We start from the raw sequence: 115,343 nt of genomic DNA on the forward strand, positions 1-115,343 counted from the left end.
TGTTCTATCCAGCGGCTTCAATGCACAGCTACCCAGTGTTTTTATTTGCGTTATTTGTATTGGCATCTGGTGTGACCATTTTACAAGTATCTGCAAACCCGTATGTTAGCTGTTTAGGCCGACCAGAAACGGCATCGTCACGCCTTACGTTAACCCAGGCGTTTAACTCATTAGGAACCACCGTTGCACCATTTTTTGGCGCCTGGTTTATTCTAAACGAGGCGGTGTTGGCGACGGCATCGGCACAAGAGAAAGCTGCGTCAGTGCAAATGCCATACGTTGGCTTAGCCGCTGCGTTTTTGGTTTTGGCTGCTATTTTTGCATGGTTAAAACTTCCTCACATTGAAGACGAACAAGAACACGATACCACGTCAAACGCTGTTGGTAGCGCGTGGGGTTACTCTCACCTTGTACTTGGTGCTGTGGGTATTTTTGTCTACGTAGGTGCTGAAGTTGCCATTGGTAGTTTCTTAGTTAACTATTTCCACGAGTTAGACATCAAAGGTCTTGAAACCGAATCTCAAGCGGCTAAGTACATCGCTTACTACTGGGGCGGTGCCATGGTAGGTCGCTTTATAGGTGGTGTTGCGATGCAAAAAATCGCCGGTGGTAAAGCGTTGGCGTTTAACGCTGTTGCAGCCATTGTGTTATTGGCCATTACTATCACCCAAGATGGCGAAGTAGCTATGTGGTCGATTCTATTGGTTGGTTTGTGTAACTCAATTATGTTCCCAACCATTTTCTCTTTAGCGGTAACCGGCCTAGGTCGTCACACATCGCAAGGCTCTGGTATTCTTTGTCTTGCAATCGTTGGTGGTGCAATTATACCAGTAGTACAAGGTCTATTAGCTGACTCAATTGGTGTGCAGCTATCATTCGTACTACCTATTTTCTGTTACGCGTTTATTGCTTACTACGGCCTAAAAGGCTCTGTACCGAAGCACGCTTAAGCTAGATTGATAATTTTAGGAAAGAAAATATGAACGTTAAATTAACAAAACTGGCCATTTGCACCACGCTTGCGCTTGGTGTTATTGGTTGCGGCGAAAAAGCCGAAAAAGCCAATAGCGAGCCAGGTCAGGTTGCTGACGTCGCAGAGGTTGAGGCGGTTCAAGCAGACGTTTCGACCAAAGTTGACCCAACCAAGGGCAACCTAGATATCTGGCCAACGCTGGATATCGCGGTAAAAACTGATGCCGACGTAGAAAAACGCGTACAAGACATCATGTCTACTATGACGTTAGAGCAAAAAGTTGCGCAAATGATCCAGCCTGAAATTCGCGATATTACGGTTGAAGATATGCGCAAGTACGGCTTTGGCTCCTACTTAAACGGCGGTGGTGCGTTTCCAAATAACGATAAGCACGCAACGCCTCAAGATTGGATTAAACTGGCTGAAGATTTATACCAAGCGTCAATTGACGACAGTCTAGACGGGTCAACCATTCCAACTATGTGGGGTACCGATGCGGTACACGGTCACAACAACGTGATTGGCGCAACATTATTTCCGCACAATATTGGTTTAGGTGCCGCGAATAACCCTGAATTAATTGAAAAAATCGCAGCGGTTACCGCAACCGAAGTGATGGTAACCGGTATTGACTGGGTATTTGCACCAACCGTTGCGGTAGTTCGCGATGATCGCTGGGGTCGCACTTATGAAGGTTATTCTGAAGACCCAGATATCGTGCGCGAGTATTCGGCATCGATCGTAAAGGGTTTACAAGGTCATGCGGATGGCGACTTTTTAAGTGATAAGCGCGTTATCTCAACGGTTAAACACTTTATCGGTGACGGTGGTACGGTTAAAGGTGATGACCAAGGCGATAACATTGCCAGTGAGCAAGAGCTGTTTGACATCCACGCTCAAGGTTACGTCGGCGGTTTAACCGTTGGAGCGCAATCGGTGATGGCGTCTTTTAACAGCTGGCACGGTAAAAAGAACCACGGTAACAAATACCTGTTAACCGACGTGTTAAAAGACAAAATGGGCTTTGACGGTTTTGTTGTGGGTGATTGGAATGGTCACGGTCAAATTAAGGGCTGTTCAAATGAAAGCTGTCCACAGGCGATTAACGCTGGCTTAGACATTTTCATGGTGCCAACCGGCGCGTGGAAGCCTCTGCTTGAAAACACCATCGCTCAAGTTAAATCAGGTGACATTGCAATGAGCCGTGTCGATGATGCTGTGGCGCGTATTTTACGCGTTAAAGTTCGCGCAGGCTTGTTTGAAAAACCAAGTCCGGCTAAGCGTCCGTTTTCGGGTAAAACCGAATTGATTGGTGCTAAAGAACACCGAGATGTTGCGCGTCAAGCGGTTCGTGAGTCGTTGGTATTGTTGAAAAACAAAAATAACATTCTGCCGCTATCACCGACGCAAAATATTCTTGTTGCCGGTGACGGTGCCGATAACATCGGCAAACAATCAGGTGGCTGGACAATCACTTGGCAAGGTACCAACAATACCAATGATGACTTCCCTGGTGGTACGTCAATCTATGATGGTATTGCTGCACAAGTTGCTGCGGCTGGTGGTAAAGCAACCTTAAGTGTTGATGGTAGCTTTGAAGAAAAGCCTGACGTTGCCATTGTTGTTTTCGGTGAAGAGCCATACGCTGAAGGTCACGGCGATCGCGATAATTTAGATTATCAGCGCGGTGAAAAATCCGATTTAGCTTTGTTGAAATCATTGAAACAACAAGGTATCCCGGTGGTATCGGTATTCATCAGTGGACGTCCTATGTGGGTTAATGCGGAATTAAATGCCTCAGATGCCTTTGTTGCGGCTTGGTTGCCTGGTTCTGAGGGTAATGGTGTTGCCGAAGTTCTACTGGCCAATAGCGATGGCTCAATGCAGTACGACTTCACCGGTAAACTTTCATTTTCATGGCCTAAAACGCCTGATCAAGCAACCGTTAATCGCCATGACGACGATTATGCACCACTGTTGCCATACGGTTTTGGTTTGAGCTATGGCGATGGCAATGTATTGGCTGACGATCTGGATGAAACAATTAACATTGACTTTGATAACGCAGAAAACTTGAAGCTGTTTACTGGCCAAATGCAAAAACCATGGATTATGACGTTAGTCTCTGGCTCTGACAGCTTAGCAGTGAACTCAAATACTCACACGCTAGGCGCGCTTAACTACCGCACCATTGATAAAGTGGTACAAGAAGATGCGCGTAAGGTTACCCTAGACGGTAGCGCATTAGCGGGTCTGCGCATTAATAGCTTTGGTCACTTCCGCGAAGATTTGCGTTCACAATTACAACTTCAATCAGCGCTTCGCTTTAACTTAAATGTTATGGCCAAACCAAGCGACAAAGTGTTCTTGGTTATGCGTTGTGAAGGCGAAGGTGAGTGTGCGGGTAAAATTGATATTACCGATAAAGTAAACGAGCTTGCCGAAAACACTTGGAACGATGTAAGCATTGACTTAGCGTGCTTTAAAGACGCTGGTATGAGCTTTGCCGATGCCAACGTCGTGTTTGAATTGGTAACTGCGGGTACATTTGAATTTGGCGTAAGCATGATTGAAATGGTGCCAGTGACAGCCAAAGACGCGACAGTGAGTTGTCAGTAACTCTTTGCTTGAGTGACAATACATTGCCCAGATAGACAATTAAAAAACCCAGCATCTCGCTGGGTTTTTTGTCGTCTGTCAGCGGATAAACGGCTAGTCGAGACAACGTATTTATCGATTTGTGACGCGCACTTTGCAAACCCAGATTGAATATATAACCAAGTTTATGGCGCTAGTAGAAGACAAAATGGCAGACACTTTCTATGCTAATTAGCAAAATACAATACACAATACACGTAGAACACCAAGCACAACACGTATAAGGATTTATTATGAAACGATTTTCGTCACTGTTTTTGTTGAGCAGTGTGACTTTAGTCTCAGCACACGCGGCTGATTTCGATGAGGCATCGGCAAAGCAAGTCTACATACTCAACGCTGAAGATGCACAAGAGAAACACGACGCTTGGCAATTGGTTTGGCAAGATGAGTTTAATAACGCGCAAATTGATGATTCAAAGTGGTCGTTTGAAGTTAATTGTTTTGGCGGTGGTAACAACGAACAGCAGTGCTATACCGACCGCAAAGTGAATGCCTATATCGACAATGGCCAGTTAGTGATTAATGCGCAACAAGAAACGTACAGTGGTCCCGCCTTGCACGATGACCATCCATCGTACGCACCCACGACACTACGAGAGCTTCCCTTTACCTCGGCGAGGTTACGCAGTAAAGGTAAGGGCGATTGGCGATATGGGCGCTTCGAGATTCGCGCAAAATTGCCGTTTGGTCAAGGTAGCTGGCCGGCAATTTGGATGTTGCCAACCGATTGGGTGTACGGCTCATGGGCGAGTTCAGGTGAAATCGATATTATGGAAGCGGTCAACTTAAAAGCGCCTTCAGATGCGCCAGGAGAAGAGCCAAATACACCGGAAAGTCGCATTCACGGGACCTTACACTACGGTGGCGTAGCCCCTGATAATGTGTACACAGGTGTTGGCGTCAAACTACCAAACCTCGCCAATCCTGCCGATGGTTTTCACACCTATGCTGTTGAGTGGGAGCAGGGCGAAATTCGCTGGTATGTCGACGATATTCACTTTGCGACTCAGACCGCTGAACATTGGTATAGCAAAACCAAAGACGCGTTAGGTGATTGGCAAATGCGCGATAAAGATGCGCCATTTGATCAACGTTTTCACCTGCTGCTTAATTTAGCCGTTGGCGGGGCGTGGCCTGAGAACGTCAATAACAAAGGTATCGACAACAGCGTATTTCCACAGCAAATGCGCGTTGATTACGTGCGCGTTTACCAGTGCAGTATAGACCCTGAAACAGGAAAAGGCTGTGCTCAAATTAACCCTCACGCCAAGCTTGTCAAATAAGTTGGATAATTTTGTGAAAAGTATGGAAATGTAAATTAAAATATGTCATTTTAATTCGTGGTAAGCATGCTGTTAATACATTGTTGTATGGGCGATTCAGCAGAGAAACTGATCTGTTGTGAGACATGCTAAGTAATGTTTTGGTTGCAACACTATGACAATAAATGTAAGCGCTTTCATGTCGATTTGGCATATGATTGTTACGATTCAAATACGAATTGTATGCAAGGCCTGTGATCAGGTCATGTTGAATGCGCTGAGCTTTTGTTGAAAGGTTGCTTCACAACATGGATGTTTTATAACCAATATAAGAAGAGAGAGACAATGAGAAGAACAAAACTCACAATGATGTCTGCCGTAATGGGGGCGAGCTTTATTGGCTTGACCGGCTGCGTTGGCGATTCCTTAGATGCTGATGTCGATAGCGTCTTGGGAAAAGAGCCACCGTATTTTACCAGCCAAGCAATGGTGGAAGCAAAAGAAGGCCAGGAATATGTTTATACAATCGGTGTCGACGATGAGGATAGTGTTGATTTAACCATATCTGCAGATACGTTACCGAGTTGGTTAACGTTTGACAGTTCAACCAATACACTACGCGGTACACCGTCAGTTGATGATATTGGCGAACACGTGGTTGTTATTTCAGTTACAGACGGTGAAAGTACGCGTAAACAAGAATTTGTTATCATAGTCGTCGAAGGTGCTGGTGACTGGGTCATGGTCTGGAGTGATGAATTTGACGGAACCAGCTTAAACGCGGACAACTGGAACGTTGAAACGGGCGATGGGTCGCAATACGGCCTAGTTGGCTGGGGTAACAATGAATTGCAGTGGTATCAAAACGAAAACATTACCGTTGAAAACGGCAATCTAGTGATAACCGCGAAACAAGAAGCATCAAACAATTATAATTACACTTCTGGTCGGATGCGCTCAGATGGCAAAGTTGATATTCAATATGGACGTATTGAAGCACGCATTAAAGTGCCAGGAGGTCAAGGTTTGTGGCCAGCATTTTGGATGTTACCAACAAACAGCCAGTACGGCGGATGGGCAAGTGGTGGTGAGATCGACATCATGGAAGTGTTTAGTGCCACACAAGATAATAATAATGATGCTCAAGGAACTCTGCATTACGGTATGGCTTGGCCACTGAATGTTTATTCTTTTGCCAAAGCTGGACAGCCGGTCTTGGGCGATTATCACCTTTTTGCAATTGAGTGGGAAGAAGATGAAATTCGTTGGTACTTAGACGATTTACATTATGGTACCATTACCTCTGAAACTTGGTGGAGCTACTACTATAAAGACCAAGAAACAGGGTATGTGGGCGACAGTGCTGCACCGTTTAATCAGCCCTTTCACTTATTGCTAAATGTTGCCGTTGGTGGCAACTTGCCTGGCTCACCTAATGCCGACACCGAATTTCCAGCGCAAATGATGGTAGACTACGTGCGAGTCTATGAGTGTGAAACCGATCCGGTTACTGGCAAGGGGTGCGCGGCCAACGTTAACCCAGAGGTAGAACTACCGGCAGCAGACAATTTTTATGTTGCTGAATACCCATTATTTATTGATGGTGACGATAAATTGTCATGGCAAGTTCAATCGGCATCAGTTGAGCGAGCGCTACAAGCCGTAGTTGGCTGGGACAACAATGGTGCGATATCATTAACACAACCAGATCTTGGCAACGAGCGTGGTACTGTTCTTGAAATAAATACCGGTGACAAAGGCAATGTGTTGATCAACGCGGTCGACGGTGACACCTTGTCATTGTTTGGTATGGGCAACTCGGCTCGTCCATGGGAGTTACATGCTGGAGAGTTGAAGTTTGACTTATTTATCGACAGCACCGTAACACCAGATGAGAGTCAAATCTTTATTAAAATGGATTCAGGCTACCCTAAACTTGGTGTGGTAACCCTCAATGTTGCGGACCTTAAAAAAGATATGTGGCAAAGTGTATCAGTGAAAGTGAATGACATTATCGCTACGCCAGGTGAGCAACCGTTAAACACCAATGACGTGTTAAATCCGTTCATTATTGAATTTAGCGGCGCAGCAAGGGTTATGGTCGACAACGTGACTCTAAAATGTGGTCACAAGGATGATAACGGATGTGGTATTGCTCCACCGCCAATCAATGTAGATACCGAGACGCTCGATGTTTTTGTTGACGAAGTGAACAGCGATATTTGGACTAACGGTATTGGCGCATGGGATACGGCATCAGGTCAAGATTATTTTGATGGCGCGAATGGCTTTGTTCAATGGCAAACTGTTGCTGAACAAGACCGAGGTGATGTGTTACAGGTAACTTTTGGCGGTGCAGACGCAGATGGCCTGTTATATATTCAGTCAGGGCAACCAGTTGACTTGAGTGCGTTCAGTGATGGCAGTTTGGTGTTTGACTTGAAAGTGCTCGATTACGCCGACACCGCCAGTGGCATGAGCTTTAAAGTTGATTGTGTATACCCATGTACAACGGGTGATCAAGTTTTAGGCGTTGTTGCAGATGGCGTCTGGGAAACCATTCGCGTTCCGGTAAGTACGTTAGTCAGCCAAGGGTTAGATATAACCTCTGTGAATACAGGCTTGGTTATTTATCCTACCTGGGGAGATCAAAATAACGTCACGTTCATGATCGATAATATCCGCTGGGAACGTACTGCTAGCGTAGGTGTTGAACCACCCGTTGAGCCGCCTGTCGTAGAAGGTGATGTGGTGATTTTCTCTGAAGAAGTTGACCCGAATTGGTCGTTTTGGGATTGCTGTGGTGGAGCGACCATATCTCAGCAAGTGGACAGTGATTACGGCAATGTATATCAAGTTGATTTTGCTGGCCCACCGACTGTCGCAGGCGTAACCGCGGAATCAGCAATTGATGTGTCATCGCTTGTCAATGGTACACTTGAGTTTGATTTGAAAATGTTATCGGCACCAACAGATGACAGTGCACAGTGGCTACTGAAAGTAGAAAGTAGCAGTGCGGATCTGTTTACCGAAATTGCTTTATCAGATAGTAACGAAGGTGTTGATCCTACCCTAGGGGAATGGCAACACTATACTTTCTCGTTTGCAACACTTGAATCGGGTGCTTTGAATTTGTCAGATGTCAAAATCATTCTTGTATTCCCGAGCTGGAGCAAAGCAAATGGTGCGAGTTATCAAATTGACAATATTGTCTTCAAGGCGAACGAATAGCGAATAAGGTCAGTCGCCAATAGAATGACTAAAATATTAAAAGGAGCGTTCATCGCTCCTTTTTTTTTACTTTCAACTCGATAGCCTATCAGTAAGTACGCATATAACCGAGCACTGTCCTAGCAATGACTTCAGGCTATCGCCGTGTTTTCTAAGGTCGACAATTGTTCTCACGCCATTGGCAGTGACCAAACATCGATAATAGTCCTCTCAAAAGCGGTGAAGTCCGCCAGCGTTTAGCTAAAGCTTAGACGCCGACTATGCCCGAACAAGCTCCCGAACAAGTTATTGGAACTGAATAAATAGATTGGCAGTCAATCGCCCCGTATTGACATCTGCTGTTATGTCATGCTGTTCAGATACCAGGGTAGAGTGAAGAATATGACCAGGGTAAATTACAAGTCGGTTAACTTTGTAGTCAATGCGATGGTACAAATCGAATATACCATGACTTTGGGTGTAATAGCCTGAAAGAGATTGGTTGTTTTGATCTATGTCGTGTTGTAACGATGTAAAGTATCGATCTTTGCGCGTTGGATTGATCCGTTCGTAACCCGTATTGCGGTGTCGAAATAAACCGGTTGCCCCATGAGGCCCGTCGTTTAAATAATGTAAGATGGCAAAAAAATTAGGGTTGGGAGTGTCAAAGTGCGGAATGCACTGCATCGGGCTTAGTTCGTTACCGTGTTTGGTGATAAGAGAGAAATGACAGCCTTTATTAATCACCGCGCGTTGAGGTGAAATTTTATAAACTTTGCGTATACCTGAAATGACTGCACTAAGGGTTTCTTTAATGTAACTGTCAGGTAACGGGCTACGCAAACCTGGGTAAAATGCCGTGTCCAGATCACTGAACACAGCTTGGTTAGCTTGTTGCTTAATATCCTCTAAGCTAAGGGCAAAATTATCAATGACAATCAACGGGATTTGTTCATTACCGACACTGCTCACTTGTACGTGACATTGGGAATTGACTTGATACTGCCCCATAACGGTTTAGGCCTGCATTTTTTGTTGTTCGCGAGTGTCTTTGTCATTTGCTGGGCAATAATGATTTATAAAATCAGTATGCTTTGGCCAGCTCGCAACTTTTTTCGCCACATGACTTTTTATTTTCTCTAAAAATGCCCGTAATTCGTCATCGCTCATCTTATCCACTATGGGGTGATATTGCTCCGGTATTAACCCCTGACCCAACATAACTTGCACCCAAGATGTTTCGCCGAACAATTCCTCAGCTTTCTTAAAAATGCGACCTGAAGCTTTAAATAACGCCATCCGATGTGTTAACGAGTCAGGTATCTCCATTGTTGCACAGTAGCGCCAGAAATCAGAATCACGGCGCTCTGTTAGGTGATAATGCAAAACAATAAAGTCACGGATATTGAGCATTTCCTCCTCAGTTTGCTTGTTGAATTCTTGTATGTCTGAATCGTTTATTCCTGTGTGAGGGAACATCTGCAACAAGCGTACAATTCCGCGTTGGAATAAGTGAATACCGGTTGATTCCAGTGGTTCAATAAAACCGGCGGACAACCCTATCGCAATACAGTTCTTGTTCCAATGCTTGCGGCGAGTACCTGTTTTGTACTTTATCACACGTGGCTCGTTAATCGGTTCCCCCTCAATGTTATCAAGTAGGGTCTGTATCGCTTCCTCATCCGTCATATATTTTGAACAGAAGACCAAGCCATTGCCCGTGCGGTTTTGTAATGGTATGCGCCATTGCCAGCCGGATTCGCGAGCAATTGAACGGGTGTATGCAACTGGCTCACCAACGGTTTTAGTTTGAACCGCTATTGCACTATCGCACGGCAGCATATGACTCCAGTCGTCATAGCCTGTATGTAGCGCTTCTTCAATAAGTAGACCTTTAAAGCCGGTACAGTCAATGAATAAATCACCTTCAATACGCTTTGAGTTATCTAAATCTAGGGACGTAATATGACCACCTTCAGGGCACAAGTTTACCTTGTTGATCTTCCCTTCAACCCGCTGACAGCCATGTTGATAAGCCAAAGATTGTAAAAATTTTGCATAAAGCCCTGCGTCTAGGTGATAAGCGTGATTTCTGTCTTGGTTTGGCATTACCGCGAATCGCCCTTGGCGACAAGCTAGGTGCTCACTGCAATAGTCTCCAATTTCACTGACCCAACCTTTTTGCAGACCTTTTAGCCAGAAGTGCTGAAAACCACATGCCCAGCAATCGCGACCGAGATAGCCAAACGAGTGAATATAGTCTTTATCTACGTCTCGCCAGTTTTCAAAAGATATACCCAGTTTAAATGTCGCATTGGTGGCAGCCATAAATTCGGCTTCATTGATACCAAGTAAGTCGTGTAGGAGGTGCAGGGTAGGAATTGTTGCCTCGCCAACGCCAACGGTAGCAATGTGATCTGATTCAACAAGAGTGACATTAATCGCATTGCCTAATAGCTTGGACAATGACGCTGCGGTCATCCATCCAGCAGTACCGCCACCGGCAATGACGATATTTTTAACGGGGTTGTTATTCATCGTTTCAGCTTCTCAAGTAATTGTGCACGAATTTTTCGTGCGGTTAATTCGTCCATCGGTGTTTTTAACATCCCTTGAGCATCTTCAGGCAGGTGGGCAGAGTCTTGCTCTTGATGGTCGAAAATGTAGTGTTCAAATATACTCTTCCACGCTTGTCGTTGTGCATAGGGAAGGTTGCGTAAATTGAGCATTGCTAACAATAACGCGTTGTGAGGTCGGCCCATATAAGCAGGGGTATCTCGCCACCAGTGGGTTACTAAAATATTTAGCCCTGACAGACCTTCGACATGGTGCCACCACATGCTCGGTAAGAAAAGGGCATCACCGGGATCAAGCTCGGCAACTTGCGCGTGCGCTAATGCTGTTTCAAATTTTGGGAACTTGGCAAAATCGGGATTATCAAAATCGACCATTGAAATATCTTGCCCTCCCGGAGCAAACTCCATCGGTCCGGTATATAAGTTTTTGACCTGCTCTGGAGGAAACAAGGTAAAACGGCGCTTCCCCACGACATTACAAGCAATATTGAGAGGGAAATCGTAATGTGCAGCAATTTTGCTTTGGTTACCAATCCAGATACTCGTCAACGGTTTATGACAGTCAATACTTATCGGATGTTGCTCTTTAAATCCCGGTAGGAAATGGCTAACTTCGGTAGACCCGACATACATGGTTGGTGGTGACGGATCGTCAATGTGCTGAAGTAACTTAGCAAGAACGGGTTTCAAGTCGACTTTAGCCGCTCGATAATTAAAGCCATCCAAAGAGTCATTGTAAAACACTCGGCCTTTTGTCGAGACATCACCATAACACGCATTAACGGCTTTTCCCTGATAAAATTGTTCAATATAGGCGCAGGCAGCAGACGCTGATTTAAGTCCTTCTTTTACAATGGGCCAGTCGTCTGCAAAGCCTTTTAACAATAGGGGTTGATCGGACTCAATCACAAATTGTGGTATGTTTTTAGCGGTCACACCCGTTATTTGTTTTACTTGCGTATCGATATTCAACATATGCTAAACCTTGTGTTACTGCTGTCGACGTTACTTTAGGTCGACGAGTTAATCAGCGAGTTTTTCTTATCAAGCAGGCTGTTAATATTACCTTGTGACGCGATTTGCATGTAAATCGCTTGTAGATAACCTTTCTCTTTTAGTTCCTGCAATGTTTCGATAGCAAGCTCGTTAAGTCGCTCTTCATTGATGGTGTAAAAACCCAACATTTGATGCTGACTTTGATCGTTTAGCGTGACATCTAAACTGAACGGCTCAAGTAGGTTTAATTCGACTAAGCGTTCACAAAAGGTTAAGCCATCTAAAGCGCCAAAGTGCAATGCTTCTAACATACTAGCAGTGCGGTCCAAAAACTCACTGTTGCCACCGAACTCAAGAAATAATGGTTCGCCTTGTTCGGTATTGACTCGAGGATTGTCCAAATCAATACTCAACATTCTATTTTCTTGTTCTTGTCCGTCGACTTCAATGGTTTGGCGAGCAATTAAAAATGGGTGTCTAAGTACTGACATAGGAATGTAACGGGCATGCCAACCACTGTCATCGAGGAATAAGTTTTCATTTTCGGCAAAACCAAATAGCGCTGTGCAAATAAATTTACCCGTGCCTGGGTCTTTAGTGAAAAAGATAGGGTAGTAAGCTTGTGCACTGCGAAACTCCTGAGGAAAAGTCATCGCATACCACATATTGTCGCCATATTCGGCCCCACGCTTGGTAATGATTTTTAAATTTTTGTGATCAACGCTATTTAGCAGGGCATGATTTGCCATGTTTTTTACTCCCAATAACCAGCTGTGCGCAACTAAATCTTTGCAAAGCCGTACATTTTTATCTTGTTAATTAGCACTCGATTACTCTCTAAAGTTCGCATCAAGTGTTGTGTTTGTTGTATGTTGTCGTTAAAAAAACGATTGGCCATCGTCGATTTGTCTCGACGTTTTTGCCGTATAGGTAATTGTGTTTCAAACCCCATTCCATACAAAATATATTGGAAACTGGCTGCGGGAAACAGTTCATCAGTGTGATGACTGTCATAACCAAATGGCGTCTGAAACTGCCATAATTGCAATAGTTCTTGTAAGGGCTGAGGGATTGAGCTCGAGTCTCTGTTATCCCGCCAATAGGCGCTATCGTCTCGTTGAGACAGTACATAGTGTAATTTCAAAAACTCGATGACTCGTTGCCAACGGTGGGTAAACTTGTCATTAAAGCGCTTGGCCGTTATGTCCATAACAACACGATTGGCAGGTAATTGTTCAGCGATCATTTTCGCAGATAACTCAATAAGCGCTAAGGCAGAAGCTTCTAACGGTTCGATAAAACCGGCAGCCATACCCACGGCAACGCAGTTTTTATGCCAAAATTTAGCACGGTAACCAGGGTTAATTCTTATCGATCGAAGTTCGACTTCATCGGCGCTTTGACCAAGAGAAGGGCGTATGTAGTTTCGCAAATCCTTTGCGGCCTCTTCATCACTAATATGAGCACTGGAATATACGTGACCGACACCACGGCGAGAGGGCAAGCCGATATCCCAAATCCAACCACAGCGCTGTGCTGTTGAGATTGTATGGGAGGCAATATCCTCATTTTCATCGCGATACGGTACGTGAACTGCCAAAGCGCGGTCGTTGAATAACACATGCTTTTGCTCAATAAAATCAACTCCGTAATGCTCACCGAGTAATAGGGATTTCAGTCCGGTACAATCAATAAATAAGTCACCTTCAACGTCTTTCCCCGAAGCCGTTGTTACTGACTTTATATCCCCGTTAGGGTGATTGTTAATGCGAGTCACATGGTCGAGAATGTGTGCAACGCCTAAATTATGGCAACAATGACGTTGGAGTAGCTGAGCAAATTTTGCAGCATCTAGATGATATCCGTAATTTAGATTGAACGAATATTCAGGCGTAGAAATTTGCTTAGGCGCTTTGCCGTGTCGGCAAATGTGACTTTGGCTAGTCGTAGCATCAGCAAAACTAACTTGCTGTTTATGGGGCTGCCAATATTCGGCTATATTGGTTTCATGAAACCCTGCAGGCATGGTGAACGGGTGAAAGTAGCTATCACCATTACCGTGTTGCCAATTGCGAAATTCTGAAGCCTGTTTGAAACTGGCGTCGCACTCAAGGATAAACTCACTCTCGCTGATCCCCATATTCTTGAGCGTATGGCGCATAGATGGCCAAGTTCCCTCACCGACGCCAATGGTTGGCACATCGGGTGATTCAATTAACGTGACGGCAATGCTGGTTTGCTTATTTGTTTGGTATTCACTGGCGAGTATACCGGCAGTTAACCACCCAGCACTACCGCCACCCACAATGACAATGTTTCTTACTTCTTGCTTCATACTGCTTATTTTGTGTAAAACCTTATTAAAGCACTCGCTAACTAGCTCACTATATCGTTATTAGAGCAGGCAATCTAGTCTATTGGCCATTTAAGCGCTGTTGTTAGACCCAGATCAATATTTAAATGCTTTAGTAAAGTTTCAAGGCTTGAATTTAATCTTAAGTTAAAGATAAAAGCCGCAAGACAATGGATGCTTGCGGCTTTTTTGTCATGGTACTAAATCATACACTTAGAAAGTGTAACGAGCACCTAAGCTGTAACGCGCACCTTGTTGGGCTACGTTAAGAACTTGGTATTTAGTACGACCGTGCTTGCGACGGTATTCATTAGTAATGTTGATACCTTCGAAGAAGACAGATAGACCTTCGACGTCAGCAAAGTCATAGCTGATGTTAAAGTCTAACTGCTCGTATTCCTCAACAAACGTTGGGTTGGCACCTGTGTCATCACCTTTACGCTCTAAGTAAGCGTCACGCCAGTTGTATGCAAGACGAGCAGCAATACCATACTTCTCATAGAAAACAACTAAGTTAGCTGTGTCTGAGATACCTTCTTGTGCACCGTCATTTGAACCGTACGTCGCAGTATTGTCGTAAGCGCCACCAGTGATAACCATGTTGTTGTAGTCGTCACCAGCATCAACTAAGGTGTAGTTGGCAAATAAACCAAAGCCTGATTCACCAAATACGTGCTGCGCTGCAAATTCAAAGCCATCGAAGTTATTTTCAATGTCATCATTTACAGGTACGTTAATTAAGAATTCAACCAATTCGTCATCAGCAGCGCCTTCAATGATTAGCTTACCAGTTTCATCAAAGTAAACTTCTTCGTTACCAATGAAATTCTCAGCAATGTAATCACGTTGCGCATCTGCGTCACCACCAACTGCTGCAACCGCTTCGTCGTACTTAGGACCATCAACAGGGTTGTTGATGTTAAATAGCGTTTCAGCGATTTGGCCATTCGTAATCCAGTTTGTTACGTCTTTCTTGAAGTAACCAACTGCCGCGTAGCTTGATTCACCGTAGTAGTATTCTAGTGATAAGTCGAAGTTTTTAGACTCAAGAGGTAACAAGTCAGGGTTACCTGAGTTACCGCTCGCACCACCGCGGTTGAATTGTGTCCCAACCGTTGTACCACCTTGTAGTGAACCGTAGCCGGCACGACCAATGGTTTCACTGTACGCTGCGCGCGCAATGATGTCATCGGTTAGCTCTAGGTTAAAATTGATGTTAGGCAATAAGTGATCGTAAGAACCCGATTTTGACAAGCCAGCTTGACCGTCGCGAATTAGAACGATTTCGGTAGCACCTTCCCATCGTGCACCGTTATAAGTTGGTACAATCGAAGTAGAATCAACTTCAGTTTCTTCGTAACGAAGACCGATGTGAATATCAAATGGCATTACACCAATTTCACCTTCGTAATTCCACTGCGCGTAAACAGCGGTCACTTCTTCTTCAACATAGCGGTCTGTGTCAGCTGCATAATTCGTTGAAGCACAGAAATTTGAACCACAGTCACCTGCACCACCAGTTGGTCCGTAATTTGCTTCGGCAAAATCACGTAACTGGTTGAAATCCCATGCGAAGAAGTAGTCTACAATTTCAAAGCCGTCAGGACCTTCAGGGTGATCTTCAAAATAGCCACCGTCTACATCATCAAAGCGATCGTGAATGCTTACCTTGTCACCAGCGATGTCTGCTAAGTCACCAGCTGCACCTACACCGCCCCAGTCGTTACGTTGCACTTGAACTGCACGGTTATGCTTGCTCGCTGTCATCATGCTAGCACCAAAGTCGATGCTACCAAATTCGTCAAGGTCTAACTTACCGTTGATCTGTGTTTGGTCAATTTCAGAGCGGTTGTCGTCGTTGCGGAAGAACGACCCCGTTACTAAGTAATCAGCTTTGCTAACGGTGCTCGAACCTTGTACAGCCAATACTGGTAAATCACCAGTGAAATCGGTAGCTGCTTGTGAGCGAACAAAGGCTGCAGTCGACAACACGTTAGAACTACCGTAAGGGCTATTTGGAGTTTCTTCGGCATCTGATGAGTGATGATCGATTTCTAGCCATAAGCGGTCGTTTACTTGCCATTCGAAGTTAAAGCCAATTGAGTCAGCTTTAGCTTTGGTAGCAGAGCTTGATACAGCCATTGATAAATCTTGGTTACCAATACCATTAGCTGCGTAATCTTCTTCATAGAACAGCGGAGAAGAAATCGGACCGTCTGTCCACACGTTCTCTGAAGGAGCAAAGGTATACCATGCTGATACTTCGTTGAATTGACGGTCAACTTCGTTGTTCATGTGGGTGTAATCAACAGTGAACGTCATGTTGTCATTTGGTGCGTATTGTAATACCAATTGACCATTCAAACGTTTGCGTTGTTGCTCACCGAATTGATAGATGGTTGTTTGTGGAACAGAATAAATTTCATCTTGAGTTGGGTCAGGACGGTTAACTTGGTTTTCGTATGGAACACCACCCCAATCGGCGTTAGACGCTGACCAATCTTGGTTTACACGAGATGGGAAAGTACGCCAGCCTGTTCCAACATTAGCTTGTTGGTTACCACTGTCACGCTCTGCGTAGCTTGCTGCAAGTGAAATACCAAAACTGTCGTCTAAGAATGTGTTTGAGTATAAACCTGAGATTTCAGGTGTTACGCTACCTTCGTCTGTTGATGTGTCATCTAAACCTTTTACACCAATACTGCCACTCATGCCCGGCTTGTTTAGGGGACGATGGGTAAGAATATTGATGGTTGCACCAATACCACCTGTTGCAATGCTTGCATCACTGGTTTTGTATACTTCAGCACCTGACACAAGTTCTGATGCGATGTTATCAAAGTCAAACGAGCGATCACCAGTACTTGTTGGCATTTGACGGCCGTTTAATAGTACTAAGTTACGGTCTGGACCAAAACCACGAACCGTTACACGGCTACCTTCACCGTTGTCGCGGTCAATAGCAACACCAGATATACGTTGTAGTGATTCTGCAAGGTTTGTATCTGGGAACTTACCGATATCTTCGGCATTGATTGCTTCAACGATACCAGAACTCGAACGCTTGATATCCATTGCTTTTGTTAATGAACCACGGATACCCGTTACTTCAATAACTTCTACGTCTTCTTCTAAGGCAGCTCCGTCTTCCCCGTGTGCAGGAAGAACAACAGAGGCACCCAAAATCAAAGAAAGGCTCGAAGCCAACTTTGTTTTGTTGAACTTGTAAGACTTCATTAATATTTCCCTCGGTTATTATCATTAATGTAATAATTTTTGTAAGCGCTTACATTTACCGTTACTGAACGTAAGCTTCAGGTGTGTTATTTTTTAAAGCGCTAATGCTAAAGTAGAGTAAATAAAGATTCAATTCAACCTTTTTTTACGCTTTGATTGCATTTAGAAACGCGTTTTCATATTAATGAAACAAGTTTTTAGGAAAAAATTATAATATTAAACAGTTGGTTAGTTTCTTGTTGGTGTTTTTATGTACGTTTAGGCGGTTTTTAACCTTAAAGCAGTATTTGTAGGTACCGATATGAATGGAAACCTCGTTTTTGTCGGTTTTATCGTCGATTTGTTTGGTGTTCGATTTATAATCTTTGTGTAATAAAAACGCTATTATCTAGAGTCTAACAACAGGTTATGGCTGTGTGCTTGACACTCACGCGCTTGTTTATGTTTAATGTATCTTCTGTGCGTGTAATGCCCATACTCAATCTAGGAAAACGAATGAATAAAACTTGCTCAGGTAAACGGTTAGGCAAACTCTGTCGAAGACCCATTGTAACCGTCTCGAAAACGCAGTTTGATGTGTTAATAAATACTGTATTAGCAAGGTTAAAATTGGTTTCAACTGTTTGTCTTTCTATGACTGTGCTGTCTTTGGTAAGTACGCAAGCAATAGCTAAATCCGCAGAGGGGTTTGTTGCCCTTTATAGCGAACAAACGATACAAATTGATGGCAATGCCAGCGAAGTTATTTGGCAAAGTAGCCAGTGGTACCAATTGAACCATGATATGTTAGCTAATTATCCGGCAACCGACGATTTTTCCGGTCGCTTTAAAGTCGCTTGGGATGAAAACTATTTGTATTTGTGGGTGGAAATGAGCGATGACGTGCTGTTTGATCAACATGCAAATCCGTTGTTTAAATATTGGGACGATGACGCGTTGGAAGTGTTTATTGATGAGGATAGGTCAGGCGGGACGCACCAGTATGATCACAATGCTTTTGCTTATCATATTGCACTTGATCATCAAGCAATCGACATAGCCGGTAAAAAAGACGACGGTACGCCAAACTTTGTGGCGTTAAATGAGCACGTTAAAAGTGTGTGGCGTCGAACCGATGTGCGCGCTAATGGTATTGTTTGGGAAGTGGCATTAGAGATTCACAATGATTCGTTTGATCACCGAGTCACAGCGAACCGACAGGCTTCTAGAGTCGCATTAACTGCAGGCAAAGTATTAGGCTTTATGTTGGCCTATTGTGATAACGATGGCAGTAAGCAGCGCGAACACTTTTTAGGGTCCACTTATATTACGCCCGTCAACGGCGACCAAAACTTGGGCTATAAAACAGCGGACGTATTTTCAACATTGTTGTTAAAAAAATAAGCAGGTTTTAAATCGGCTTCAGGTCGCCATAGGATGTGGTGCGAATGAAAATACGACCAGTACAGGACTTGAAAGGTAGCTAGTTTAGCCATAGCAGCATCTATCTATATAACAATAAAGACAACAGAGGGATACTCACTATGCGAGTAGAAACTAATGAATACGTCGAGACAACGATTGGAAAGCTGGGGCGCCGAGTATACATGAAAGCATGCTCTAGCGCGTTGATGTTTGTGCTGGGGCTATGCATAGCGAACAGTGCAAAGGCCAATGACGCGCAACCGCTGAGTAATAGCGCGCACTATCAGATTCAACAACAGCGCATCGCCGATGCCGAACAGTTCGTATCTGTATTGTTGAATAAATTAACCTTGAGTGAAAAAATCTCACTGGTGCATGCCAGTGGAAAGTTTCACGTCAATGCGATCCCACGATTAGGTATTCCTGAGCTGTGGTTGTCGGATGGTCCTCACGGTGTCCGCTATCAGCATCAACGTGATTCTTGGCAAAGTGCAGGGTGGACAGATGATGCATCAACTTACCTTCCTCCTTTAACCTCAGTCGCAGCGAGTTTTGACCCTCAAATTGCTTATTTACACGGACGTGTGCTGGGCGCAGAAGCAAGACATCGCGGTAAAGATATTATTTTAGGACCTGGCGTTAATCTTGCTCGTTTGCCGCTATATGGGCGTAATTTTGAATACATGGGGGAGGACCCATTTCTCGCTGCTAGCTTAGTTGTACCTGTGGTTCAAGGTATCCAATCGCAAGATGTTGCCGCCAATGTGAAGCATTTTGCGTTAAACAATCAAGAATTAAATCGCAATGCAGTCAATGCGAAACCCGATGAAAGAACTTTACGAGAAGTTTATTTGCCTGCGTTTGAAGCCGCGGTAAAGCAAGGTGACGTATTCTCTGTAATGGGCGCATACAATCAGTATTATGGTACCAATGCTAACCAATCGGCTCATTTAGTAAAGCAGATATTGAAAGGCGAGTGGGGGTTTGACGGTGTGTTACTGACCGATTGGAATGTCGATATTAATACTTTTGATGCGGCGGTCAATGGCCTAGATCTTGAAATGGGCACCAATGTCGACTCATACGATGACTATTTCTTTGCCAAGCCGCTTATGAAGATGATAAACGAAGGTAAAATTGATGAGGCGATTTTAGATGACAAAGTAAAACGTATCTTGCGTTTGATGTATCGCATTGGCGTGTGGGATGACCATCGTTTGCCGGGAGAGCGAAATACCGTTGAACATCAACAAGCAGCTAAACACATAGCCAGTTCAGGTGTGGTTTTATTAAAAAATGACAACTCATTGCTACCACTAACAAAGAAAATAAAAAATATTGTTGTCATGGGGCCCAACGCAGATAGAAAACACGCATTAGGTGGGGGCTCTTCTGAGGTGAAAGCGCTATACGAGATAACGCCTTTACAGGGCTTGAAAAACTATTTAGATAGCGATGTGAAGGTTCAATTTATGCGCGCTAAGTCGGCTGAATTAACTCCTATTGCTGCAGATTATATCGTATCTAAGCACTGGACAGGTACACCGGCATGGCATGTAAAATATTATCAAGATGAATCGAAGCAGACAGTCACAAAGGAAGATTGGCAGGCTAATTCAGCATATGCCCGTGATACAGATGTCGCTGTGAGCAAGGTGCAAATGAGCGCGACAATAAAGCCATTTCAATCTGGGACGCACACAGTGAACATCAAATATCGCGGCAATTTGGCGATTTATATCAATGATAAATTGCTTTTTGAACAACCGACAACCACGTTCACAGAAACGTCAGTTGATATCGATTTAGACCACTCACAGAGCTATAACATTGTGATTGAGCACGATAGCCAAAGTGACTTTGTTATCGGTTTAGACGACCCATCAGATCGCTTTGTTGATAAGAATACGTACATGCAAGCAGCAGCATCGGCGGATGCGGTGATTTATTTTGGTGGACTCAGTCATGGTGATGATAGAGAGGCCTTTGATCGCACCTCAATGTCCTTACCGGGCGAACAGAATAAAGTCATAGACAACTTGTTGCAAGCCAACCCCAATACGGTGGTATTCATGGTGGCAGGCTCTGCAGTTGAAATGCCTTGGGTAGAACGCGCTAAAGCTATTGTTTGGGGATGGTATGCTGGGATGGAGGCTGGTAATGCTTATGCAGAGCTATTATTTGGCGATGTAAATCCCAGTGGTAAACTGCCAATCACACTGCCTGTTAGCTTAGAAGATTCGCCAGCAATTGCATTAGATGATTATAATGCACAGGAGACACTCTACAAAGAAGGGGTGTTTATGGGGCACCGCTGGTTTGAACAACAAGATATCACTCCGTTATTTTGGTTTGGCCACGGACTTTCATACAGCACCTTTGAGCTGTCGAATATGACCATCGAATCTGGTAACTATGTGTCAGATGACGGTACACAAGGGCTTTATAAAATAAATGTTGATGTTACCAACACCAGTAACGTTGCCGGTAGTGAAGTGGTGCAACTCTATTTGCAAGATCATAAAGCATCAGTTCCTCGTCCTAAAAAAGAGTTTAAAGGCTTTCAAAAAGTGTTTTTACAAGGACAAGAAACGCGCAGCGTGTCGATGATATTGAGTAAACGAGATCTGTCATTTTGGTCTATTGACGATAACGATTGGCGAGCGGAGCCGGGGCTGTTTACTGTTCACCTTGGGGTTTCGGCAAATGACATTCGTACACAAAAAACACTGAAATACACAGCGGCAACAACGCACTAAATACAATAACCGTTAAAAATTTGCAAAACAAAATGGCAATGTGCGTTCTTTTGATGTTTGGTAAAGACCGCGCATCGCCATATTTAGGAATATAAATCATGCTCTATCGTCGTTCAACTTGTATCAAGGTTGCTCTGCTACCTGTTGTTTTATTGGCCGCTAAACCTGCTTTGGCTAAGCCTATGACGTCAGCGTTGTTGGATAATGGGAACGCGATGTCTTCTTTGCAAACCAGTGATGCCGAGTTACAGGCCAGATCGAAAAACACGACGTCACTGAGGATTAGTAGATCGAGTTATTTGCACAAACTGCGCGGATTTTGGCTCGGGCAAAATATTGCTAACTGGACTGGTTTAATAACCGAAATGGACAAAGTTGGAACACCACAAACCTTGCCGTTTTATACCGATGATGATTGGGGCAGTAAAGATTTGCCCGCGATGTGGGGCGAGGGGGTACCGCACAGCGATCGAATAGATTTTTATATTGAAAAAGTTGATGGTGTATGGGGAGCCGATGACGATACAGACATTGAATACATGTACTTACATTTACACCATCTGCATCAAACATCGAAATTGACACCAGCACAAATTCAGCAAGGCTGGTTGGCACATACTTATGCTGACAACGAGGCCCCTTTATTTAAAAAGTTTGTCGATTCGAAGCCAGTCAGAGAAAATTTTTTGTGGGAATCGAATCAAACAGCCAGAGACTTAATGGCAAAAGGTGTACTACCACCTCAGACCAGTGAAGAAAGCGTAAATAAAAAGTCGATGATGATTGACGCACAGCTTACTACTGAAATATTTGGTTTGCTAGCACCTGCTAATGTTGACGTTGCTCTAGATATCGCTCGATTACCCATACGTGTTGCGGGCAATAACGAAGCTGCTGAAATCGCCTCGTTTTATGTCGTTATGCATTCGTTAGCGAGTGTCGTTGATACAAAACAGCCGATGTCGCAACAAACTATGTGGCTCGCTAATCGCGCACGAGAGTATTTAACAGATGGCTCTTACCCAGCGGCTATGTATGACTTTGTGTTACAGCATTATTTGGAAAATCCCGATAAAAGTAATTGGGAGGCAACTCGCGATGCCATTTATCAGCGGTATCAATTGGAGCAACGCGACGGATATCAGCAACAAGATCCATTTGCTGCAGGGATCAATTTTGCCGCAAGTCTAGTCAGTTGGTTTTATGGTCAAGGTGATTTTAAACGCACCATCCAAATTGGCACCTTAACTGGGTGGGACTCTGATAACCCAACCGCAACTTGGGGAGGTTTACTCGGTTTCATGCTTTCGGTTGACGGGGTAAAAGCCGCGTTCGCAGAAGATAACATGTCCGAGCGATATTGGATTCATAGAACTCGGCGAAACTTTGTCGACTACACCAAAGACGAAGATGGCGACGACAATTTTGCTTTAATGTCACAACGGATGTTGGATGTCATTGATCGTGTAGTTAAGGAACAAATGCAAGGGCATGTGGATGAATCGTCTTGGCAGATAACTTGGTCGAAGAATCAACCCTAATCATTGTCGAGTGTGTGGGGGGAAGTTACCACATTACCTCCATTTAGAGGTGGGCTAACGAACTTGTGTTGCAACAAGTTACAAGAACTCAACGTTGATTGGTAATTGTCGTCTAAACTTATTAGAATCTATACACTTTCCTTACACTAGTACAATCGCAATGAATGCAGAATTATTTTTTATTTACGATAGCCACAATCCATGGTGCTACGCTACCTCGGCCTTAGTTGAACAAATCCACCAAGCGTTTGCTGATATGCCCATTAACTTGTGGCATATGGCTTACTACGACGGTGACACCAAAGTTAGCAAGCAACAAGTAAAACAAGTTGCAGAGCAAAGTGCGGCGCAATTTGGTGGTGATTACCTCGATCACAGTAACGAATTTCAGGACTCGCTAATGGCGGCCAATTTTATGGCGTGGGTCAATAGCAAACAGCCCGAACAAGCGGTGAGCATTTTACGAGGATTGCAACGTCAACACTTTGTTGACAACAATCCGTTTACCGATAAATACGATTTTCAAGCGCTGTGTCAACGCTTTAAATTGTCACCGCCTGGCAAAGTGTTTAAAGCGCAATTAAGTAAAGACGCTGAGTGGGCTTTAGCACAAATAGAAGAGGTGCAAGAGGTGATTAATACCCATGCGTTTCCCGCCTTATTACTCGCCGTTGACGACAACTTAGTGTTGCTCAACCACAACCTGTATTTAACCAAGCCTGAGGCTATCGTTGAAGCCGTGTCGTTAGAAATGTCGTAACTCTCATCTCTATGCCGTCATCGACCGTATCATCAAGTAAAGGAGTGAGATATGGTCGCTGCAAAAAAATTGCTAAACAGTAAATGGACTAAGCAACAAGTTGTTAATAAGCAAAGACACTTTGTTGTGGTTGAGGTGGAGTACGACGATGATGGTCACGTTGTCGAGTGTGTTATTGAAGCGGTGATTAATCGTCAGCGCTATGCCATTGATTGGCGTCAGCTCAACGATGACAGCGTCTGGCGAGCCGGTTGGCACTAACAACACCTTTGCGCTTAGCGTCTATATATAATGTTGGAATGTTAAAACGTGAAACGAGTCACTCTGTACACTATGAATAAGTGCCCACACTGCGATACGGCAAAGCAATATCTTGACGGTCAAGGTATTAAGTATCGATTGTGTAATGTATCAACCCCAAATGGCAAAAAAGAGTTTAACCAATTGGGGTTTCGCGGCGTACCGGTATTAAAAATTGGCGATCAATTTTTAAATGGATTTTCAATAAAGCAGTTTAATCGCTTGTACAAAGGTTAAACTGTCCAGCCTGTTCAGGGCGAGATAAGCCACAGCCTGTAAAGGTGCAAACGAGATTTACCCTTCAGCCCCGATACTCACTAAATAGCGCCCGGTTACTTGGCCGTTAAAAAACTTAGGCAACACCTCAATGACTTGGTCGAGGGAAATCGTAGTGGCTAACATGTGGATGTCAGCCAATGCGTATTTATCGGCCACAAGCTCCCACATGCGGGCTTTCTCGGTCAATGGGATGTTGACCGAATCAACTCCCAAAATTGACACCCCGCGAGTAATAAACGGAAACACATTTAAGCTAAACGAGGCCGAAGCAGCCAGTCCGCAGGCTGCAACGCCGCCATTTGGCTTAAGTTGCTTGACCAAATTGGCGAGGTAGTCGCCTCCTAGTGTGTCAATAGCGTGTCCGTAAAGTCCTTTGCCCAGTGGTTTGTCGCCGATGTCGTTGATTCTATCGCGATGTAAAACCTCGTTTGCACCGAGCTTTAGCAGCAAGCTGGTATCGTCTTTACCACTAAAGGCAATGACCTCAAAGCCAAGTTTGTGCAATAGGGCGACGCTGATACTGCCCACACCGCCTGTAGCCCCTGTTACTGCAACTGGGCCATCGCTTGGTTTGGCTCCCATGGTTAATAGTTTTTCAATGCAAAGGGCAGCGGTGAGTCCGCCGGTACCGTATATCATCGCATCACTTAAGCTTACGTTAGTTGGGCATGGCACCACCCAATTGGCCGGTACACAAATATACTCCGCTAACCCACCGGGGGTATTCATACCTAAGTCGTAACCAAACACCAATACTTTGTTGTGTTCGGTAAAGTTGCCTGAACGATCACTTATCACAACGCCGGCTGCATCAATTCCCGGAGTATGAGGGTATTGGCGAGTGACCCCCTTGTTGCCAAAGGCAGACATGGCGTCTTTGTAGTTTAATGATGAGTAGTGAACTTTAATCAGCACGTCATTATCGGGTAAGTTGTCAAAGGGCAGATCGCTTACGGTCTGCTTAAATTGGCCGCTGTCATCTTCGGTGACTACTAAGGCGCGATAACTGGTTGTCATAATACTCTCTCTGAAGTTGTCAATTTTTTTGTGACGACACACATAGCATAGGCTGTTTTTTGTTATTTGCACTGCTTGAACAGGGGCACAAGTGGTCAGTTACAAAGCTAATCGAGGTGCAAAAAGTTTGCCTTTCCTCAGCTTGCAAGCCATTCTATAACTATTCATATCAATGGGTTAGGTAAGTATGTTGGTTTTTACTTTGGTTACTGTTTTTGTAGTAGCATTGTGTGTTGTGTTGCATTATGAGGTACTGCGTGCACTATCTCACCGCCTTCCGTATTTGCACTACAAGAACAAATATCAAATTTTAGTTGGCGTGGTTGGTGCGTTGATCGCACATTGTATTCAAGTCGGTATTTTTGCTCTGGGTTTTTATTACCTGACTCATCAGCAGCGCTTTGGTGAGCTCAAAGGAAACTTTGACGGTAGCTTGGTCGATTGCGCCTATTTTTCATTTACGACATTTACTACGGTGGGGTTTGGTGATATCGAACCGCACGGCGCGGTGCGCTTTTATACGGGTATTGAATCACTAACTGGCTTAGTGTTGATCACGTGGACCGCGTCGTTCTTGTTTATTGAAATGCAGCGCTTTTGGGAAAAGCCGAGAACAAATAGAGGCTAAACTGTTGTCACCATTTCGCGCTCTTTGCAAAGCACTGCGTTTACCATTTCTCACCCTGACACTGAGTTGCTTGGCGCTTGTCTATGCGCTGTTGGTATGGCATCAGGTGAATTTTGTGGCGGTGCATTTTGCCCTGGTGTGCTTGGCGGCGATAGCGGCGCACATCGGGGTTAATGCGTTAAACGAATATCAAGACTTTCAATCTGGCCTTGACTTACACACTCAGCGCACCCCGTTTAGTGGTGGTAGCGGCGCCTTACCGGCACAACCCGAAGCTGCCAAAAATGTGGTGCTAGTCGCTTATTGTTGCTTGCTGCTGGTGGCGCTGATCGGCGTCTATTTTGTCTGGCTTAGCGGCCCTGGCTTAGCACTTGTCGGTGCGCTTGGACTGGTGATTATTATTACCTATACTCCGTATATCAATCGCTGGCCTGTGGCTTGTTTACTGGCACCGGGCATAGGCTTTGGTGGCCTGATTGTCGGTGCGTCATTTTGGTTGCTGAGTAAACAGCTAACTGAGGCGGCGATGATAGCGATGCTAGTCACCGCAGTGGTGACCTCAAACTTGTTGCTGCTCAATCAAATTCCTGACCGTGTGGTAGACAAGCAGTTTGGCCGCAACCACTTTGTCATCGCCTATGGCGTGTCAGCGACCTTAGTATCCTATAGTGTCTTAATGTTAATGGCGATGGCCAGCTTGTGTATTGGTTATTACGCCCTGGTACTGCCCAAGGCGGCCTTGTGGGCATTGGCACCGTTGTTTTTACACTTTGTTTGTTTAGATTTTGTAAGGCGCTCAATGCGGGGTAAAAACTCTGCTCATTTACACACCGCGCTGCTGATCAATGTGCTGGTGGCAAATAGTTTGCCATTGGTATTAGCCTTGGCACTGCTCAATGCTTCACACTCGCCTTATGTCAGCTGATTTTTGTGGCTGACCAGATAAAACAGGCAATCGCTTTTGGCTATTTGACTGTTTTTTGTTGCCATAAAAACATGTATGGCTTGTTTTGGAACCAGTTGATTACCTCTTAATTGAAAGTAATCGTTAACCACATTAACGCCACTGGCATCAAGTAGCTGCAGATTGTTTAAACCGTGAGTATCGACCCAGCCCAACATTTGCTCGGGGTAGATTTGACCAAAATTATACTGCTCAATATTGTCACATAAGGTCACTCCTGCTAAACCGAAATCTTGCTTGGCAAAGTGCAGTGCAGTGCGATCAGCCAATTGCAGGCGCAATGGGTTGAGGTAAGTGGTTACGGTTTGGTTGATATGCTGTGCACTGAGATCATCCAATGTGGCCAGTTTGACTAACCCGAGATAAGCCACTTCGTGTGCTTGGCTATCTGTATTTCCACCGCATTCTATGGTAATGGCTTCACAGCCAAAATCTTGCTCCATCAAAGCCCCTAGGCGAATGTGAGATAACACCAAAGCACGGCAAAACACAGCGGCTAACGACAACGCCATTTCGTTTTTCATCACCGACACGGCAAATGCTGGGCTGTAACCAGAGGTGTTGTGTAAGTCTACCACCACTTCCGGACGCGCTTGTTCGATAATGTGCTCGATTTGCCGAGCGCGCAAATAATAGCCTGCTGGTTGCTTGTGATAGCCAAAACAACGGTTTAAATCGAGGCCATCGGGTAAGTAGCGATGACTAAACCTCGGCGAAGCTGACGCCGCCTCAATACTGCAAATGATAAAGCGCAAATTGGTTATTGGTCGTTGGTCGGCGTGAAGTTGAGTTAAGTAGCGGTGCATGGCAATAAGCCCTGAAGGCTCATTGCCGTGAATCAAGGTGGTGACAACCCGAGTGCGACTTTGATCTCGACCCGATATATCTATGACCGTTGGCGCGTACAAGCTCAATAAAAACTGCTCGTAATCGGATTTTAAACTGTCAAAGCCGGGGTCTTTGAGAAAGCAAACATCACTAAAATCTACTGCCATGGACGCTCCCACTGGCAAAGGTGTTTACCACTTTGATAGTTGTGTTGATAGGCTTTGACAGTTGATTGCAGAGCTTCGCTTTTGGTTTGTGTCTTTAAAAAGTGATCAAGTGTATGTCGTTGCCATCTAGCACCGGTTAAACCGATCTCTAAGCGCAGCTCGATTATCCCCAAAAATTCATTGATTTCCTGCTCGGAAATGCCAATTTGGCGCAGTCCGCGTCTAGCGATGGGTAATAGTTTGGTGATCACATCAGTAATAGCGACCATTTGAGGTTGATATTTTTGCTCTAACGGCCAAAGAATTTGCGCATCTAAGCCGTATTGCGCAGCTCGATAAAAATTGTATTCGGCGTATTTAAACGGCAGTACACTAATGATTTCATCGACCTCATCAGCAATACCCTCGGCTAGGCCAATGGCAAAGGCGGCATTTGCTATCATGTCGTCAACACTTGGCCCAGAGGCAATGGCTCTGAATTCAATGCGCATATGACCGTTGCCGTGGTGATCATAGACTGGGCGATGCCACGGCCATAGCGTCCCCATGTGCAAACACAGTTCACTGAGTTTAGGTAGTTGCTCTGATGAGCTAGTGTCAGCGTGATCGCGAAGCGGAATAATAGGGGGGTATAGGGCAACCGACTCGGCAAATAACTCCCACACACTGTGACGCAACCAGCCGTAGCCGTAACTCACACGTGCTGGCTTGTTGGGGATCAGCGGCTTGTTGTGGCGCACGTCAATCGATTGTTTGAACAAGGCCACGCGGGTTTCATCCCAAAGTTGGTTACCGAGAAAAATCGGCGAATTTGCGCTAATCGCGGTAACCAAAGGGAGGGTTAGCTGGGCGGCGTTAAACACCCGACAAAATCGCTGTTTATCGGTCATTAAATGAATTTGTAGCGATGTATTGGCTCCCTCAGCACAAATATTCGACAAGTGCATGTCGAGTGGGTCTTTGCCATTTATTTTAATGTGGAAGTCACTGCCGCGCTGGTTTATCAACTGACGAGAAAGGCAGTGATAACGACCGAGTGGTGTCATCAAATCGGCACTGAGGTTGTTGTGATTTAAGGTCGGTAAAATACCAATCGGCAAGGCTTCAACACCGAGTGGTTTAGCGGCATCAGCAAGTGCGGTTAACTTCTGTTGCAGTTCGCCCTTTAACTTGTGCAGTGGCTGATCATCAATGGCGAAGGCACTCAGATTTATCTCGACGTTGTATTGATTTAATTCGTATTGAAATTGGGCATCGTCAACCGCCTTGAGCACTTGTTGATTGCTGGCACTCATGTTGGCATCTTTATCGATCAAGTAAAGTTCAAGCTCAGCACCTATTTTGTGAGTTTGTTGACCGAACTCAGCCGATGACAAGATCGCTTTTAATTGATCCAGTTGCTGATATAACGTTTGCTGAAACTCGTCGTAATCACTGTCGCTAAACGAGATGTTTGGAACGTTCTGACCCATGCTATTTCCTCATTGTTTTTTATGAGTATAGCTTGCCAATATTTTACTGAACACATGTTGATTAACATCAAATTAACGCAACACCGATGAGGGTTTATTGGTTGGCTCAGAGTTAAAGCGAGTTAACCCCAGATAAGCTGAGTAAACCTCTGGGGATGGACAGGTTTATCAATCGTTAGACTTTATATGGCGGTAGTGAAATGTCGATACACGTTTTGCCGTGCATCGTTAACGTACCACAATAGGCACTGGTGCCATCACCGCTAAATTCGAATTGGTAGGTTATATCCAGGTACACACCGCGACGTTTACTAAATGCGAGGCGACTTTTTTGACGGGCGATACTGATTAATTGCAACTCGTTTTTATCGCAATAGCGCTGACACAATTTACGGGCAATTTCAGCGAGCTCTCGAATACTCCAAATATACCAAATGAGCAAGCCCAAACCGATAAGAACATATATGTCAGCTAATACCATGGTGTAAAAATTTTTATAAGTGATTGGTTGTTAGAGCACATTACCACAAGGCCGCAACCTTGACTATTGTCTATTGCCATTAGGCAATTGGTGTACCGCAACATCACACGGGCATAATAAATGCCTCGCGTGAAGCTTATTTGGCGTCATGTATCGAATTATTGTGTTTTTTGCGCCGGTGCTAACAGAGCGCCAATGGCGTTAATTAACTCATCGCTGCGCTGTGGTGAACGCAAACACTGTAATACGTGTATACGCGTTAACGGGATAGCAACCAAATCTTGAAACACCGCATTAAACACCGCTTGTGTGTGATGTGCACAAACGGCTTCTAAATAGGTCAACAAGCGTTGCTCATCTGCCAATAGAGGCCACGCTTTGGCGGTGAAGAGCAATAATGTGTTTAAGTCTTTGACACAATTACTCATCAACACCTGATCAGCCAATGCTACAACATGGGGATGATCCGCGTGTTGGCTGACCGCGCGCAGTAAATCGCCTAAGCGTTGATAGGCGCCAGGCTCACCGTCTTTTGCCGCTGCTATCGCTGTTAACTGTTGTTCTGCAAGGGAGACAATGCGCTGTAACAGCGCAAATGGCAGGCGCTGATTTTCAAGTGCTGAACACAGTGGCGATAATACCTGTGGTGGTAAATGCGCTAGCGCGGTACTTAATGTTTGGCTGTTATTGCCATCATCAATGCGCGCTGCAAAGTCACACAATCCTTGTACGGCCACACTTTGCCACGCATCCCAGCCTTGATCGCCCGACAAATACCATTGACATTGCTCGTAATACTGTGAACTCGGTTGCTTGAGATCGCGTTTTACTAACGCATTTAGTGAGGCCAGCTTGTATTGACTTGGGGTGAAGTTATAGGGGTTTGCCTTAAGCAACTCTTCTTGTTTTTCACTTGGGTCTTGGCTTAAGTCGCCGCCTAAGGCTTCAATAATAATAGCTAAGTAATGGTTGCGAGCTGCTTGATTTAACAAGCCTCGTTCATCAAGTGGCAGCTTAACAAACCAAATATACGGCGCTGTTGGCGACTGTTGCCAGAACACCAAGGCAAACATCGCATGTCCGCTAATTGGATACGGGTACGGCTGCATCGCCTGTTCAATATTGTTGAACTCTTGCTTACTTATTTTGGTTACTTTGCGACCGATGTCATATACCCGATATTGTGCGTTACTCAGTTTTAGCAACTCGGAAATCGTATCTATGGTGTCTTTGTTTTCGGGGGTAGAGTCAGTCATACAAGCCTTCGTGTTTAATCGAGTTTGCGGTGTTAATTTACCAATCGACGCATTATAATAAATGCCCTAGCCAATGAACAGTCAAAGCCGTAAATGAGTGTTGATAATAATGGACAAAACAGCGAATTGGAGTTCAGTCGAGGAACTGATGCTGTAAGTTGTCCCGAAGACGCAGAAAAACCTGAATTATATATTCTTTATCAAGATGAATATTTGATTGCAGTGAACAAACCAAGTGGCTTGTTTGTGCATCGCTCTTATCTCGATCGCGATCAAAAATACTTCGCCTTACAATTGGTCCGCGACATGGTGGGGAAGTACGTGTATCCGTTGCATCGGTTAGACAGGCCAACCTCTGGTGTGTTGTTGTTTGCCTTTGATCAACAAACAGCGCGAATTATGGGGCAAATGTTCACTGATAAAACGATTGCCAAGCGCTATTTGGCAATCTGTCGCGGTCACTTGCCAGAGCATGGTCGTGTGGAACATCCGCTCAAAGAAAAATTAGATAAAATTGGTGACAAGTACGCCTCAGATAACACCCTTGCCAAACAGGCCGTTACCGATTTTACACGTTTAGCAACGGCGACGTTGCCCATTGCATTAGGTAAGTATCCAACGATTCGTTACTCCTTAGTCGCGCTTGTGCCTCATACCGGTAGGCGTCATCAAATTCGCCGTCATCTCGCCCATTTGAGACACCCTATTATCGGCGATATCAACTATGGCGATAACAAACAAAATCCGTTTTTTCGCAACCACTTTGGTGTTAATCGACTGATGCTCCACGCGCAGCAACTGTCGTTTAACCATCCAGTGACCCAAACAGAGGTGATTATCGATGCGCCCCTTGATCAGCAATGGCTGGACATTATCAGTAAGCTCGGCTGGCATCAAGCTGTGCAAACCCATACAGAGGGTGGTCACAAAACGAGTGCAACTGATAGCATTTAGTTCTACATCTACCGTTATGCGATGAGGTACAGTCTGTGCATTAACAAGACCGCCGCTGGGTTAACTCAACGGCCCGTAGTGCGACTTTTTACAAAACTGAAAAGCGCGTATTTCGCCGACGTTACACACACAATGACCTCAAAAATGTCTAAAAAGCCGATATATCTATACATCAAGGGGTTGTTAATGCGCTTTTTTTCCATATACTGAGTGCATTAACACCAAGAATTAAAAAAACATTATGCAATATCAAACGCCATTACAACATTTTCTGCGTCATGCACAGCAGCGTCCTGAGCAAACCTTTTTACATCAGCCAATTGCCGGGGAATATCGCCAATTCACTTTTTCTGAGACCGAACGTCAAGCTCGCATTATTGCCAATTTCTTATTAAGTCAGGGTTATCAACCTGGCGATCGCATTGGTATTATTGCCAAAAATTGCGCCCATTGGTTGATTGCCGATTTGGCGATTATGATGGCCGGTATGGTCAGTGTACCAATTTATGGTACCGCAGGTCAGAGCACCATCAGTTATGTCGTCGAGCACTCGGATATGCGCGCCTTGTTTGTAGGACCTTTGGATAACTACGACGCGTTGACGAATACCCAAGCCGAAAATTGTCAGACCATATCACTTGGCAATGATTACGCCATATCACACCCATGTGACTTTAGCTTAGATGATATTTTACAGTCGCATCAGCCTCTCGAACAGGTTCATCAGGCTGACATTGATGATACGATGTCAATCGTTTACACATCAGGTACCACTGGTGCGCCCAAAGGCGCAGTGATAAGTTATAAAAACTTGGCAAGCGCTGGGCATGCAACCATGGAGGCGATATCGGCAAATCAACACGATCGAGTTGTTTCGTATTTACCGTTGGCTCATATCACTGAGCGATGCGTGATCGAAATGACTGCATTTGAAGCCGGTTTTCAAGTGTATTTTGTGCAAGGGCTCGATACCTTTATCGATAATGTAAAGTACTGCCAACCGACGTTTTTCATCTCAGTGCCTCGCCTGTGGACTAAATTCCAAGCGCAAATTTTAGCTAGGATATCGCAAGCCAAATTGAGCTTCTTGTTGGCATTGCCGGTTGTTGGTGGTTTAGTGGCGAAAAAAATCCGCACCCAGCTTGGCTTGGATCAGTCTCGGGTTTTTGCCAGTGGCTCAGCGCCAATTTCGGTTTCGGTACTCGAGTGGTTTTACAAGTTAGGTATTCCGATCAGCGAGGGGTGGGGGATGACCGAAACTTCTGGTTTTTCGTGTGGCAACTTGCCGTTTGAACGCAAATTACTGGGCACTATTGGCCGCCCGGCACAATGCGTTGAAATGAAGCTGTCAGAACAAGGAGAGGTTTTGATCAAAGGTGATGCGATCACCAAAGCGTATTATAAAAACAGTAAAGCCACCGCCGAAGCATTTGATGGCGAATGGTTTAAAACCGGTGACAAAGGCAAACAAGACGACAATGGTGCGTATCAAATAATCGGCCGTATTAAAGAGCAATTTAAAACGGCGAAAGGCAAATATGTGGTGCCGGTACCGATTGAGCGGATGTTGGCGAAAAATGTGCAAATTGAACAAGTGTGCGTGATTGGTTACGGTCGTCCTCAGCCGGTAGCCCTAGTGGTGTTGTCTGAAGGTATTGATGTTAACCACGGCAATGTCAAACAGTCGTTACAACAAACCTTAGCTGAAGTTAACAGCGAGCTAGAGTCACATCAACGCCTTGATTATCTGTACGTGTGTAAAGAGGGGTGGACGGTAGAGAATGAGTTACTGACGCCAACGTTGAAGCTTAAACGCAACCAAATTGAAGAGGCGTATACGGCCAAATTGCCAGAGAAAAGCGCTGATAAAGTAGTGGTTGAAGCGCAATAGTACCAAGCCAAGAGCTCAGTCGATAGAAACGGCGATTAACCTTGAGTTAATCGCCGTTTTTTGTATCGATTTGTTATCGCAGCCGTGACAAGTTAAACACCGTGGAGGTTGGCAACGCGCTCGATGTTCGATTGGTTTTTGTGAATTGAATCAAGCACTAGTACTGGCGAGAGCGGTGAAAAGCTCAATTCGCGTTAGCTGCGATTGACGACGATTTGTTAAGCGACTTGATAAATTACTAAAATAGCTGAAAAAAACACTTGTATTGAACGGCCATTGGCGTATAGTTATAAAAGAGTTTTGCAAATGCTTCACCATTATTTCGAAAGTAAATAATTTAAATGATGCAGTAGTAAGCAAACCGCAGTATTAGTTTTAGATAACTATCTGCCACTTGCTTCCATTTAAGTTTAGTACACGCGTACCACCATCTCGACATATGACTGTAACATCTTCAAAGCTACAACCGGGAAAGCTGCGTTAGCGAACCCCACTTTTATTATATTTTTAGGAACAAGATTATGTCAGATAATTTAAAAACTGGTACTGTAAAATGGTTTAACGATGAGAAAGGTTTCGGTTTCATCACTCAAGAAAGCGGTCCAGACGTTTTCGTTCACTTCCGTGCTATCCAAGGTACTGGTCGTCGTACATTAACTGATGGTCAACCGGTAGAGTTCGAAGTAGTTCAAGGCCAAAAAGGTCCTCAAGCTGAGAACGTAAAAGCGTTATAATCGCTGACTAAAGATTTCTAAAACGGGTGGCTTTTGCCACCCGTTTTTTTTTACCTCTGTTTTTTTACCTCTAGTACCTAGAGGCTATTCAACCCTGCTGCTCGTTGGCTCGTTAATATGTATGCAAGGACCACACATTTTTCACTGCGCCTCGATTAAATCCCTGTTAATTCGAACAACATCGATAGCACAAAGCACACAGGCCCTAAGTTGTTTTGGCGGTAGTGTGTTTAACTGACCAGTAAATCTAGTGCTACTTGAACGGCAAACCCTACCAACAAAGCGTCACCAAATCCCATACCCCATACCAACACTGCATCCTCGTGCAAGTACCTAGTTATCAGAGCTGCTGGTCTTGTTGTCATCAAGAATATGTTAATAGGCCAGTTCGCTCACTCTTGTACTGTGCGTAAAAATCACCGATACCGTAATTTTGTAGCAACGGCTAAGCATGTCGCTAGCAGGCGTTAATTTTTAAGCAGAATGATAAATATTCGTTATATTTAAAGGTGAATTTTCTCGTATTTGACGTGCTAATGTTTTGGAGGCCGAATGCCAGTATCAAATTTAGATGAACTCAACGCTATGGTTGCTCGTGTTAAAGCGGCGCAAAAAGAGTTTTCAAGCTTTAGTCAACAACAGGTCGATGCAATTTTTCGCGCCGCATCACTGGCTGCTAATAATGCACGTATTTCGCTAGCGCAGAAGGCGGTTGAAGAATCGGGTATGGGGATTGTTGAAGATAAAGTGATTAAAAACCACTTCGCCTCCGAATTTATCTATAACAAGTACAAAGACGAAAAAACCTGTGGTGTGTTGAGTGAAAATGAAGAATTTGGCACCATTGAAATTGCCGAGCCCGTCGGTCTCATTTGCGGTATTGTGCCGACCACAAACCCTACGTCAACGGCAATTTTCAAAGCCTTAATTTCCCTCAAAACCCGCAACGGTATTATTTTTTCACCGCATCCTCGAGCAAAGTTTGCCACCAATGATGCGGCCAAAATAGTCCTTGATGCCGCGGTTGCCGCAGGCGCACCTAAAGATATTATCGGTTGGATTGATGTGCCATCAGTGGAGTTGTCAAATGCCCTAATGACCCATCCTGATATCAACCTGATTTTGGCAACCGGTGGCCCTGGTATGGTTAAAGCGGCGTATTCCTCAGGTAAACCAGCCATTGGCGTTGGCGCGGGTAATGTGCCGGTGGTGATCGATGAAACCGCCGATATAAAGCGCGCTGTTGCATCGATTTTGATGTCAAAAACCTTCGACAATGGCGTGGTCTGTGCGTCCGAGCAAGCGGTAATAGTTGTTGATCAGGTTTACGAGCAAGTCAAAGAGCGGTTTGCTACCCACAATGGATATATTCTCACCAAGTCTGAAGCGGATAAAGTACGAGACATCATCTTAATAGACGGTAATTTAAACGCGGCTATTGTCGGCCAGCCGGCAACCAAAATTGCCGAGCTCGCTGGCATCAAAGTACCTAAAAATACCAAGATCTTGATTGGTGAAGGCAAAGAAGTCAGTATCGAGGATCCGTTTGCCCACGAAAAGCTATCGCCAACGCTTGGCTTGTTTAAAGCCAAGTCGTTTACCCATGCGGTGGAGCAGGCGTGTACTATGGTCGAGCTTGGCGGTATTGGCCACACATCAGCGATTTATACCGATCAGGACCTAAACAAGGATCGCATAAGTTATTTCGGCGACAAAATGAAAACCGCCCGTATCTTGGTTAACATTCCCACATCACATGGTGGTATTGGCGACATATACAACTTTAATATCGCCCCCAGTTTGACCTTGGGCTGTGGCTCATGGGGCGGAAATTCGATATCCGAAAACGTGGGTCCCAAACACCTGATCAACAAAAAGACGGTTGCAAAGCGAGCCGAAAACATGTTGTGGCATAAACTTCCCAAATCCATTTACTTTCGTCGCGGCAGTTTGCCCATTGCACTAAGCGACCTTAAAGGTAAACAACGGGCGTTCATCGTCACCGATAAATATCTGTTTAATAATGGCTATACCGATGATGTTACCGCGATATTAAAAGACTTAGACATCGAGTCACACATATTTTCCGATGTTGAAGCCGATCCTACCTTGTCTATCGTCAAGCGCGGTGCCGAAGCGATGAGTAGCTTTCAACCCGATGTTATTATCGCCTTAGGTGGTGGCTCGCCAATGGACGCCGCCAAAATTATGTGGGTCATGTACGAGCACCCAGATACCGCATTTGAAGAATTGGCAATGCGCTTTATGGATATTCGAAAAAGAATTTATAAATTCCCTAAAATGGGTGAAAAAGCCACCTTAGTTTGCATAACGACAACCTCGGGTACCGGCTCAGAAGTCACCCCATTCGCGGTGGTTATCGATGATCAAACAGGGGCCAAATATCCATTAGCCGATTACGAAATTACCCCAGACATGGCTATCGTCGATGCCAATTTAGTCATGAATATGCCCAAATCGCTGACGGCCTATGGCGGTTATGACGCGATAACCCATTCGTTAGAAGCGTATGTATCGGTATTAGCGAATGAGTATTCAGACGGCCAAGCCTTGCAGGCGTTGCGGTTACTCAAGGAGTACTTGCCATCGGCTTACCAAAACGGTGCCAACGATCCGATTGCGCGGGAAAAAGTACACAATGCGGCGACCATTGCCGGCATTGCGTTTGCCAATGCGTTTTTAGGCGTTTGTCATTCCATGGCCCACAAAATCGGCGCAGAGTTTCACTTGGCTCATGGACTCGCCAATGCGTTGCTAATAGCCAATGTGGTGCGCTATAACGCCACCGACAATCCAACCAAACAAGCGGCATTTTCACAGTACTCGCGACCGCAGGCAAGGCGTCGTTACGCTGAAATTGCCGATCACTTACAGTTAAGTCAGCCGGGCGATAGAACAGCCGAGAAGATAGAGCGCTTATTAGCGTGGTTGGAAGAGATGAAAGATTTACTCGACATCCCTAAATCGATTCAGTTGGCAGGGGTCTCTGAATTAGACTTTATCGAACGACTCGACGAACTGTCGGTAGAAGCTTTCGATGACCAATGTACTTCGGCAAATCCTCGCTATCCACTGATCAGTGAGTTAAAAGAAGTACTCAGAGCGTCGTATTACGGCACTGCCTATCAAGATGAAGGGGATCAGGCTGATTCTATAGCCAAAGCACCGGCCAAAGCACCAGCAAAGGACAGTGATAAGCCCAAGCGCACAAAGAGCAAGAAAAAATAGCGATACCCATTATCGCCACAATAGATGGCTACAGAGCTTAGCGTGGCAATAGATAAAAAGCCCAAGTTACACATATAACTTGGGCTTTTTACTGGGTGTTTTTAGGGTAACAACCGTGTATTTTAGACGTTAAATCTAAAGTGAATCACATCACCGTCTTTAACGAGGTAATCTTTACCTTCTAAGCGCCATTTACCGGCTTCTTTGGCACCCGCCTCACCGTTACAAGCGATAAAGTCATCAAAGCCAACCACTTCAGCGCGAATAAAGCCGCGTTCAAAGTCAGTGTGAATAACGCCTGCCGCTTGTGGTGCGGTTGAATTGTTTTTAAACGTCCATGCGCGAACTTCTTTAACACCTGCGGTAAAGTAGGTGTTCAGGCTTAACAAGCCATAACCCGAATTGATAACGCGGTTTAAGCCTGGCTCTTCTAAGCCCATTTCAGCCATAAACATTTCGCGATCGTCTTCGTCCATTTCAGCTAATTCACCTTCAATTTCAGCGCAAACAGGCACAACCACAGCGCCTTCTTGCTCGGCAATTTCGCGTACTTGATCAAGGTACGGGTTGTTTTCAAAACCGTCGTCATTGACATTGGCAATGTACATGGTCGGTTTGATGGTTAAGAAGTTTAGATACTTAACCGCTGCAATTTCTTCTTTTGTTAAATCAAGTGAACGGATCATATGACCCTCTTCAACATGCTTTAATATTTTTTCAAGGATTGGCAGTTCAAATTTCGCGTCTTTATCACCGCCTTTGGCTTTTTTAGTTTGGCGAACAATCGCGCGTTCAGCCGCATCCATATCAGCAAGAGCTAATTCGGTATTGATAACATCGATGTCTTCAGCTGGATTGACTTTACCTGCTACGTGAACAATGTTGTCATTTTCGAAACAGCGAACGACGTGACCGATGGCATCGGTTTCGCGAATATTGGCCAAAAACTTGTTACCTAAGCCTTCGCCTTTTGACGCTCCTGCAACTAGGCCTGCGATATCAACAAACTCCATGGTAGTGGCGATAACGCGCTCGGGATTGACGATAGCCGCTATTTGATCCAAACGCGGATCTGGCACTGGTACAACGCCCGTATTTGGCTCAATGGTACAAAACGGAAAGTTAGCCGCTTCGATACCTGCTTTAGTTAATGCATTGAAAAGTGTTGATTTACCCACGTTTGGTAAACCGACAATACCACACTTAAAACCCATGGTTGATAATCCTGTACTGTTATTGTGCTTTAAAGGAATGTAGACGGTTTTGCGCTTTCTTCAAGCCGTCTTTTTCCCAAATGGCAAAGCAGCGAGCGGCTTCGTCAACGCACTGATCTAGGAGAGCCTGTTCGGCTTGAGGCGCTTTGCCTAATACAAAACCACTGACTCTGTCTTTATGCCCCGGATGGCCAATGCCGATCCGCAAGCGGTAAAAATTCTTATTATTCGCCATGCAAGCGATGATGTCTCTTAATCCATTGTGGCCACCGTGACCACCGCCTTGTTTGATTTTGACCACACCGGGATCAAGATCGAGCTCATCGTGAGCAACAAGGATATTTTCACACGCAATTCTGAAAAAGTTGGCTAAAGGCGCAACCGCTTTGCCGCTTCGATTCATAAAGGTGGTAGGAATTAATAAATGCACGACGGTGTCGCCAATAAGGCCTTTGCCGTACAAACCGTGATATTTTTTATCAGGAGACAGGGATATGTTGTATTGTCTGGCGAGTTCTTCTACAAACCAGACGCCTGCATTGTGGCGGGTTCTCGTATATTCGGGGCCTGGATTACCCAGGCCCACAACCAACTGAATATTAGTCGTCAAGGTTACCCTCGCGATTATTCTTCAGTTGCTTCTTCTTCGCCTTCAGCGTCTGACTCAGTTGAGCTAGCCGCTTTAGGAGCTGTTGCTGTAACAACTGCTTGGTCGTGATCTTCACCTTTAGCAAGTTCTACAGAAGTAACGCCTTTTGGAAGAGCGATGTCTGAAAGGTGGATAGTGTTACCCACTTCTAGACCAGCTACGTCTACTTCGATGAACTCAGGAAGATCTGCTGGTAAACATTCAACTTCGATGTCAGTCATTGCGTGAGCAAGGATTGCACCAGTTTTCGCTACAGACTCTTCGTTGATGAAGTGAATTGGAACGTGTTGGTGAATCGCTTTCTTCGCGTCAACGCGCAAGAAGTCTAAGTGCATGATTAGTTCTTTGTACGGGTGACGTTGCATGTCTTTTAGTACAACATCAACAGGCTTACCGTCAACAGTTAACGTAAGAACTTGCGAGTAGAATGCTTCTTCTTCTTGAGCACGGAATACTTTGTTGTGTGCTAAAGTGATTGAAAGAGGCTCTTGACCTGCACCGTAAATGATAGCTGGAACTTTGTTCGCATGACGAAGGCGGCGGCTCGCACCTTTCCCTAAGTCTGTACGTACTTCAGCTTCTAAAGCAAAAATATCCATTGATAAATTCTCTATAAATAAAAGTAAATTTGACTGTTTTCCGCGACCAAAAAACAATCGGTTAAATAATCAACACCGCGTTGTGTTGATGTTTTTTACCCTGAGGTAACTAAAAATATTAGTTTCAGCGTAAAAAGGCGCCGAATAATAACATTTTTTCGACGATTAACAAACAAAAAGTGCGCCCGAAGACACACTTTTTTATTTTGATTCGCTGATGTTTAAACCGATTAGGCTTCAAACATTGCTGAAATTGATTCTTCGTTGCTAACGCGGCGAATCGCTTCTGACAACATACCCGCTAGAGATAATTGACGCACTTTATCAATTTTCTTGAACTCGTCAGAAAGAGGAATAGAGTCGGTAACTACCATTTCATCGATCACTGAGTTGCGGATGTTTTCTGCTGCGGCACCACTAAATACTGGGTGTGTTGCATAAGCAAATACTCGGCGCGCACCGTGTTCTTTAAGAGCGGCTGCTGCTTTACACAAAGTTCCACCAGTATCGATCATATCGTCAACGATAATACAATCGCGATCTTGAATGTCACCGATAATGTGCATGACCTGTGATACGTTGGCCTTTGGACGACGCTTATCGATAATCGCCAAATCGGTATCGTTTAGCAGTTTAGCAACCGCGCGCGCGCGAACTACACCACCGATGTCTGGAGAGACGACAACCGGATTGTCTAAATCTTTGTTGAGCATGTCTTCAAGTAGAATAGGTGAGCCAAATACGTTATCTACTGGCACATCGAAAAAGCCTTGAATTTGCTCTGCGTGCAAGTCAACAGTAAGAACGCGGTCAACGCCAACACTTGACAGGAAGTCAGCAACCACTTTTGCGGTAATAGGTACACGTGCACTGCGTACTCGGCGGTCTTGACGAGCGTAGCCAAAGTAGGGAATAACTGCGGTGATACGACCTGCTGATGCACGACGCAAGGCATCGACCATAACGATCAATTCCATTAAGTTATTGTTGGTTGGTGCACAAGTAGATTGGATAATAAAAACGTCAGATCCACGTACGTTTTCTGTTATTTCAACGCTGATTTCACCATCGCTGAAGCTGCCTACTTTCGCATCGCCTAAGCTTATGTATAGACGATCGGCGATCTTTTTAGCCAGTTCAGGGGTGGCATTACCCGCAAAAATTTTCATGTCAGGCACTGTCAGGTCCTCAGAAGCTTTGACATTATTAAACATAATACTCTTAACCTTAAAGCCGTTATATGTAGCGTAACAGTCTTTAACATTAAGGCTGCGTTGCTAACAATGAATGTTAGCATAAGTACCAAATTTTGGTGACTTAATGTTGCTCGAGCTCATCTAAAATAGGCGAGCGGTCTAGGCCTTGAGCAACGAAGGATTTTACTCCCGGTGGTAATTTGTCTTGAAGTCTTAGCGCTTCGGCTTGTGAGTCAAAGCGAGTAAAAATACAAGCACCGGTACCAGTTAGTCTAGACGGCGCGTATTCTAGCAACCAAGCGAGTAACTTTTCAACCTCGGGATAGAGTTTTCTCACTAAAGGTTCGCAGTCGTTAACACATTGTTCAATGTCAAAATCGTTAATGTTAAGCGGTTGATGGTTGCGAGGTAGCTCTGGATGCTGAAACACGGTCGCTGTTGAAATCGAGACATCGGGGATGGTCACCAAAAACCATGGTGTGTCGGTTTTATAGGGGGTGAGTAGTTCACCAATACCCTGGGCGAACACTGTTTCACCGTATATAAACACCGGCACGTCAGCGCCTAAGGTGACGCCGATATCGATCAGCGCTCGTTGGCTTAGGTTGAGCTGCCACAATTTGTTCAGTGCTAATAAAGTCGTCGCGGCGTTAGATGACCCGCCACCGAGCCCACCACCCATAGGTAGCCGTTTGTCAATACTGATGTCGACGCCAACGCTGCTCACCGTGTGCTGTTTTAAGGCCCTGGCAGCTTTGACAATTAAGTTCTGCTCGTGGTCGACTCCGTCAATGGGGGTCGTAAGTGCAATTTCACCGCTTTGATTAGGGCGAAAGTGTAGGGTGTCACCGTAATTTAAAAATTGGAACACCGATTGTAACTCGTGGTATCCGTTGGCACGTTGACCGGTGATGTGCAAAAAACGGTTGATTTTAGCGACACTACTAAATGTGTATAGCTTATTTTGCACGGGTTAAATCTCCCATTGGCTGATCGCCAATTTAATACGTAAATCTTGATGGCGAATGCTCAGTTGCTTGGCTAAACGGACATTGCCAACCAAGGTGTATGATTGATACTGCACTGAGTACGGGCGGCTATTAATCAACGTGCTGAGCTGCTCTGGCAGCAAGGTCACTGGGTGATATTGAATGACGTCGCCGGCACTGGCTTTCACACCTTTTAGCCAATGGCTCAGGTGACTTATCGGCAGCGGAAAGCCTGCGACTTTTTCGACGAGGTAGTCAAGATCGTGGTGTTGATGTGTTTTACCGTCGACAATGAGCGTGTGAAGGCCGTGTTTTGAGGTTAAAGACAGTACCGTGGTACCGACAAATGAGGTCAGTTTAAGCTGCTGCTGATCACCGCTTTTGCGCCAGTATAGGTTAGCGCTTTGTTTATTTTTACTGCTGATAATGGCCAACTTACCGCGTATGACCCAGTGATTGATCTGGGCTAGCTGGGCCTCTCTTACTTGTTGACTCTGATGTAATTGGTCGTCGCTATATCGGCTTTGACAAGCACTCAACAAAAACCAAAGCAATAGCAATATCGTGGCATGTACCCACTTTTTCATGGGGGCCGTTCGACGTTGTTCGATAGTGAGGAGTGACACACTGGAGTAGATCATAGTATCAAAAATGCGTTAATTTTTTTTCTCTAATCTTGGCAATGTACCATAAAAAGCCACCAAACCTTAAAAAAAATAGCCTTATAAGCGTTGGTGACTTTTCATCTTTGCTCTAATCTCGTAAAATTACCCCATTAATCGAAATGTTTGCACCGATTTGTTAACAGCAAATCACGCGGTTTAGCGCCAACGTACTGTGGCGTATTAGTAAGGTTGTATTGAACGCATATGTCTATTTTTGCTGTCGGAATTAATCACAAGACTGCACCAGTATCGGTGCGTGAAAAGGTCGCTTTCACGCCTGATAACTTGACCCATGCGTTACAGCAAATGGTTGACCAACTCAACTGCCAAGAAGCCGCCATCTTATCAACGTGTAATCGTACCGAGCTGTATTTTGTGCAAGATAGAACCGTCGATCAGGTACAGCAACAAATTGTCGATTGGCTGCAGCGTTATCATCAAGTACCAGCGCATCTGATTGCCTCGTCTCTGTATTGGCACCACGATCGCAAAGCGGTTAATCACATGATGCGAGTTGCCTGTGGCTTAGATTCTTTGGTATTGGGTGAGCCGCAAATCTTAGGTCAAATGAAGCAAGCGTACTCACAGGCAAAAGCCGCCGGTTCGATGCAAATGATCATGGAACGCTTATTTCAGCGTACCTTCGGCGTGGCAAAAGAAGTGCGCACCGAAACTGATATCGGTACCAGTGCCGTGTCAGTAGCCTTTGCTGCGGTCAATTTAGCCAAGCATATTTTTGGTCAGCTACAAAAATCAAAAGTGTTATTAATAGGGGCAGGGGAAACCATTGAATTGGTTGCTCGCCACTTACACGATAACCAAGTCAGTAAAATAACCGTAGCGAATCGCACTGTCGCTCGCGCAGAAGCAATGGCAAAAGAGGTCGGCGCGGACGTGATTACCCTGGCGCAAATACCCGAGCAAATCAGTGATGCGGATATCGTCATCAGTTCAACAGGGTCAACCTTGCCGATTATCGGTAAAGGGATGATTGAAAAAGCATTAGCCAAGCGACGTCACCGACCAATCTTTATGGTCGATATCGCTGTGCCGAGGGACATTGAAGAACAAGTTGGCGAACTTGAAGACGTGTTTTTGTATACTGTCGATGACTTGCAAGGTATCATTGCCAAAAATATGGAAAACCGTCGCAAAGCCGCCGAAGACGCTGAGCATATCGTCAGCGATGGCGCCGATCAATTTATGTCGTGGTTGCGCGGTTTAAACACCCAAAATGCTGTTGTCGCTTATCGTCAACAATGTTTGAGCAAACGCGATGAATTATTGCAAAAAGCCAGTGCGCAATTAGCCAACAACAAAAACCCTGACGCGGTGATGGCTGAACTGGCCACAAAATTAACCAATCACTTAATGCATGCACCGACGCGCGCTATACAACAAGCGGCGCAAGGTGGTGAGCTTGATAAGCTTATCTACCTACAAGATGTTTTTGATTTAGACACAAAAGATAACTAAATTTAAAGCACGCAGGCATATCCCACTTTTTAATCTTTTGGTGAACAACATTACATGAACGAATCAGTATACCAAAAACTAGAATCTCTGGTTGAGCGCTTCGAAGAAGTGCAACATTTATTGTCTGATCCCGACATTATCGGTGATCAGGACAAATTCAAAGCCTTGTCGAAAGAATTTTCGCAACTGGAAGAAGTCACCAAAGTATTTAATGACTACAAACAAGCGCAAGATAACTTTGAAATGGCGCAGGAAATGTTGAAAGACGACGATCCTGACATGCGTGAAATGGCGCAAGAAGAATTTAAAGACGCCAAAGAGTCCATTGATACCTTGACCCATGATTTGCAAATTTTGTTACTGCCCAAAGACCCGAAAGACGATAACAACTGTTTTGTTGAAATTCGCGCTGGTGCCGGTGGCGATGAAGCGGCAATTTTTGCCGGTGACCTGTATCGCATGTATTCGCGCTTTGCTGAAAAACAAGGCTGGAGCAGTGAAATCATCAACATGAGTGAAGGTGAGCACGGCGGTTATAAAGAGATCATTGTTAAGTACAACGGCGACGGGGCATACGGTCATATGAAGTATGAAAGCGGCGGTCACCGAGTACAACGCGTACCTGAAACTGAATCTCAAGGTCGCGTTCACACCTCGGCCTGTACCGTGGTTGTTATGCCTGAAATCCCAGAGTCAGAGGCGATTGAAATTAACAAAGCGGATTTAAAAGTCGATACGTTTCGCGCATCGGGTGCCGGTGGTCAGCACGTTAACAAAACCGACTCAGCCATCCGCATTACGCATATTCCGACGGGCATAGTGGTAGAGTGTCAAGACCAGCGTTCGCAACACAAAAACCGAGCACAAGCGATGTCGGTGTTAGCGGCTCGCTTACAGCAAGCCGAAGACGATAAGCGTCGCGCCGAAGAAGAGTCGTCACGTCGCTCGTTAGTTGCCTCGGGTGATCGCAGTGAGCGTATTCGCACCTACAATTACCCGCAAAGCCGAATGACGGATCACCGTATCAACTTAACCTTATACCGCTTAGCTGAGGTGATGGAAGGTAATTTGAACTTGGTACTCGATCCGATTATGCAAGAAAACCAAGCTGACTTACTTGCCGCTCTCGGTGAGCAATAATCGATACATGGCAGACAGTGTCGAGCAACTAAATACGATAGAGCAGCTTTGGCGTTACGGTCAAAGCTGCTTTTTATCGTTTAGTGATAAATACGATGCGAAAGTCGATGCTCAAGTGCTGCTATCGGAGACTATCGACAAACCACTTAGTTATCTCATCACCTGGCCGGAGAAAACACTGAGCGACAAACAAAAGCAACGCTTTTTGTCGTTTGTCGAACGCCGGTGCAACGGTGAGCCAGTGGCGTTTATTATTGGTAAGCGCAGTTTTTGGTCAATTGAACTGAGCGTCGCCGACTGTACATTAATCCCGCGCCCCGATACTGAAACACTTGTCGAAGCCGTGTTACAACACCACCCATCGAGCTTGCAACGAGTATTGGACTTGGGCACTGGCACTGGTGCCATTGCTTTGGCATTGGCTCACGACAATCCACATTGGCAGGTCGAAGCCGTTGACTTTAATCCGGATGCAGTGGCATTGGCACAGCAAAATGCCGAGGCGTTGGACTTGCAACGGGTAAACATTTATCAAAGTGATTGGTTTAGCCGTGTCGCAGACGATAAGCGCTTTGATATTATCGTCTCCAACCCGCCCTATATCGACGCTAACGATCCCCATCTGACTCAGGGCGATGTGCGCTTTGAGCCCAGCTCGGCATTGGTGGCTGATGAGCAAGGTTTTGCTGACATTCGCCTGATAATAGAGCAATCGCGTCGTTATTTGGCATCAGCAGGTAGCTTGTATATTGAACACGGTTTTGAGCAACACATAGGGGTGCAAAAGCTGTTGCTCGATCACGGCTATCAACATATAGAAACGTTTGTTGATTACGGCAACAATCCAAGAATCACTAAAGGTGTGTTTAATCCATAACCGCAACGTTCAATCACTGACCGCAAAGCGCGCGTTTATGATGAGCTTGATTAGTTAGCTGAATTGAACCGGGTAAATAGCCGGTTAGGTCGAAAGCACCTACTAGCCGGTTAGGTCGAAAGCACCTACTATATAAAGACGTGATAAAAGCGATAAATGAAAAAGCGATAGCCGATATTCAATCCAGTTGCTATCGCTTTTTATTGTTGGAGTGACTTTGCGTTAAGTGTTTAAGCCTTTGGCGTCTGGGCGTTAATGCGCTGACCGGTTACACCAATTGACTGATCACTCATTAAATACAGGTAAGCTGGCATGATGTCATTAGGGCTAGCAATTTTCGATTTATCCTCAGCAGGAAATGCGGTTTGACGCATTTTGGTGTTGGTAGCGCCTGGATTTATCGCATTTACACGTAAAGACGAGCCTTCGTACTCATCGGCAATAACTTGCATCATACCTTCAGTGGCAAATTTTGAGATACTATACGGTCCCCAAAATGCGCGCCCCTGATTACCTACACCTGAGGTGGTAAACACTAACGAGCCATGTTCGGCTTTTAACAGTGCAGGGATCAGTGCTTGTGCCAGATACATTTGTGCGGTGAGGTTAACTTGCATAACGTCGTCCCAAATTTGACTGCTAATTTGGGTAAACGGCGTTAGCTCCCCTAGGATTGACGCATTTAATAGCGCTCCGTCAAGGTGACCCAGTTGCTCTACGATGGTGTTGACCATATCTTTGTAATTCTGAGCCGTCGCGCCTTTCATATCTAGTGGCACTATTGCCGGTTCGGGATAACCCTTAGCAACGATATCATCGTATGTGGCTTCAAGCTTTGCCACTGTTTTGCCAAGTAAAATCACAGTCGCGCCGTGTTCAGCGTATGTTAGCGCAGCAACTTTGCCGATACCGTCGCCAGCACCGGTGATTAAAATGGTTTTATTTTTAAGACATTCGTCTGTTACAGAAAAATCGTTCATTAGATTGGTTCCACTCACTATATGACCGTTATTTTACCGACACTTTATTGAGGTTTCGACCACAATTTGTCAAAAACGACAGATATATCAATATTAGCGCTTTATTTTAATCCCATATTGACCGTTGTCGCGTATTTCAACCGATATGCAGTTAGTTGAAACACGACATACCACAGAATGATAACGCAGCGATTTTCGTGTCATTACGATTGTGATGACAGCTGGTATGAACAGTGACAATGACGTTATGTTTGCATTACGTGCGTGATAGAATGCAAAAAATAGTAGTAAATTGTAAATGGTTGCGTTAATTTAGGACATTATATAGTCGCTGGTCTAATCTGTTGAATTATGAGAATTTAATTCAATTGGCAGAGAGTCATGGCTAGATTGGCTCGCAGCGCAAATAGACATACGAATAGAATAAGCAAAACCATAATAATACGAATCAACATGTGGTCTCTTCTGGGGGAGAAAAAATGAAAAAAATGATGATGAGCCTTGCCGTTGCAAGTGCTCTTGGTTTGACGGCGTGTGATGGTGAATCCATCAGTGATATTAACAAGGAAAATGAAGCCCAAGGTAGCAAGCCATTAGCGAGTCGCGTGGTCTATGATCCGTCAGCGGGCGCTGTATCAATACCTAACGATTTATTATTCCAAGGGACAACCGACGGTACCTTGAACTTTCCAGTCACCGATGCAGAAGACTTTTCCGATCCGTTAGTAGCGGCTAATACACTAGACGGCTGGTCGACCCATCAACCGTTTTCGATTGACATTGACATGGCCGATGGTATCAGTATTGAGCCAAGCAGTGCTGCCAGTGCGCTTATGATTTTTGAAGCGGTAATGGGCGGCGATTTAAATGATGAACAATGTTCACAAGTACCCCGTGGTATTGGTTGTAAAGCAGGCGATGCATTAACCTTTGGTGTTGACTATGTGGTTAGTGCCCAAGGTAGCAGACTTTTGGTATTGCCATTAAAACCATTAAAACCCAAAACAACGTATATCATGGCGTTAACAGACAGTTTGATGGACACCGAAGGCAACCCTGTGTTGGGATCATCTACGTATGAGTTAGCCAGTCAAGATATCAATCAAGCGCCGATCAGCGATCCGTCTTTAGGTGGCTTACAAGCGGTATTAAACAGCTTTGAAGCGTTGGCAGTCAGTAAAGGTGTGGCGTCTGACAGCATTATTTATACCGCAGCGATGACTACGCAATCGACCATTGATTCACTGGCAGTTACTAAGCAACTATTGGCGGCGAGTCTTAATCCGCAAACGGCTATGTTCCCAACCCCAGCGGTTGCTGTAGCTGACACCGGTATCACCACCGCCGATGCATTAATCGCAGCTGGTCGACTTGATCCTGCCGATCCGCAGTTAGTTCCTCTGTATAGCAGTGCGAAAATTTATGGCGGTAAAGTCACCGTACCATACTACCTGCAAACGCCAACGTCTGCGGCATTAGCACAGAACACCAACTGGACTGCCTTGTGTGACTCTGGCGCGATGCTTGCCGCCGTTGAAACACTACCTGAAATCGATCCTGAAAACCCTATCGATGCGGTATGTGCGAGCTTTGGTCTGCGCGATATCGGTATTGATACCGAGCGTAACCTAACTAAGTTTAACCCGATCCCGAAAGTACAGTCATTACAGCAACTCGACGTGCAAATGACGGTACCAGAGCCTATGGTCGCCAACGCAGTGCGCCAAGCCCTTGGCCTACCAGGACAAATCGCTGAGCCGGAAGCAGGCTGGCCAGTGGTGATGTTACAACACGGTATTACCTCGAAAAAAGAAGATATGTTGGCGTTGACCGGCATTCTATCGATTAATGGCTTTGCCACCATCGCTATCGATCACCCGCTGCACAACTCACGCGCCTTTGATGTTGATGGCGACGGCGTTGCCGATGTCGATGCGAGTAATCCGTTCTACTACATCAATATTGCTAACCTAGTCAGTGGTCGCGATAACTTTAGACAAAGTGCAGCTGATGCCATGGCGCTGCGCATGGGTATTAACTTCTTACAAGGTGCCAATGTTGATAACTCGCAAGTCTACTACGTAGGGCATTCACTAGGTGCGCTAACTGGTATTAACTTCTTAGCGATGACCAACTCACCGCTTAACGAGCAAGTAGATGGCCTGTTTAAAGTGCAAGCGGCGTCTCTTGCCTCTGCTGCAGGTGGTGTGCCTAACTTTGGTATGGCATCACCAACATTTGGACCGTTGATCAAATACAACTTAGCGTTGAGCTTGTCACCAGAGTTTGCTGCAGCGGCAGAGTCTATTGGCGGTGCCAGCGCAACCCCTGAGGCAATGACGCAGTTTTGGAATAACTTTGAAGCCAATGGTATGGTCACCCCAGAAGTGCAGGCAGCGTTAGCACAATGGACGTTTGCCGCCCAGACCATTGTTGATGCCGCCGATATGCTCAACTATGTGGATCCATTAAAGGCCAATGGTACGCCATTACACCTTATTGAAATGGTTGGCAATGGTATGGACGTACCATCTGATACGGTTGTTCCACTGACTGCACCGACCTCACCATTGGCGGGTTCGACCCCTCTGATTAACCTATTGGGTGTTGATACGGTAAGTGAAACAACTGTGTCAGAAACGCCAATTTCAGGTGCGGTGAAGTTTGTTGCCGGTGATCACGGCTCTATTTTGAACCCAATGGCAAGCCCTGCTGCGACGCAAGAGATACAGCAGCAAATTGCCGCTTATTTTGCCACTAAGGGCACCGCGATTGTGGTTACCAACGACAGCGTCGTTTTACAATAAGCTGATAACCGAATCACTGACAAAAAGGAGGCGGATGCCTCCTTTTTTTTGCCAATGGGTTTGTCCGTAAAACCCATTGGTGTACAATCAAATCGAAAAACATTACCGTCAATAAAGTAGGAGAGACACTTGGAATTTTTATACGAGTATGGCTTGTTTTTTGCGAAAGTAATCACGTTTGTGATCGCTATCATTGCCATCATTGCGGCTATTGCCGGCGCTGCGCAAAAGCAAAAACATAAAAAAGGTGAGTTGGAAATTGACGACTTATCAAAAAGTTACCAAGATGTTGAAGATCACATGTTAGAAAGCTTGTTAACCAAAGACGAGCTTAAGCAACGCGAAAAGGATCTGAAAAAGCAACTCAAGCAAGAGAAAAAACAACAAAAGCAAGACGGTGACTCACAATCGGGCGATTCTCGTTTGTTTGTCATTGACTTCAAAGGCAGTATTGATGCTCGAGAGGTGGAAAGTTTACGCGAAGAAATCAGCGCTGTATTAACGGTTGCATCACCCACCGATGAAGTGTTAGTGCGCGTTGAAAGCGGTGGTGGCATGGTACACGGTTACGGTCTTGCCGCATCGCAACTGGACCGTATTAAGCAGCAACAGGTACCACTGACCATTGCCGTTGATAAAGTGGCCGCCAGTGGCGGTTATATGATGGCCTGTGTAGCCGATAAAATTGTCGCCGCGCCGTTTGCTATCTTAGGCTCAATAGGCGTGTTAGCGCAGATACCAAACTTTCACAAGCTGTTAAAGAAAAACGATATAGATTTTGAGCAGCTAACCGCGGGTGAATACAAGCGCACGCTGACCATGTTTGGTGAAAATACCGATAAGGGGCGGGAAAAGTTTGTCGAAGAGCTCGAAGATACCCATCAATTGTTTAAGCAGTTTGTCGCGGAGCATCGCCCATCGTTAGACTTAGATAAGGTGGCTACTGGAGAGCACTGGTTTGGCATTCGCGCCAAAGAGCTTGGCTTGGTTGATGATATTCAAACCAGTGATGACTATTTGTATCAAGCGGCGAAAGACAAAAAGGTCATTCACGTTAAGTACAGCAATAAAAAAGGCTTAACGGAAAAGCTCAGTAAGGCAGCGTCACTGTCGGTATCTGCGGTTATCGACAAACTTTGGCAACGCAATCGCGTATTTCCAAGCTAAGCGATCGCAGACTTAAGCACATGCAACAAGAGTTTTGGCACAATTGCTGGGAAAACGATAGAACAGGTTGGCATCAAGATGGATGCCAACCTATGCTTGTCGAATATTTCCCCAAGTTTTGGCAAACACCGGATCATCGCGTATTTGTACCGTTGTGCGGTAAGTCTGAGGATCTGCTGTTTTTCGCCGAGCGTGGCAAAGTGGTTGGCAGTGAGCTGAGCGCCAGAGCTTGTCAGCAGTTTTTTGCAGAAAACCAGCTAGCTTATACAAGGCAAGCTAAACATCCCTTTACGCTTTATCAATCAAAAGATATTGATATTTATCAAGGCGACTTTTTTGCCTTACAGGCCGCGCAATTTAAGCCGTTTGATTGGATCTACGATCGCGCGGCATTAATTGCCTTACCCGAGTCGATGCGCACTGACTATGTACAACATTTGATCTCGTTTATGGGGCAAAAAACTCGGCTGTTTTTACTGACTCTCGAATTTGACCAACGCGAAATGGCGGGGCCCCCCTTTGCCATAAGCGCCGGTCTCGTGCATCAGCTGTTTGCCGGGTTTAACATTCGCCAATACGCGCAACGGGAGCTGACAGATAAAGTTTTTGCGCAAAGAATACTGCCACTATCTCAGGTACGCGAATGCCTGTATATTATTAGCCGTTAAGTTGGGCGCTACCGCCTTAATGTTTATCCGAGCTGACACTACGCTAACTCTGGATTGACAGAATCTCTAAGCTAATGGTATTGCTAACTAGTGATTTGCGTATAGTTAAAAGGAATTTCGATGAAATACATGGCGATAGTTGTCTTTTTTATATTGGCCGGTTGTGCATCTGTGCCGGCTCCCCAGCTCGCGTTTATTGAAGTGGATGGCTCAACCATTACTTATAAGGGGGACATCCAATCTGGCGACTTAATTCGCATTAAAAGTGCAATCAACAATGAATCAGCAAATCCCAAACTATTCAGAGTTTCAAGCGGTGGTGGAAGTATTGAAGAAGGCATTAAAATAGGGCGGTGGATCAAAAATAACAAGTTAAACGTTGAGGTAGTCGGCGGTTGCTTATCGTCTTGTGCCAATTACATCTTTACTGCTGGAAATAAAAAAATATTGCATAAGGACTCGGTACTAGTTTGGCATGGTGGGGCACAGCAACCAGGATTAAAACAGCAAGCCGAGCAAGCTGGCGCTGTCGATAAATGGCACCAATGGCAGAAAGCCGAAGCCGATTTTTTCTCGTTAATTAACGTAAACAGTTTTATTAGTGTATGTGGTCAATATACAAAAGAGTATCAATCACACTATAACGATGGCGAGGCTACGGTATTGGCATACGTCAAAAGCATTATTGGTACCATGCCTGTGGGCTTCGATTACAATTTAGAAGATCTAAAATTATTTGGCATAGATAACGTCGCTCTGCCAGATGGAGAGTGGGGTTGGCGACAATACAGCAACAATCACGCAAACTTAAATGTTACCAGGTACAGAGTTCAAAAGTCAGACAATGGCCAGTTAAGCTGCGTATGAGGCTATTGCTAATCCGCGCAACCACATCGAATACCTCGTTAAGATAAAACAATGAGTCAATCAAAGAAACAATAGTCAACGCTAAAGAAAATAGGCGACAGCGAGATATCTGCATTGATTAAAACAGCGGACCATCGAGATATCTGCATTGATTAAAACAGCGGACCATTTAGCTACGTTAAATCGCAAAGTTAAATAAATGTATACTTATCGATAAAATTAGCGTACTATAGCCTGGCTTTAGAAAATTAAAGCTTTATCTACTACTGCACTTTGCGTTTCTCTTTCTTCTTTTATTTATTTTGAGTCGAAACTTGTACCTACATTTGCTTTATTGGTTAATGTTTTACTTGTTTGATCTAATGCAATATCGGTGACTTTTCACCAGATTTTTAATTTATAAAAGGTTTCTAATATGTCTAATTCTGTAACTGGCGTAGTAAAGTGGTTCAACGAAGAGAAAGGTTTTGGTTTTTTAACTCCAAGCGATGGTGGCAAGGACGTTTTCGTTCATTTCCGTTCTATTATGTCTGAAGGCTTTAAGTCTTTAGCTGAAGGCCAGCAAGTTCAATTCACTATTGAGCAAGGTCAAAAGGGTCCACAAGCGGCCAATGTTGTTGCTATCTAGTCAGTAACATATGTGAAAGGCCAGACGTAACTGGCCTTTTAAAACTACCGTAAAACTTTCTCCCGAAATAAACCCGCAACCATCGTCTTACAGTATCCCTTCTCATTTTTATAAAAGATTAAATATATGATTCATACCATTAACGGCGTAACCGTCGAAGCAAGACCACCAATATCAACCATATCAGTCAACAAATTCAGCGTTGTATTTAAAGACAAACACATGCTAAGAAGCGTTAGTTTTGACAATGCCATTGATACACGAAACTTTATAACGTGGTTAGTGGCCATCTAATTTCACATCAACTAATGAGCCCGTGTTGGTGTCCCTATAAGCAGCTCGCTGATAGGCGATGCAAGCGTTAATTACTGCCATCTCTTGTGCCATCTCTTTTGCTATAGTATGGCTAAGCAAACATTAATTTAGCTACCCCAATAGCCATCCCTCGTTACGACCAAACCACAAGCTTTCCGATCCAAGGTTAAATGAGTTCACTCGCTGTTACGTTATCATTTCACTGGTTTAAAACAGCATAAAGCTGAGATGTTTAGCGCAATCTTCTATATGTTTTGATTTACATGTAAAAAAAAAGGGAGCTCCTAATAGAGATCCCTTAGTCGTTATCTGCACCAATTCACGGTACACTTGCTAACGATAGCTGTAGCGTACAGCGACAAATAAATAACGCGTTTATTTATCCTTTAAATGGTGGAAGTCAATGCGATCGTCACTGGTATCGTCAGTGCTGTTAAATACATCGGTATTGAGCTCGCCTTCGGCTTTACCAACAATCACCGTAACCATAGAGTCGCCGGTGACGTTTACTGCGGTGCGCACCATATCCAACAAGCGATCGACACCAATAATCAAGCCAATGCCTTCTACCGGTAGACCCACTTGTGCCAATACCATGGCCAGCATAATTAATCCCACACCCGGTACGCCCGCGGTGCCGATTGAGGCTAGGGTGGCTGTAACTATAACCATTAAGAAATCGGTAATAGTTAAGTCGACGTTAAATACCTGAGCAATAAACACGGTAGCCACACCTTGCATAATGGCTGTACCATCCATATTGATGGTCGCGCCCATAGGGACTGTGAACGAGGCTATCGAATTACCCACGCCTAATTTTTTGGTGGTGGTATTTAGCGTTGATGGAATCGTTGCATTAGAACTTGCGGTTGAAAATGCAAACATCGCCGTGGTGCGCATTTTCTTGATAAAAGTGACCGGATTTAAGCCGGTAAGCAGTTTTAATATAACAGGATAAGTCACTAAGGCGTGTAACAACAACACCCCTAACACGGTAAAGAAGTACACCGCTAAGTTAGCAAAAGCGCTAGGGTCCAATTCTGAAAACAAGGTGGTCATTAAACAAAATACACCATATGGCGCTAAGTTCATTAAAATGATCACTAAGCGCATAATGATTTCATTTAAATCGTCAAATGTTTTGGCAATGCGCTCACCCGCGTCACCGGCCAGTGCCACAGCGATACCGAATAACAGTGCAAAAACAATTACCTGTAACATGTTGCCTTTGGCAAAGGCATCAAATGGGTTGGATGGGAACATGCCAATAATAACTTCGGTAAGCGTCGGTGCCTCTGATGCACTAAAGGTAATATCAGCTGCCATGTTAACGCCAGTACCTGGAGCGATGAGAATACCCGCTAAAATAGCAATTGAAATAGCAATTGCAGTGGTTAATAAATACAAGCTAATTGCCCGTCCGCCAATGCTCCCTATTTTCGATGTATCGGTTAGCGAACAGGTACCACACACCAGTGATACGAATACCAAAGGCACAACCAGCATTTTTAAACTGGTAATGAAAATTTGCCCACCAATCTCAAAGAGGCCATCAATAAAGAAGCCTTTAACGTAAAAATCAACAAATCCAAGGGGAATAATTAAATCGCCATCTTTGGGTAGAATGGCTTGAAACATTAAACCCAGCAAGATACCTGCAATCATACCTATTACTATGCGCATCGTAAGGCTGTTTGCACTTTCTTTATTCATAGAACAACTCTTTTTTTAATTTCAAATGTATAGCGGTAATTCTACGTTATTTCCCCGGCAAATGTTAAACATTTGTACAGCCATGGTTATTGGCGCCGTGGTGGGCAAAACGAGAAAAACACGTATCGTGACTAAGTGCCTATATGATAACAATTATTTTTTTTATATAAAGGTAACTATTTTTTTTTTATTGCGGTAATATGTTTTTTGAGAAAATAACAATAATTCAGGGAGAGAGCTTTTTATGAAGCCGCTTAAGCATCTTTGTTACCTGTTTGCGCTAGTGATCTTAACCGCATGTAATGGTGAACCGATCAATGGTACAAACGAAGGCGGAGGTAGTACAACACCGCCGCCATCAACCACTGTGACGTTGGAGTTAGACCGAACAGACATTAGTGCATCCACCCCAGCTACCGCAACAGCCACAGTTAAAATTGATGGCAAAGCAGAAGCGGGTGTGGTCGTTACCTTCAGCTCAGATATCGTATTATTTGACGTAGAATCAGCCACTGCATTAACCGACGCTGACGGTAAAGCGACCATTGGCGTATTAGCCGGTGATATTCAAGGTGCCGGCACGGTTACTGCCGAGATTGACAGCGGCGAGTCCGATTCTGTCGGCGTTGAATCGGCAGGTGACGGCAATCAGCCCAACCCTTCGCCCGGCACACCAACTATGACCGTCAGTGTGGTTATGGTTGAGCCCAAAACCACAAACGAAATCTCGGTTATCAACGCCACCACACCAGGCCAGCTTATTGCGACGGTAACCGGCACGTCAGAGCCTGTTATTGTTACATTCAGCAGCGACATTGGTGAAATCCCAATTCCAACCGCAATTACTGACGCAAACAACCAAGCGATTGTTGATATCTATGCCGGTAATAACTTAGGCGCAGGTACGGTTACAGCTACTCTTAAAGGCGGCGAAAGTGGTGAAAAACTTATCGTTGTCGGTGCTACCGATTTACAAATGGGGAGTGGCGAGCCATTCGTTGAGGGCGTTGCTCAGCTATCGCTCGATACACTATCTGCAGGTGGTACCGCGGTCGTCACCGTTGATATTAAAGACGATGTCGGTAATAGCTATAATCTACCAGTCAGCGTTGAATTTAGCTCAAACTGTGTCAGCGCCGGTACGGCGACCTTAAGCACGCCAATTAGTACGTCAAATGGGCGTGCTAGCAGTACCTATCTAGCCCAAGGCTGTGTTGGTGATGACCCAATCACCGTATCGGCCAATGCCGGTGGCGTTAATTTAGCGGCAACCGCAACCTTGCACGTACTACCCGCTGATGCCGGTAGTGTAGAATTTGTCAGTGCGTCGCCTGAAAATATCTCGTTAAGAGGTGTTGGTGGTACTGAGAGTTCAACGGTTAAATTTCGCGTGCTTGATGTTAATGGCAACCCTGTGGCAAACACCCTTGTTGATTTTAGTTTGAACACCGATGTTGGCGGTGTGGCACTTGATCCTATGCAGGCAACCAGTGACAGCAATGGCATGGTACAAACCGTCGTCAATGCTGGTTCAATTGCGACTTCAGTGCGCGTTACCGCGAGCATCAACGGTTTGGTTCCAGCGATTTCTTCTCAATCGAGCTTATTGGTTATTTCAACCGGTATTCCAGATCAAGACAGCATCAGCTTATCAGCAGAAACATTGAACCCTGAAGGTTGGGATATCGACGGTACTCAAGTGGCGATTACCGCGCGCTTGGCCGATGCGTTTAATAACCCTGCGCCAGATGGTACCGCCATATCATTTACCACTGAAGGTGGTTCAATTGAGCCGTCGTGTACGACCGTTAACGGTGTGTGTAGCGTTATGTGGACATCACAACAGCCTCGACCAGATGGCGCGACCATAGGCGAACAAGTAGAACTGACACTAGGTAGTGGACAATTCATCACTTTATTGCCGAGTACAATCAACCCAATTGACTTAGCAACGGGACGTAAAGTTGGCGGTCGCGCAACGATTGTCGCCACCGCGATTGGTGAAGAATCGTTTATCGACTTAAATGGTAACGGCCGTTTCGATGGCAACACACAACTCGCCGGATACGACCAAACTGAGTTAGATGCATTTTTAAACCAAAACGATGTGTCGGGTCGTCCGTTTGATTTGCCAGAAGCGTTTGTCGATCACAACGAAGACGGCGTATTTGACCGCGCTGTTGACGGTGGTGAAAACGAAACCTTTATCGACTTTAATACCTCAGCGGTATATGACAATGCCGACGGCGCGTACAACGGTAGCTTGTGTGCCGAAGGCCTTGGCGTTGTTGAAGGGTGTTCAGAGAAAACCTCACTCAATGTGCGCGCTGAATTAGTGTTGGTGATGTCGGGTAGTAATGCTTATTTAATGCAAAATGGCGATGGTGATGAAAACGCTGACCCAGTCAATGGCGTTAACAACGATGGCATCATTAATATTCAAGGCAAAAACTCAGCATGGGCGAGTGTGGTAATTTCTGATTTACACAATCAGCCAATGCCGAAAGGCACGATTGTTGAGTTTACCGCAACCGCAGGCTCTATTGTTGGCCCTGACAGCTTTATCTGGCCAAATGACAACCACAATGGCGGTTTATCGTTTAGTGTTACCATTGAAGGTGAAGACGAGCCTAAAAATGGTACTCTGATTGTCGAAGTGACCACGCCAGGTGGCCAAACATCAGTGTTTAGTGCATTTAGTATTGTCATTTCTGCGGCGCCTGCAACACTGTAACTGCACAACGCAACAGTAAAGTATCAATGCCATATCCATATTGGGTATGGCATTTTTTTTTGCTAATTTTTGCTAGGAGCTTATTTGTATTCCGATAAACACTGGTGCGTCTAGTGTGTTTTAGAAACGACAAAGGCCTATTGGTTAGTGTTTTACGCACTAAGTTTTGCAGCCGTAAAGTCTTCAAAGTAAAGCATCTGTCCATATTCCTACAGCCATTTTGGTTTGCTTTAGTTATAGGTGGTGTCATCGAAATAAATAAACCGTTAGTAAATCCGTCATTATTTGTACGAAATGCCATCAAATTGATATTTTTAGCATTTTTTTCTTTATTCCCTATCCGTCTTTTGATTATCATGACCCCTTTAAAAATGCTAAAAGCAATCAAATCTGTGTCCTCTGAGGGGGCGTGGAGACAAAATTAGTGCTTGTAAGTGGCATATTTTACATATATACCTAATAACAATTACTTGTATATAGCGAACTTAAAAGAGCGAAAAGCGGCAGCCAACATCAGTGTGATCAGCAAGCTATTGTTGCGAACCGGCGCGTAAGACCGAAATAAAGGAAAGTATAATTTTATGGGTAAATCTCTGGTAATTGTCGAGTCGCCAGCCAAAGCGAAGACAATTAACAAGTATTTAGGCAAAGACTACGTCGTTAAATCGAGCGTTGGTCACATTCGCGATCTGCCAACATCGGGTGGTAAAAAAGCGGCGACCAAATCTCCCGCAGAAGTGCGAAAGATGTCGCCTGAACAAAAAGAGCGCTATAAGAAAAAACGAGAAAAAACCGCCTTGTTCAATCGCATGGGCATTAATCCCGAAAAAGATTGGCAAGCGACCTACAGCGTATTGCCCGGTAAAGAAAAAGTCGTTGATGAGTTAAAGAAGCTTGCGGAAAAAGCTGACACTGTCTATCTCGCAACCGATTTGGACCGCGAGGGAGAAGCCATCGCTTGGCACCTAAAAGAAGTGATTGGCGGTGATGATTCACGCTTTCGTCGTGTGGTGTTTAACGAAATAACCCAATCAGCTATTAAAGAAGCTTTTAATCAGCCTGGCGAATTGAATATGGACGGCGTTAATGCGCAGCAAGCGCGTCGCTTTCTCGATCGCATCGTTGGCTTTATGGTAAGCCCGTTACTTTGGAAAAAAGTAGCGAGAGGCTTGTCTGCAGGCCGAGTGCAATCGGTAGCGGTCAAGCTGGTGGTTGAAAGAGAGCGCGAAATTAAAGCCTTTGTACCGCAAGAATTTTGGGATATTGACGCCAATACTACAACCTCTGACGGTGAGTCACTAGCGCTTGCGGTGAGTAAATACCAGGGCAAAACCTTTAAGGTAGACAATGAAGCCGACGCTATGGCGGCGGTAGCGGTATTGAAAAACGCAGCGTATCAGGTAGCGAAGCGAGAAGACAAACCCTCGAAGAGCAACCCTTCGGCCCCGTTTATTACCTCGACCTTACAACAAGCGGCGAGTACCCGTTTGGGCTTTGGTGTAAAGAAAACCATGATGATGGCTCAGCGTCTTTACGAGGCGGGCCACATTACTTACATGCGTACCGATTCAACTAATTTATCAAAAGAAGCGGTAGAGAGCTGTCGTCAATACATCGGCGAGAACTTTGGCAGTAATTATCTTCCTGAGTCACCTAAACTTTACGGTGCCAAAGCCAATGCGCAAGAGGCGCATGAAGCGATTCGTCCGTCCAATGTGGAAAAAGAATCGGGCTTGCTCACCGATATGGAGCCCGATGCGCGTAAGTTATACGATTTGATTTGGCGCCAATTTGTCGCGTGTCAGATGACCGCAGCGCGCTATGATTTAACCACGTTAACCGTGAGCGCTGACAAATATGAATTGCGCGCCAAAGGTAAAGTCATGCGCTTTGACGGTTGGACCAAAGTACACGCTCGCTCTACCGGCAAAAGTGCCAGTGACAAAGATGTTACCTTACCGGATTTACAAGTTGGCGATGCATTGACACTGGTTGATGTCGAGCCGACACAACACTTTACCAAGCCGCCTGCGCGCTTTGGTGAAGCGTCATTGGTAAAGGAATTGGAAAAGCGCAGTATTGGTCGCCCATCGACCTACGCATCAATCATTTCAACCATTCAAGATCGCGGTTACGTGCGCCTTGAAAACAAGCGTTTTTACGCCGAAAAAATGGGTGAGATAGTGACCGATGCGTTATCTGGTAGCTTTGAACACCTAATGAACTACGACTTTACCGCCAATATGGAAAGCCAGCTCGACGAAATCGCCGCGGCTAAAGCCTACTGGAAAGACGTATTAAACACCTTCTACAGTGATTTTACCGGGCAATTAGACAAAGCCGATAAAAGCATGGAAGAGGGGGGAATGCAGCAAAACTTGCCGGTGCTAACCGACATTAAGTGCCCTGAATGTGGCCGTCAAATGGGGATCCGCACCGCGTCTACCGGCGTGTTTTTGGGGTGCTCAGGCTACAATTTGCCGGTTAAAGAGCGCTGTACTAAAACCATGAACTTAACGCCTGGCGAAGAAGCGGTGAGTGTGTTGTCGGAAAATCGCGAAACCGAAGCGCTAATGGCTATGCAACGCTGTGACAAATGCGGCACCGCAATGGACAGCTATCTAATCGACGAAAAACGCAAATTACACGTGTGCGGTAACAACCCTGTGTGTGATGGCTACAAGCTCGAATTGGGTGAATTTAAAATCAAAGGCTACGACGGCCCTGTTCTTGAGTGCGATCGTTGTGGCAGCGATATGGAGCTTAAGAACGGACGGTTTGGCAAGTACTTTGATTGTACTAACAGCGAGTGTAAAAATACTCGCAAGCTACTGGCCAATGGCGAAGCCGCGCCGCCAAAAGAAGATCCGGTCGATTTACCCGAGTTAAAGTGTGAAAAGTCGGATGCGTTTTTCAAGCTTCGCGACGGTGCCTCAGGTATATTCTTAGCCGCCAGTACCTTCCCTAAATCACGAGAGACACGCGCACCTAAAGTGGCCGAGTTACATCGTTTTCGCGATCGTATCTCACCCAAGTTTTACTATTTGGCTGATGCTCCACAGCAAGATGCAGACGGCAACGACTACATCGTTCGCTATTCGCGCAAAACCAAAGAGCAATACGTGATGTCGGAAGTAGACGGCAAAGCAACCGGCTGGGTTGCCAAGTATATCGATGGTAAATGGGTCGAAGAGCAAACTAAAAAGTCGAAGGCCGCTAAACCAGCAAAAGCTAAAAAAGGCTCATAACCATTAAGTGTTAATGTCGAATTTATCAGTAAAACCGACCTCTATGGGGTCGGTTTTTTTTATCTGTTATTAGTTGATGACATCGTAGGTCATTTAGCACGAATGTTATAAAAAATGTTTCATTTATAACATCTTTGCTATTTAACACTAGATCCGCAAAAGTGATTGATATATATTTTAGCTCTAACTACTTAGGTTTTTATTTCTATATGAAACTACAACAACTGCGATACATCGTTGAAATAGTAAACAATAACTTGAACGTTTCAGCGACCGCTGAGAGTTTATTCACCTCGCAACCGGGCATTAGTAAGCAAGTGCGTATGTTAGAAGACGAACTTGGTGTACAAATATTTGGTCGCTCAGGTAAGCACTTGACTCACGTGACCCAAGCGGGCGAAGAAATCATTCGCATTGCCGCTGATATTTTATCTAAAGCTGAAGGGATCAAAGCCGTATCTCGCGAATACACGCAACCGGATGAGGGCAAGTTGCGCATTGCAACCACTCATACCCAAGCGCGCTACGCACTGCCGGAAGTTATCGATGGCTTTGTTAAAAAATATGACAAAGTATCACTGCATATGTATCAAGGTACGCCAGCACAAATTAGTGATGCGGCGGCAAAAGGGGAAGCCGACTTTGCCATCGCCACCGAATCGCTGCACTTGTACAACGACTTGATCATGTTGCCTTGTTATCATTGGAATCGAAGTATTATTGTTACCAAAGATCACCCGCTTGCAGCAGTTAAAAAATTAACAATAGAAGATGTTGCCGCCCATCCTTTGGTCACTTATGTATTTGGCTTTACCGGTCGCAGTGTACTTGATAAAGCGTTTAACGACGCAAACTTAGAGCCGAAAATTGTCTTTACCGCAACAGATGCCGACGTGATAAAAACCTACGTGCGTTTGGGCGTCGGTATCGGTGTTGTTGCGACAATGGCGGTTGACTCGGAGCAAGATAGCGATCTTGTGGTGCTTGATGCAAGTCATTTATTTGAGCCCAGTACAACCAAAATAGGCTTTCGCCGCGGTACCTTTTTACGCGGCTATATGTTTGATTTTATCGAACGCTTTGCGCCGCATCTGAACAAAAATATCGTTAGCCAAGCGATGCTGTTGAAAAACAATGATGAAATAGACCGCTTGTTCCAAGACGTGTCATTGCCAATGAAGTAGTTGCCGCGATGGTGGTGTTTGCATGACGTAAATTCCACCATCGTTGCAGTGCTACCGTCTGTTTCGTCGCCTGCTCTGTAAGTGTATTGTCGATAGTTACATAACGAGGGTTCATTCGACAATGACGGTTGCCGTTGTGTGGCGACGCGCAACATTATTTGTATCTCAAAGAACGACACGTCCTAGCTTATTAATTTTACAGATAAATGATAGATGCTTGGCACAAAGCCACGTATAATTTGCATTAGTTAAATTAATCAACAAATCACCTTCGTTATGTCAAATCGCTTGCCTCCTCTCAATGCATTAAAGGCGTTTGAAGCCGCCGGCCGTCACTTGAGCTTTACCAAGGCTGCAAATGAGTTATATGTGACCCAAGCGGCGATATCACATCAAATAAAAGCGCTTGAAAATTTTTTGGGGATAAAGTTGTTTAAGCGCAAAAATCGGATGTTATTGCTCACCGAAGAAGGGCAGTCGTATTACCTTGATATTAAAGACGTGTTGAACGCCCTGCACGACGCCACACAAAAGCTATTGGCGCAGGGCGAGAAAGGGGCGATTACCGTCAGTGTTCAACCGAGTTTAGCGATATTGTGGCTGGTGCCTAAATTGAGCGAGTTTCATCGCCGTTATCCCGGGATCGACGTGCGTATAAAAGCCGATGATGAGAAAACGGGTAACTTAGTTGAGGGCGTTGATATTGCTTTTTATTACGGCAAGGGGCCTTGGCCTAGCGTGCATGCGCAAAAGATCTTTACTGAGTACTTATTACCTGTGTGCTCGCCAGCGCTGCTAAGCACTGGTCACGGCTTGATTGAGATAGATGATTTAGAGCAGCAGACTTTGCTCCACGACTCATCGCGAAACGATTGGCGACGATGGTTTAAATCGTGCGGTAAAACGGCGAAAAAGGTCGAACAAGGGCCTATTTTTAGTCACTCGGCGTTAGTGTTACAGGCGGCTATTCACGGTCAAGGCGTGGCATTGGTCAACAATACCCTCGCCAAACCAGAGCTCGATGCAGGGCGCCTTGTTATGCCGTTTGAACACGTGTTAGTCAATAGCGAATCTTATCACATCGTCTGTCGCAAAGAGCACATTCAAACACCGCGCATAGCGCAGTTTATCGACTGGGTGTTAGACACCGCGGCACAAGAGCAGTTTACACCTGAGGATAGTGAATAAATGAAATTTGAAGACGATTTGCAATGGCAAGTCGACCTTGCCGAGCAACCGATTGCGTCTATTATCTTGGCCCATGGTGCAGGCGCTGATATGGATAGCCCATTTATGCAAACCATCAGTCGCGGTTTGGTTGCCAATGGCATTAATGTGTACCGCTTTAACTTTCCCTATATGCAACAACGGCTGATTGATGGTAAGCGACGACCGCCGAATAAAATGGATGTGTTGATTGACAGCTTTATTCATCGTGTGGCGCGCTACGATCATTCGCTGCCGTTATTTATCGGCGGTAAGTCGATGGGGTCTCGCGTGGCGGCAACGATTAGCGCGCGCGATAAAGTCTGCGCGGTGATCGCTTTGGGTTATCCATTTCACCCCCAGAAAAAGCCTGAAAAAACGCGTTTAGAACCGTTACAAGCGACATCCAAACCGGTACTTATTCTCCAGGGGACTCGCGATCCGTTGGGCACCCAAGAGGAGATAGCCAGCTACGGTTTAGGCGAACACATTGAGGTGCGATTTTTTGACGATGGAGATCACGATTTAAAACCGCGCGTGCGCTCCGGTTTTACACATCAGCAACACCTACAGGATGCGGTCGCACAGATTCGCACCTTTATTCAGGAGCGCGTATGAGTCGAATGTTGATAGCGGCCTTTATCGGTATTGTTGGCGCGAGCTTGGTACTGTTTAGTGCTTGGTTGTCGCATCAAACTACCTCGTTTTCAGCCGATGCCACCAGTAATTTGATCATTGCCATTAGTTTTGCGTTTATCCACTTATTGGCGCTTGTTGCTTCGTTGACTTATTACCAGCAACACTGGTCAGCTAAATTGGCCTGTTATGGGTTTTTAATTGGCATCTTGTTGTTTAGCGGTTCTATTATTATAAAAAGCGTATTTGCGATTTCGCTGGTCGCCGGTGTTACCCCGCTTGGCGGTATCGCCTATACGCTCGGTTGGCTTAGCTTAGCCATTGCTTTAGGAAAACATCACTTATGAACGCGATTTACTTGTATTGTCGTCCCGGGTTTGAAAACGAATGTGCTGCTGAAATTCAAGAAAAAGCGGGTTGGAATGAAATTTATGGCTTTATAAAGTTAAAGAAAAACCAAGGTTTAGTTGAGTTTCACGTATATGATGCGAGTCAGGTTGATGTGTTGATGCAAAAGCTACCGTTGACGCGCCTTATTTTTACTCGTCAGTGGTTTGCCGCTATCGGCGAGCCGTTAGAGCTTCCCGAATACAATCGGGTTGAAGCCATTTGTGAGGCACTCGGCGACGAGTTTCACTACGAAGATTTGCGCGTTGAAACGCTTGATACCAATGACGGTAAAGCGCTGAGCAAGTTTTCGCGAAAACTGTCGGTTCCTTTGCGCCAAGCGCTGAGAAAGCAGGGCGTTCTCGCGGCTAAAGAGCAAGCAGAACACACTAGAGGCGCGACCAATTTACACGCGCTGTTTTTCTCGGGGCAGTTAGTTCAATTGGGATACAGTTATATCGCGAACAGTTCAATTCACCCAATGGGCATTGCTCGGTTAAAGTTCCCGAGTAAAGCACCGAGTCGCTCAACGCTTAAACTCGACGAAGCATTTTTGTATTTTATTCCTCGTGATGAGTGGGATACGCGTTTGGCATCTGGGCTCAATGCGGTTGACTTGGGCTCGGCTCCTGGCGGTTGGACGTATCAACTGGTACGCCGCGGCATGATGGTTAAAGCCGTCGACAACGGGCCAATGGCCGATAGCTTGATGGAAACCGGGCAAGTGAAACACTACCAACTCGATGGCTTTAAATTTCGCCCGTCGAAAAAGAATAATTACTGGCTCGTCTGCGACATGATTGAAAACTCTACTCGAGTGGCGAAGTTAATGGCCAGTTGGATTGTTGACGGTGATTGCAAAGAAGCGATATTTAATCTCAAGCTCAAGCCGGGCAAAAATCGCTATCAACAAGTGATGAAAAACTTAGCTCAGATAAAAGATGTGTTATCCGATAACGATGTGTGGTACGAAATGTACGCCAAGCATTTGTATTATGATCGAGAAGAAGTCACGGTTCACGTTAGGGTGTTAAATCAGCGCTAAGCGCGCTTTAACCAACGCGAAAACGAAAAAGGGAGCCTTAGCTCTAATGCCGTTCACTTAAGGTGAGCGGCATCTTTATTTTTAGGGTACCGTGTTGGTCTTGGTTTCACGGTTCTTGGAAATGTTCTCCCCCGCCGTGGCTCCAGTATTAGGCTATCAGCCATGGAGTAGAAGTGCTTAAGCTGGCGTGGAATCGCTCCTGGTGAAGAGTACGGTAATCCGACGAGTAGCCGCATTACATGCGCCAAACTTCCGTTGAAGCTCAACTGGTATGGAAGGTAATTCCCTTTGAGCGTTTGACACATTTTTACCATCTGATATCGAATTAGGTTGTAAGTCAGAAGTATTCCCCAGAGTTCTTGCTTTACAAGCTCTGGCAACCTGCTTCTCAGCGTTAACCTATTGCCAAGCATATATTGTTTTTGCTCTCGATATCCAAGTTCAATCTCCCATCTATGGCTATATAAATCGCCGATATCGGCTGAAGGATATCGCATAGGGTCAATCATTGACGTGAGTACACTTTGACTTTTGCCGTTTATTTTTCGCGTAATCAACCTTACTTCAATATCGTTCGGAAGCTCTGGCCACAGCTTCCTCGCTCTGGGATTTGAGGTCAGTCGAACCAGTTTGTCATTACGACCAAGGCTTCTGATAACGTCATATTGAAGGTTCTTCTTCAGTGGTATTAGCCAGTGTCTTTCATTTCCTGTAGATTGCCATTTATGCAATAGCCCAAGAGAATAAAACCCTCTATCAAATAATGTCAGACTGTTATCGGGTGTCGATTCTATTAGCTTCTCGGCTAATACCATCTCATTCACGGTATAATCATCAAACGCGCTTCCTGTAATTAAGTGGCTACTTAATTCCATTTGGCACACCATTCTCACTTGAGGGTATTGTGTGTTAGTCGGTTTCGTATATGCGCTGTTGTTTTCTTTTGAGTCGTCTGTCCGCCATACAACACCATCGACTCCAAGCAAGGTTAATCCATTCCAATGAGGGTGCTTAGCTTCTTTGTTCCAACGTTTTTGTGTACAGTCAAATAAAGCTTTCATAGCTGCTTCGCCAAGATTCTTGCGACGCTGAGTCAAAGCGCTAGGAGCAACAAAAGGTTTTCCATCTCTATCTACTATATCTAGCATGTTTACAACGTCAGCCATCGATTTATCGTTGTATATAGCCATTCCAATCAATAACCACGCCATAGACTCTAGAGTGAGCTTACGTTTTCTTAAGGTGACCGTTTCTGTCAGTTCATATGCTTCTTCAATCAACTCAAGTGGTAATAAATCAGCTAATGTTTCGACTTGGCTAGGCCTAAAGTGGTTAATTGAGTCGAGAGCGGTAGAAAGTTGCATAAAAAAATCCGTAATCAGAAAACTGATTACGGATTTTGCATGATCGTTTAGATCGGTCAACCGATCATTTTCTTAACTGATCGGCATTAGAGCCTTAGCTCCCTTTTTTACAATCAGTCATCAGGTGGCTGATTATAAACGCTCTAATAGCGCCTCAGTGAAATCTGTCGTACCGTGCTCACCACCTAGGTCGCGGGTTGTGCGATCGCCAGATTCGATAACCTCTTTTAAGGCGTTGCGAATTTTAGTCGCTTGCTCAGTCATACCTAAGTACTCAAGCATTTGGATCGAGGCGAGAATAACTGATGACGGGTTGGCTAGGTTTTTGCCAGCGATGTCTGGCGCACTGCCGTGAACAGCTTCAAAAATCGCACAGTCTTTACCAATGTTAGCGCCAGGCGCCATACCTAAACCACCAACAAGACCCGCACATAAATCAGAGATGATGTCACCAAATAAGTTTGTCGTTACGATAACGTCAAACTGCTCAGGGTTCATAACCAATTGCATACAACAATTATCAACGATCATTTCTGCTGATTCGATATCTGGGTAGCGCTCACCAACTTCACGAGCTACTTTTAAGAACAAACCCGATGTTGACTTAAGGATGTTGGCCTTGTGCACAGCGGTAACTTTTTTGCGACCTTCTTTACGAGCAGTTTGGTAAGCAAACTCAACAATGCGCTCAGCACCTTCACGGGTAATTTGACTCATTGCTTCAGCTGTTTGACCGTCTTCTGATACCACTTGACCTAAGCCAGAGTACATACCTTCGGTATTTTCACGGATGGTTAAGATATCAATATTTTCGTAACGAGCACGGGTGCCTTTAAATGACAAAACAGGGCGTAAGTTAGCGTACAGTTTGAACTGCTTGCGCAATGTTACGTTGATCGAGGTAAAGCCTTCTCCAACTGGGGTTGTCAGTGGGCCTTTTAAAGTGATCTTGTTTTTCTCGATCAACTTTAACGTCTCTGCTGGTACTAATTCACCGTGTTTTTCTAGCGCAGCTAAGCCTGCATCGGCAAATTCGTATTCAAAATTACAACCGGCTTTGTCTAATACTTTCAAACATGCATCGATAATGCTTGGACCAATACCATCGCCTGGGATTACTGTGATCGTTTGTTTTGTCATGTTAAATGCCTTTATTTAGCTAAGAGGGGCGGTATTTATGCTAATTATAGTCGATAGGGTACGAGTAACCTTCAATAGCAGTAGACAAAAAAACCGCCTAAAATTTTTAGGCGGTTTTATATCAAAATTACTCGGTGATTTCTAGTTAGATTACTCAATTTAACCGAATTTTCACGTTTTTTCGTTGGGTTATCGCTCAGTTTAGTCAAAATTGTAGTAAAGTAACAAAACTAAACGTTTACCAGTCTGCGCGGCAAATCAGCTCTTTACCGGTTCGTTTTCGTTTGCTTGAGGCGTTTGTTCAAAGGTAGCGACAAAGTTCTTGAAGTCCTGATACGCGCTATCGCCAATACCGATCAATGTGCCGTTTTTAAACAGTAAGGCAGTACATTCGTCTTGCGTGGTTTTGCCGTCTGAATGACGATGCTGAGTGCGGTAAAAAGTAACTTGATAGCTATCGTCGTTTACCTTCTTCGCCTCGGTGATATCCGGACTACCGATTTCAGTTAAAATTGTATTCAAATCAGTCATGTCCAATTGCAAATTGGCGATATATTGGCGGTTAAACCCTTCTCTTTCGTCCCATTGTAATTGGTCTGGCTTATCTTCGTAGTAATGTAGTAGGCCGTACGCAAAGGCGCCATATATTGCCATGGCGACGACGATCCACATAATCACTCTGCTATTCATGTTACTGTTATCCTTCCTGTGTTGCTGTAGTACTTAGTTGTGCGCTGGTGTGTGGCAAGCGAATATCTTTTAAATTAAATCCAAGTGGAATATCTTTTTTCAGTGTTAATAGCTGTTGGTACAATTTGATTTCCATCTCGTGCTCTTGCAAGGCCTTGCGCAAGGTGATTTTTAAATCGTTCGCCGAGAGAATACTAGTCAGTGAGCCGTATTTAGCAAGTAAATCAACCGCGGTGATCGGCCCGATACCACTGACCCCTGGAATTTTATTGGTGGCATCACCTGTTAGCGTCCAGTAGTCTACCAATTGCGCCGTACTGACGTTGAATTTGCTGCGCACTGCGGCTTCGTCAATGTAGCGTTTGTTAAAGTAATCGTAGACCTTGATGTGCGGACCAAGCAACGGCAAAAAACCTTTGTCGGTGGAAATTATCGTTGTGTTTTGACCGCGCAATGCCATTTTTACCGCCAATGTTGCAATTAAATCATCGGCTTCATCGTGCTCTGACTCGAGCGAGTCTACACCGTGGGCTAAAAAACCATCTTGCATATCGACTAAGCTGTTGGCCAAATGCGTTGGCATCTTTTTGCGGCCTTTTTTGTAATCGCTAAATAACTTGTGACGCCAACACTCTCCTTGGCAGTCAAAAACCGCGAGTGCATGTGATGGCTGGTGTTGAGTTAGAATGCGCTGTAATGCGTTGCTCGTATGCACCTTAGTATTATGGATGATTTGCGATATCGTGTTTTCTGACAGTTGATCTAACATCGCATAAGGGCGCTCCTGAGCCGCATATATCCGGCGGATCAGGTTCATGGCATCGATGAGAACTAAATGAGCTTGCATTATTGCTATCTAAATCCGTGTTATTGAGAAACTATGTTATAGCATGGCGTATATTCGCCTTGAAGTTTCATTCGCTGTTGTTTTACAAATGATGATAACAGGTTATCCATGTGTGTCATAATTTCTTTATCACCAGATATTTGGTATGGACCGTGCTCGCGAATGTGCTTGACCCAATCGGGCTTTACGTTGCCGGCAACAATGCCCGAAAACGCCCGCCGTAAGTTAGCCGCTAGTTCATTTATCGGCATATTTTTAGTCAAGGTTAAGTTTGCCATGTTATCGTGGGTCGGTTCAAATGGTTGTTGGAACTGCGGTTCAATTTCTAAGGTCCAGTTGTAGTGATATGAATCGCCCACGGCTTTGCGATAACCGATCACTGATTCTATGTGATCTTTTAAATATTGAGCGACTTGCTCGGCATCATCAATAATAATTTGATATAGATTACGAGCATCAGCACCCAGCGTTTGGGCGATAAAATTATCTAGCTCAGCAAAGTACTGTGCCGACTCCTTTGGCCCTGTAAGTACGATGGGTAATTTTTGCAGTTTATTTTCAGGGTGTAATAAAATCCCTAATACATATAGCAATTCTTCGGCGGTACCAGCACCACCTGGAAAAATGATCAAGCCATGACTCAGGCGGACAAAGGCTTCGAGTCGTTTTTCAATATCGGGCATAATCACCAATTCATTAACTATGGTGTTTGGCGGCTCTGCGGCGATGATACTTGGCTCTGTTAAGCCGATATAGCGGCCCAGCCCGTTGCGCTGTTTGGCATGGCCAAATGTCGCGCCTTTCATAGGCCCTTTCATAGCCCCTGGACCACAGCCGGTACAAATATTCATGTGTCGCAAGCCTAATTCATAGCCGACTTCTTTACAGTAGGCATATTCACTAAGGTTAATTGAGTGACCGCCCCAACACGTGACTAGGCCAGGCTCACTATCGAGTTTAATCGCATCGGCATTGCGAATGATGTCAAACACGGTGTGCGTGGTCAGATTTTGCGTGGTCGGTTCTGGTTGGCATAAATACCGGCTGGAGATAAATAAAATATCGCGCAAGACAGCGGATAATTGCTCTTGAATACCGCGAATAATAGTTCCGTCAACAAACGCGTGCGACGGTGGGTTGATCAAGCGCAGTTTTACCCCTCGCTCGCGTTTGAGTACTTGAATTTCAAAATCTTTGTAGGTTTCGTAAATGGCTTCAGCATCATCGGTGTCACTGCCAACATTGAGAACTGCTAACGAGCAGTTGCGATACAACTGATACAATTCTGAATTCGCTGATTGCTGTAATAAATCGACTTCAAGCGGTGATAACAGGCACATATTGCCAACAGGATTTAATTCGATTTGCATAGGCACCCCTTAGATACGACTGGCGCAAAATGGTCGCTATAATCCGATAGCGGGAAAACCAAGTGACAAAATGATTTATTCTGAGTATGACTTTGCCTTGGTCTAATTTTTATTTTAGTGCAAATAAAAATTGGCACAAGAGATAATCCATTGAATCACTAATATTTTTTACTCTAAGTTATTGTTATAAATTTGAAATTTATAGAGAGATAAGGATGGTAAAGAGGGAGGGAAGACCGTCAGCGGCTATTTTTTCTATGAGTTAGCTCACCAGATTAGCACGAGAGTATCAATACCGCCGTTTAATACAAAATGCGCTTGGTCAGGCTGAATCGGGTTAACCTTATTGCCATGAGGTTATGCGGTGTTTGTCTGCGCTTGGCAACACCGCATAGTAATTCCCCTTGGCTGATAGTGGCTACTGGCGCAATGTTCTGTTTTGCGGAGCGACAGCGTGCTCGGTTGAGCGATATGGATTAATGTCTAAGCCACCGCGACGGGTATAGCGAGCGAACACGGTCAGCGATTTGGGACGACAAAACGCCATGATGTCGGTGAAAATTCGCTCAACGCATTGTTCGTGAAATTCGTTGTGTTGGCGAAAGGAGATAATGTAACGAAGCAATTTTTCCCGATCAATGGGGTGCCCAGTATAGCTAATGTAAACGCTGCCCCAATCGGGTTGATTGGTGATTAAACAGTTTGACTTTAACAAGTGCGATACCAATTGCTCACTCACTTGTGCGTCGTTGGCATTGGTTGATGCGGCTAATAAATTGCGGTCAAATTGGTAGTTGTCTATGGCTATATCGATGTCGTCAATGCAGCTCGCGTCAATATCGGCTATGGCTAGTGCAGGGCATTGATCTACGGCAAAAAGCTCGACGTTGACACTGGCGTTAGCGGTTGCCGATAAATCTTTACACAGGGTTTCTTGTACCTGTTGCCAATTGTCAAAACGCGTTTGGTTAAAACTATTTAAGTACAGTTTAAACGACTTCGATTCAATTAAGTTGTCGCTTTCACAGGGGATGCGAAATTCTGCCACCGCCACCACCGGCTTTCCCTTAGCGTTTAGCCATGACAACTCGTAGCCATACCACACATCCTCTCCTTGAAATGGCAATGGCGCCGAGACGTTAATATCGTCGCGATTGAGCGAACGGGGCACGGCTTGTAATAATTGCGGTGAATATTCGCTGGTATAGTCAGTAGTTTTCCCTAAGACCAGTGATTTTAGTTCATCGCGGTTTGAATATTTCGACATAAGCTAACTTTTTGATGGTATTAAAAATGATAGGTTCGGTGTAATATGAGTAAATCGTCATATATACAGTGTATTTTAGCCTATGAGTTCATTACAAAAAAGCCTAGTAAACTTTGCAAATGATTATATTGCCTTCTGTCAGCAACAACACGGTGGGTTACCGCGTGTTGAGCATGACCCAAACTGGCCATCTGAGTGCGAAATAGGCGACGTTGACGGCGACAATATGTCAGCATGGAAACCGGTTCAAATTAGCGACAACTTATCGTTTGATAACGTTGAAAGTGCCTTAGGTATCAGTTTACACCCCGACATTAAGCAGTTTTTTACCGCGATCTACTCGGAGGCGATCCCGTGTGATTGTGATGAAGGCGCCCTTGAGTTGCTATTTGCATGGAGCCGTGAAGACTTTGACCGCTTACAGCAAAACCTCATTGGTCACGTGTTAATGAAACGCCGACTTAACCAAGCGGACACAGTATTTTTTGCGGTCACCGATGCCGAAGAGATCAACCTAGTGATTAAAAACGACAGTGGTGAGGTTTGGGCTGAACCGGTAGGGCTTGAGCCGAATAAATTTGTCGCCGAAAGTCTGGAGGCCTTTTTAGCTCAACTGCGCTATCGAGCAGAGCCTCTGTAAGTAAACTCTACTCGCAGCGAGTTTTCTCGTCTGTTGCTATGACTAACAGGCGATTTAGTTTCCCTTAATAGCAAGGCGTTGACCCTGTGATAACCTGTGTATGTTATTGCGGTAAGACTATACAACGACAATTCGTGTGGCGACATTTTTAGCCCCGCTGTTTTTTTAATTCGTCAATTTGCTTCGATAACGCATCGATTTGCTGTTGCAGCGGGCGGATAGCTTCACTAATGCGCTTATCTAGTGGGTCTTGTGTTGCATCTGTGGTCTGCTCTTTACGCGGATCAAGCGCCACGTCACCTAATGCGGGATTTTTTTGCCAAGCTTGTAAGCCTTTAATAATTACCGCCAATGGCGTGCCCGCCGCAAGCCTCGCTTTTAGCAAAGCAACCGAGGGCGTTTTATTTTGTTTTTGTAGCGCGCTACACGCTTGATAGATCTGTTGTAGAGTATCCATAATTTTAAATTGCGTAAAATTGTTGTCAAATTGGCAAAATAATAGCGAGTTTCACTAACAATGTCACCTGAAGAATCTTTAGTTGATTTGTAAGTTTTTAAAAATCAACATGTTATGAAAGTTGGCAAGCTTATTGTATTAATCTAAAGTGATGACATCAGACTACGCCTTTTTTCACTGGCTAGTTTATCAAAAATAAACAAAAAATTAGAATTACCGATTAAGAGAGAAATACGATGAAAAAATCACTATCTGCTTTATTAGTTATTGCGCCATTGGTTGTGACGTTACCAGGGTGTATTGTTGTTTCCACCGATAAAGATGGTGAATCTATTCACTTTAACCGGGCTGATACTGAGTATGAAAATCGCAAAAAAATTGCCCAGCTGCAGATTGGCACCCCATATCAGCAAGCTTTGGAAATGATGGGCGTGGCTGACTTTAGTGAAGTTTATGAAAAAGATGGACAAACCATACAAGTACTTTTTTATCGCACTAATCGCAAACAGGCGGATGGCATGACCACCAAAGACGAATGTACGCCGTTGGTTTTTAAGCAAGGAAAATTAACATCTTGGGGTGATAGCGCGTACTTGCAAATTTAATTTAAGCGTCTATACTAAAACACAGATGGGGTCAGTGCTGGTAGCAATAGCAGCGTTGGCCCTTCGCTTTTCTGGCGCATTTATCCTGTCAATCCTCCATAAAATTGTCAGTTGGCAAGCACGCAATCTATAAAGCACATACATATACTGTGTCGTGATTGGCGACATCAACTATTGACTTACTACTTCTAGACCAGCAGATCTTTTTGGTACAAATTTTGTTCAACCTAAATGATTTCTGATCAAAATAGCTGTCATACAGCATAGTCATCTATGTAAATATCAGATATTACAGAGCAGGGAGAATTTAGGCAGACCTCTGTGGGCAGCGTTTTTTTTTAAATTTCTGCTTTGTTAACGCCTATTTGTTTAGATGACTTAACGTTATAGTCATTGCCTTGTAAAATTCGCAAACAACTCGCTGCAAAAATGAACAGCAAAGATCAACACGTCCGAGTTTATGATCAATAGATATGGCCGCGATGATTAACCGATCAGCGCAGCATACTGTCTAATACATCAACAACCTCACACCAATCTGAGTCCTGTTCTATCGCCTGTTGTAAAAAACGCGCTTGCGAGTCACTCCAAAATGGAGCGTCTGATAAATGCATGTCGCGCGGCAAGCCCTTGTTATGCTCAACAAAAGCTTGCATTGCTTTTGGGCTGCTTTCAAGGCCAAGTTGCTCAAATAAAAGTTCAAGTGAATGGTGCGATAAATCCATGCTAGACCTCATAACATCTATTGCTCTATGAGCGAAAATAATTAACGTATTAACACCTTTGCAGTATAGAAAATTTTTAGCTTTAGACCAATATTTGACTTGCCGACATTTTGCGTAGTATGTTTAAATTTTAAACATTAATAGCACTTGTGTTCAGCGATATTCGATACCGGGCGTCAGTGTTCAGTTATGCAAAAGGAGAGTTGACCATGAATGATGTGCAATTAAAAACCGACGCTGATGTTCGCGCTGCTTATCTTAGCGCCGCCGAGCTCAAGCTAGCGGCATCACTTATTTTTCAAGCGTATCACGATGATCCGGTGTTTATGGCGATATTTGACACGGGGAGTGGTGATTATGAGCAAAAGCTCAGAGGCGCGATTCGCGAAGAATTAGCGGCGTTTTGGCAAGCGCAACAACCCATCTTGGGGCTTTATAGCGGTGAAGCCTTGGTTGGCGTCGCCTGCCTGCATTGTCCTGATAGCGGTTTCAGTTCTGAGCGCTTTTGGCATTGGCGTTTAAAAATGATGCTCTCGGCCGGCTATGTATCAACCAAGCAAATGATTGAGAAAGAGAACAAGCTGATCGACGCTGTGCCGTTTAAGCGGTTTCACATATTGTCATTTATTGCCATTCACCCATTACATCAGCACCACGGCTTTGGTCATTATTTGATGGCAGCGGTTAACGCCACTTTTGCCGATGATGCCGAATCAGAAGGGGTAGTGGTATATGTCACCACGCAAAAATATCAGAGTTTTTTTGATGAATGCGACTACCAGACTCTTACTCAAATCAGCGTCGGTGAGGTAACCGGTCCGGTAATGGTGCACTATCGTGGTGAGTAATACCAACGCAAACAAATATGCTAAGCGAGAGCAGAATGACAAACAAGCAAACCGTGAGTAAAACGGCATACCAAAGTTTTCACGAATTTTATCCATTTTACTTATCGCAACACCAAAACCCAAGCTGCCGAGCACTGCACTTTGCCGGCAGTGCGTTAGTACTCGTTATACTCGCTTATGCACTAGTCACGTCCCAATACCAGTTGCTGTGGTTGTTGCCCTTCGTCGGTTACGGCTTTGCTTGGATAGGCCATGCCTTTTTTGAACGCAATAAGCCGGCAACGTTTAGCTATCCGCTGTACAGTTTTATTGGTGATTGGGTGATGTTTTTTCAACAAATTGGCCGATTGGTGTCTGCTATTTTTAAGCGCTAAATAGGGCTGCGTGCTATTGATTACCTTTGCCAGATTGTAATTTTGTTAGCACCGGTTATACCTTATTTATATGTCAGTTAAAAACAATAATGAGACAGTTTTATGATCCGACCATTATGCTTGTTGATCTTGTGGTTTACCTTGGCGTTTTATGCCACGTTTCAAGCGGTGGCAGAGCAACAATGTGTTAGTTGCCATAAAACACAAGTAGAACAATGGCAAAGCTCACATCACTATCACGCAATGGGCAAGGCGTCTTTAACCAAGGTGTTGGGTAATTTTGATAATCAAACGCTCGAATACCAGCAACAGGTTGTGCGATTTTTTAGCAAAGATCAGCAACTAATCATCGCAATGCCGGATTTAACCGGCAAACTCACCGAGTATCCGGTTTTATACTCATTTGGCTACTACCCGCTACAACAATATATGTTCGATATGGGCAATGGTCACATTCAGTTGTTTCCCTTTGCGTGGGACTCTCGCTCTAAAGAGCAAGGTGGTCAACGATGGTTTGTATTGCACCCTGAACAACAACCGCATGATTTATTCCACTGGTCGCAGAAAGGTCAAAATTGGAATCACATGTGCGCTGATTGCCACTCGACAGAGTTTAAAAAGCACTACGACATAAATAATAATTCATTCGACTCCACGTATCGCAATATCAACGTCAGCTGTCAAGCATGCCACGGTGATGCGACTGAGCACGTAACTTGGGCTCAAGGCGACCAGCGGTCAGTAGACAAAGGTTTTAAAGTCAGCCTAAAGGCCAAAACATCAGCATTTTTACGTCAACCGGACGGTAGTTTAGTCAGCGCCGAGCCATTGGTGAATAGCGAACAGGTACAGGTGTGCGCCACCTGTCATGCCCGCCGCTCTCAACTTGCTGATCGAACCCAACCGGATCAGTTTTTTGAGCAGTTTAGAGCCGCGCTACTGACACCCGAATATTACCACGTAGATGGTCAAATTTGGGATGAAAACTACGTGTGGGGCTCATTTTTGCAAAGTAAAATGTATAACAAAGGAGTGACTTGCACCAATTGTCACAACCCTCATTCAGGTGATCTCAAATTAGCGGGTAATACAACCTGTACTCAATGTCATGATGCACCACTATACGATACGCCAATTCACCATGGCCATAAGCCAGAATCCAAAGGCAGCCAATGCGTCGATTGTCACATGCCGGCCACTACGTATATGAAAGTCGATGCAAGGCGTGATCACAGCTTTCGCGTTCCGCGTCCTGATCTAACGATTAAAACCAAAGCGCCAAATGCCTGTAATAGTTGTCATGATGATAAAACTGCGCAGTGGGCCGTAGACAGTATTAAACAATGGCATCCAGCATCAAAATACATGGCCCAAGAGCACTTTTCGTTAGCGTTTCACGCATCCGATAATCGCATGCCAAATGCGTCAGCGATGTTAACTCAAATTGTACAAGATCAGCGAGCACCTGACATTGTGCGTGCCTCGGCGTTGAATAGACTGGTGACTAGTGCGGATAAAAACGCCATTATCGCAATCACTCGAGCGATTAAAGACACCGAGCCGCTTAAGCGTCAGGCTGCTATTTTCGCCGCACAAGCTTTTGATATTCAGCATCGCTGGCGGATGATCAACTCGTTATTGGATGATAATTTGCTCGCAGTTAGAGCAGAAGCCGCTCGAGTATTGTCGCCAATGTTGCTCGAAAATGAGGCTAACTCATTATCAGAGCATGACATCACCCGACTCAACAAAGCGCTTGAGGAATACAAGTCGATTCAAAAGTATCAGGCCGAACGAGGCTTTTCTCATACCAATTTAGGCAATCTTGCGTTGGCTTTAAATCAACAAGAGCAAGCAAAACAGCACTATTTAAAGGCCATTGAAATAGAGCCTATTTATATTCCTGCCTATATCAATTTAGCCGACCTTTACCGGCGCCAAGCAGACGAGGGGGCTGCTCAGCAGGTGTTGCGACGCGGGTTAAAGGTTGATTCAACTAATAGCGATCTCAATTACGCATTGGCAATGGGGCTTATTCGCCAACAACAAAAATCGCAAGCGTTGGAATATTTAGCGAGAGCGTCAAAGTACGCCAACGACAATCCTCGCTTTCACTACGCGTATGCACTGTTATTACAAGATATGGGCGATTTGTCACGAGCGCTTAATGCGTTTTACCAAGCGTTCAAACTAAGCCCGAACAACCCTGATATCAGCTATAGTTTGACCCAAACACACTTGGCCTTGCGACAATATGACCAAGCTTTAAAATACGCAAACCACTTGTCGACATTGGTTCCTAACAATCGGCAGATTGAACACTTGATTGAACAGATAAAGCTAATGAGCACAAATCACTAGATCATAAATGGCTACGTTAATACTTGCGGTTTTGACTTGCTCTTCGCGGGTGTAAGTCGAGTATGTAACGCAGGAACGCGCTAGGATTTGTTATCGACAGGTGAGCATAGGGCAGGTGAAGCGTATAAATAAAAAGCCACCAGATACTCAGGTGGCTTTTGTTTATACGTGTATTTACATGATTAATGTGAGCGTTAATGGCCGTGATTTAATGACTTCGCTTTCTCTATTGCCTCGTTAATGTTCAACGACGCTGCCTCTTGACGAGGTGGGAATTTAGAAAATGTTTTCACGTGCTCGGTTAAGCCAGAAATAATCGGCTGCATGATCCAACTTTTGCGCATCACTTGATGGAAACCGGTCACCCCGTCGTAGTGTTCCATGGGGTCTTTGCGCAAGTTAAACAATTTGGGCATGCTGTGGGTAACCATATCGTCGTAATACAACCCGGTCGGTTTGGTTGCAAAGTGCATTTTCCACGGACCAAAACGCACTGCGGTTAATTGCGACTCGTAATAGTAAAGGAAGAAATTTCGAGCTGACTTATCGGTTTTGCCCGTCCAGTAGTCTAAATTATTTTCGCCGTCGATATACACTTTGTGTGATTTAGCAAGCTTACTGCGCAGATCTTTTTCTCCCAATGCCGCCGCAATAGTAGGGAAAACATCTTCGTGCGATGAAATACCATTGAGTTTTAACCCTTTAGGGATTTGTTTGGGCCAGCGAACCAAAAATGGTACGCGAACAGCACCTTCCCAAGTTGTCATCTTCTCACCTCTAAACTTGGTGGTGCCGGCATCAGGCCAGCTAGAACTCTCAGGACCGTTGTCACTGGTGTAAATAACAATGGTGTTGTCGGCAATTTTTAACTCATCCAGTTTATCGAGTAGTTGTCCTACATGACCGTCGTGTTCCATTAAGCCACTACCAAATATATCTTCTTCAGAGCTAATCCCCGTGGCTAAATGACGGCTTTCTGGTTTTAAATGGGTATATACGTGCATGCGACTTGTTGCATGCCAAATAAAAAACGGTTTACCGGCTTTTACTGCGCGCTCCATAAAGTTTAACGAACGCTCTAAAACTTCTTCGTCGAACGTTTCCATGCGTTTGCGCGTTAGTGGGCCTGTATCGATTATCTTGCCGTTGGCGTACGATTCAATCACACCTCGAGGTCCAAACTTTTTGATAAATTTGGGATCTGTTGGATAGTCAGCTTGCTCAGGCTCTTCTGACACATTTAGGTGATATAGATTGCCGTAAAACTCGTCAAAACCGTGTTTGGTAGGTAAATGTTCGTCTAAATCACCTAAGTGATTTTTACCGTATTGAGCGGTCATGTATCCGCGGTCTTTTAAATACTCGGCGAGCGTGGGGTCTTCTTCTTTAATACCAAGAGGGTTACCAGGCTGGCCGACCGTGGTTAAACCGGTTCGAATAGGAAGGGCGCCCATTAAAAACGCCGCTCGCCCAGCCGTACAGCTAGGTTGGGCATAATGATCGGTAAACAAGGCACCTTCATTGGCGATGCGATCAATGTTGGGAGTGGGGTAGGTCAACCCGTGTGAATAGGCACTGAGCGATATCGGTGCCACATCGTCTACCATGATGGCTAATACGTTAGGCTTGTCATCTGCGGCTGTACTGGCGGTAGATACCAGAGCAAACAGCGCTATAGATAGTAATTGTTTCATAAGTTTTCCTCAGGATTTAACGGACAACTTCGCTCTACGTTGATAATTATAGTCAATTTTTGTCATTGTTTTAGTTGTTAAAAATACTAAAAGGCGAGCCATTTTGAGCCCTATAAAGTCGAGTTCAAACCGAGTCAAACTTAGTAAAACTGTTTTTTTAGCATCGTCACCATCGAGGCTTGTTTGAGGTGTTTATAGCCTGTTTTCGGCATCTCTTATGGTGTCATTTACAGTTTTATCAATACATGCCACAATCTTGGCAAACATTAAGTTTGTTGATCAGTAATGGATTCACTTAGCGTCGTCAATTTAATTCAGTCGGGCACAATAACCGTGAGTATCTTAGGGTTCTTGTTATTGTGGCGAATAGAACAATTTAAGGGCATCGCTTTATTGTTATGCCTTATCGCACTGGCGTGTTTGATTAATATAGTAGAAGAAACGGGTATCACCCGAGATTGGTACTTGATAAGCCCGCTATTTATTATGCTGTTTGGTCCAGCAACGTATTTGGCGGCTAAGATCGCGTTTAATCGTCATTTAACCAAACGAGATTATTGGCACTTGCTACCAGTACTATTGGCATTGCCATTCACCTCTTATGTACACATTATTATTGCCGTAGGTACAGCCTGGCGGGTGATATACGCTTTTATTACCGCGACCATGTTAGTTAAATATAAATTGTACATAGATGAGCAGCGCTCAGACGCCGATGAGTATTCTCTTAATTGGCTGGTGTGGTTGCTTGTGATAACAACCTTATTTAATTTAGTTGACCTTGCCAGATTGAATTTACAACCTGTGTTGCCATATGAATTGAATGTGTTCGGGCAGGGCGTTAATAATCTCGTCTGGTTAATAGCTAGTATGGTGCTCATCTACAAATTTTCACGTTTTCAAGGTTTACCCACACCCAGTGAGCGAGACGCGAAACAGGGCAATGAGGAAAGCTCTAATGACACAGAGTATCAGTCATTATTTACAGAGTTAAACCAGCTTATCGTCGACAATCAATGGTATTTAACTCCGCGCTTGACGCTCGCGCAAATCAGCGAATTAACGGGCATACAAACTCGAGATATATCGCGCGCGATTAATTTGCACACCAAGAAATCGTTTAACGAGTACATCAATCAATTTCGAGTTAACACCGTATGTGAAAAACTGCGAGTTAACGGTGGCGCGTCATTAACGGATATTGCTTTCGATGCAGGGTTTAGCTCGAAAGCATCGTTTAATAAAGTGTTTAAACAGCTCACTGGAAAAACGCCATCGGAATACAAACTAAGCCTAGGATCGTGATTATCACCAGCTAAAATCACGATCCTAGACGCGCTTAACAGACTGACATGTTAATTTCTCAACAAGATTTTAGAGGAGTTAACAATGAAATTACCAACCTGTATAACAACAGCTTTGCTGTCGGCCTTTTTGATATTCGCGAGCGCTGTATCGGCGCCATCTGAGCAAAGTGACAATAGCTTTATCATAAGCAATGTGAATATTGTTGATGTTGAGCATCGGCAGATACTGCACAATCGAAGGGTTTATGTAAAAGACGGTATCATTGAAACCATTGTTAGTGAACAAGAGCGCGATGTTAAAGCACCTGTTGACGGCATAAAACACTATGACGGTGATGGCGGCTTCCTTACCCCAGGACTGATCGATATGCACGTACATATCTATGAACCGGCGGCTTATTTGATGACCTTAAGCCATGGCGTGACTCATGTCAGGGTGATGAATGGTGTGCCAAAACAATTGCAATGGCGCGACCAAATAGCGACAGGAGAGATGCTCGGCAGTACTTCGACCGTGAGTAGTCCAATAATCTCTGGTGACAAGGACGCGCTTTTGCAGCACGGTGTAGACACCGCCGAGGAGGCTAAATACGCGGTGGCGACATACCACAAACAAGGCTATGACTTAATCAAGGCTTATGGCAGTCTCAATCAACAGACACTGAGTGCCATTGTCCAAGAGGCAAAGGCGCGTAATATGCCTGTGGCAAAACACGGTCCTCACGCATCGGGTGATATGCCGCTCACCGAACTAACCGGCTTGCAATCGTTCGAACATGTTGAAGATATTTATCAAGGACCTTTGAATCACCAGTTAAATGGGGATAAATTGCCCGCTATTGCCAAACAGATCAGCACAGTAAAGGTACCCGTTACGCCAACATTGAACATTTTTTACCAGCTGACAAAATTGAGTAATGAAAAACATCATTACCTTGAACAACAACCACTAAAGTACACACCGAGTATTATTGAGTTTCAAGCCAAAAGAGATCAGGTAAAACGTTGGTTAACCTCATCAAATCAGATGGCCGCACATAACTTGCGGACGATGGAGTTTTTACAACAGGCAACAAAGATTCTCAACCAACACGGGGTTGAGCTACTGGTGGGGTCGGACTCTGGTGTTTTGTTATCACCTCATGGTATTGCCACACATACCGAAATGCAACTGATGCAAGAGTCGGGTTTGACTAGCTTTGATGTATTAGCTGCGGCCACAGTAAATGCCGCGAAGGCGTTAAAACTAGATACGCAAATGGGCAAGGTAGCACGCTCATTTAACGCTGATTTTATCTTTACAAAAAGTAATCCAATTGACGATTTAACAACCCTTAAACATCCAGCAGCGGTGATCAAAAATGGCCACTGGTACTCTCGCCAGCAACTCAGTGCGATGCGTGATAAAGCTATTGAGGAGCGAAGCCTTTGGCAAGAGTTTACTACTTTGCTTGAGGCATTGTAGTGCTACCGCCCTAAAGCCTTAAAGCCCTAAGGCCCTAAGGCCCTAAAGCTTTAAAGCCTTAAAGCCTTAAAGCTCTAAAGCCCTGTAAGCTTTAGATGGTTCCGTTTATTGGAGTCGAACTGTGCTGTTATCTTAGCGACTTATTACAAATCAGTAGCTCAGTTTGATGAACGACAAACACAGAAAAGCCCCAGTATTACTACTAGGGCTTATTGTATAAATGGTGCCGACCCGATTCGGGCATCCTGCTTCATTCTAACTCCTGCATCCATGCAGTCGTGCCAGAGATAGCTCCGTTGTCGTCATCCTGAAACAAAAAAAGCCCCCAACTTACGTTGAGGCTTTCTTCGTTTTAAATGGTGCCGACTATCGGAGTCGAACTGTGCTGTTATCTTAGCGACTGATTACAAATCAGTAGGGCGGTTTGATGGATGACAGATACAAAAAAAGCCCCAACTTACGTTGAGGCTTTCTTCGTTTTAAATGGTGCCGTTTATTGGAATCGAACTGCGCTGTTATCTTAGTGACTGATTACAAATCAGTAGGGCGGTTCGATGGACGACAAACACAAAAAAGCCCCAGTATTGCTACTAGGGCTTATTGTATAAATGGTGCCGACTGCCGGAGTCGAACTGGCGACCTACTGATTACAAGTCAGTTGCTCTACCAACTGAGCTAAGTCGGCACACAAAACTGTGTGCAGTAACAGCAATGTATTATTGCTTATACTTTGGCACCGTTAACCGTGATAATCACCATTAACAAAATATGGTGCCCAGAGGCGGAATCGAACCACCGACACGGGGATTTTCAATCCCCTGCTCTACCGACTGAGCTATCTGGGCGTGTCCTGAAGACGGGCGCTATTAAACTGTTTTTCGTTGCATAGGTCAACACTTTTTTTTAAAAAATATTTCGATCGCTTAAAAATAGTTCAATTACGCTGTTTTTTCGTTAACTGAGGGCCAATTAGTCATATCAGTGGCCAAAAAGTGGCCACTGAGGCGGTAAAGACGTTAAATAGGTATAGCGCATGTTTGATACGCTTTGCACGTCACTTAATACTTTTTTGCCACTGACAGTGTAACACTGTTGTACGTCGAGCGCCGCGCAAACTGCTGGGGCCTTGAACAAATCATCGACAATACTAAAAGCGATAACCAAGCGTTACTTCAAATTGCTCCATAGACAAGCTTATTTGTTGCTGTTGATTGGCAGGGTGTAAACCGCTGATCTGTTTTTTAGGAGAATGCATCACGCTTAGAGATAGCGCATCACCATTGTTTAGTTGATATTCGTAGCCAGCGGTGAAATGCCATTCTTGCACGCCAGGGGCGAGGATATTAAATAACACTTCTGTTTGCTCAATCGGTTGCTTGCCGTAACTTATCCCAGCGCGAAAGGTACCTTTGGCAAGGCGATAAGCTAAACCTGCTTTTGCAACCCTCATGTCTCGCCAACCAAATCCCGGCCCGTACTTGGCACCTAAAAGGTGATCTGTGCTACCCATCATGATCTGCGCAAATGCCGGCATGAAACCATGACCAATTGCGTTAACATCGGCGTATTTAATGGTTTGATGGTCGAGTGTTAACAGCAAATCGCCTTGCTGCCACGCCACGCCAACGTTCCAAGTGGTAGGAACATCGAAGCGCCCTTGCTCGGCAAACAGTCCGCTATATTTATCAAATTTGGTAACCTCTAAAATATCTTGATAGCTAGCGCCCAAAGTCATCTGCTCACTCACCCTGTGTGCAATACCGATACGGTACCCATAACCATAGCTATTATCGTAACCTCGGTTTGACACGGCGTCGGGATTTGCTGAAAAGCTCGCAAAACTGGTAAGCCCTTCGGCTGAGAATCGCTGATATACCGCAATGGGGGCAAAGCCGATTTGGGTTCGCTGATCGACTTTATAAGCGAACGAGGCGGATAAAAATAGCTGCGACAGATCGACGCCGGTATTGCCAGCAGCAAATACCGATTTTGCGTAACTGGTATTCATACCACCTTGGGCAAAGGCGGCGATATTCATTGCCCAGCGATCGTTCAGCGTGGTTTTATAGCCAATGTTTGGGATCGCAAAGCCAGTTTTTCCCGATGTCGTGCTACCGAGTTGCAGTGGCATTTGTTGTGCGGGAATATCTTGTGGTTCAGTACCAGATACGGTGAATTTACGGTCAGGTAAAAACAAACTTAAATCAATACTCATTTGGTCTTCTATTTGCCAAATACTGCCTGGGTTGTAGGCCCCAGCTATGGCGTCTTGAGCCGCAGCGGTCGTTGCACCGGCCATTGCCGCGCTGTTGTGGCCATAGCCATGGCGAAAGTAGCCATTGGTCGCGAAAACTGAGCTTGATAACAGGCTACCGAGAATAACTATCGACATACCTAAATTTAACTTCATTATATATACCTAAAAATTCGAATTGGCGCGAATTGTATAGCTTTTGGTTATATAGGTATAGGCTGGTTATAGACTCGAGTCGTCTATCTAATAACCGATTTTCATTGAGTGCACAGCTACGTGATAACAGCGCCAGTGTTGTCACTATAAATTTAGGCTGATTTACCACGGCCAATATCGGTGACATTTCATGGGGCAGAGTAAACACCTAATTTGCAGTCATCGCTCAGCGCTCGAAGGTAACAGCGCTCGAGGGCGTGCAAAAAGTGATATGTATGTTATATAAACAGCAGGGAGAGATGGGCGCGTGTCTTTACATGGCTAAGTGACACGCGCCAATGATTGAACGCTAAAACACATACGCAAAAGCTTATGTGCCCAAGCTTAAGCGAAAAAGATCAGGCTTTGCTTTCAGGGACATAGCCTTCAATTTTCGGCTCTTTTCCTTCAAATAAAAACGCCACCATGGTTTGTTCAAGAAACTTTCTATCTTCGGCATTCATCATTGATAACTTGTGCTCGTTGATCAACATGGTTTGTTTCTTTTGCCAAATTCCCCAAGCCTCTTTGCCGATGTTATCAAAAATGCGCTTACCAACGTCACCAGGGTAAAATTGGAAATCTAGGCCGTCGTCTTCTTTTTTAAAGTGTTGACAAAATACTTTTCGACTCATTGTTATCTCTACTTATGGGCAGGGTTTTGCAGGTTATCTAACAGCACTTTTGCCGGGGCAGACAGACCTACGTTCATTGGTTGGCTTAAATGGTACCAAAGCTGGCGATTATTTTCATTAATATTTGCTGTGTTTGCCAATGGCGTAACATCAACAATAAGCGGGGTTATATCAAGGTGAAAATGTGAAAATGTATGGCGAAAGGTGTCGAGCTGTTGCTCTGAACTTGCCTGTAAACCAAGTTCTGTCAATTTTTGTTGCAACTGTGACGCATCGGATAACTCGTAAAAACTATACAGCCCACCCCAAATCCCCGTCGCAGGGCGCTTGTACATTAATATTTGCTGCTCTTGCCTTAACAACAACATAGCGGTTTGTTTAACCGGCTTGTCCTTTTTCGGCTTTTTACCAGGGAAGTTTTTTTGTTGACCGTGAAAAAACGCCTGACAATCGTCTTTTAATGGACAACTGACACATCCTGGATTTGAGCGGGTACACACCATAGCTCCTAAATCCATCATCGCTTGATTGTACTGTTGCACGCAAGCTGTTGGGGTGAGTTCTTCCGTTAATTGCCACAATTGCTTTTCAAACCGCGCTAACCCAGGATAGCCTTCAACCATGTGAAAACGAGCCAACACCCGCTTTACATTACCATCTAAAATGGGGTGGTGCTGACCCAAGCTCAACGACAAAATGGCTCCCGCCGTGCTTTTGCCAATACCCGGCAGGGCCATCACTTGTTCTATGTCGACTGGAAACTGCCCGCTGTAATCGTCTCGCATAATTTGCGCCGCTTTGTGTAAATTGCGCGCTCGGGCGTAATAGCCCAGCCCTGTCCAGTGGTGTAATACGTCATCTTGCGGGGCGTTAGCAAGATCGATAATGGTTGGGAATGATTGCATAAAGCGCTGATAGTAGGGAATAACCGTGGCAACTTGAGTTTGCTGGAGCATGATTTCAGAAATCCATACTCGATATGGGGTTTTATTTTGTTGCCAAGGAAGGTCTTTTCGACCTTGTTCGTCGTACCAAGTCAGCACTTTGTCACTAAATGACATATTCGGGGGTTCTCTTTTTATCGCTTGTGCCGGCTTGCTTTTCAATGCCTGCGTGAATTGCGCCAGTGTAACCAAATCGACAAAGAGAAAAAAGTGCGCATCTTAAATTGGCTCAGGTAAAACTTGGCAAATCGGCGTTTTGAAACTATTCTTGCGCCATATTCACTGTGTTTAGGTAAGGTGCCATGATTGTATTAGACAAAGCGAAAAACCGCAGTCGCCGTTTGCGCAAAAAACTGCGCGTTGATGAGTTTCAAGAATTGGGGTTTGATGTAACCTGGTCATTTGCCGACTCAACCACCAGTGAAGACATCGATATGTTTATCGATCAATTTTTTGCCGAGGCCATTGAACCGCACGGACTCGGCTTTGGCGGTGAGGGCGATTTGCATTGGAGCGGTTTAGTCTGTACGCAAAAGCTCGGTAAGTGCACAGAGGAAGATCGCCAACGGGTAGAAAAGTGGCTGGTCGAACACGGCGCACAATCGGTCGTGGTGTCACCGCTTTACGATGTGTGGTGGTCGTAACAGAGCTTTTGACAGACAGGCTAATGTCGTTGTGTTTCAGCGGTAAGGCTTTATAATACGCGCCGTTTTCATTTTTTATGCAATGTTATTGACGTTAACCTGTCTAACAATCGAAATAATATAGAGAGTAGTGCTTTTATGAGCGATGAACGTGGTCACAAAACCATAGAGCAAGCTGAGGCTGAAGGTAAATATATCCGCAAGGTTCGCAGTTATGTTAAACGCGAAGGGCGTTTAACCAAAGGTCAAGCGCGAGCTTTGGAAACGTTATGGGATAGCATGGGGCTTAATCACAGTGACGGTATGCTAGATATGCACGCTGTGTTTGGCAACAACAACCCAGTAACTTTAGAAATTGGTTTTGGTATGGGTAAATCGCTGGTAGAAATGGCCAAAAATGATCCTAGCCGCAATTTTATTGGCATTGAGGTTCACCGTCCGGGTGTTGGTGCTTGTTTGGCATTGGCAGAAGAGCAGGGTGTTACCAACCTTAGAGTATACGAGCACGATGCCATCGAAGTCATTGCTGACTGTATCCCCAAAGGCAGCATTGATACATTGCAATTATTCTTTCCAGATCCGTGGCACAAAGCGCGTCACCACAAGCGTCGCATTGTCAAACCTGAGTTTATTGAAAGCGTGCGCCAATTGTTAGCCATTGGTGGTGTTTTTCACATGGCGACTGATTGGCAGAATTACGCTGAATGTATGCTAGATGATATGACTGGCGCCCCGGGTTTCAAAAACCTGTCGGCAACTGACGATTACGTACCTCGCCCAGACTCTCGACCACTTACCAAGTTTGAAAATCGCGGTCAAACATTAGGTCATGGCGTGTGGGACCTACAATTTGAGCGAGTTGACTAAAACTCAGCAGACGATGACCTGGTAAGCGTCATTATCGGCTTTTAAAAAAGGGCTGTGCTCTGTTTCGACTATATAGCTTCGAAGACAGAGCGCAGCCCTTTTGTTATCCATTCATTTGCTGTTGTTATCTAACCAATTACTTTGCCCAGCACGTTGTATCGCTCACCGTTCACCACGTATTGCTCCGCCGCTTGGCTAAGCATGGCTAGGTGTTTTTCATCTAACTGTTTGACGACTTTACCTGGGCTACCTAATACCAGTGAGCCATCGGCAATTTTCATATTTTCAGGTATCAATGTATTGGCGCCAATAACACAGTTTTTGCCAATGCGAGCGCCGTTTAGCACCACCGCATTCATACCTATTAAACTGTTATCGCCAATGGTGCAGCCGTGCAGCATGACTTTGTGGCCAACCGTTACACCCTCACCTATGCTAATAGGGCAGTTTGGGTCAACGTGCAGTACACTGCCATCTTGAATATTCGAATTGTCACCAATGTGAATGCTGTCGTTATCGGCGCGAATAACCACATTAAACCAAACACTGGTGTTACGGCCCACGTGAGCATCACCAATTACTACCGCCGTTGGTGCAATAAAATTATTACCGGCAAAACTGGGCTGTTTGTTTTCTATTTGATAAATCATAATACGGCAAGATTCCCCAAAAATGTCAAAGTTTGCTGTTTAAAATCTGCGCTATCATTGTTATTTTTTATTTCGGCGCGCCTCATAATGAACACCCCGCTGTGAAATTGCAATCATTAAAAAATTGTAACCTTTTGAGAATTGCTGTTATATTACAGTTAGGAAGATACTTCCTACTTGTAGCCCCCACGCTAAAAGTAATTGAATCTATAGGATAATAATAATGTCAGAACCTAATATAGACCCAATAGAGCGCCGTCAATTTTTTCGCATTGATATGGAAGGTGAGTTAGTTAACTTGGCATGGCATGACGCCGAAGGCCAAGCTCATCAAGTCAAGTGTAAATGCGAAGATTTCTCCCGCGGCGGTTTGCGAATTGAATACGATTACGCAATCGCTGTAGGTACCGTGGTGGACTTCAAGTTTCAAGCCGATCACCCCGAAAGCCGAAATCTAACCGCGAAAGTAATCCGTTGCATCGAACTGCCTAATGGCCGATACAGCATGGGCTTTCAGATGGTTTGACTGTCTCGTTTAAAACTCATTTTAGATCAATTTAAGAATAATAAACGAAAAGGAAACACAACATGATTTTGTTAGTAGGCGGTGAAAAAGGTGGTAGCGGCAAAAGTTGTTTGGCCCAAAACATTGCAGTATTTTTCGCAAAAGAAAAACAAGCATCGGTATTGATTGCCGATTGTGACCCACAGCGCACCACATCCGATTGGATCCACGCGCGTAACAACGACCCTCAATTGGCAACCATTAACTGCATCCAATTGTACGGTAAAATCCGCAACGACTTATTGAGTTTGAACGAACACTACGATTACGTCATCGTCGACTGTGGTGGTCAAGATAACTTGGCACTGCGCGCGTCTATGTCGGTGGCCGATCACGTATTGATCCCATTGCGACCAAAGCGTCGCGACATCAAAACCGCGCCGCACATGGAAGATATGCTCAGCACCTGTAAAATGGTTAACCCTAAGATGATCGCGTCATTTGTTATCACTCAGTGTCCGTCGTTGCCAAATCAAGCGCGTCGTATCATTGAAGCCAAAGAAGTCTGTGCCTCGTATGGCATTAACGTGCTTGAGTCTATTACCTATTCACGTAATATTTACGACGACAGTGAAGAAAAAGGCACCTCGGTATTAGAGATAGAGCCAGATGGCAAAGCAGCGCAAGAAATACGCGCTATTGCTGAGGAAATGTTAGCCATTAAACAGGAGTCTAGCTATGAGTTTGGCTGATCTGAAAAAAAAGTCACACACCAAAGTAGAGCGTACCTTTACTGTTGATGATTTTATTGATGATTCAGTCAATTACGCGATGGGTAAGCCACAAATTGTCAGTGCTGATTTGCAAGCACAAAGTATGCAATTAAAGCGCTTGGGTGAAGAGCTCAAGCAAAGCTTATCCGCGCAAATAGACACCGATAAGGACAATCAAGACTGCAACTTTAGACACGCGACATTTACTTTGAGCGAAGATATTATTGAGCAACTAAATGAATTGTCTAAACGCACTAATATCGCTAAATCGCGTATCTTGCGCATATTAGTTAGTGAGTTCTTTTATCAAGATAACCCAGTAAGTTTACAGTTGTCTAAAATTAAGTGACTGACTAAATAACAGCAGTAGATACTAGCCGCAGTGTTTCTTTGCGTTGACATAGAAAGCCGATATTAGCTTGTGCTATTATCGGTTTTTTTATGGCAATGACGAACACCAAATGAGACTCGATAAATACATTTGTCGCTGTACGGAGTTAACCCGTAGCGAAGCAAAAAAGCTGCTGAAACAAGGATTGGTCACCGTTAACGGTTCGGTCGAAAAAGATCCCAGTGCACAAGCGTATGAAGAATCCGATGTGCGCATTGATGGCGACAAGCTGTATTTTGCCAAGGCAAAATACATTATGCTACACAAACCCGTTGATTGTATTTGCTCAAATATCGACGAGCTTTACCCGTCGGTACTGCATTTTGTCGACGTAGATCGCGCCTTTGACTTACACATCGCCGGTCGCCTAGATGCCGATACCACAGGGTTGGTGTTAATTACCGATGACGGTCAGTGGTCACATCGCATTACCTCTCCCAAAAAACAATGTGCTAAGCGCTATCGAGTGCAAACCTCAAAGCCCATTGCTGAATCGGCAATTGAGCGATTTGCGCACGGTGTGCAATTGCAAAATGAAAAGCACCTAACCAAGCCTGCAGTGTTAGAAATTATCGGTGAAAAAGAGGCGCTGCTAACAATTACCGAAGGTAAGTATCATCAAGTAAAGCGCATGTTTGCCGCCATCGGCAACAGGGTGGTGGGTTTACATCGCGAGCAAGTTGGTGATATCGCCCTTGATGCTGAATTAGCGCCAGGCCAATGGCGCTATTTAACCGAGCAAGAAATTGCCAGTATTTAGCTTGGCGTATGGTCTTCTAGCGGTTTAGTAATTGTTTTGACAAGGCTTACGCTTACTCTGTGTGGTTATTTGCAAGCCTAAAAGCGCTCATAACGATAACGGGCAGATTACTCTAGTAGTGCAAACCGATCTGAGCGCTGTTCGCCATACAACTTTGCTATTTGTTTTTTTGCGCTTGTAACTCTTCGTACTTAGCTAGTTGCTCGGCTGTGGCTGGAGTTTGATAGTTTTCTTTCCACTGTTGATACGGCATACCGTAAACGCGTTCACGGGCGGTATCTAAGTCGACATCCAGGCCTAAGTTTTTCGCCTCTTCAACGGTCCACTTTGAAAAACAGTTACGGCAAAAACCGGCTAAATTCATCAATTCAATATTCTGCACGTCTTTGCGCGAATCGAGGTGTTTTAACAAGCGGCGAAATACTGCCGCTTCAATTTGCGTTTGTTGTTGTTCAGTCATCATTATTACTCCTTGTTGTCAGGGGTATTATTATAGCGTCTAATTTGCACGATCATGCCCATGTATGGGTGGTCAAAATAATGAATTTCACCACTGATCACCCGGCGACTTTGGGCAAATGGAATGCTAATCGTTTCACCCTGGTCGTTTTTGTCTAACACATTAAAAAACGCGTGAATAAATAAGTAGTGATTTAAGTGAACTCGCATTAAACCGTCAATTTTAAACGCTTGCTGTGCCGCTTGTAGTTGGTTGATATCCAGTGCGTTGATGCCCAATTCAATATCAACAGGCTCAATGTCGCCAAGTAATGGCGTTAGTTGTTGCTGTTTTAACGCGTTAACGGCGTTAATCGCAGCGCTATCTTGGCTATTTTCTGGTTCCATGTTCGGCAGTGAGCGGGTTGAATTAATGGTCTGTTTAATGTGTTGATACACCATCGATTCAGCTTGCAGTGGCGACAAAGGTTGTGAGCTAGATTGCGCTGCATCTGCTTGACCTAATTGTACGTTGTCGCCAGCGATTAGTCGCACCGGTGTGGCTGCATTCAGGGGCTCGCCGATTTGTCGCCAGCCAATGTGCAATAGCGGACGAAAGTTCTTTGAACGCGCTAATGTTTGGCGAATGTGAGTTAACTTTAAGCTGTCTTTACTCATCAAGTAAGGGCTCTGATTACCCGTTTCATTGCCGCCAATAACGCTTGGAATATCATACAACTCTTGCTCTATGCGATTGCTACGGCGCAATAAATTGTCGCAGTTATATTCATTTTCGGCAGAGCTTTCGCTGCTCGCCAACTGGTTGTTAAACCAATTGTCGGTATCATACCCGCTCGCTTGGGCATCGCCTTGGTCAGTACTTGTCTGGCTATTGCGCTTGTTTCGGGTGATATCTAACTCGGTGCCATCCTGTTCAGCATTCTGATCAGTCAGTTCACCGGCAACTTTGTTGTAGGCAACGTCTACTGTGGTAAATGCGGCATTTGCCTGCTGCTCACTGTCGCTGAGATCAACATACAGTGCGCCAGAATCAGTATCAGCATCAGTGGCGTTTTTATCGACACTGTTATCGACGCTGGGTTGTTGGTTATCGTTGCTGTTTGCGCCTGCTACTTTCGGTTGAAACTCAGAGAAATCAATAAAGGCATCACAACCCGATGGCGGATTTTTAAATTTGAGTACCTTGTTTAATTCTTCACTGATCAAATCGATATTGGCTTTGCCTTGCAGTGTAGGGTCTTGTACGCGCAATTGCTCAATGTCTTCATTGGCTTGTGATACATCGCCGAGTTGTTCGAGTAAAATCACTTCGATTTCAAACCAGCGATCATTACCGGTCGCGTTATTAGCCATTGCGTTATTGGCTGGCAAACACAGCAAACTTGACGATAAGGCAAGGGCGACAAGCGGCTTTATACGGCGATTAAAAAACGGCTTTGTACGGCGTGATGTTGACGTGCTATTGACCATGAGATTTGTCTGTTCGCCAACGCATGCGCGTTTGTCATGTAAACGAGGATGATTGCGGTATTGTGTTTCCGTCAAAGAAAAAACATCATCAGTAAACTGCATCTAGGGTGCCTTTGCTGGTAAATTTTGGTTAAAAGTCGTTAAATTAATCGTCAATTCGCGTTTGTTTTCGCGCTATGCGGCTTCGCCAAGCTGGGTTAATAATTGCTGCAGCGCACTGATGCGTTGTTTGCCATCTTCAAGCGATGGCAAGCGAAAGGTCAGTTTATTCGCGCCGTCCATTTTGTATACCGCGGGTTGGCTTTGGATCAGGTTAATAATATGCATTGGCTCAACTTTGGTATCATCTGCAAATTCAATACTACCACTGTTAGCATTTGCATCAACTCGTTTAATGCCAAGTTGCTGTGCTTTTAGCTTTAATTTAGCGCTGTGGAACAAGTTTTTAGCCGCATCAGGTAGCAGGCCAAAGCGGTCGATCAATTCTACTTGAATATCGTCGAGCTCGTCGTTGTCTTTGGCGCTGGCAATGCGTTTGTACAACGACAGGCGCATATTGACATCACCAATGTAGTCTTCGGGTAAAATGGCCGCCAGTTTCAGGTCGACATCCGTTTGCTGAGCGGTTAAATCGTCAAGTGCCGGTTGCTTGCCTTGTTTTAATGCGTCCACCGCTTGGTCGAGCATATCCATATACAAGCTAAATCCAATACTGGCCATTTGTCCTGACTGATCTTCACCAAGTAGTTCACCGGCACCGCGAATCTCTAAGTCGTGGGTTGCCAAAGCAAAGCCCGCGCCTAAATCTTCCAATTGGGCAATCGCATCTAAGCGTTTTATCGCGTCTTTGGTCATTCGCTTAGGGTGCGGGGTGAGCAAATACGCGTAGGCTTGATGATGTGAGCGACCAACGCGCCCGCGCAATTGATGCAGTTGGGCTAAGCCCAAGTGATCGGCTCGGTCCATAATAATGGTGTTGGCGGTTGGAATATCAATACCGGTTTCAATAATGGTGGTACACACCAAAACGTTAAAGCGCTGGTGATAAAAATCACTCATGATCTGTTCGAGCTCGCGCTCGCGCATTTGTCCATGAGCCACCGTAATTTTTGCCTCGGGAAGCAATTGCTGTAAGTCTTGCGCCGTTTTTTCAATGGTTTTTACATTGTTGTGTAAAAAGTAAACCTGACCACCGCGCAGTACTTCGCGCAATACCGATTCGCGGATCAAGTTGTCATCACGCTGACGGACAAAGGTTTTTACCGCCAGTCGCTTGGCCGGAGGCGTGGCAATAATCGACAAATCGCGCATCCCACCCATGGCCATATTTAGGGTTCGCGGGATCGGCGTTGCGGTTAAGGTTAAAATGTCAACGTTGGCTCTAAGGCGTTTGATTTTCTCTTTTTGCTTAACCCCAAAGCGGTGTTCCTCGTCAACAATCAACAGGCCAAGGTCGTGAAATTTAATATCATCAGACAGCAACTTGTGGGTGCCAATTAAAATATCAATTTTGCCACTGGCAACGTCGTCGATCACTAGCTTTTGCTGCTTTGCCGTTTTAAAGCGCGATAATACCTCAATATTAATCGGCCAATTGGCAAATCTGTCTTTGAAGTTTTCATAGTGCTGTTGCGCTAACAGGGTAGTGGGTACCAACACAACCACTTGCTTAGAGTCATTGGCGGCAATAAACGCAGCGCGCATCGCCACTTCGGTTTTACCAAAGCCAACGTCACCACAAACTAATCGATCCATGGGTTTGTGATCGAGCATATCGGCGATAACTTGGGTAATGGCCTGTTGTTGATCGTCGGTTTCTTCAAAACCAAAGCTGTCGGCAAACGCCTGGTAGTCTTTTTTATCGCGTTTAAATTGATAACCGCGACTGCTTTCGCGTTTGGCGTAAATATCAAGCAGTTCAGCAGCCACGTCTTGCACTTTTTCAGCGGCTTTCTTCTTCGCTTTTTGCCACGCATCGGTGCCGAGTTTGTGCAACGGCGTGGTTTCACTTTCACCACCGCTGTAGCGCGATATCATATGCAATGACGCCACCGGTACGTAGAGTTTTGCGTCGTTGGCGTAACTGAGGGTTAAAAATTCGGTCACCACCCCTTGGTTTTCAAAGGTTTGTAGACCTTGATAACGACCGATTCCGTGTTCAATGTGCACCACAGGCTGACCAATCGACAGTTCGGTGAGGTTCTTAAACAGCGCTTCGCTATTGGTTTGCTCGCTTTTGCTGCTTCGACGGCGCTGTTTTACTCGATCGGCAAATAAGTCGTCTTCGGTGATCAGGGCAAACGGCTGTTTACCGCGATAAATAAAGCCGTGTGCCAAAGCGTTGACACTGATGGCGATATCGCACTCTGTGGTTAAGAACTGATCCAAGCTGGCAACTTCTGTCGCTTTGATTTGTTCGCGCTGCAATAACTCGCTTAAGGTTTCGCGTCGACCTTGTGATTCAGCCACAAATAAAATCGGCAGCGACTGTTCTCGGCACTGGTTAATAAATTCAATTAGCGCAGCCAGAGGCTGTTTTAATTGGTGATTAACCGCAATTTTGGGCAAGGCTTGGGTGGCAAAGTGTTGTTTACCAGCGGAGCTGCTGGCGTTTTTGGCAACATCGATGCGTTGGTAATCTTTAAACTGGGCGAACAGTTGCTCTTTGCTCAAAAACAGCGCACTTGGCGCAAGCAGTGGCCGCAACGGATCGTAGCGGCGGTCTTCATAGCGAAAGTTTAAATCGTGAATAAACTGGTCTAGGTGTAACTCGGTATCGCCGTAATTGATCAGCAAGGTGTGCGATGGCAAGTAATCAAATAAGGTTTCGGTGTGTTCAAAAAACAGCGGTAAGTAGTATTCTATACCCGCTGGAATGATACCTTTAGATACTTGATAGTAAATCGAGTCTTTGTCGTTACTAACTTTTAATTGCTCGCGATAATTTTGGCGGAATAAGTTAATGGCTTCTTGGTCGGTTGGAAACTCATGCGCAGGTAACAACTCAATCGCTTTTACCGTATCGGCTGAGCGTTGGCTATCTACGTCAAAGGTGCGAATTGACTCGATTTCATCATCAAAAAAATCTAAGCGAAACGGTACGTTACTGCCCATCGGATACAAATCGACAATGGCGCCTCTGGCGCTAAATTCGCCGTGCTCCATTACTTGATCAACGGCGCGATAACCGCTTTGCTCTAAATCTAACCGCAACTTGTTGATGTCTTTGTTATCACCCGTTTTGATTATCAGGGTATTGGCATCAATATACTGTTTTGGCGCGATGCGATGGGTTAAGGTGTGCGCGGGAACAATAACAATACCTTGTGTCATCCTACTGAGTTTGTACAAGGTGAGTAGGCGCTGTGAAATAATATCCTGATGCGGCGAAAAACTGTCGTACGGCAGGGTTTCCCAGTCAGGAAATAGGCAAATGTCCAAATCAGCTTGACTGATACTGCCCAGCTCGTGCTCTAGGCGCAAGGCGCAGGCGGTATCTTGGGTGACTAGTAGGGTTAAGCCTTTATGGGCAAGAGCGCCGTGGTAAATGGCAATGGTGTCGCTTGAACCAGCTAAATCAAGCCATTGCTTTTTATCGTTATGAATACGCGTTGTGGCTTTTGTAGCGTTAACGGGTGGCGTAAATATATCGGCAGCTGTTGTCATAAAATTTCTATCTAACGTTAGTTTGGCGTTTGTTGTCGTTATCGCGCGTGCTTAGGGCAACGGCTCGTTACTCTATCGCCCGTTAATGGGGTCGCATCGATTGCCTTTGTCGGCAAGTGATAGCTGAGCATTGACCTCTTTGAGCATTGACCTCTATGAGTATAGGGCGTGTTATGGCGATAGTTAACTTACCCGATCAGCTAATACGCATTGCAGGCCCAACTCGGCTTAGCGTATTAGTCTTGCTTGGTACACTGTTTGCCCACAGCGATAAAAAAGGCTAATCATAGCACCGTTGTTCTGTTCAACCCAAGTGATTAAGTGCTATCATGGCGACAAATGTAATTATAATTATAAGCGTGACAAAAATTTAGATGTTTCAGCCGGTTAGCTTATTTATCGGATACCGATACAGTCGCAGCCAAAATCGCTCAGGTTTTGTCTCATTTATTACCTTCTTTTCTATCGCCGGTATCCTACTGGGCGTTGCCTCGTTGATCACTGTGGTTTCGGTGATGAACGGCTTTGAAGGGCAACTTAAACAACGTATTTTGGGGCTGGTTCCACACGTGGTTATTAGCCCGAAAAATGGCGCGTTTGACGATGTCGATCAGTTTATCGCCTCGTTTAGTGATGATCCGCGGGTCAAAGGAGCAACGCCGTACGTGCAAAGCGAAGCGTTTATTCAGTCCCCCGGTCACTTGCAAGGCGTATTAGTACAAGGTATATCACCGCGCTATGAAAGCCAATACGCCTTGGTTGCCCAGAAGATGCAAATCGGTCAGTTAACCGACTTACAAGCACAACAATACCGCATTATTATGGGCACCACATTGGCGCGCAAGCTCGGCGTGCAAATTGGCGAAAAAGTACGCATTGCCTTACCCAACAAAACCATTTTTACCCCCATGGGGCGGGTGCCGGTACAGCGTAATTTCACCCTGTCAGGGGTGTTTCAAGTTGGCTCAGAAGCCGATCAACACATGGTGTTTATTCATCATCAAGACGCAGCGCGATTAATGCGCCAGCCAAAAAATCACATTGACAATGTGCGCTTGTATTTACACGATGCATTTGATGCCAAAGCGGTTAGCAGCGAATTGGCACAGCGCATTAATCAAAAAAGTGCGCAACAAAGTGCGCAACAAAATGGGCAACAAGGTCAACAAACTGAACAGCCGTTTGACATATCTACCTGGAATGCTAGCCAAGGCAGTTTGTTTGCCGCCGTACAGTTAGAAAAAAACATGATGTGGTTGATGCTCGGGCTGATTGTTGCCGTTGCTGCCTTTAATATTGTCTCCGCCTTGGTGATGGTGGTTATTGATAAGCAAGGGGAGATCGGTATCTTGCAAACCTTGGGGATGAAGCGCCAACAAATACTGCAAATTTTTATCACCCAAGGTATGGTTAATGGCCTGTGGGGGACCTTACTAGGCGCTGTTGTCGGCGTGTTATTAACCTTAAATATTAACTCTATTTTGTCATTTTTTGGCGTTAACCTTCTCGGCCAAGGGGGCTTTGCCCAAACCTTGCCAATAGAATTGCAAATTGAGCAGGTCGCACTCATTGTAGCGCTTGCCATTGCAATGAGTTTAATCGCCACTTTATATCCCGCGTATCGAGCATCGAAAACCCAACCTGCAGAGGTATTACGAAATGAATAATGTGTTGGTGTGTGACAAGTTGGTAAAGCATTATCAACAAGGTCCGCAAAAAACGGAAATTTTAAAAGGTCTTGATTTGCGTGTGCGCGATAACGAACTGGTGGCTATTGTCGGTAGCTCGGGCTGTGGTAAAAGTACTTTTTTGCATTTGGCCGGTGCGTTAGATACGCCAACGTCGGGGTCGGTGTTTATTGATGGCACCGACATCTATGCCTTAAGCGATAAACAACGCGCCGATTTTCGCAATAAACACTTGGGCTTTATTTATCAATTTCATCACCTAATGATGGAGTTTAGCGCTGAAGAAAACGTCGCTATGCCGCTGCTTATTCGCGGCGACAAACCAAAGCAGGCACTGCAACAAGCGCGAGAAATGTTAACCAAAGTCGGCTTGAGTCATCGCTTTAGTCATCGCCCAGGTGAGCTCAGCGGCGGTGAACGTCAGCGAGTGGCCATTGCCAGAGCCTTGGTGACCAAGCCGTCAATTGTACTTGCCGATGAGCCTACTGGTAATTTAGATTTTGATACCGCGGAGCAAATCTTTGCCTTGATCAAAGAGCTCAACCAATCGATTGGCACCAGCTTTGTGGTGGTCACCCATGATATGGGCTTAGCCGCTCGTATGGACCGACAGTTAAAACTAGATCACGGTGTGCTCGTTGACTTGTCAAGCAATGCGCAACCGCAAGTCGATGTACCGTCAACGGCAGTAGAGTAAGTCGCTATGTATCAACCACTCAGTGCATTTATTGGCTTGCGTTACGTGCGCTCTAAGCAAAACAAAGGCTTTGCGTCGTTTATTTCGGCATCGTCTACCATCGGCATTGGCTTGGGGGTAATGGTACTTATTTTGGTGTTGTCGGCGATGAATGGGTTTGAGCGCGAGTTAACCAAACGCTTATTGTCGATTTTTCCTCATGGTGAGTTTATTGCGGTAGCCGAGCCCATTGACAACTGGCAACAACGGGTGTCATTGCTCAATCAGCAACCCAACGTAACACAGGCAGCGCCGCTGGTTAAACTTGGCGGCTTACTGCAAAAAGGTGAGCGCTTAAAAGCGTTAGAACTGCGCGCGGTGTTGCCTGAGTACGAAACCAAAGTGTCGAGTATTGAGCAGTTTATCTCTGCAGGCTCGTTTGCCGACCTCAGTGGCAACAATATGGTGATAGGTAAGGGCATTGCCAATAAATTGCAGGTTAGTGTGGGCGACAGCGTGCAATTGTTATTGCCAAGACCCGGTAGTGATAACGCCCATTTTGCCTCGCCTATTAAGCGCAATATGACTATCGCAGCGATATTTGACTTTGGCGGTTCTATCGACGAGACACTGGCGTATATTCCGCTGCCAATGGGCCAGGAAATCGCCGCTATCGGCGATAAAGTGCATGGCCTACGCATTGCCGTTGACGATGTTTTTGCCGCCCCTCAAATCGTGCGAGACATTGGCATGCAGCTCGATATTTATGTGTACATGGATGACTGGACGCGCAGTCAAGGCCATGTGTTCAACGACATTCAACTGGTGCGAACGGTGATGTTTGTGGTGATGTTATTGGTGATTGCGGTGGCAAGCTTTAACATTGTGTCCAGTTTGTTTATGGCGGTTAACGACAAAAAAAGCGATATTGCCATCTTGAAAACCATGGGGGCAAAACCGCGTACCTTAATGCTCAGCTTTGTTTTTCAGGGGCTGACCAATGGGGTGTTAGGGGCGCTTATCGGCGGTCTTTTGGGTGCTTACTTAGCCAATAACTTAACCGAAATCGTGTTAACTATAGAGCAGGCATTAAACGTTAAGTTTTTGTCGGGCGATATTTATTTTATTGATTTTATTCCCACCGAATTGCACAGCCAAGATGTGATAGTAACAGTCATCGCGGCGCTGATCCTTAGCTTGATAGCCACTTTGTATCCGGCTTGGCGAGCCAGCAAAATTGACCCGGCACAAGTACTTGGTCAAGGGGGCTAGCCGCTAAACTTACTTGGCCAAGAATTTAGGGCTGAGACAATATATTGAGTGCTAAGGAATCAAGGCATTAAGTCGCTAAGGCTCTAAGGAACTAAGGAACTAAAGAGCTGAGGAATTAGGGAGCTAAGGAATTAGCGAACCAATAAGTAAAGGCGGCGAGTGAATACTCATCGCCTTTTTTCTTTTCTGCTCAGATGCATACACATCTAGGGGCGCGTGGCTTAGCGCTTACAGCTTGTCGCTTACAGCTTACCGCTTACCGCTTACCGCTTACCGCTTGCAGCTTACCGCTTGCAGCTTACCGCTTATCGCTTACAGCTTAACGCTTATCGCTTACCGCTTGCAGCTTAACGCTTACCGCTTATCGCTTACAGCTTACAGCTTATCGCTTACAGCTTGCAGCTTACCGCTTACCGCTTATCGCTTACAGCTTATCGCTTACAGCTTGCAGCTTAACGCTTACAGCTTATCGCTTACAGCTTGTCGCTTACAGCTTATTACACGTTTCTAGTTAAACGCTTTTTCCAGTTGCGGGTTACTTGATAGCGCCAAATAAAATTAATCACAAAGTAGCCGAGGGTAGCAAAGAAAATGGCACATACCAAACAACCGAGTAAAAACGGACCACCCACCGTTGACAGACTCGACACAAACCACTCCCACGATAAGCTAAATTCAAATTGCTTTTCCGGTACGCCCATTAACGTGGTGCCAAGTACATAACAAAAATAAAAAATTGGCGGAATGGTTACTGGATTACTCACCCACACTAAGGCCACCGATAACGGTAAGTTGGCGTGAAAAATAATGGCTAAGCCGGCAGCGAAAATCATTTGAAATGGCACTGGAATAAAGGCCATAAACAAACCAACAGCAAAGGCTTTAGCAACCGAACGACGATTTAAATGCCAAAGATTTGCATCGTGTAACACCTCACCAAAAATTTGCAGGTACTTATTTGATTTGATACTGGTGTGATCCGGTAAATAACGTTTTATCAGTTTTTTTGGCATAACTTAATTGGAAAATACGATTTGTGATACAACTTCTTATGCGACGTTTTGTGTGGCATCGATGTTAATTGCAGTCAGCCACCAACGCTTGGTCTATACTGTTAAGCTTAGTCAAACGATGCGTTAAACACCGAAGCGATCGCGCAAAAAAATTGGAATCTTCACTATGGAACGGTGGTTACTCTGCTTTTTGACAGGAGGTGTTATCGCCTGCCTGATCCCTGCAAATGTTGGCATATTCTATCTGCTTGCGCTCTATTTGTCTTCTGTTGTTGTACTGTTTTTGCTATCTAAGCTCGTTTTTGCTCTGTCTAGCCGACAAATCAGCTATTTGGTTATCGCCTTTAGCCTTGGTTTTAGCTACCTTTTGTATAACGCCATTGTTTATCAGTCGCTACGCGGCAATTCGCTTAATCAATCGCCCAATCATTCGCTCACTAATGAGAAAGAGGGAGGCGCTAGTGCGCTAATAACCCAGTTGGCATCGTTTCGTTTTTACCCGCCGATAACCGCTAACCCATACCCAAATCCCGTTCATGTGCGCGCCGAGGTGTTATCGCTTATTCCCAGTTCAGAGTCGCTAGATAACGCTGGCGATAAAAGCACAGAGACGAGGTTAACAGCGGCAGCAAATCGCGGCGTCAAAGTCACCTTGGCAATAGACGTTATTGACCAACACCCGTTAACAAAACCCATTATTGCGCGATTGCATTTTAACTCAATCTTGTTACCTCTTGCCCGGCAAGGCGACGGGTCACGCCAAGGTTTGGTGGCGATTAGTCAAGGCGATCGGCTTACATTGCAAGTTAAGCTTAAGCCGGCACACGGTTTTGCCAATCTGGGGAGTTTTTCCTATGCGCGCTGGCTTAAACACCATGGCATTCACTTTACTGGCTATGTCAAACAAATGGAAAACCATCGATTGGATTGGGCCAGTAACGCGGGCTCTGCGGGCTCTATTGTTCGCGATGGCCAAGACGATGCTTATGCTGATGACTACGGCCTTGATGACTGGAATCAGGTGATAGTGCAATCGCCCAGTAAGCGCCAGCAAGTTCAACATCGACTAACATTAGCATTCAATCACGGTGATACCCCGATTGCGCCTGAGCTTAAGGCTTTATTATTGGCACTGTCGATAGCCGATAAAAGCCAAGTTAGCGACGAGCAATGGCAATTACTGCGCGACACAGGTACAGCCCATTTATTTGCCATATCGGGCTTGCACTTGTCACTTATTGGTACACTGGGTTTTGTCCTTGGGCGGTTGTGTTTATACCTTATTACAAGTTACCGCCTGCTCAGTTGTTACGGTTATTATTTGCCTCTGCTAAGCAGTATCATTTTGGCGACTGTGTACGCTTACTTAGCCGGTTTTGCCATCCCAACCGTACGCGCGTTGGCGATGCTAGTGGTGTTGGTGGTGTTGAGTTTGTTAAAACGGCCGTTTATGCCACTTAGATACGTGCTGTTAAGTACTTTTGTGGTAATACTTATCGAGCCGTTTGCCTTGTTTGACAGTAGCTTTTATTTGTCACTGCTCGCCGTGGTGGTGATCATCTACGGCTTGTTTTACTTTGCACATCGAATGCGCCATCACAGTGCATTGCGGCGTTGGTTCATCGCGCTAGTGCTGGTACAAGTGTTGGTGTCATTGGTGGCGTTGCCGTTGTCATTGCTGTTGTTTGGCCAAGCGTCATTGGTATCACCGATTGCCAACGTTGTGGTGGTGCCGGTGATGTCGATGACGGTGATCCCGCTGTGCTTGCTAGCAACATTAACTAGCGCGTTGTCAGTGCCGCTTGCTCATGCCATATTTGAGCTCAGTGCGCACTTGATGCAAGCGTGTCTTTGGTATTTAACCACATTGGTGACGCACTGGGGGTCGGCATTGAATCTGACCAATTTAGGAGCAAGCCTGCAAGCGGCATTACTGTTGTTGTCTGCTACGGCGTTGTTCAGTTGGCTGTTGCCACTTGATACCAAGGCCAAGGTTAAAATGTTGGTGATCAGCGTTAGCGCGTTTTTAGTGATACCGGCAACACTGTCGTCACTAATACAGCAATTGAGTGCAGAGCTAAGCCTCACTAGCGCTAAAGAAAGTGGTGACAATGACGCCCGTCAGCCATCACCCATTCAACCCTTGGCCCTTAAGACTTCAGCGACTGAACAGACACCGTGGCAACTGGTGGTGTTTGATGTTGGTCATGGCTTGGCGGTATTGATTGAGCCCAATCAACGAGCCGTGTTATACGATACCGGAGCGAGTTACAAAAGTGGTTTTAATTTTGTCGATGCGGTTATCATCCCGTATTTGCGCTTTAAGTCAATTACCCACCTTGATTACACACTGATAAGCCATGGCGATAACGACCATGCTGGCGGCTTGTCGGCGCTGATAGACGCTCGGCTAACAGGCGCACTTATCACTAATATCAGCGCTATCGACAGGTATATCGAGCAAGGTGATATGGTCAGCGCACTAAAATCCAATCTAAAACCAAATCTAAAACCAAAACTAAAACCAACACCAACACCAACACCACAATTGCAATCACATTTAAAAACGGTAAAGCCAGCTCAGTTGGCTAATCAACACCACAAGGCTCTAAATGCTAATCGCGCGAACACGGTGTTGCACTATGGTTGCTATGCGGGACAGACCATGCGATGGCAGGGGCTAACCATTAGCACCTTGTCACCACAGCGAGCCGAAGGGGACAAAAACGACGATTCGTGTGTTTGGCTAGTTACGGACAACCACCACAAAGTGCTTATTCCGGGCGATATTTCCGAGCGCATAGAGCAGCAGTTGTTAGCGCGGTTAGACACCGACTTTAGTGTGGTTATTGCCCCGCATCACGGCTCTAAAACCTCATCTAGTCAGGCGTTTGTCGAACAGCTGCAAAGCCAATATGTGGTCTATAGCAGCGGTTTTTTAAATCGATGGCAAATGCCTGTAAGTAAGGTTCAAGCGCGTTATCAACAAGCCGGTACAGCCGCGTTTAATACTGCGGTAGACGGTATGGTTGTATTTCAATTTTTGCCAAGCGGCGATCTGCCAGATAAGCGCATCGAGGTTTTTACTTATCGGCAACACCTGCGGCCATTGTGGCCGTTTAATTGAACCAAGCTGCTACTCCTTGGCGCTATAGCAACTCCTTAGCGCTATAATTGTTGTGTTATGGTGAAAATATCGCCAGCTAGTGCGCATTTTGGCTATTATTAACAGCAACGACCGCTATGTTGTGAACAAAAGCTTTAGGTTAACACTATGATTTACTACTTTTTCTTGTAAAATAGACGGATCAGCTAATTTACGCCTCAATTTGAGACTTATATGCAAAACACCGCGCCTAAGATTGCCGCAGATTCGGCACAACAAGGTACCAACAAGCAAGTCAGTACGTGGCAACAGTTTCGTCGTCTATTTGGCTATACTCGAGGTCTTCGAGCAGGCTTTGCGTTATCTATTATTGGCATGTTGGCGTACGCCGGCATTGACACCCTGTTTTTTTCACAACTACAACCACTCATTGACGATGGTTTAACCAACGCCAATCCGAACATCCTAAAATACGCGCCAATTTTTGTCTTAGTCGCCTTCGCGCTGCGCGGTGTGTGTCACTTTATTGCCACCTATTGCTTGGCCTGGATGGGTAATCACGTGGTGATGCGACTTAGACAGCAACTGTTCGAGCACATCGTTGCGATGCCGGTGCCATTTCACGATCAAGAGTCAACCGGTAACTTAATTTCAAAAATCACCTACGACACCGAACAATTGCTCAATGCGGTTTCTAAAGCGCTGTTAACGCTGATCAAAGAAGGCGCCTTTGTTATTGGTTTATTGGGCTTAATGTTTTATTACAGCTGGCAGTTATCGGCGATTTTCTTGTTGATTGTGCCGGTTGTTGCCGGCGTTGTTGTGGTGGTGTCAAAGCGCTTTCGCGCGGTGAGTTCTCGCATTCAAAAAATGATGGGCATTGTCACCAGTGCCTCAGAGCAAACCTTTAACGGTCACAAAGTGGTGTTGACCTTTGGTGGCCAACAACGGGAATTTGAGCGCTTTGCCAAAATTAATAACCAAAATCGCCAACAGCGAATGAAGCTCGTTGCCGCCAAGGCAAGCAGTGTACCGGTGATTCAAATCATTGCCTCGTTTGCGTTGGCGTTTGTGTTGTATATGGCTGGACAAGACGGCTTTATTGAAACCCTGACGCCGGGTATTTTTACCACCGTTGTTACCTGTATGATCATGTTGTTGCGCCCACTTAAGATGCTGACCACGGTCAATAGTGAATTTCAGCGGGGCATGGCGGCAGCAGCCAGCGTGTTTGAGGTACTCGACCAAGAGGTTGAGCAAGACAGCGGCACATTAACCGTTGATCGGGTTAAAGGCGACATTGTTTTTGAGGATGTCAGTTTCTCCTATCAAGGCAGTGAAAAACAAGCACTAAAAAACATCAGCTTTGCCCTCGAATCAGGCAAGTCATTGGCGCTAGTGGGGCGCTCGGGCTCGGGTAAATCGACCATTAGCTCACTATTGTTGCGTTTTTATCACGCCGACAGCGGCGCGGTTAAAATTGATGGCGAAAACATTCGCGATTACCAGCTCAGTAATTTACGCCGTCAATTTGCCTACGTGTCGCAACAAGTGGTGTTGTTTAACGATACCTTGGCCAATAACATCGCCTACGGTAAGCCAGAGGCAACGCGTGCTGAAATTGAAACAGCGGCCAAAGCCGCCCATGTACTTGAGTTTGCCGAAGGTTTACCAGAAGGACTTGATACCAATATTGGTGAAAACGGCAGTATGTTAAGTGGTGGTCAGCGCCAGCGGGTGGCCATTGCGCGCGCCTTGTTGTGCGATGCACCTATTTTGATCCTCGACGAAGCCACCAGTGCACTTGACACCGAATCAGAGCGTCACATTCAAGACGCATTGACCCATTTGCAAAAAAATCGCACCAGCGTGGTGATAGCGCATCGCCTATCAACCATAGAAAATGCCGATAACATTGTGGTTATGGATCAAGGTGAATTAATTGAGCAGGGCAGTCATAGCGAACTGCTCGCCAAAGGCGGTGCCTATGCGCAGCTGCACGCGTTTCAGTTTGGCCAATAGGCCGACGCGTTAACGGCAATCCGCGGTGGAGCACTTGATTACATGCAGATACAGGATAGGAACACAGTGTGCGTTTAATTGAAAAAGCGTGGTTTTTAGACCATCCAATCAAATGGCTGTTATTGCCACTTAGCCCCGTGTTCTGGGCGCTTAGCGCGTTGCGTCGATTACTCTATAAACTGGGGCTGTTGGCTCAGCCTAAACTTTCGGTGCCGGTGGTGGTTGTCGGCAATATTGGCGTTGGCGGTAACGGTAAAACACCAGTGGTGGTTTTTTTAGTCGAACAGCTCAAAGCACGCGGTTTTAAGGTGGGCGTTATTAGTCGCGGCTACGGCGGTGACAAGCTTACAGAACCCTTGCTAATTGACGATAATACATCCGCCCAACAAGGCGGGGACGAGCCGGTGTTAATTTACCAACGCACTAAGGTTCCCGTGGTTGTTAGCCCCGACAGAGTGGCCAACGTAGAGCGCTTAATCGAGCTTGGTTGCAACCTGGTGATCAGTGACGATGGCCTGCAACACTATCGATTAAAGCGCGATGTGGAGCTTGTGGTCATTGACGGCAAACGCCGTTTTGGCAATGGTTGGTTACTTCCCGCTGGGCCGCTACGCGAGGGTTTGTGGCGGTTAAATACGGTGGATAGGGTTATTGTTAATGGCGGTTTGGCCGATGTTAACGAAATGGCCATGCACCTAGAAGCACAACAGCTGGTTAATATACGCAGTCAACAGCGCGTCAGCGTTGCAGAGTTTATCAGCGCTCACAGCCACAATGTGAACGCATTAGCCGGTATTGGCTCGCCACAGCGCTTTTTTGATACCTTAACAACGCTTGGTTTTACCCTGCAAAACGCGGTTGGCTTTGTTGACCATCATCAGTTTAACGAGTGTGATATAACTCAATTTGATTCAAGCGTACCGCTGTTAATGACCGAAAAAGACGCGGTAAAATGTAGTGATTTTACTGGCGACAACGGCTGGTATTTAACCGTAGACGCACATTTTAGCGATCGCGATAACACCAATTTATTAAATTTAATTACCACGAGATGTAAAAACTATGGCATTTGATATAAAACTGATGGAAATCTTGGCTTGCCCAGTATGCAAAGGCAAACTGGCGATCAACAACGAAAAAACCGAGCTAATATGCAAGTTTGATCACGTTGCATACCCCATTGAAAATGACATTCCGGTGTTACTAGAGAGCGAAGCGCGCAAATTAACCGAAGACGAGAGAAACTAATGAGCTTTGTTGTTGTGATCCCGGCTCGTTACCAATCGAGCCGATTACCCGGTAAGGTGCTTGCCGATATTCAAGGCAAGCCGATGATCCAATGGGTATACGAAAAAGCGCTTGCCTCGGGGGCTGATAAAGTCATTATAGCCACCGACAACGATGCGGTTGAGCAGGCGGTAAAAGGTTTTGGCGCCGAAGTTTGTCGAACCCGCGCTGATCATCAATCGGGCACTGAGCGGTTGGCTGAAGTGGTAGTTCAGTATGGCTTTAACGACGATGACATTATTGTTAACGTGCAAGGAGATGAGCCGTTTATCCCCAGTGAAAACATTGCCCAAGTGGCCAACAACTTAGCCGCGCAAAACAGCGCTGCTCATCCTGCTCGCATGTCAACACTGGCTGTGGCCATTAGCGAGGCCGACGAGGTGTTTAACTCCAACGCGGTAAAAGTGGTATTAGACAAAAACGGCTATGCGCTTTACTTTTCAAGGGCCAGCGTGCCTTATAACCGCGATGCATTTGCCGCAACAGGTAAGATAAGCGAGTTGAGCAAGGCGCAATCAAACCACTACTTACGCCATATAGGCATATATGCCTATCGCGCTGCGTTTATCAAAGACTACGTCAGTTGGCCGGCTAGTGAGCTAGAGCACATTGAAGCGCTTGAGCAACTGCGGGTATTGTATCAAGGTGAAAAAATTCACGTTGACGTTGCGCAAAACCGGCTGCCCGTAGAAGGGGTCGATACCCAACAAGATCTGGATAAAGCCAGACAATACGCGGCAACGCTAAGCCGGTAACACTGAATCAGTAACACTAACCCAGTAACGAGTACTTACAACACGGCTAACGCTGAGTTTGCACGACTTAGCCTGCAGCTAGGTTGATTAGCGGTTAACACAACCTGTTTCCCTTAGCTTTTATGCCATTCCGCGCTGTAACACTAGATACAGCGCGGAATAAAAATCGCCCCACACTGTTTGCTTTTTTTACAATTAAGCCCTACCTAATATAGCCAATTTTCATCAAAGCCCTTAAAAACAAGCGTTTATAAAAGTTGGCTCGATGTATGCTTTGTATATATCGCTAATGACAGTATTTCATGCTCGCTAAGTTTGAAATGGTCGTTTTAATAGTTTTCATAAAACGTTTAGCATCCTGGCGCTTACCCGGCGCCTTTTTTTTTGCCTATTCATTTGTTATAGCGGGTGTTGCGGTTCGCTGGTACGCAAAAACCGTACATTTATCACTGCGCATCGATTAACCCATTTTAAACTCCAACAAAATCTGTAACAAAATTTAAATGATTTAAGCCAACACTGGATCTTAATGCCAATAATTCGTAGTATGCCAAAGACAATTTTTTATTAACGCATGGTTTACCTTGTTATTACAACGAGTTGTTGCCGCCATTTATGTCGATGGCGCAGCGTATAAAAACACTAAAGTAAACCAAAAGAAGCATTAAGGGATGTGATCATGAAACACGTAATTGCGGGCGCATTGTGCTCATCGCTATTGCTGTTAGCCGGTTGTAATGAAACCACGGCAAGCAGCGCACCAGAACAACCTCAAGCAGCACTTAAAACAGAAAAAACGGCATTGGCTTCAGGTATCGAAAAAGCCAATATGGACACCAGCGTGCGTCCTCAAGACGACTTTTATTTATACGTTAATGGCGGTTGGTTGAAAAACACCGAAATGCCAAGTGATAAAACAGCGATTGGTTCGTTTTATGACTTGCGCGACAAATCTGACGAAGACGTAAAAGCGATTATCGAAGAGCTTGCCTCAGCAAGCGATTTGAAAAAAGGCTCAGACGAGCAAAAAGTGGCGGATTTATTTAACTCATTTATGGACGAGAAAACCATCAATGAGCTTGGGGTTAAACCAATTGAGCCAATTTTAGCTGACATTGCGGCACTTGAAAGCAAAGACGACTTATCGGTGTTTTTTGCCAAAGCACAAAAAATGGGCTTAGACTCTCCGATTTATTTTTACGTTGGCGTTGATGCGAAAAACTCTGACCGCTACGCGCCACACGTATGGCACTCAGGTTTGGGTTTACCAGATCGCGATTACTACTTTAAAGAAGAAGAACGCTTTGTCAAAATGCGTGCTGACTACGTTGCACACTTAGCAAAAATGTTTGAATTAGCGGGTCAAGACAACCCACAACAAGCGGCCGAGTCTATTATGGCCCTTGAGACCAAAATGGCCGAACACCACTGGACTCGAGTAAAAACACGTGACAGTGAAGCCCGTTATAACCTAAAGAAAACCGCCGAGTTAAACCAAGTTACCGACGCTATTAACTGGAACGCCTGGTTAAAAGAGCTTGGCGTTGACAATCAAGCCGACATTATTATTAACCAGCCAGACTTTGTTGAAGCCTTTGGTTCTATTGTTGCCGATACCGATATGGCAACATGGAAAACCTACTTAACGTGGCAAGTTATCGGTGGTTTTGCGCCGTACTTAAATGACGAGTTAGCACAGCAACACTTTGAGTTTTACGGTAAAAACCTAAACGGTCAGCAAGAACAGAAGGCACGCTGGAAGCGCGGTGTCAGCTTGGTTAACTCAAACCTTGGCGAAATCATTGGCAAGGTATACGTTGCGCGTCACTTCACCCCTGAAGCGAAAGAACGCATGACCGACTTGGTTGAAAACTTGCGCGTTGCTTACGGTGAGTCTATTGATTCACTAGAGTGGATGAGCGATGACACCAAAAAAGCGGCACGAGTAAAACTGGCAGCGTTTACACCGAAAATTGGTTACCCAGACAAGTGGGAAGATTACTCAGCTATTGAGATTAATAAAGACACGTTAGTGGCGAATTTGATCAGTGCTGACAAAGTTGGCCACACTAAGCAAATTGAAAGACTGAATGGACCAATTCGCGATTGGGAATGGCACATGACGCCTCAAACGGTTAACGCTTACTACAACCCAACCGTTAACGAAATTGTGTTCCCAGCAGCAATCTTACAACCGCCATTTTTCAACCTAGCAGCAGACGATGCGGTTAACTACGGTGGCATTGGTGCGGTTATCGGCCACGAAATGGGCCACGGTTTTGATGACCAGGGTTCAAAATACGACGCTGACGGTAACATGAAGAACTGGTGGACCGAGCAAGACTTAGCTGAATTTAAAAAGCGCTCAGAGCAACTGGTTGCCCAATACGACGGTTATCAAGTATTTGACGACTTGAACGTCAACGGCCAGCTTACCCTAGGTGAAAACATTGGTGATTTATCAGGTTTAACCATTGCTTATCGCGCCTACAAAAACTCGCTAAATGGCGAAGAAGCACCGGTCATTGACGGTTTAACCGGCGATCAACGCTTCTTTATGGGCTACGCGCAAATTTGGCGTGGCAAGCGCACCGAGCAAGCGATGCGCGAGCGCGTAAATACCGATCCGCATTCGCCTGGTCACTTCCGCGCAATTGGCTCGTTGTCAAATATGAATGAATTTTATCAAGCATACGACGTGAAAGAGGGCGATAAGATGTACATCGCACCAGAAAAACGGGTAAAAATTTGGTAACAACTTAGGCCACCGTCAATGCGAGTGGCCTTGGTCAATACCAAGAGTGTTGATATGATGTAAAAGCGATCGAGGTGTTGTGCCTTTGATCGCTTTTTATTTACCTGTTTGTCGCGTTTAGGTTGATTGTTTCCCTTTTGCTTACATTTATACTTAATGAGCAAACATTACACAAACGACAAGGCGTTAGTACATGACCGCAATCAGACACCTGCTTCTTTCTGCTATCACTGTTATGACGTTAGCGGTTTTTACATTGGCAAATGCAACGATGAAACCTCACATTAATACCAGCCTTCAACTTTGGTCAGTAAAAAATGAGCTAAAGTCAGATTTTAAAACGACCTTGTCACACATAGCCGAGCTTGGCTTTGATGGGGTTGAATTTGCCGGTGAATTTGGCTCATATAACAACGACGCCAAAGGGTTAAAGGCGCTACTTGATGACTTAGGTTTAAAAGTGAGCGGGGCCCATGTGCCGTTAGAGCAACTTACTGGAGAGCGTTTTGAACTGCTTGTTGAGTTTTATCAGATTTTAGAGACGCCAGTATTGATAATTCCGATACATCAATCGGCCTATCAAGCTGATACAGTGGATCGGTTCATTTCAACCTTGCAAAGTCTGTCAACAAAGCTCAAGGCATACAATATGCGTTTGGGATACCATAATCACTGGCAAGAATTTGAGCCGTTCAACCAAATCACCTATTGGGATCATATTGCTCAGTCAACGACCAGTGATATTGTTTTGCAACTCGACATCGGTTGGGTCGCTTATGCCGGAAAAGACCCAGTGCAATACATTAAGCGATATCCCAAAAGAACATTTACCGCACACTATAAAGCCAAACCCACTGGAGTCCAATTCAATAAAGTCAAAGTTAGCCAAGCAACGCCTAATTACCAAGGCAAACCCTTGATTGGTCAAGATGAGATAAACTGGGCAGAGGTGTTACACGCGCACTTGAGCGTTGGTGGCGGCCAGTGGGTCGTGGTAGAGCAAGAAGAATATCCGGCAAATCTGACACCATTGCAAGCGGTTGCCGTATCTAAAAACGCCTTAGACAAGCTGATTAAATCTTTGTGATAGCCTTTTTAGCCGGCCTATACCGAGAACGTTTTACAAAAGGCGCTACCACGGTTATTATTTGGTTATTACCAAAATAAAAAAAACAACGACAGTATGACTGATCGCAACGCGAATAATAATAGCATCACGAATAACAACAGCAATGCCGACATCACTGAGTCTGCCGCTAAAACGCGCCGAGACTTTATGAAAAAATTCGGCAAGCTCGCAGCCGTAACCCCCGTTGCCTTAACCACGCTTATGTCGCCAGAAACCTCGGCGGCGCCCAAGTCGTGTAAACCCAACATAGACAATAAGCATTGTCCTAATGGCTCAGCAGGTGCCACTAAGCCCAAAGCGGGCTTTTAGTTAGTCAGCATGATCAGCTAGGCAAAAGGAAATAAAAATGAATAAAAAATCCATCGCCTTAACCGTTTCACTGTTTTTTACCTCATCGGTCGTTGCTTTGGCTATGGTAAAACAAGAGTCGTTACCGCAATTGCCAGCACTTGCTAACACCTCGTTGCAAAGCGAACCATTAAATCGTCAGCCAGCTGAAGCAACAGCCCAAGCTCAAAACCAAGCTCAAACTGCCAACAATACTCAGCAACAACGCCAGCAGGGCACAGACAATACGCCAGCAGAGCAAAGCGACAACGATTCGCCAGTCGATAAAAACAAGGCGCTTAGACAGCGCATTGTTGAAACGGCAAAACAACAAAGCAGCGCGACTAAAGTTACTTCGAGTGCTGCTAATAGCCAAGCTACAACAAAGCCTGTGCTAGCCACTGAGCGCGCAGTACCAAACACAACAACACCAAATACAACCACGCCAAGAGCGACCGCTGCAGAGTTAGCGCGCCAAGCGAAAGCCAATGATCCACGAGCGCTGTATTTAGCGCCTCCGGTGCCGCCGGGTACCTTTGGTGGTGGCAATGGCAATGGTGGCCCAGGTGGTGATGCGTTAAATGCGGCGTCGGCCAACTAGCATGCCAATAGGTGTAACATGGTTAATCCGTTATCATGCTTACCCGTACAAAACGCTCAGGCAGTAAGCTTATGAGTGCTGAGATATCATCTTCGGCTAAGGCACCTGTAATAGCTCAACCAAGACACACCGAGCTCCTGACAGAGCATTCCCGCTGCGTTAATCAACAACACGCACAACCGATAAAAGCGATGGCAATAAGCGTGAGTTTTTACGCTTTATTAGCACTTATTTTGTGGTTGCCGATACCGCTTGGGTCAAATAGACCGTGGGCGTGGTCTATTATGCAGGTGGCTAGCTTTGCGATTTTGGCTACCTTAGTGATGGCGCTCGAGCCTCGGCAGATTATTCAATCTTTGCGTCGATACGCACCGCTTGTTGTGGCGCTATTTTTGTTTGTGGTTTATCAACTGATACAAATTATGCCATTGCCACTTGAGCTGGTCAGTCAGCTAAGCGTTAATAGTGCACTGTTGCACAAGCAAGCGTTGAGCGTGCAAGGTCTAACGCTAACCGAGATGCCTTGGGTAACTCTTGCCCTTGATCCCACACAAGCGGGTATTGCTGCATTAAAATCGATGAGTTACTTGGCGATCACATTAAGCGTATTGCTATTGGTAAACAGTTTTCGCCGCTTAAAGCTATTGATGTTTGCCCTGATTGTTGCCGGTACCTGGCAAGGTTTTTACGGTGCGATTAGCGCGCTAAGTGGGCAGTCTACCAGCTTTTTTTTAGAGCTTGCCAATAGCACTAACACCAATAACGGTAGCGCCAATGGCAGTTTTGTTTATCGCAACCATTACGCCAACTTTTTGATGCTGTGCTTAGCTATTGGCTTAGGGTATTTGGTAGCCACATTACACGCTAATAAACAAGCCGCTAGTAGTGCAAAAGATCACGCCAGACGTTGGCTTAGCACGCTTATTTCCGGTAAAGCTGCCCTTCGAATCGCCTTGGCCATTATGGTGGTGGGCATTGTGTTGTCGCGCTCGCGCATGGGTAA

94 protein-coding genes and 2 tRNA genes (2 of these 96 cut by a window edge) are annotated in these 115,343 nt (G+C 45.1%); 58 read left to right on the forward strand and 38 right to left on the reverse strand.

Annotated features, from left to right (window positions below):
• From ACAY30_RS05480 to ACAY30_RS05495, 4 genes are all read left to right on the forward strand, one after another.
• Positions 1-950, forward strand: partial view of a sugar MFS transporter gene (locus tag ACAY30_RS05480; protein ID WP_290250457.1) — the 3' portion only. It extends 307 nt beyond the left edge of the window; only the last 950 of its 1,257 coding nucleotides appear in the window; its start codon lies off the left edge, out of view; its stop codon occupies positions 948-950.
• Positions 951-979: 29 nt separating this feature from the next.
• Positions 980-3,592 (forward strand): exo 1,3/1,4-beta-D-glucan glucohydrolase, encoded by a 2,613-nt coding sequence (locus ACAY30_RS05485; protein WP_290250456.1) that lies wholly within the window; start codon positions 980-982, stop codon positions 3,590-3,592.
• A gap of 272 nt (positions 3,593-3,864) precedes the next feature.
• On the forward strand, positions 3,865-4,917 hold the full coding sequence (locus tag ACAY30_RS05490; RefSeq protein WP_353958573.1) for a glycoside hydrolase family 16 protein: 1,053 nt from the start codon (positions 3,865-3,867) through the stop codon (positions 4,915-4,917).
• A gap of 324 nt (positions 4,918-5,241) precedes the next feature.
• Positions 5,242-8,127, forward strand: a complete 2,886-nt coding sequence (locus ACAY30_RS05495; protein ID WP_290250455.1) for a family 16 glycosylhydrolase — start codon at positions 5,242-5,244, stop codon at positions 8,125-8,127.
• Positions 8,128-8,412: 285 nt separating this feature from the next.
• Here the strand turns inward: ACAY30_RS05495 and ACAY30_RS05500 are convergent, their stop codons facing one another.
• From ACAY30_RS05500 to ACAY30_RS05525, 6 genes are all read right to left on the reverse strand, one after another.
• Positions 8,413-9,117 (reverse strand): DUF6445 family protein, encoded by a 705-nt coding sequence (locus ACAY30_RS05500; RefSeq protein ID WP_290250454.1) that lies wholly within the window; start codon positions 9,115-9,117, stop codon positions 8,413-8,415.
• Positions 9,118-9,123: 6 nt separating this feature from the next.
• Entirely contained in the window at positions 9,124-10,644 is a 1,521-nt protein-coding gene (locus ACAY30_RS05505) for a tryptophan halogenase family protein (protein WP_290250453.1), read from the reverse strand.
• Positions 10,641-11,657, reverse strand: coding sequence for a cupin-like domain-containing protein (locus ACAY30_RS05510; RefSeq protein WP_290250452.1), 1,017 nt, complete (start codon positions 11,655-11,657; stop codon positions 10,641-10,643). The genes ACAY30_RS05505 and ACAY30_RS05510 overlap by 4 nt, the downstream gene beginning before the upstream one ends.
• 35 nt (positions 11,658-11,692) lie before the next feature.
• Positions 11,693-12,427 (reverse strand): SapC family protein, encoded by a 735-nt coding sequence (locus ACAY30_RS05515; protein ID WP_290250451.1) that lies wholly within the window; start codon positions 12,425-12,427, stop codon positions 11,693-11,695.
• Between the two features lie 32 nt (positions 12,428-12,459).
• On the reverse strand, positions 12,460-14,013 hold the full coding sequence (locus tag ACAY30_RS05520) for a tryptophan halogenase family protein (RefSeq protein WP_290250450.1): 1,554 nt from the start codon (positions 14,011-14,013) through the stop codon (positions 12,460-12,462).
• A gap of 231 nt (positions 14,014-14,244) precedes the next feature.
• Positions 14,245-17,268, reverse strand: coding sequence for a TonB-dependent receptor (locus ACAY30_RS05525; RefSeq protein WP_290250449.1), 3,024 nt, complete (start codon positions 17,266-17,268; stop codon positions 14,245-14,247).
• A gap of 495 nt (positions 17,269-17,763) precedes the next feature.
• Between ACAY30_RS05525 and ACAY30_RS05530 the strand changes: the two genes are divergently transcribed.
• The 6 genes from ACAY30_RS05530 to ACAY30_RS05555 all read left to right on the forward strand — a co-directional run bounded on the left by ACAY30_RS05530 (position 17,764) and on the right by ACAY30_RS05555 (position 24,269).
• Positions 17,764-18,651, forward strand: a complete 888-nt coding sequence (locus ACAY30_RS05530) for a sugar-binding protein (protein WP_290250448.1) — start codon at positions 17,764-17,766, stop codon at positions 18,649-18,651.
• A gap of 140 nt (positions 18,652-18,791) precedes the next feature.
• Positions 18,792-21,431, forward strand: a complete 2,640-nt coding sequence (locus tag ACAY30_RS05535; protein WP_290250447.1) for a glycoside hydrolase family 3 protein — start codon at positions 18,792-18,794, stop codon at positions 21,429-21,431.
• A gap of 98 nt (positions 21,432-21,529) precedes the next feature.
• Positions 21,530-22,972 carry an ADP-ribosylglycohydrolase family protein gene (locus ACAY30_RS05540; protein WP_290250446.1) on the forward strand — a complete coding sequence of 481 codons (1,443 nt, stop codon included), beginning with the start codon at positions 21,530-21,532 and terminating at the stop codon, positions 22,970-22,972.
• A 160-nt stretch (positions 22,973-23,132) separates the two neighbouring features.
• Positions 23,133-23,732 (forward strand): protein-disulfide isomerase, encoded by a 600-nt coding sequence (locus ACAY30_RS05545; protein ID WP_290250445.1) that lies wholly within the window; start codon positions 23,133-23,135, stop codon positions 23,730-23,732.
• Between the two features lie 51 nt (positions 23,733-23,783).
• Positions 23,784-23,993: a TIGR02450 family Trp-rich protein gene (locus ACAY30_RS05550; protein WP_290250444.1), complete on the forward strand. Its 210-nt coding sequence runs from the start codon at positions 23,784-23,786 to the stop codon at positions 23,991-23,993.
• A 72-nt stretch (positions 23,994-24,065) separates the two neighbouring features.
• Positions 24,066-24,269: a glutaredoxin family protein gene (locus tag ACAY30_RS05555; RefSeq protein WP_371190165.1), complete on the forward strand. Its 204-nt coding sequence runs from the start codon at positions 24,066-24,068 to the stop codon at positions 24,267-24,269.
• Between the two features lie 57 nt (positions 24,270-24,326).
• On the opposite strand, the gene ACAY30_RS05560 is transcribed toward ACAY30_RS05555, so the two are convergent.
• On the reverse strand, positions 24,327-25,328 hold the full coding sequence (locus tag ACAY30_RS05560; RefSeq protein WP_290250442.1) for a YhdH/YhfP family quinone oxidoreductase: 1,002 nt from the start codon (positions 25,326-25,328) through the stop codon (positions 24,327-24,329).
• 187 nt (positions 25,329-25,515) lie between these two features.
• Here ACAY30_RS05560 and ACAY30_RS05565 point away from each other — a divergent pair, with 187 nt between their 5' ends.
• On the forward strand, positions 25,516-25,956 hold the full coding sequence (locus ACAY30_RS05565; protein ID WP_290250441.1) for a potassium channel family protein: 441 nt from the start codon (positions 25,516-25,518) through the stop codon (positions 25,954-25,956).
• Between the two features lie 4 nt (positions 25,957-25,960).
• Positions 25,961-26,881: a prenyltransferase gene (locus tag ACAY30_RS05570; protein ID WP_290250440.1), complete on the forward strand. Its 921-nt coding sequence runs from the start codon at positions 25,961-25,963 to the stop codon at positions 26,879-26,881.
• Here ACAY30_RS05570 and ACAY30_RS05575 read toward each other — a convergent pair.
• From ACAY30_RS05575 to ACAY30_RS05590, 4 genes are all read right to left on the reverse strand, one after another.
• Complete coding sequence (locus tag ACAY30_RS05575) at positions 26,869-27,915, reverse strand: succinylglutamate desuccinylase/aspartoacylase family protein (RefSeq protein ID WP_290250439.1); 1,047 nt, start codon at positions 27,913-27,915, stop codon at positions 26,869-26,871. The two genes, ACAY30_RS05570 and ACAY30_RS05575, sit on opposite strands and share 13 nt — an antisense overlap.
• Complete coding sequence (locus ACAY30_RS05580; protein ID WP_290250438.1) at positions 27,906-29,387, reverse strand: glutamate-cysteine ligase family protein; 1,482 nt, start codon at positions 29,385-29,387, stop codon at positions 27,906-27,908. Before ACAY30_RS05580 ends, ACAY30_RS05575 begins: the two co-directional genes overlap by 10 nt.
• 175 nt (positions 29,388-29,562) lie before the next feature.
• Positions 29,563-29,868 (reverse strand): DUF3301 domain-containing protein, encoded by a 306-nt coding sequence (locus ACAY30_RS05585; protein ID WP_290250437.1) that lies wholly within the window; start codon positions 29,866-29,868, stop codon positions 29,563-29,565.
• A gap of 158 nt (positions 29,869-30,026) precedes the next feature.
• Positions 30,027-31,124, reverse strand: coding sequence for a DUF3549 family protein (locus ACAY30_RS05590; protein ID WP_290250436.1), 1,098 nt, complete (start codon positions 31,122-31,124; stop codon positions 30,027-30,029).
• Between the two features lie 93 nt (positions 31,125-31,217).
• Between ACAY30_RS05590 and truC the strand changes: the two genes are divergently transcribed.
• The 4 genes from truC (at position 31,218) to adhE (ending at position 37,952) form a co-directional block, all read left to right on the forward strand.
• A complete protein-coding gene (gene truC / locus ACAY30_RS05595; RefSeq protein ID WP_290250435.1) occupies positions 31,218-32,078 on the forward strand; it encodes a tRNA pseudouridine(65) synthase TruC in 861 nt (286 codons plus the stop codon).
• A 241-nt stretch (positions 32,079-32,319) separates the two neighbouring features.
• The gene (locus ACAY30_RS05600) at positions 32,320-33,969 is read left to right on the forward strand and encodes an AMP-binding protein (RefSeq protein WP_290250434.1); all 1,650 of its coding nucleotides are present in this window, start codon (positions 32,320-32,322) and stop codon (positions 33,967-33,969) included.
• 521 nt (positions 33,970-34,490) lie between these two features.
• Positions 34,491-34,703: a cold-shock protein gene (locus tag ACAY30_RS05605; protein ID WP_290250433.1), complete on the forward strand. Its 213-nt coding sequence runs from the start codon at positions 34,491-34,493 to the stop codon at positions 34,701-34,703.
• Between the two features lie 552 nt (positions 34,704-35,255).
• A complete protein-coding gene (gene adhE / locus ACAY30_RS05610) occupies positions 35,256-37,952 on the forward strand; it encodes a bifunctional acetaldehyde-CoA/alcohol dehydrogenase (RefSeq protein WP_290250432.1) in 2,697 nt (898 codons plus the stop codon).
• A gap of 122 nt (positions 37,953-38,074) precedes the next feature.
• Here the strand turns inward: adhE and ychF are convergent, their stop codons facing one another.
• The 6 genes from ychF to lolB all read right to left on the reverse strand — a co-directional run bounded on the left by ychF (position 38,075) and on the right by lolB (position 43,186).
• Positions 38,075-39,166: a redox-regulated ATPase YchF gene (gene ychF / locus ACAY30_RS05615; protein WP_290250431.1), complete on the reverse strand. Its 1,092-nt coding sequence runs from the start codon at positions 39,164-39,166 to the stop codon at positions 38,075-38,077.
• Positions 39,167-39,185: 19 nt separating this feature from the next.
• Positions 39,186-39,776: an aminoacyl-tRNA hydrolase gene (gene pth, locus ACAY30_RS05620; RefSeq protein ID WP_290250430.1), complete on the reverse strand. Its 591-nt coding sequence runs from the start codon at positions 39,774-39,776 to the stop codon at positions 39,186-39,188.
• Between the two features lie 14 nt (positions 39,777-39,790).
• Entirely contained in the window at positions 39,791-40,414 is a 624-nt protein-coding gene (locus tag ACAY30_RS05625; protein WP_290250429.1) for a 50S ribosomal protein L25/general stress protein Ctc, read from the reverse strand.
• Between the two features lie 230 nt (positions 40,415-40,644).
• The gene (locus tag ACAY30_RS05630) at positions 40,645-41,592 is read right to left on the reverse strand and encodes a ribose-phosphate pyrophosphokinase (protein ID WP_290250908.1); all 948 of its coding nucleotides are present in this window, start codon (positions 41,590-41,592) and stop codon (positions 40,645-40,647) included.
• 139 nt (positions 41,593-41,731) lie between these two features.
• The gene (ispE, locus tag ACAY30_RS05635) at positions 41,732-42,580 is read right to left on the reverse strand and encodes a 4-(cytidine 5'-diphospho)-2-C-methyl-D-erythritol kinase (protein WP_290250428.1); all 849 of its coding nucleotides are present in this window, start codon (positions 42,578-42,580) and stop codon (positions 41,732-41,734) included.
• A 3-nt stretch (positions 42,581-42,583) separates the two neighbouring features.
• Complete coding sequence (lolB, locus tag ACAY30_RS05640; RefSeq protein ID WP_290250427.1) at positions 42,584-43,186, reverse strand: lipoprotein insertase outer membrane protein LolB; 603 nt, start codon at positions 43,184-43,186, stop codon at positions 42,584-42,586.
• Between the two features lie 282 nt (positions 43,187-43,468).
• Between lolB and hemA the strand changes: the two genes are divergently transcribed.
• Genes hemA through prmC form a run of 3 tightly spaced genes read left to right on the forward strand, consistent with a single transcriptional unit; the run spans position 43,469 to position 46,757 of the window.
• On the forward strand, positions 43,469-44,740 hold the full coding sequence (gene hemA, locus ACAY30_RS05645; protein ID WP_290250426.1) for a glutamyl-tRNA reductase: 1,272 nt from the start codon (positions 43,469-43,471) through the stop codon (positions 44,738-44,740).
• A gap of 54 nt (positions 44,741-44,794) precedes the next feature.
• Positions 44,795-45,880, forward strand: coding sequence for a peptide chain release factor 1 (gene prfA, locus ACAY30_RS05650; protein ID WP_290250425.1), 1,086 nt, complete (start codon positions 44,795-44,797; stop codon positions 45,878-45,880).
• Between the two features lie 7 nt (positions 45,881-45,887).
• Positions 45,888-46,757, forward strand: coding sequence for a peptide chain release factor N(5)-glutamine methyltransferase (gene prmC, locus ACAY30_RS05655; protein ID WP_290250424.1), 870 nt, complete (start codon positions 45,888-45,890; stop codon positions 46,755-46,757).
• 230 nt (positions 46,758-46,987) lie between these two features.
• Here prmC and ACAY30_RS05660 read toward each other — a convergent pair whose 3' ends face one another.
• Positions 46,988-47,737, reverse strand: coding sequence for a YciK family oxidoreductase (locus tag ACAY30_RS05660; RefSeq protein WP_290250423.1), 750 nt, complete (start codon positions 47,735-47,737; stop codon positions 46,988-46,990).
• A gap of 479 nt (positions 47,738-48,216) precedes the next feature.
• Here ACAY30_RS05660 and ACAY30_RS05665 point away from each other — a divergent pair, with 479 nt between their 5' ends.
• The 5 genes from ACAY30_RS05665 (at position 48,217) to ACAY30_RS05685 (ending at position 53,874) form a co-directional block, all read left to right on the forward strand.
• Positions 48,217-50,544 (forward strand): VolA/Pla-1 family phospholipase, encoded by a 2,328-nt coding sequence (locus ACAY30_RS05665; RefSeq protein WP_290250422.1) that lies wholly within the window; start codon positions 48,217-48,219, stop codon positions 50,542-50,544.
• Positions 50,545-50,673: 129 nt separating this feature from the next.
• Positions 50,674-51,711, forward strand: a complete 1,038-nt coding sequence (gene sohB, locus ACAY30_RS05670; RefSeq protein ID WP_290250421.1) for a protease SohB — start codon at positions 50,674-50,676, stop codon at positions 51,709-51,711.
• A 20-nt stretch (positions 51,712-51,731) separates the two neighbouring features.
• Entirely contained in the window at positions 51,732-52,379 is a 648-nt protein-coding gene (tmpT, locus tag ACAY30_RS05675) for a thiopurine S-methyltransferase (protein ID WP_290250420.1), read from the forward strand.
• Positions 52,380-52,499: 120 nt separating this feature from the next.
• The gene (locus tag ACAY30_RS05680; RefSeq protein WP_290250419.1) at positions 52,500-53,246 is read left to right on the forward strand and encodes a hypothetical protein; all 747 of its coding nucleotides are present in this window, start codon (positions 52,500-52,502) and stop codon (positions 53,244-53,246) included.
• Between the two features lie 415 nt (positions 53,247-53,661).
• The gene (locus ACAY30_RS05685; protein ID WP_290250418.1) at positions 53,662-53,874 is read left to right on the forward strand and encodes a cold-shock protein; all 213 of its coding nucleotides are present in this window, start codon (positions 53,662-53,664) and stop codon (positions 53,872-53,874) included.
• A 690-nt stretch (positions 53,875-54,564) separates the two neighbouring features.
• Here ACAY30_RS05685 and ACAY30_RS05690 read toward each other — a convergent pair.
• Positions 54,565-55,902, reverse strand: a complete 1,338-nt coding sequence (locus ACAY30_RS05690) for a dicarboxylate/amino acid:cation symporter (protein ID WP_290250417.1) — start codon at positions 55,900-55,902, stop codon at positions 54,565-54,567.
• A 244-nt stretch (positions 55,903-56,146) separates the two neighbouring features.
• On the opposite strand from ACAY30_RS05690, the gene ACAY30_RS05695 reads away from it, so the two are divergent.
• The 7 genes from ACAY30_RS05695 to rlmM all read left to right on the forward strand — a co-directional run bounded on the left by ACAY30_RS05695 (position 56,147) and on the right by rlmM (position 66,342).
• Positions 56,147-58,636 (forward strand): hypothetical protein, encoded by a 2,490-nt coding sequence (locus ACAY30_RS05695; RefSeq protein ID WP_290250416.1) that lies wholly within the window; start codon positions 56,147-56,149, stop codon positions 58,634-58,636.
• Between the two features lie 581 nt (positions 58,637-59,217).
• Positions 59,218-61,884 carry a type I DNA topoisomerase gene (gene topA / locus ACAY30_RS05700; protein WP_290250415.1) on the forward strand — a complete coding sequence of 889 codons (2,667 nt, stop codon included), beginning with the start codon at positions 59,218-59,220 and terminating at the stop codon, positions 61,882-61,884.
• 209 nt (positions 61,885-62,093) lie between these two features.
• Positions 62,094-63,068 (forward strand): HTH-type transcriptional regulator CysB, encoded by a 975-nt coding sequence (cysB, locus tag ACAY30_RS05705; RefSeq protein WP_290250414.1) that lies wholly within the window; start codon positions 62,094-62,096, stop codon positions 63,066-63,068.
• 276 nt (positions 63,069-63,344) lie between these two features.
• Positions 63,345-64,256 (forward strand): transcriptional regulator GcvA, encoded by a 912-nt coding sequence (locus tag ACAY30_RS05710; protein WP_290250413.1) that lies wholly within the window; start codon positions 63,345-63,347, stop codon positions 64,254-64,256.
• The gene (locus ACAY30_RS05715) at positions 64,257-64,892 is read left to right on the forward strand and encodes an alpha/beta family hydrolase (RefSeq protein ID WP_290250412.1); all 636 of its coding nucleotides are present in this window, start codon (positions 64,257-64,259) and stop codon (positions 64,890-64,892) included.
• Positions 64,889-65,257, forward strand: a complete 369-nt coding sequence (locus tag ACAY30_RS05720) for a DUF423 domain-containing protein (RefSeq protein ID WP_290250411.1) — start codon at positions 64,889-64,891, stop codon at positions 65,255-65,257. The genes ACAY30_RS05715 and ACAY30_RS05720 overlap by 4 nt, the downstream gene beginning before the upstream one ends.
• Positions 65,254-66,342, forward strand: a complete 1,089-nt coding sequence (gene rlmM / locus ACAY30_RS05725; RefSeq protein WP_290250410.1) for a 23S rRNA (cytidine(2498)-2'-O)-methyltransferase RlmM — start codon at positions 65,254-65,256, stop codon at positions 66,340-66,342. Before ACAY30_RS05720 ends, rlmM begins: the two co-directional genes overlap by 4 nt.
• Before the next feature lie 53 nt (positions 66,343-66,395).
• Here the strand turns inward: rlmM and ACAY30_RS05730 are convergent, their stop codons facing one another.
• From ACAY30_RS05730 to queF, 6 genes are all read right to left on the reverse strand, one after another.
• On the reverse strand, positions 66,396-67,706 hold the full coding sequence (locus ACAY30_RS05730) for an IS4 family transposase (RefSeq protein ID WP_371189879.1): 1,311 nt from the start codon (positions 67,704-67,706) through the stop codon (positions 66,396-66,398).
• A gap of 132 nt (positions 67,707-67,838) precedes the next feature.
• Positions 67,839-68,846, reverse strand: a complete 1,008-nt coding sequence (locus ACAY30_RS05735; protein WP_290251447.1) for an isocitrate dehydrogenase — start codon at positions 68,844-68,846, stop codon at positions 67,839-67,841.
• A gap of 258 nt (positions 68,847-69,104) precedes the next feature.
• The gene (locus ACAY30_RS05740) at positions 69,105-69,536 is read right to left on the reverse strand and encodes a DUF3192 domain-containing protein (RefSeq protein WP_290251448.1); all 432 of its coding nucleotides are present in this window, start codon (positions 69,534-69,536) and stop codon (positions 69,105-69,107) included.
• Between the two features lie 7 nt (positions 69,537-69,543).
• Positions 69,544-70,383, reverse strand: coding sequence for a flap endonuclease Xni (gene xni / locus ACAY30_RS05745; protein ID WP_290251449.1), 840 nt, complete (start codon positions 70,381-70,383; stop codon positions 69,544-69,546).
• 20 nt (positions 70,384-70,403) lie between these two features.
• Positions 70,404-71,753 (reverse strand): nucleotide 5'-monophosphate nucleosidase PpnN, encoded by a 1,350-nt coding sequence (gene ppnN, locus ACAY30_RS05750; protein WP_290251450.1) that lies wholly within the window; start codon positions 71,751-71,753, stop codon positions 70,404-70,406.
• A 418-nt stretch (positions 71,754-72,171) separates the two neighbouring features.
• Positions 72,172-73,020 (reverse strand): NADPH-dependent 7-cyano-7-deazaguanine reductase QueF, encoded by an 849-nt coding sequence (queF, locus tag ACAY30_RS05755; protein WP_290251451.1) that lies wholly within the window; start codon positions 73,018-73,020, stop codon positions 72,172-72,174.
• A gap of 82 nt (positions 73,021-73,102) precedes the next feature.
• Here queF and syd point away from each other — a divergent pair, with 82 nt between their 5' ends.
• Positions 73,103-73,660 carry a SecY-interacting protein gene (gene syd / locus ACAY30_RS05760; protein WP_290251453.1) on the forward strand — a complete coding sequence of 186 codons (558 nt, stop codon included), beginning with the start codon at positions 73,103-73,105 and terminating at the stop codon, positions 73,658-73,660.
• 148 nt (positions 73,661-73,808) lie between these two features.
• Here the strand turns inward: syd and ACAY30_RS05765 are convergent, their stop codons facing one another.
• Positions 73,809-74,117 (reverse strand): hypothetical protein, encoded by a 309-nt coding sequence (locus ACAY30_RS05765; RefSeq protein ID WP_290251454.1) that lies wholly within the window; start codon positions 74,115-74,117, stop codon positions 73,809-73,811.
• A 236-nt stretch (positions 74,118-74,353) separates the two neighbouring features.
• On the opposite strand from ACAY30_RS05765, the gene ACAY30_RS05770 reads away from it, so the two are divergent.
• Positions 74,354-74,722, forward strand: a complete 369-nt coding sequence (locus tag ACAY30_RS05770) for a DUF3192 domain-containing protein (protein WP_290251455.1) — start codon at positions 74,354-74,356, stop codon at positions 74,720-74,722.
• A gap of 494 nt (positions 74,723-75,216) precedes the next feature.
• Here ACAY30_RS05770 and ACAY30_RS05775 read toward each other — a convergent pair whose 3' ends face one another.
• Positions 75,217-75,447, reverse strand: coding sequence for a DUF2789 domain-containing protein (locus tag ACAY30_RS05775; protein ID WP_290251456.1), 231 nt, complete (start codon positions 75,445-75,447; stop codon positions 75,217-75,219).
• Positions 75,448-75,656: 209 nt separating this feature from the next.
• Between ACAY30_RS05775 and ACAY30_RS05780 the strand changes: the two genes are divergently transcribed.
• The 3 genes from ACAY30_RS05780 to ACAY30_RS05790 all read left to right on the forward strand — a co-directional run bounded on the left by ACAY30_RS05780 (position 75,657) and on the right by ACAY30_RS05790 (position 79,030).
• Positions 75,657-76,295, forward strand: coding sequence for a GNAT family N-acetyltransferase (locus ACAY30_RS05780; protein ID WP_290251457.1), 639 nt, complete (start codon positions 75,657-75,659; stop codon positions 76,293-76,295).
• A 35-nt stretch (positions 76,296-76,330) separates the two neighbouring features.
• Complete coding sequence (locus tag ACAY30_RS05785; protein WP_290251458.1) at positions 76,331-76,669, forward strand: DUF962 domain-containing protein; 339 nt, start codon at positions 76,331-76,333, stop codon at positions 76,667-76,669.
• Between the two features lie 102 nt (positions 76,670-76,771).
• Positions 76,772-79,030 carry a tetratricopeptide repeat protein gene (locus tag ACAY30_RS05790; protein WP_290251459.1) on the forward strand — a complete coding sequence of 753 codons (2,259 nt, stop codon included), beginning with the start codon at positions 76,772-76,774 and terminating at the stop codon, positions 79,028-79,030.
• 194 nt (positions 79,031-79,224) lie between these two features.
• Here the strand turns inward: ACAY30_RS05790 and ACAY30_RS05795 are convergent, their stop codons facing one another.
• Complete coding sequence (locus ACAY30_RS05795) at positions 79,225-80,724, reverse strand: arylsulfatase (RefSeq protein ID WP_290251460.1); 1,500 nt, start codon at positions 80,722-80,724, stop codon at positions 79,225-79,227.
• 285 nt (positions 80,725-81,009) lie between these two features.
• Here ACAY30_RS05795 and ACAY30_RS05800 point away from each other — a divergent pair, with 285 nt between their 5' ends.
• Together ACAY30_RS05800 and ACAY30_RS05805 are read left to right on the forward strand one after the other, a co-directional pair.
• Complete coding sequence (locus ACAY30_RS05800; protein ID WP_290251461.1) at positions 81,010-82,029, forward strand: AraC family transcriptional regulator; 1,020 nt, start codon at positions 81,010-81,012, stop codon at positions 82,027-82,029.
• An 84-nt stretch (positions 82,030-82,113) separates the two neighbouring features.
• Complete coding sequence (locus ACAY30_RS05805; RefSeq protein ID WP_290251462.1) at positions 82,114-83,496, forward strand: amidohydrolase family protein; 1,383 nt, start codon at positions 82,114-82,116, stop codon at positions 83,494-83,496.
• Between the two features lie 609 nt (positions 83,497-84,105).
• Here ACAY30_RS05805 and ACAY30_RS05810 read toward each other — a convergent pair.
• The 5 genes from ACAY30_RS05810 to mutY all read right to left on the reverse strand — a co-directional run bounded on the left by ACAY30_RS05810 (position 84,106) and on the right by mutY (position 87,641).
• A tRNA-Thr gene (locus ACAY30_RS05810) sits at positions 84,106-84,181 on the reverse strand.
• Positions 84,182-84,265: 84 nt separating this feature from the next.
• Positions 84,266-84,341 (reverse strand) — tRNA-Phe (locus tag ACAY30_RS05815).
• Between the two features lie 302 nt (positions 84,342-84,643).
• A complete protein-coding gene (locus ACAY30_RS05820) occupies positions 84,644-85,906 on the reverse strand; it encodes an OmpP1/FadL family transporter (protein WP_290251463.1) in 1,263 nt (420 codons plus the stop codon).
• Positions 85,907-86,304: 398 nt separating this feature from the next.
• Positions 86,305-86,580 carry an oxidative damage protection protein gene (locus tag ACAY30_RS05825; protein ID WP_290251464.1) on the reverse strand — a complete coding sequence of 92 codons (276 nt, stop codon included), beginning with the start codon at positions 86,578-86,580 and terminating at the stop codon, positions 86,305-86,307.
• 8 nt (positions 86,581-86,588) lie between these two features.
• A complete protein-coding gene (gene mutY / locus ACAY30_RS05830; RefSeq protein WP_290251465.1) occupies positions 86,589-87,641 on the reverse strand; it encodes an A/G-specific adenine glycosylase in 1,053 nt (350 codons plus the stop codon).
• Between the two features lie 185 nt (positions 87,642-87,826).
• On the opposite strand from mutY, the gene ACAY30_RS05835 reads away from it, so the two are divergent.
• A complete protein-coding gene (locus tag ACAY30_RS05835; RefSeq protein WP_290251466.1) occupies positions 87,827-88,168 on the forward strand; it encodes a 50S ribosome-binding protein YggL in 342 nt (113 codons plus the stop codon).
• A gap of 138 nt (positions 88,169-88,306) precedes the next feature.
• Positions 88,307-89,035, forward strand: a complete 729-nt coding sequence (gene trmB, locus ACAY30_RS05840; RefSeq protein WP_290251467.1) for a tRNA (guanosine(46)-N7)-methyltransferase TrmB — start codon at positions 88,307-88,309, stop codon at positions 89,033-89,035.
• 128 nt (positions 89,036-89,163) lie between these two features.
• On the opposite strand, the gene ACAY30_RS05845 is transcribed toward trmB, so the two are convergent.
• A complete protein-coding gene (locus tag ACAY30_RS05845; RefSeq protein ID WP_290251468.1) occupies positions 89,164-89,685 on the reverse strand; it encodes a gamma carbonic anhydrase family protein in 522 nt (173 codons plus the stop codon).
• A gap of 223 nt (positions 89,686-89,908) precedes the next feature.
• Here ACAY30_RS05845 and ACAY30_RS05850 point away from each other — a divergent pair, with 223 nt between their 5' ends.
• From ACAY30_RS05850 to rsuA, 4 genes are all read left to right on the forward strand, one after another.
• Positions 89,909-90,211 (forward strand): PilZ domain-containing protein, encoded by a 303-nt coding sequence (locus ACAY30_RS05850; protein ID WP_290251469.1) that lies wholly within the window; start codon positions 89,909-89,911, stop codon positions 90,209-90,211.
• A gap of 62 nt (positions 90,212-90,273) precedes the next feature.
• Complete coding sequence (locus ACAY30_RS05855) at positions 90,274-90,942, forward strand: AAA family ATPase (RefSeq protein WP_290251470.1); 669 nt, start codon at positions 90,274-90,276, stop codon at positions 90,940-90,942.
• The gene (locus ACAY30_RS05860; RefSeq protein WP_290251471.1) at positions 90,929-91,312 is read left to right on the forward strand and encodes a ribbon-helix-helix domain-containing protein; all 384 of its coding nucleotides are present in this window, start codon (positions 90,929-90,931) and stop codon (positions 91,310-91,312) included. The genes ACAY30_RS05855 and ACAY30_RS05860 overlap by 14 nt, the downstream gene beginning before the upstream one ends.
• A 112-nt stretch (positions 91,313-91,424) precedes the next feature.
• The gene (gene rsuA / locus ACAY30_RS05865) at positions 91,425-92,114 is read left to right on the forward strand and encodes a 16S rRNA pseudouridine(516) synthase RsuA (RefSeq protein WP_290251472.1); all 690 of its coding nucleotides are present in this window, start codon (positions 91,425-91,427) and stop codon (positions 92,112-92,114) included.
• A 157-nt stretch (positions 92,115-92,271) separates the two neighbouring features.
• On the opposite strand, the gene ACAY30_RS05870 is transcribed toward rsuA, so the two are convergent.
• From ACAY30_RS05870 to mfd, 3 genes are all read right to left on the reverse strand, one after another.
• Positions 92,272-92,574: a DUF1244 domain-containing protein gene (locus ACAY30_RS05870; RefSeq protein WP_290251600.1), complete on the reverse strand. Its 303-nt coding sequence runs from the start codon at positions 92,572-92,574 to the stop codon at positions 92,272-92,274.
• 5 nt (positions 92,575-92,579) lie between these two features.
• Entirely contained in the window at positions 92,580-94,145 is a 1,566-nt protein-coding gene (locus ACAY30_RS05875) for a CsiV family protein (protein WP_290251473.1), read from the reverse strand.
• A gap of 72 nt (positions 94,146-94,217) precedes the next feature.
• Positions 94,218-97,709, reverse strand: coding sequence for a transcription-repair coupling factor (gene mfd / locus ACAY30_RS05880; RefSeq protein WP_290251474.1), 3,492 nt, complete (start codon positions 97,707-97,709; stop codon positions 94,218-94,220).
• Between the two features lie 155 nt (positions 97,710-97,864).
• Here mfd and ACAY30_RS05885 point away from each other — a divergent pair, with 155 nt between their 5' ends.
• From ACAY30_RS05885 to lolE, 4 genes are all read left to right on the forward strand, one after another.
• Positions 97,865-97,993 carry a hypothetical protein gene (locus ACAY30_RS05885; RefSeq protein ID WP_290251475.1) on the forward strand — a complete coding sequence of 43 codons (129 nt, stop codon included), beginning with the start codon at positions 97,865-97,867 and terminating at the stop codon, positions 97,991-97,993.
• A 90-nt stretch (positions 97,994-98,083) separates the two neighbouring features.
• Positions 98,084-99,376, forward strand: a complete 1,293-nt coding sequence (locus ACAY30_RS05890) for an ABC transporter permease (RefSeq protein ID WP_290251476.1) — start codon at positions 98,084-98,086, stop codon at positions 99,374-99,376.
• The gene (lolD, locus tag ACAY30_RS05895; RefSeq protein ID WP_290251477.1) at positions 99,369-100,094 is read left to right on the forward strand and encodes a lipoprotein-releasing ABC transporter ATP-binding protein LolD; all 726 of its coding nucleotides are present in this window, start codon (positions 99,369-99,371) and stop codon (positions 100,092-100,094) included. The genes ACAY30_RS05890 and lolD overlap by 8 nt, the downstream gene beginning before the upstream one ends.
• Before the next feature lie 6 nt (positions 100,095-100,100).
• Positions 100,101-101,345 (forward strand): lipoprotein-releasing ABC transporter permease subunit LolE, encoded by a 1,245-nt coding sequence (lolE, locus tag ACAY30_RS05900; protein WP_290251478.1) that lies wholly within the window; start codon positions 100,101-100,103, stop codon positions 101,343-101,345.
• A 497-nt stretch (positions 101,346-101,842) separates the two neighbouring features.
• Here the strand turns inward: lolE and ACAY30_RS05905 are convergent, their stop codons facing one another.
• Positions 101,843-102,358, reverse strand: coding sequence for a DUF2062 domain-containing protein (locus ACAY30_RS05905; protein WP_290251479.1), 516 nt, complete (start codon positions 102,356-102,358; stop codon positions 101,843-101,845).
• Positions 102,359-102,524: 166 nt separating this feature from the next.
• Between ACAY30_RS05905 and ACAY30_RS05910 the strand changes: the two genes are divergently transcribed.
• From ACAY30_RS05910 to ACAY30_RS05955, 10 genes are all read left to right on the forward strand, one after another.
• Positions 102,525-105,485 (forward strand): ComEC/Rec2 family competence protein, encoded by a 2,961-nt coding sequence (locus tag ACAY30_RS05910; RefSeq protein WP_290251480.1) that lies wholly within the window; start codon positions 102,525-102,527, stop codon positions 105,483-105,485.
• Between the two features lie 213 nt (positions 105,486-105,698).
• Entirely contained in the window at positions 105,699-107,486 is a 1,788-nt protein-coding gene (gene msbA, locus ACAY30_RS05915) for a lipid A export permease/ATP-binding protein MsbA (protein ID WP_290251481.1), read from the forward strand.
• 68 nt (positions 107,487-107,554) lie between these two features.
• Positions 107,555-108,559 (forward strand): tetraacyldisaccharide 4'-kinase, encoded by a 1,005-nt coding sequence (gene lpxK, locus ACAY30_RS05920; RefSeq protein WP_290251482.1) that lies wholly within the window; start codon positions 107,555-107,557, stop codon positions 108,557-108,559.
• Positions 108,549-108,734: a Trm112 family protein gene (locus tag ACAY30_RS05925; protein WP_290251483.1), complete on the forward strand. Its 186-nt coding sequence runs from the start codon at positions 108,549-108,551 to the stop codon at positions 108,732-108,734. The genes lpxK and ACAY30_RS05925 overlap by 11 nt, the downstream gene beginning before the upstream one ends.
• On the forward strand, positions 108,734-109,528 hold the full coding sequence (kdsB, locus tag ACAY30_RS05930) for a 3-deoxy-manno-octulosonate cytidylyltransferase (RefSeq protein ID WP_290251484.1): 795 nt from the start codon (positions 108,734-108,736) through the stop codon (positions 109,526-109,528). The genes ACAY30_RS05925 and kdsB overlap by 1 nt, the downstream gene beginning before the upstream one ends.
• A 679-nt stretch (positions 109,529-110,207) precedes the next feature.
• On the forward strand, positions 110,208-112,283 hold the full coding sequence (locus ACAY30_RS05935) for a M13 family metallopeptidase (protein ID WP_290251485.1): 2,076 nt from the start codon (positions 110,208-110,210) through the stop codon (positions 112,281-112,283).
• 193 nt (positions 112,284-112,476) lie between these two features.
• On the forward strand, positions 112,477-113,370 hold the full coding sequence (locus ACAY30_RS05940; protein WP_290251486.1) for a sugar phosphate isomerase/epimerase: 894 nt from the start codon (positions 112,477-112,479) through the stop codon (positions 113,368-113,370).
• Positions 113,371-113,466: 96 nt separating this feature from the next.
• Positions 113,467-113,721, forward strand: a complete 255-nt coding sequence (locus tag ACAY30_RS05945; protein ID WP_290251487.1) for a hypothetical protein — start codon at positions 113,467-113,469, stop codon at positions 113,719-113,721.
• Positions 113,722-113,758: 37 nt separating this feature from the next.
• Positions 113,759-114,340 (forward strand): hypothetical protein, encoded by a 582-nt coding sequence (locus tag ACAY30_RS05950; protein ID WP_290251488.1) that lies wholly within the window; start codon positions 113,759-113,761, stop codon positions 114,338-114,340.
• Positions 114,341-114,411: 71 nt separating this feature from the next.
• Positions 114,412-115,343, forward strand: partial view of an O-antigen ligase gene (locus ACAY30_RS05955; protein ID WP_290251489.1) — the 5' portion only. Its footprint extends 640 nt past the window's final position; 932 of the gene's 1,572 nt are visible here — the first part of the coding sequence; its start codon is at positions 114,412-114,414; its stop codon lies off the right edge, out of view.

Source organism: Thalassotalea ponticola (assembly GCF_041379045.1).
Classification (GTDB): domain Bacteria; phylum Pseudomonadota; class Gammaproteobacteria; order Enterobacterales; family Alteromonadaceae; genus Thalassotalea_A; species Thalassotalea_A ponticola.

What these genes read in the sequence shown, in the direction of transcription:
- ACAY30_RS05805 (WP_290251462.1), top strand. Translation starts at nt 82,114, where the DNA reads ATGAAATTACCAACCTGTATAACAACAGCTTTGCTGTCGGCCTTTTTG.
- ACAY30_RS05710 (WP_290250413.1), top strand. Translation starts at nt 63,345, where the DNA reads ATGTCAAATCGCTTGCCTCCTCTCAATGCATTAAAGGCGTTTGAAGCC.
- lolE (WP_290251478.1), top strand. Translation starts at nt 100,101, where the DNA reads ATGTATCAACCACTCAGTGCATTTATTGGCTTGCGTTACGTGCGCTCT.
- ACAY30_RS05680 (WP_290250419.1), top strand. Translation starts at nt 52,500, where the DNA reads ATGAAATACATGGCGATAGTTGTCTTTTTTATATTGGCCGGTTGTGCA.
- hemA (WP_290250426.1), top strand. Translation starts at nt 43,469, where the DNA reads ATGTCTATTTTTGCTGTCGGAATTAATCACAAGACTGCACCAGTATCG.
- ACAY30_RS05845 (WP_290251468.1), bottom strand. Translation starts at nt 89,685, where the DNA reads ATGATTTATCAAATAGAAAACAAACAGCCCAGTTTTGCCGGTAATAAT.
- kdsB (WP_290251484.1), top strand. Translation starts at nt 108,734, where the DNA reads ATGAGCTTTGTTGTTGTGATCCCGGCTCGTTACCAATCGAGCCGATTA.
- ACAY30_RS05740 (WP_290251448.1), bottom strand. Translation starts at nt 69,536, where the DNA reads ATGAATAGCAGAGTGATTATGTGGATCGTCGTCGCCATGGCAATATAT.
- ACAY30_RS05545 (WP_290250445.1), top strand. Translation starts at nt 23,133, where the DNA reads ATGAATGCAGAATTATTTTTTATTTACGATAGCCACAATCCATGGTGC.
- ACAY30_RS05695 (WP_290250416.1), top strand. Translation starts at nt 56,147, where the DNA reads ATGAAGCCGCTTAAGCATCTTTGTTACCTGTTTGCGCTAGTGATCTTA.
- rlmM (WP_290250410.1), top strand. Translation starts at nt 65,254, where the DNA reads ATGAACGCGATTTACTTGTATTGTCGTCCCGGGTTTGAAAACGAATGT.
- ACAY30_RS05875 (WP_290251473.1), bottom strand. Translation starts at nt 94,145, where the DNA reads ATGCAGTTTACTGATGATGTTTTTTCTTTGACGGAAACACAATACCGC.
- ACAY30_RS05790 (WP_290251459.1), top strand. Translation starts at nt 76,772, where the DNA reads ATGATCCGACCATTATGCTTGTTGATCTTGTGGTTTACCTTGGCGTTT.
- tmpT (WP_290250420.1), top strand. Translation starts at nt 51,732, where the DNA reads ATGCAACAAGAGTTTTGGCACAATTGCTGGGAAAACGATAGAACAGGT.
- ACAY30_RS05870 (WP_290251600.1), bottom strand. Translation starts at nt 92,574, where the DNA reads ATGACTGAACAACAACAAACGCAAATTGAAGCGGCAGTATTTCGCCGC.
- ACAY30_RS05855 (WP_290251470.1), top strand. Translation starts at nt 90,274, where the DNA reads ATGATTTTGTTAGTAGGCGGTGAAAAAGGTGGTAGCGGCAAAAGTTGT.
- ACAY30_RS05575 (WP_290250439.1), bottom strand. Translation starts at nt 27,915, where the DNA reads ATGGCAGTAGATTTTAGTGATGTTTGCTTTCTCAAAGACCCCGGCTTT.
- ACAY30_RS05540 (WP_290250446.1), top strand. Translation starts at nt 21,530, where the DNA reads ATGCTCTATCGTCGTTCAACTTGTATCAAGGTTGCTCTGCTACCTGTT.
- ACAY30_RS05665 (WP_290250422.1), top strand. Translation starts at nt 48,217, where the DNA reads ATGAAAAAAATGATGATGAGCCTTGCCGTTGCAAGTGCTCTTGGTTTG.
- ACAY30_RS05535 (WP_290250447.1), top strand. Translation starts at nt 18,792, where the DNA reads ATGCGAGTAGAAACTAATGAATACGTCGAGACAACGATTGGAAAGCTG.
- ACAY30_RS05660 (WP_290250423.1), bottom strand. Translation starts at nt 47,737, where the DNA reads ATGAACGATTTTTCTGTAACAGACGAATGTCTTAAAAATAAAACCATT.
- ACAY30_RS05555 (WP_371190165.1), top strand. Translation starts at nt 24,066, where the DNA reads ATGAATAAGTGCCCACACTGCGATACGGCAAAGCAATATCTTGACGGT.
- ACAY30_RS05515 (WP_290250451.1), bottom strand. Translation starts at nt 12,427, where the DNA reads ATGGCAAATCATGCCCTGCTAAATAGCGTTGATCACAAAAATTTAAAA.
- ppnN (WP_290251450.1), bottom strand. Translation starts at nt 71,753, where the DNA reads ATGCAAATCGAATTAAATCCTGTTGGCAATATGTGCCTGTTATCACCG.
- syd (WP_290251453.1), top strand. Translation starts at nt 73,103, where the DNA reads ATGAGTTCATTACAAAAAAGCCTAGTAAACTTTGCAAATGATTATATT.
- truC (WP_290250435.1), top strand. Translation starts at nt 31,218, where the DNA reads ATGAGTGTTGATAATAATGGACAAAACAGCGAATTGGAGTTCAGTCGA.
- ACAY30_RS05890 (WP_290251476.1), top strand. Translation starts at nt 98,084, where the DNA reads ATGTTTCAGCCGGTTAGCTTATTTATCGGATACCGATACAGTCGCAGC.
- mutY (WP_290251465.1), bottom strand. Translation starts at nt 87,641, where the DNA reads ATGTCATTTAGTGACAAAGTGCTGACTTGGTACGACGAACAAGGTCGA.
- ACAY30_RS05765 (WP_290251454.1), bottom strand. Translation starts at nt 74,117, where the DNA reads ATGGATACTCTACAACAGATCTATCAAGCGTGTAGCGCGCTACAAAAA.
- ychF (WP_290250431.1), bottom strand. Translation starts at nt 39,166, where the DNA reads ATGGGTTTTAAGTGTGGTATTGTCGGTTTACCAAACGTGGGTAAATCA.
- ACAY30_RS05735 (WP_290251447.1), bottom strand. Translation starts at nt 68,846, where the DNA reads ATGACAAAACAAACGATCACAGTAATCCCAGGCGATGGTATTGGTCCA.
- cysB (WP_290250414.1), top strand. Translation starts at nt 62,094, where the DNA reads ATGAAACTACAACAACTGCGATACATCGTTGAAATAGTAAACAATAAC.
- prmC (WP_290250424.1), top strand. Translation starts at nt 45,888, where the DNA reads ATGGCAGACAGTGTCGAGCAACTAAATACGATAGAGCAGCTTTGGCGT.
- ACAY30_RS05940 (WP_290251486.1), top strand. Translation starts at nt 112,477, where the DNA reads ATGACCGCAATCAGACACCTGCTTCTTTCTGCTATCACTGTTATGACG.
- ACAY30_RS05500 (WP_290250454.1), bottom strand. Translation starts at nt 9,117, where the DNA reads ATGGGGCAGTATCAAGTCAATTCCCAATGTCACGTACAAGTGAGCAGT.
- ACAY30_RS05585 (WP_290250437.1), bottom strand. Translation starts at nt 29,868, where the DNA reads ATGGTATTAGCTGACATATATGTTCTTATCGGTTTGGGCTTGCTCATT.
- ACAY30_RS05825 (WP_290251464.1), bottom strand. Translation starts at nt 86,580, where the DNA reads ATGAGTCGAAAAGTATTTTGTCAACACTTTAAAAAAGAAGACGACGGC.
- lolB (WP_290250427.1), bottom strand. Translation starts at nt 43,186, where the DNA reads ATGAAAAAGTGGGTACATGCCACGATATTGCTATTGCTTTGGTTTTTG.
- ACAY30_RS05520 (WP_290250450.1), bottom strand. Translation starts at nt 14,013, where the DNA reads ATGAAGCAAGAAGTAAGAAACATTGTCATTGTGGGTGGCGGTAGTGCT.
- topA (WP_290250415.1), top strand. Translation starts at nt 59,218, where the DNA reads ATGGGTAAATCTCTGGTAATTGTCGAGTCGCCAGCCAAAGCGAAGACA.
- ACAY30_RS05780 (WP_290251457.1), top strand. Translation starts at nt 75,657, where the DNA reads ATGAATGATGTGCAATTAAAAACCGACGCTGATGTTCGCGCTGCTTAT.
- ACAY30_RS05720 (WP_290250411.1), top strand. Translation starts at nt 64,889, where the DNA reads ATGAGTCGAATGTTGATAGCGGCCTTTATCGGTATTGTTGGCGCGAGC.
- ACAY30_RS05510 (WP_290250452.1), bottom strand. Translation starts at nt 11,657, where the DNA reads ATGTTGAATATCGATACGCAAGTAAAACAAATAACGGGTGTGACCGCT.
- ACAY30_RS05530 (WP_290250448.1), top strand. Translation starts at nt 17,764, where the DNA reads ATGAATAAAACTTGCTCAGGTAAACGGTTAGGCAAACTCTGTCGAAGA.
- lolD (WP_290251477.1), top strand. Translation starts at nt 99,369, where the DNA reads ATGAATAATGTGTTGGTGTGTGACAAGTTGGTAAAGCATTATCAACAA.
- ACAY30_RS05715 (WP_290250412.1), top strand. Translation starts at nt 64,257, where the DNA reads ATGAAATTTGAAGACGATTTGCAATGGCAAGTCGACCTTGCCGAGCAA.
- ACAY30_RS05550 (WP_290250444.1), top strand. Translation starts at nt 23,784, where the DNA reads ATGGTCGCTGCAAAAAAATTGCTAAACAGTAAATGGACTAAGCAACAA.
- ACAY30_RS05505 (WP_290250453.1), bottom strand. Translation starts at nt 10,644, where the DNA reads ATGAATAACAACCCCGTTAAAAATATCGTCATTGCCGGTGGCGGTACT.
- ACAY30_RS05775 (WP_290251456.1), bottom strand. Translation starts at nt 75,447, where the DNA reads ATGGATTTATCGCACCATTCACTTGAACTTTTATTTGAGCAACTTGGC.
- ACAY30_RS05950 (WP_290251488.1), top strand. Translation starts at nt 113,759, where the DNA reads ATGAATAAAAAATCCATCGCCTTAACCGTTTCACTGTTTTTTACCTCA.
- ACAY30_RS05910 (WP_290251480.1), top strand. Translation starts at nt 102,525, where the DNA reads ATGGAACGGTGGTTACTCTGCTTTTTGACAGGAGGTGTTATCGCCTGC.
- ACAY30_RS05905 (WP_290251479.1), bottom strand. Translation starts at nt 102,358, where the DNA reads ATGCCAAAAAAACTGATAAAACGTTATTTACCGGATCACACCAGTATC.
- ACAY30_RS05770 (WP_290251455.1), top strand. Translation starts at nt 74,354, where the DNA reads ATGAAAAAATCACTATCTGCTTTATTAGTTATTGCGCCATTGGTTGTG.
- ACAY30_RS05945 (WP_290251487.1), top strand. Translation starts at nt 113,467, where the DNA reads ATGACTGATCGCAACGCGAATAATAATAGCATCACGAATAACAACAGC.
- rsuA (WP_290251472.1), top strand. Translation starts at nt 91,425, where the DNA reads ATGAGACTCGATAAATACATTTGTCGCTGTACGGAGTTAACCCGTAGC.
- ACAY30_RS05860 (WP_290251471.1), top strand. Translation starts at nt 90,929, where the DNA reads ATGAGTTTGGCTGATCTGAAAAAAAAGTCACACACCAAAGTAGAGCGT.
- ACAY30_RS05935 (WP_290251485.1), top strand. Translation starts at nt 110,208, where the DNA reads ATGAAACACGTAATTGCGGGCGCATTGTGCTCATCGCTATTGCTGTTA.
- msbA (WP_290251481.1), top strand. Translation starts at nt 105,699, where the DNA reads ATGCAAAACACCGCGCCTAAGATTGCCGCAGATTCGGCACAACAAGGT.
- queF (WP_290251451.1), bottom strand. Translation starts at nt 73,020, where the DNA reads ATGTCGAAATATTCAAACCGCGATGAACTAAAATCACTGGTCTTAGGG.
- ACAY30_RS05690 (WP_290250417.1), bottom strand. Translation starts at nt 55,902, where the DNA reads ATGAATAAAGAAAGTGCAAACAGCCTTACGATGCGCATAGTAATAGGT.
- ACAY30_RS05495 (WP_290250455.1), top strand. Translation starts at nt 5,242, where the DNA reads ATGAGAAGAACAAAACTCACAATGATGTCTGCCGTAATGGGGGCGAGC.
- ACAY30_RS05835 (WP_290251466.1), top strand. Translation starts at nt 87,827, where the DNA reads ATGATTGTATTAGACAAAGCGAAAAACCGCAGTCGCCGTTTGCGCAAA.
- ACAY30_RS05625 (WP_290250429.1), bottom strand. Translation starts at nt 40,414, where the DNA reads ATGGATATTTTTGCTTTAGAAGCTGAAGTACGTACAGACTTAGGGAAA.
- ACAY30_RS05850 (WP_290251469.1), top strand. Translation starts at nt 89,909, where the DNA reads ATGTCAGAACCTAATATAGACCCAATAGAGCGCCGTCAATTTTTTCGC.
- mfd (WP_290251474.1), bottom strand. Translation starts at nt 97,709, where the DNA reads ATGACAACAGCTGCCGATATATTTACGCCACCCGTTAACGCTACAAAA.
- ACAY30_RS05590 (WP_290250436.1), bottom strand. Translation starts at nt 31,124, where the DNA reads ATGACTGACTCTACCCCCGAAAACAAAGACACCATAGATACGATTTCC.
- ACAY30_RS05730 (WP_371189879.1), bottom strand. Translation starts at nt 67,706, where the DNA reads ATGCAACTTTCTACCGCTCTCGACTCAATTAACCACTTTAGGCCTAGC.
- ACAY30_RS05560 (WP_290250442.1), bottom strand. Translation starts at nt 25,328, where the DNA reads ATGACAACCAGTTATCGCGCCTTAGTAGTCACCGAAGATGACAGCGGC.
- ACAY30_RS05600 (WP_290250434.1), top strand. Translation starts at nt 32,320, where the DNA reads ATGCAATATCAAACGCCATTACAACATTTTCTGCGTCATGCACAGCAG.
- ACAY30_RS05785 (WP_290251458.1), top strand. Translation starts at nt 76,331, where the DNA reads ATGACAAACAAGCAAACCGTGAGTAAAACGGCATACCAAAGTTTTCAC.
- ACAY30_RS05800 (WP_290251461.1), top strand. Translation starts at nt 81,010, where the DNA reads ATGGATTCACTTAGCGTCGTCAATTTAATTCAGTCGGGCACAATAACC.
- xni (WP_290251449.1), bottom strand. Translation starts at nt 70,383, where the DNA reads ATGCAAGCTCATTTAGTTCTCATCGATGCCATGAACCTGATCCGCCGG.
- adhE (WP_290250432.1), top strand. Translation starts at nt 35,256, where the DNA reads ATGCCAGTATCAAATTTAGATGAACTCAACGCTATGGTTGCTCGTGTT.
- ACAY30_RS05685 (WP_290250418.1), top strand. Translation starts at nt 53,662, where the DNA reads ATGTCTAATTCTGTAACTGGCGTAGTAAAGTGGTTCAACGAAGAGAAA.
- trmB (WP_290251467.1), top strand. Translation starts at nt 88,307, where the DNA reads ATGAGCGATGAACGTGGTCACAAAACCATAGAGCAAGCTGAGGCTGAA.
- prfA (WP_290250425.1), top strand. Translation starts at nt 44,795, where the DNA reads ATGAACGAATCAGTATACCAAAAACTAGAATCTCTGGTTGAGCGCTTC.
- ACAY30_RS05580 (WP_290250438.1), bottom strand. Translation starts at nt 29,387, where the DNA reads ATGGGTCAGAACGTTCCAAACATCTCGTTTAGCGACAGTGATTACGAC.
- ACAY30_RS05525 (WP_290250449.1), bottom strand. Translation starts at nt 17,268, where the DNA reads ATGAAGTCTTACAAGTTCAACAAAACAAAGTTGGCTTCGAGCCTTTCT.
- ACAY30_RS05820 (WP_290251463.1), bottom strand. Translation starts at nt 85,906, where the DNA reads ATGAAGTTAAATTTAGGTATGTCGATAGTTATTCTCGGTAGCCTGTTA.
- ACAY30_RS05605 (WP_290250433.1), top strand. Translation starts at nt 34,491, where the DNA reads ATGTCAGATAATTTAAAAACTGGTACTGTAAAATGGTTTAACGATGAG.
- ACAY30_RS05795 (WP_290251460.1), bottom strand. Translation starts at nt 80,724, where the DNA reads ATGAAACAATTACTATCTATAGCGCTGTTTGCTCTGGTATCTACCGCC.
- ACAY30_RS05490 (WP_353958573.1), top strand. Translation starts at nt 3,865, where the DNA reads ATGAAACGATTTTCGTCACTGTTTTTGTTGAGCAGTGTGACTTTAGTC.
- ACAY30_RS05885 (WP_290251475.1), top strand. Translation starts at nt 97,865, where the DNA reads ATGAGTATAGGGCGTGTTATGGCGATAGTTAACTTACCCGATCAGCTA.
- ACAY30_RS05565 (WP_290250441.1), top strand. Translation starts at nt 25,516, where the DNA reads ATGTTGGTTTTTACTTTGGTTACTGTTTTTGTAGTAGCATTGTGTGTT.
- ACAY30_RS05485 (WP_290250456.1), top strand. Translation starts at nt 980, where the DNA reads ATGAACGTTAAATTAACAAAACTGGCCATTTGCACCACGCTTGCGCTT.
- ACAY30_RS05925 (WP_290251483.1), top strand. Translation starts at nt 108,549, where the DNA reads ATGGCATTTGATATAAAACTGATGGAAATCTTGGCTTGCCCAGTATGC.